The following is a 103282-nucleotide window of genomic DNA, read 5'->3' on the forward strand; positions in this document are numbered from 1 at the left end:
CCTTTTTTTCAAAAAACCCGCCCCCCCCCCCCCCCGCAATAAAAAACGTATAACCATCAAGGGTTTTATCAACAGTTCTCCACATGGGTATCCGATTTTTAAAAACTATGTAATAATCACCAGTAATAGATTGCTTAATTGACATATAAGGTTTAAGATCAATGTTTTCGGCCCCTTTAGCACAAATAGGATCAATCTTTCTCATTTGCTACTCCTCCTAATCAGAGCTTTAATGGCTATGGTGCATTGTCTAATTGTTTTTCTATTAACTGCTTAAATTCCTCTTTTGTTATAAAGATTTTTCCCCGATGATACAGCCGAGAAAAAACTGAAATAATTTTACCTGTATGAACCAAATCTTTAGGATTCTCTACTATTCCTTTTCCTTTGCATTTAGGGCAATCTACAAGCTCTAAGTAACCTCCTTCTACACTATGGGTGTGGATAGCAACTTTACCGCCATGACAAGGTTCTAGTTCAATTGTCCAACCATCAGCATAATCCCTGTCTAAAATTTCTCCTTCATAACCACACCCAGGTTGTTTACATATTTTGTAATACTCATCACTACTAATACTTTTACGTTTACCTAATTCAGGAAATCCCCACATTTTAAAGCATCTCCTTTAGATAAGCTAAAAATTATTTTACATGAACCTTTTCTACTATGTATTCTTCTATAATTTCAATATCCCACGTTCCATCATTTTTAAATTCCACAAGTCTATGATTAAGTTTAGGCCTACGACAGAGTAATTCACACCATATTTTTTTAGCTTCATCTTCTGTTTTATATACCCCGCCCACTAACCACAAATTTTGCATAGAATGATATACCAAAATAAACCACATTTAAATTTATCCCCTAAAAACATTTTAGATTTTTATACTCCTTAGAGTTTCGCTCTCCCCGCAAATAACCATCAGCTATATTCTCTATAGCTACATCAAAAAGCAGGCCCTTATTGTGGTTCTCACTATCTATAGCACCCTAATTAAGTAAACGTACTACTTCTTTAAAGAAAGCATCAGCTACCGCCGCCGCTCTCTCCTTGGCAATTTCTAAAGTTTCTTGTTTGTAAGACAAACTTTATGCCTCCTTTAATCGATCTAAATAGACATTTAATGGTGGTACATCCGCTTTAATCCCTTCACCACTACACCAAAGGGTGGCGAAGGGAATCATCTCCCTAAATTTCAAAGTGGCTTCATCGGAAGGAAAACCAAAGATCATTAATTTCCTGTCTGAATATAAACAACGGCCATTTAAGGCCGTTGCTAAAGTTTTTAGCGTTGTTCTATCCATTTGTTATCCATACCTCCTAACCTTATTAATCGGACAACAGTTCTCCCTTTACTTCAATACTGTCAGCAGAACCAAGAAACGAAGATGGATCATCTTGGTAAGATTCCACATCTAATTGTAACATCTTCGAGTAATCATCACAGTCTTTAGGATAAGATTTTGGATTAATTTCATAGGTCATGGTTGCTGTTAAGGTAATTTTAGCCTTCATAGTTGTAGCCTCCTTGTTTAATTTAATTATTATAGACATTTAGCGGAGATACATCCTCTTTGATCCTTCCGCCGCTACACCAAAGGGTAGCAAGCTGAAAGATTATTAAGTTCTAATGCTTCAATCACTGTTTTATCTCCTTTCTATGTGGATAGTGGGCTTTCTGAAACACACATTTGAAGAGGAAATTTATCAAGCTCATATTCTTCATACCAACCAAATGTAATGGTTTTATTTTTAACTAAAAAATCAACAACTTGATCAGCTTTTTGAGAGGTACTATATACTCCATACACCACATTACCCAAAGAGTTCTCTATATTAAAACCAAAAACAACGTAAATTTTCATCATAACCTCCTATAGAATTAGTAATTAGGGCTCCATTCCCAAATTGGAACTGTCACAAAATATTCTTCACCGCCCGCCTCCCTTGGTATATCTTTCCACCGCCAAACTTTCAACTGAATAGTTTCATTGGTCGGCTTTAATTCACTGACAGGAGTAGCAATTGTGCCAGGGCCACCTGAACACTCCACAAACTCAGAGCTTGTATTGTATTTTGAGCTTTTACCACGAAAACAAGACCAAACATTAAAGATAATTCTTACAGCATCTTTATACTCTTGATCTGTATAGCCCTCTATAATTCCTATCGCTCCCTTTTTCAACCCACCCCACTTCCAGGGGGCGGCTAATCTAACAACATCGCCACCACGAGGATATTTTTTATCGGTCATTTTTAATCTCTCCTACTGAGGTTGGACTAAAGCATATATCTTATCAAAGATGGTAATACTCCCTGCTTATCCATCACATTCTTGAAGGTAATCATAAAAACGCTCGTACCCTGAATTTATCCAACCTAAAAGTTCTAGCGGCCTTTTTCAGGGTGGGGACGGACTTTTACAAGATAAAATTTTATTAGCGGCTAATTCAATTCGTTGAAGTATTGAAGGCGAAGGATTAAATTCTTGCGGTAATAAATTATAAGCATAAATAAAGAGGCGCATCTCTTTAATTGCTTCTTTTAAGGTCATTAATATTACCTCCTTGTTACAAGAGTTACAAATAAATAATTCAAACCTAGAAAAGATATTATGACAAGCATAGCCAATAGAATTTCCATTATTACACCTCTGCCCTGATTTTCTTAAATCTTGTTAGAAGAGTAATCCAACACTCCTTACAACTTGCATCTCCACAATTTTCCACTAAACCATGTGTAAGAGGACAAGGAAGAGTAGGGGAAGATTGAACCTCCTGCAGAAATGCCCTAATTTTATTGTAATATTCTTTATCTCGTATACGAATAATTAAAGAATCGAGAATACGGCTTCCACAAGAAGGACACGCAAACCAACACCCACCTATTTCTTCTACTAAAGGGGTAATAGAACCGTGACATATTTCTTGAGTGCTTTCATTCCAGGCGGCGGCAGGGTAGGCTTCACCACAATGAGGACATTGATATAAAATCATCTTAACCTACCTCCCGATAAGCGAAATACTCTCTGCCTCTATATAATATACGAATCTCCATCCCTAAGAAAAAAGAGTACCCATATAAATCAAGTACCTTATCCACAAACTTATTAAATCCTACTACTTTATCTACAAAATTAACCAACTCAAAACTGTTATCTAGAAATACCCCCTCTTTAAGAGCAGGTATAGAAGAGAAAAGTATATCTCTATAACTCACAAGATTATTTTCTAATATTTCTTTTACAACCTGGAATCTTTCTTCATCAGTAAGAACTAGATATTCATAACCGTTAATCATATAAGCAAAGTCAGGGAAGGTTAATTCCCTGACTTCATGTAAAGGAACGTTTAGATACCATGCTAGAGCCTGTTTTTTACTAACAGGTTGCCTTTTATTTAGATAATGTCTTATTTTGCGGTAGAAGGATACAGAGGGTATTTCTTCTACAACCATCATAAATATTCGCTCCTTACTATAAAGTCCCCCAGGAGAGGGTGGAGGTGTGAATGGGTTTAGGCTTCCTTTAATACTCTAATTTTCTTAGGCACTAAAATTTCTTTTTCCTCAATGATATAATTTCTGCATATATCTATAAACAGGTCACGAACTTCATCACATAATTTATCAAAACTCTGCACTAGTTTAACTCTATCTCTAAGGCTTTCCATATCCCAAACCTCAAAATCCTCATACATATCTACACCTTTTCCTGGATATGTGAAAATTTCTTTTGGTGGGGTTTTATAATTAACTCTTGCATAGGCCCCGCATCGTCCACATTGATTTTTGCCCTCACTTGCAGGTTGAAAATTCTTCTGACCACAACGAGTACAATATGATTTATAACTTGAATACTTCCAGCCTCCTTGATATAAAACTAAATAGCCGCCACTACGTCCATTAAAACCAACTTGCCACTGATAATCATGTTCTGCCGCCCAATCTTCAAGAAGGGAATTGATTTCAAAATAAACCTCATCCATATCCAACATATCCCAGGCTTTATTTTTAATATCTTCAGGAAGGTTTAGTTTATATATTTTGACACAATTAGCATAACTGGTAGCGTTATTCCAGCTATTCATGGTATGATAACGGAAATGATTCCTTAAAAAGGAAATCATGGCTTCCCGATTTCTTTTATCTACTTCTTGATAAAACATAAAGAACACCTCTCTTAGTTAATAATGAAAAACCCCGCCCAGTAGGAAGGGCGGGGGTATAGGAATTAAAGACGTACTAAATCCTCTTCTATATCCGCAACAAAACTTTTAAGGTCGCCTGTATATAAAGCATCTTCAATATCCTCTAGTGTAAATCCCCACTCCAATAATTGTAAAACTTCTTCTTTAGATACACCCTGCTGATTAGCCATAGTACATAGCATATCAAAATATACATCATTATCAAATTCATAGCTTGTTACCATATTAGTAATTATAGATGTTGTTTGTTGTAATAAATTAACCTGCCGCGAAGACTTGGCAGGTTTCCAATTTATTCTATACCAGGTTCTTTCCTGGGGTTTAAATTTATTAAATTTTAAAGTACCATCAGGACAAATAGTAATTATATCGCCTTGTTTGGGTTCGATTAATTCCATATCCACAATACCAGTTTTAAATTGATTAAAAATCCGCTCACTGGTTTTAGGCCACTCCAGCAAGGAGTTTACCAAAATCTTTTTAGTGCTGGCATACACATACAATTTTAAATCTGGAATGTGCATAATAGAAAAAGGAGAATCATTTTTAACGATATATAAATTATTATCTTGATCGAGCAAGGTAAAAGTAAACATACCTTCTACGGTTTCAGCCATTTCCCTAATACTATTCATATCAAATTTATTATATAGCTCCAGTAATTGAACGGCTACATAAGAATCAGTTTCTATTTGAGTTTTAGGTAAACCATACTCAATTTTTAATTCCCTATCGTTATATAAAACGCCATTATGAGCTAAAGCAAACTTAATTCCACCAGCCCGCCCTAAAAATGGGTGGTTATTATAATTCTTTTTGGCACTACCTTGAGTAGTATGTCGTACATGACCCATTACAACCTTAGCATCTTTTGGAACTTTAAATTTAAACCTGTAGGCACTTACCCCATTTTTTGAGATAACAACATTTTTATCTTGCACATAAGCGATTCCAGTCGCATCCATGCCTCTTTCTGTAGAATTGAGTCCTAAAATTTCCAATAAAGATTCAAAATTCATTTTATCCATTCCGTAATAACTAAAGCCAAATAATCCACACATTTTTTATCGTCCTCCTTGTTATGCTACTTCTAGATCAGATGCAGAAGCATCTAATAATTGATTTACAAACTTCCTAATCTCTTCAGCATCTCTTTCATCTAATTCAGGAATTATCTGATCAGCTTCCTTTAAATGTCGTGTAATCAAATAGGCTTTAAGTTCACCACTCACTCCTTCAATGAATTTTTCCCAAGTTAATTCTTGAATCTCATTGACAGGAGTGTTTATAGCCATCTTAACTAGTCGTTCTACAAACTGGAGGGTGGCAATAAAAGTCGTATACTTTAACGTTCCTCTAAATAACCTAATTTCAATAGTATTGTTATTTTCGAGATTAATAGCATAATATCTTCCGCTTCCTTTAGCTCTTTCTAAAATCTCTTCAGGTTTTGCTAAACCATAACGTTTAGCCCAACGGTCTAATTGAGAATTAGTTCGTCGAGAAAATTTAACCATCTGATCCCAAAATCTTTCCACCAGAAATAACAGCTTCATGATATTAGTATCTTGTTCATCTTCGTTTTTACCAAATGCTTTACGACTCACATGAACATGCAATCCACAATTCCCATTATCGTGGGAAGTATAGCCCAACTTCTTAGCTTTTTCCATAATTTGTTTCCAAGGAATGTAATTTATATGATATTCAAGGGTGGCGGGGTGAGAGACAATCTCTAAACCCCGTGAAAGTGATCCATCGTGTTTAATGTAAATATACTCATTATCTTCATTGCCAACATCTAAAATTGCCTCAGCTTTATCTTGATACTCACCTCCACCATCAATTTCCAACTCCACTCCCAGAAACAACGAACCCTCTCCATAGAAAATTGGAGAGGGTTTATAATTATAACTATGTATTACTCTTGACCTATGCTCTTCATAACAATTACGGCAATATATTTCATCATCATCATCTTCATTCATATAAGTATAATCACTATGAATAATTCGACCACAATCACTACAACGATAATAACTTTCGTTAAAGCAATCCTCACAGATTTGAGTACCATAATCATCCGTCAATACTTCATCATAGGGAACTGCTTCACCGCAGACATCACAAATTGCAAATCTTTCATTAAAACAATCAGGGCAGTATCCTTCACCGTCATAATAATAAGCATCCTCTTGATATAAAATTTCATTACAAACTACACAAGAGGTAAATCTTTCACACCAACAATCGTTACAATATAATTTCCCATTTGCCCCTTCATTAGCTTCATCACGATAAATTACTTCATTACATCCATAGCAAATAACAAACAGATCATTATAGCAATCTTCACAAAAATAATCACCGTTAACTTCATAAGCCTCATCAAAATCAATTTCTATTTCACATTCAGCACAAAGAATCAGTTCATCAGACATCTTTTACTCCTCCTTGAATTTAATGATTTTAATAAAATTATCTTCCCGCTCTAAGACAAAATCAGAGGAAAGACGTTCTTCCATAAAATCCATTATTTCCGTTAACATATCTTTTGGAGGCGGTGGGGGCGGCGAGGGAAGTTTTGTAGCTAAATTAAATACTATTGCCATGACAACAATAGCAAGAATTACAATAACCCTTTTCATTACCACCATCCCATTTTGTTAAATTTTTATCTTTTAACAACTCTATGGTATATATAAGGATATATACTAATAGCTAGAAAAAAGCTATAAAATAAAACCTTATTAAATTGTAATTATTTAATTAAAAAGAGGGGGAGGCGGGGAGAAAAACTCACCCCGCCCTTTATATAGTGAGAGGAGGAGTTAACTTTGTAAATAACCAATTGCCAGCATAACAATATCCAGCACTACAAATCCAAAACCAAGGAACCCAAGAGTCTCCATGATCTCACTCCTATTCAGGCATAACTGTAAGAAAAACAACCGCCATTACCAACCACATAACTAAAAAAGGAATACCGTACATAAGACAGCCTCCTTAATGGGATAAGGGGAGTTAAAACTCCTCACACTCCCAAAATCCAAAATCACTTCCATCACCAGGATGGCTTCCGAAATAACAACCTTTAGGGGCAATTTCATCTAACGCATCAAATAAAGTCTCTAAAAGCCAATCAACATCTTCAGGACGCTCTTCGATAAAATCTTTAATAATTTCTAGATCCCAATCTTTAGGCAAATTATATAATCTTAACAAGTTATTGGCTTGTTCAGGCCAGTAGTGTTCTAACAGATCGAGAAAACGAGGGATCAAGTCTTCACTTCTCAGAGTTCCAGAAATAACCGAACCAGTGAAGTCAACAGGCTTTTTCATTGGAAACTCCTCCTTTATTCCGCCCACGGCGGCGGGCGAGGTTAATATAAAGAGTTATTACTCTCCCTATAACCGTCTTATACAAAAACAGCTATAGGCAAAATAATACCTCCCATAGCAATTCCTTGGACATAGGGATAACTAGCCTAACAAGTTTCTCAGCAGGGTTACTGCCCTCTTTGAGCCCATATAGGGCTCTACTGGATCTGTATCATCCAGGGCAATTCCCTGGATCGATACGCCTGATCCAAAATAGTTTGAGCTTCTTGGCGACTCAAAGGGCTCCACCCCAAGTCGCCCATACCTAGCTCCCTAATTACAGCCAGGGCTTTTTCCAAACTAACTATAAACCTCTGGCCTTTCTTATACATAAAAAGACCTCCTTTGGCCTTATATATAGGCTCAAAGAAGGCAGTAACAGTAAACGCTATCCACTTATGCGTAGCATCCAGGAAGCGGATAGAGCCTACTAAACCTGCTGACTGGCATAGGATTTCCCCTTCGCACAATGCCAGCTATATTGATACAGCACTCTCCCGCTACCTCCCAATCCTAGCCTGGGGCGGGCGGGGTGAAGAACTATATCAATATAGAAAACCCATACTATATAAACACACACACATAAAAGACAGACTAAGAGTCCAAAAGATATTCCTAGGATAAATAAAGAGAGAGCTAACTAATCTATATAACTCCAAGCGTAGCAAGGCAGTCATAAGGATTAATAAGCCCGCACTAATAGGAATCCTTGGACTCTTAGCCTGTCCCTAGTATGGAATTCCTGGTAAGCAGACTAAATCTGCAATAAGCAGACTAATATTAGTAAATTTAGCCTACCAATAGCAGGCCCGCCAATGGGCAAACTAATCCTGCTGATAGGTTGGTTTAACCTGCTAATAGCTAATCTGCTAACAGGCAGATCTAGCCTGCTTACCAAAGGAATTTGCTAGGCATCGCTATCCCTATGGCCTGGGCCTTCTGGTGCGGTTGCGAATTGGGCAGACTAATCCCGCAGAAAGCTAGTCGCCTGAGTAATTGGCAAACTGCTTGCGTAGCAAGGCAGTCACCAGTTATATTTCGCTACCACTAAGCAAAATTACGCTAGTTAATAGTATGTGTAAGAAAAACTCGGTGTCTATCGAAAACTAGCGAAAATTACTATAGTGACAGCGAAATCAAGCGGACTAACTCCTAGGATAGGATTAGTTCACCTAATTCTGCCGCTATAGCCAACCGCACATAATATACATTATGAGCGGTTTCTAGCTATTGGATTGTGAGCAGATAGGGAGCCAGTAGCTCCCTGGAACTAGGCTGACTTGCTCATAAGTTGAGCCATAGCTTGCGCTATGGCCTGGGCGAGCATATTCGGATCTATGGCAGACTGGGCTGGTGCAGGAGTAGTCTCTTTCTTAGACTCCTGCTTAGTAGCCTTCTTAGGAGCAGATTCCTTTTTCGCCTGCTCAGGCTTGAAGCCAATGGGCGGCTTGCATCCAGTCGCCTTGACGATATTCTGGATGCCTTCTGGCGTAGCCACAACATTAAGTTGAAAGCTAACACCCTGGAACTCTGGAGAGGTGAGCTTACTCCAGCCGTGGCTGGTGGCTACAAGATAACTCTTGCCTGTACTCGACAAGCTGGCAGTCTCTAATTGCGCCAGATCGACGGCAAGAATTAGCTTGCTTCCCTTGAAGCCTACGCGAATGTTCTCGATGTTTTTGGACATGATAAGACTCCTCCTCTAGATTTTTTGGGGCTACTGGAGCCCTATCTGCCCACAATCCGCCGCCAGAATCCCAGGCTGTCCCTACGATTCCTGCATTACCGATTCTTCCATGCAGTCCTTCTCTGGTACTAGGCCCGCATAATGCAAGAGGCTTTTCCACAGGCATAGACACTAGCCAAAATAAGGCCACAACTGCCACTCGATCATCCAGAAGCCACTCCATGCATAGCATGGCAGGGACTCCTGTCCCTATGCACAGGAGAATCCTTATTCCGCTTAGGCCACGCCTGGGTAGTTATCCTACTGGCTTACCTTCCCAGGAGTCGGGACACTCCTTCATCCTGAACCGTTTTCCCGTAATGCGTAGCATTACGAGTCCACGATCCGATCAGGAGTCAATATGCAGTTATCAAAGACCAGGTTTTTCGCATGTCTTTGGTGCGTTGCACCGCCAACCGCAATGCCACAATAGCATGGCCGTGGCGATTGTGGAGAGGTTGGTGCAGATTAATTTTTTTAACCTCAAATTTTTTGGCGGCTCTTTTTGTTTCACTCCCCCCGATGCCTTGGAAATAAAGGCGTGGCCGTTTCGGGCGGCGGAGCATCATGATCCCTACAGGAAATTTTTCAAAAATGTTATTGCGAGTAGGTAATACCTATACTGGAAAAACATTAAAGAAAAACAATTGCGCCTATCCTAAAATTAGGAAGGAGGGATTATTATGCGGCCTTGTATAGTGGGGTGGTTCTATGCGTTAAAATGGCTTATAAAAACTGGATTGGTTTTTAATTCAAAAACAAGAAAAATCCGTTGGAAATTTGGGCGAGAATTAATTAAACATAAGTATTTTTGGTACACAAGGCAAGAAAAATCTAAATACACAAAAATAGTGAAGAAATTAAATTAAGAATTACCAAGTTTACAATACATCAAGAGAAGAAATGATTAAATTTTACATTAATGGGCTATACTTAAAGGTAACAGATCCCGTCACACCTCTGTTACCTCTAAAGCGTATCTCTATCTTACTAGTGGATAGAGATAGGTGGGTAATACGTGGCCCAGGGCGGGACAAGCAAATAAGCCACCTTGTTTATTGGGGTCGCATTTGCGGTCGGCAAGGTGGCATAAAAATTTTCATCTGCCCTCTTAAAAATGCTATATAACCCTTCGTATATGTACTATGAAAGGGGAAAACCAGTATAATAGCCATGCTGACGGCCCTAGAGTAAGCTGGGTGACGGGGAGGCGCGCACCCTGTCGGCTTGATGGATCAAAAATCCGCTGGTTTTCCCCAATTGGATATACAGGTGTAGCTCAATGGTAGAGCGTCTGGCTGTTAACCAGATGGGTGTAGGTTCGAGTCCTACCACCTGTGCCAACTTGCCCTGCCTGCCTGAAAGCCTAAGTGCTACTTGGGTGACGTAGTGTAGGAAGGGTGGGGCATATATGAGTTAGCTAACTCCGAGGTGGGTCAAGGCATGAACCAGGGTGTTTCGGTGGCCTTGGCGAAAGGGTAAGAATAAATTGTTGTGGAGCTTTAGGCTCATTTTAATTAACTAATAAGGGTAGTCCGAGTAGGGGAGATATAAACCGACGGCACTGAAAGGACGTGTAGGAGTTACACTAACTCAGAAACACAAAATTATAAAAGGAGCAACGATTACATTAAATGGGGGCGTGGTAGGCACGCCGACGATGGGTTGGCTAGTTTGCGGGAACCTAGCCCATTGCTCCCAAGATTACAGCCCCATAAGGGGCTTTTAAATTTAAAGGAGGAAAAATATGAATGAATTATGCCAAGTTTGCATCAATCCATGTAAAAACAATAAACAAAAATTAACTCCTGATGGGTTAGATTGTAAAGAATGGTTTCCAACTAAAGAGTGGCTACAGAAAATGAATTTATATCCTTATTGGTGGGTGGATTAAATGCATAATTTATATAAATTAATGACAGTAATTGGAACGATATGGGCCATACTACCATTATTTTTTAATGTGGCAATTCTCAAAGTCTCTTTGCCAATGCTTTTGGCTTTCTATTTAATGTTATACATAGATTATTGGTTACATAATCAATGAATTGTTTCTTTTCTCGCGCATGCCGCCGTATTAAATTTGGGGGTATGTTAATGAACGAAGAAAAAATAATAGAAAAACTTAATCGCCGCCAGCGGCAAATTTTGGTTCATTCGTTTTTATACTACAAACTTAATGAATCAATAATCCCTGATCCTACTTATGATCAGTGGTGTATGGAATTAGTTGATTTGCAAGAACAATACCCTGAGCTGGCTAAGAAAACGGCTTATTATAATATCTGCCAGCATTTTGACCGCTCTGGTAGCGGTTTCTTTATTAAGAACTACCCGCCCGAAATAATTTCAACCGCATTTCATTTACTTTATCAACACTATAAGAAAAGAGATCTTGATTTACGGTTTGAAGATTTTATAGTGAGATATGGATACTATATATAATTATATATTCAGTTGTTAGGCATACCGCAAATGTGTCTTTACAAGTTATTTATATCTTGTATCAACTTTTTTGTTGGGCCTTTACGGCCTTTTCTTTTTGGTATAAAAAAATGACTAGTAGGGCCACTAGTCATTAGGAGGAAAGTTTTCGTTAACTTGCATTTATATTATATGGTATTACCTACTAATAATGAAGAGGAAATATATGTTCGGGACAATAGTCCTCTGAATAAAACAAGTAATATACACTCCCATTATTCGTTAATAGGTTGAATGACATAACCAAAGCGTTCTTTTCTAATTGATGCCTTTTCTTTTTTCAATTTCTCAACCCGATCCGCTTTTTCTTTATCAAGTACACCATCTGTAAAAAGAATACCTTCAGGATCTTCGCGGCAATCCCAAATTCCGCCCAATCTTGTAGTACCATCTTCTTCAATTACAACTTCAAGAGCTAAACCAAGAGGATGAAAAAACTGCCGATTAACTTCCTGAAGAAAGCCAAATTCTCTAAACTCATTTAGATCCATTCTCTTACGTCCCATTTTTATATTAACCTCCTAAACAATCTCTAATTCAACAATTTGATCCGTATCTTCCAAAACATGGACAAATATCCAACGTCCATCAGGAAGATGACCGTGAGCAATAACCTCGGTATTATAATATTCTAGATCAATAAACCCTACAGTTTCACAATCGGAATGACCACAATCACAATAAGTTTTTACTTGCAAATTTTCTATTTGACTAATAAACTTACTTGGATTTTCTTTTAATTTTTGACTGCTTTTTATACGACCCGCCGCACCATCTAAAAGAACTCCCAATAAAAGCTGTTTCTCTCGAAAAGTGAGGGGGCGAGGAGTATCAAGTTTCTTCATCATCCAACACCTACCAATCGCTAGTAGCAAAAATAAAAGGAGGACAAGTATCAGGTAAACTTTCTAACATTTCTTTAACAGTTAAAGTCACGCAAATACTTTGATTCATTGGTTCTTCTACAATATAATTATCTAAAAATTCTTCATATGTCTCATAGAAATCCCTTAATTCTCTATAAACTTCCCACAACGCACATACATTTTCGTTGTAATATTGGATGGCCTGTTCTTTAGTTTTTGCCACCACTAACTCATAGGGGCCATCCCCAAACCTGAACAGTTTCATATTACTTCCCCCCTAAAAAGTTTAACCAATGAGTTTTTTTATAAAGCCTACATTTTCCATTTGCTGTATCCTCAAAGGTTGCATCTCTAAAACACGCATCCCGCCAATGAACGCATTGATATAAGAAAATTTCATAATCACTAACGTTAAAAGAATGAATATTTTGAAAATAACTTTCGGTAAATTTACTAATATGTTACAGCGTAATATCCCGTAATATATCCTTTATACATTCTAACTTCAACAACTAAAATAAGGACTAACAATGATGGCATCAAGTAATGTAAGATAATAACTAGAAAATCCATCCTCCATGCATTTAATACAAGTCAAATCTATAAATCATCATCTGCGGATGGAAGTGCTTTTTGAATTATTACCTCATAGTCTGTAAATATTATCTCTAATGCCTCACCTTCTTAATGTTTTTAGGAATTACAACTCGACCAAGATCATTAAGACGCCTATAAGCCCTTTCTTGCTCTATGTATTTTTTCTGAAGGTATTTCATAATGTGATGGACATCTGGATAAGCATCCATCGTTAAAACATAAAGGCTATTCCATAAAACTTCATAAGGATTTTGTGTCAATCGTCAAACCCCCTTATAAATAGTACATAAAGAATGTAGAATAAAGAAGCGAAAGCTCTTATACCTACATAAGCCGCGATAGGATAGACAATTATCTTATATAAAATATCAAATGTAGCATCACTCATTAGATTAGTCCCTCCTTTATTTCACCTCCATTATAGCACTACATAATAAATATGGAAATAGGGGATGGGCCAGAATCGAACTGGCGGGCCTTGCTCAAGGGCACTAATCGTTCTTAGTGAAGCACGCTAAGAACGACTGTGGGTCACCTCCTCACCGCCATCCCCATACTTTTATAAATAGAAGGCTTTTTCTCGTTACAATCAAATTCATGTAGGTTTATTTCATCTACATCAAAGGGGGCATATGGTGGTACTCCTATACAATCTATACATGGCTCATCTATTAAATCTGTTTTGGGACAGGCATGATTTTTTAAGCAAGTCAGACACTCACAATCCCCACACGTCTCAAATTCTACTAACATAGATCTTTCCTCCTTTATTCTAAAAATTGATCTAGTTCTTTTCTCTCCTTTTTTGCCATTCAGTGATAGCTATCAAAATAGGATTGCTATTTTCCGTAAAACCATTATTAATGACCATTATACATTAAACGTTCAATTAGTGTATTCTTCAAGTATCTTATAAAACTCACTTGCTTTGATTTCTTGCATACCCACAGGACATTTTTCATCATAAAATGGGTCAATTGAGCAATAAACAGTACCATTTATATCAAATAATCTCGTTTTATATTTACCATATATATTTTCAAAATAAAGTAATGGCGTTGGTTTAGGTAAAATTTTGAGGCCACTTTCTTCCACTGATTGTATCCACGCTTTACCGATTTTAGAGTTTTGTTTGAAAGGTCTTAGACCGTTCCCAATATCTTTCGATAAAAATTTATTAAACTTCTCTAAGTCTTCTTGGGTCGGTACGATATAAAGTAAACGTTGTGATGCATAATATTCACGAGATATAATACCATGTTCAATCATAAATTTTTCAACGTGTTTAGCTACTTGCTTGCGATTTTCTTTCCATATAAAATAATCACTATATAAACTCGATTTTTTAGTGACTATAAAATATTTTTCCAACTTAATTCCTCCTTTGTATGCCGTTCATATTCAAACATCTTTCTCTTCTTCCTCCAACTCGGACAGAGTCTTGGTTAATTCGGTATAAACTTCATACACTATGCAGGGCTCATCTTCGTCCATTATGGGATGTAACATTTTTATCACGTTTTTGGCCTCTTTTGCCGCCTCTACTACTGCTTCTAGTTTTGCCATTCGTTCTAGTAGGGCTTTCCCTACATCATTAGAAAGAACTCGCAATATATTTTCTTTAACTACCCAAGGCCATTTAATTTTTTCCCCATTATTTTGCAGTTTAAAATAAGGTAATGCTTGTTCTAATGCTTCCCTCATCGCCGCACATTGAGCTTCCAATTCTTCGTAAGTAGGTTTACTCATCTTTATCCTCCTCCTCTAAGTCGGCCAGGGCCGTATCAAGTTCCGCATTAATTTGTTCTATTTTCCTTATACTGTTCTTAATAAACTTAACTATATTTTTATCATCTACTCCGCTCATAGCATACTTAACTAAGGTTTCATGTTCTTCTTTTTCTAATCGTCTCTTTTTCTTTGCCGCTTCTACTACAGCTTCAAGTTTTTGCATCTGTTTGTTTTGGTTTACAGCTTCTTTGATTTTTCTTATCAAGGCTTCTATTTCTTCTTTGGTAAAGAAGAAACCTTCAATAGTATATTTAATAGCAGAACTTAACTCGGTACAAACAATAGATGGTTTTTCTAAAAGAAAAAAGGCAAACGACTCAGCAAGTCTGTGTTTAATAATAGCTTCTAATTCTTTTGGATACCAGCAATAATCAAATTCGAGCCTACTTACCATATAGTTAGCTTCAAAATGAGCTTTATTTATTAGGTTCTTTACTTCTTGGTTCATTACTTTACCTCCTATAAAATCCAGTCTATTATTGGTTGGCCTTTATAACCATGCTCCCAAACAAACCAAGCAAAACAAATCATTCCTTTATTTTTCATCTTTATACCATTACGATTCATGCTCAATCGTTTACTAAAGACATAAACGTTTTTAAGGGGGGAGGACTTAAAAAATTTATAACGCCCCGCCCCCTCTAGAAATTGAAGTTTGAGAAGCATAGCTACCTTCCTTTCCGTACATTCCAACGCATGTTCAACAAACGCCTGAGCAAGTTTATATGGAGGGTTAGTTATGATATTAGGAACTTTTTTATAAGAGTGTAGAAAATCTACACCGACATTACCATAACCATAATCATACAAATCTGTTGACCAAACAGTATAACCTTTTTCTTCTAAAACCTTACTGATCGCTCCGTCACCACAGGCTGGTTCCCAAATAAGACCTTCAAATTTTTCTTTTTGTAATAAAGAAATTGTCGCAAAGGATGGAGTCGGGTAAAAATCATGCTCTGGACGACCGTGACTAACGCCAATAATACTATGAGCTAATGAAATAGCTCGATCCTCCATAGACACCTCTCCCAGCAAGCAGATAGTAAAACCAAATAATTTTTATCTCTAAACAGCATATACGAAGTCTTATAGTTAAAAGTTAAGAGGACTAGAATAATATTCTAGGTATCGAGCAAAATTCTAGAGCTAAAATAAGCTACGTTTTGTTCTATTCTAATTATGAATAAGGGAAGGAGGCGTAGTTCATGGAAAACTACATAGAATATGTTGAACTATGTTACTGTGATACTTGTAAATATGCTCATAAATGCGCGAGATTGAATTATATTTATCAAAAACTCCAGGAATTAGAAGTAGAAGTTTTAGATAAATGGAAACTTAATTTAGAAGTAGATTATCTGATCAATGATTGTGACCTTTATATGCCTAATCTTGAAAAAGTAACTATTATTGGAGAAGATGATAACTATGAGCGATGATAAAATTACGGTGGTTAGTCCGACAAACAAATCCAAGATTGTTAAATATAAATTAGAAGAAGACTGCGTTAACTTGCGGAAAAGTGGTCTTTCTTACCAGGAAATTGCCGAAGAGTTAAACGCTTCAGGTAAAGTTCCTGAAGATGATCCTATTGACGAGTATGTTGTTATGCGTTTTTTAAAAAAAATTCCCCAAGTAACGAAACAACTTGTTAAAGAAGATAAAAAACGATTATTGCAGGTAGTCAATACCAACTTCGATATTCTTCATGAGATAAATACTTTGTTTGGTAAAACAAAAAGCCTCCTAGAAAATATGGAAGCTGACGCTTACGATAAAGGAAAATTAATTAATCCTTATCAGTTTAAAGCTATAGTTTCAGAGATGCGGGAAATGCTACGGCAAATGATGGAGATTCAAAAAGAGATGAATGATTATGAAAATGTAAGGATGTTTATGGAAATAGTTTTAGAAACTTTACAAAAAGAAGCTCCTGATAAGTTACCTATCATAGTAGAAAAACTGAAAATGGCTAAAGGAACGCAATGGTTTGCTAATCTACTGGAAACCAAGCGTTTAACTAATGATTAGGGGTGTTTTTATGAATAAAAGAATTGGTGAGGTAACTTTATATTGGGGAACAATGTTTGCTGGTAAAACGACTAGACTTATTCAAGATTTAAAACAGGCGGGAGAGGGGGCAATTTGTTTTAAACCCGCCACCGATACGAGATATAGTCATAATATATCGAAAACACATGACGGAGTTGAATTTCCTGTTATAACTATCAAACAAGCTAGTGATATTTTCCTTTTACTCGAACCGCATATTACTACCATAGGAATTGAGGAAGCATCTCTTTTTTACGATGATCCTACCCTTATCCCCACCATCATTACTCTGCGGGATATGGGTTATAACGTTATAATTACGGGTATAGATCGCAATTTAAAAGATGAACCTTTCTGTCAAATGCATAAAATAGCCGCTCTTGCTGATAACTGTATTAAGCTCAGGGCTAAATGTGTGCAATGCGGACGGCCAGCATCTATGAATTACTTTAAAGGTAAAGATAAATCTAATCTTATTGGCGGGGCTGACAAATGGGAACCCCTTTGCAGGTCGTGCTATATGGAAAGGAAAAGCTGAAATGAAGGAAATAAAATCAATCTTTTACTTAGTACAAATAGATGGCAAACTTTATAAAGCCGTAGCCATTTACGTTATTTGTGGTAAATGCCAATCATATTTAGAACTTAAAGAAGAAAAATTAGATTTAAAATCAGAATGGGCATATCAATGTCCTTACTGTGGAGAAGTTTATTCCTCACCGTTTGTTTACCCAATTTTTAAGTATGAGCCTGCGGATGTGAGTAGTCATGAGTGACCTAACAACCTTGTTAGATGATTTTATTGAACTGGCAGGAAAGTATAATCCTGCCAGTGGTTTATGGCGAGAAAAACCTGTTGATTTACTTACTTTTTTTACATCTAAAGATTTTTTAGGAGAAAAACCATATCCAGGTAAACAAACAGAATTACTGGAAGCGGTTAATGAAATGCTATGGTGGAAATTAACTCGTGAAGAAGGAGTCTGCCGTGATACTTTAAAACAAGTAACCGAATGTACGGTATTATTCGGCAAAGGCTCAGGAAAAGATTTCCTGGCTTCTGGTATTTTAGCATATGTAGCTTATTTACTATGCTGTATGAATGACCCCCACGCCACCTTTGGATTCGGACAAGATGAACCTATTGATTTAATTAATGTCGCTATAAATGCTTATCAAGCTAATAATGTATTTTTTAAAAAATTAAAGGCACGTTTGCTTAATTGTCCTTGGTTTAAACGAGTTAATACTTACCCGAATAACTACAACGAATTTCAATTAACCAAAAATCAGATTCGTTTTTATAAAAACATAACCGCCCACTCCGCCCATTCAGAAGCAGATAGTTTTGAAGGATTTAACCCCCTTGTAGTTATTTTTGATGAGATAGGTGGTTTTGAATATAAGAACGCTGAAAATTGTTATTCTACCCTGCGTTCTTCGGCTGTTTCACGGTTTAACGATAAAATGTTGTTGATATTTATTTCTTTCCCTCGTTCCCAGGATGATTTTATGATGAAAAAATATAATGAAGCAATCCAGAAAAAAGATCCTCAAGTATTTGCAATGAAAGGGAAGTCCTGGGAAGTTAATCCCAAAATTAAAAGAGAATCTTTAGAAAAAGACTATCAGACTGATCCTGAAGGAGCAAAAATAAAATATGAGTGCGAACCGCCTAAATACAGTCAAGGCTTATTTCAGTTCCCTGAAAAAATTGATGAAGTAGTAATGGTAGGCAAAAAAGCGCAGTGTCCCAACTTAATAGTGACTGAAAAAATAACTACAAGAACTTTGCACAATGGCGAACAACGGCATTTTGTGGGCCTAGAATTATACAATCTAAATCTTGATCCTTCTTATGTTTACTATCTTGGTGGAGATGGAGGCGTAGAGACAGACAGTTATGTTATCTCTTTATTTCATGCTGAACCTGTTTTAATTACTGTGGTTGAAAATGGGGAGACATACGAAAAGTGGGTTAATAAACCTGTGGAAGATTTAATATTAGAATGGCGACCCAATAAAAAAGATAGACTACCAGTAGATCTGTTAAATGTAGCTGATATTTTGGAGCAAATATGTAAACAGGTTTATGTAAAAAAAGCCCTTTTTGATAAATTTAATTCAGCAGAGGTAGTACAGAGACTAATGAGTTACGGTGTAGAGGCTGAAGATAAGAACTGGAGCAATCCTTTTCAAGTCCAAATTTATCAAAATTTAAAATCATTAATCTATACTAATCAGATAGCTCTTCTTGATCATACGCTAGATACAGATGATCGACTAAATGCCAACGAAGAATTAAAAGCAATTAAAATAATTAACGGCAATAAAATCGATCACGATCCTGGAAAGTCTAAAGACTATTCCGATGCACGGGCGGGGGCGGTATGGGTATGTTCTACTGACGAACCTGTTCAGACAAAACACTTTAGTATGCCGATAATCGCAGGGGTAAAACGAAAAGGTTAGAGCTGTTTCAAAACAGCTCTTTTTTTATTTTCTAAGGTGGAACCATATAACTATAAATATATCGCTGTCTATTTTTCAAACTACAATTGTCTAAAAATCATACTTCAGTTGTCTAATTTTCATACTTCAGTCTCCTACTTTTTAGACACTAAGAATTATAATAGAAGAATTATAAAGAGAAGAATTATAGAGGATCTGGGGGAAGCTAACGCTTCCCAACCCCTTTCTCCGCTGTTCAAAGAAGGCTATCGTTAGAACTAACCAATTACATGACCCCACCCCCTACCCCCTCCCCGCGAACCGTGAATTTTTGGACTGTAGCAGTGGAGTTAAGGAAAGTTTTAGATTTTGTTGTTTCCTTCTTAGTTTCGTCTAACCTAATTTGAGGTAATACTTAGGGGGAATAATAATGCGGCAGATTTTATCAAAATATTCTGGTGAACACCAGTCTATTTTTATAGTTTTTATTGGTGATGTTCATTTTGGTAATAAGTATTTTAATCATTCTTACTTAGAAAACGCTTTAAATTTCGTAGCCAGCCATCGGCAGCGGTGCCGTTTGGTGCTAATGGGAGATTTGTTAGAGGCGGCGACTAAAACTTCGGTGGGGCGGGCAGTGTACGATGAAAACTATCCTACGCAAAAGCAGTTTGAAAAGGCAGTAGAGACTTTTCTTCCTTTTGCTGAAAATATTGATTTAGTTTTAGAGGGTAATCATGAAGAGCGCATTATTAAAGATACTTCTTTTGAGATTACGCAGGAGATGTGTCATAGGTGGGGGCGGATTGATGCTTATGGTAAATTCTCAGCAGTGGTCAATTTTAATTTGAGTGGTGGTTTAACTTATTCCCTTTACGCATGGCATGGTGCTACTTCGAGTACTAGGGAGTCTGGAGCCATAAATGGGTTATTAGGGATGAGGGAAAGGTGTGTAGCCCATATTTATGCTATGGGACATACTCATAAATTGTTAACTGTGCCGAAAAAGATTGTGGTTCCCAATCCCTCTCAAGAGAGGGTACAGGAAGTAGAACAGTTGTTTATTAATACTGGTTCTGCCTTGGATTATGGTGGCTATGGTGAACAAAAAGGTTTTAGCTTAGTGAAGGCGGGATTTGGGGCGGTGCAGATATTTGCTGATAAACGGAAGATGATTTTTCATAAGATTGAGGATTTAGTTTAGGGGGTAAGAAAATGCGAAAGAGGATAAGAGGTAGATTGAAAGAGCGTCAAGTTATTTCTAATCAGTTAGCGACTAGCAATAATAATGTGCCGTCTGTATCTGATTTTGGCGGGGCGCGGACGACTATTCCTAGGTTTATGAATGGGGGCGGGGGTGCTTTTGGTGCTTTACCTAAGCGCACTCAACGGGATCTCGGTTTAGATGAACGCCGCTTTGTTAATTATTCTATTGATCAGTTGGTGGATATTCTTACTGATGTTCATCCTGATGTATCGTTTGCGTTATGGAATTTTTTACGCATTGGTAATAGTGGTTATACTATCTCAGTAAGAAGGTTGGGTTCGGGTAAACCTTATCCCCAGGCAGAACGGGATATTAAAGAATTTATTGATCGTTTATCAATGCCTAATATGAATCAATTTGAGAAATCACGGTCTTTCCATAAGGTTTTGAATCAACTTTTTTTGAGTGCGGTAACGCGTGGAGCGGTGGCACTAGAGTTGGTGTTATTACCAGGGGCAACTGATGTGGCTTTTTTGGCCCCTGTAGATCCTGCCACTATCGATTTTCAGTTTATTAATGATCGTTTTGTTCCTTTTCAGGATAATTTGAAGCGGTCTTTAGATGTGCCAACTTTTATTTATGAGGGCCTAGATGAGCGTATTGATGATCCTTATGGGCGTTCTCCCTTATTGGGAGCTCTTAGTATGGTGCTTTTTCAGTTGCAGGTTTTAAATGATATAAAAGCAGTGGTGCATAATCAGGGTTATCCACGCTTGGATATTAAAGTTTTAGAAGAAGTTTTGTTAGCCAGGATGCCTATTGCTATCCGTAATAATGAACAGTTAAAACAGGAGTGGTTAAATAATAAACTTAATGAAATTATTAAAATGTATAGCCAGTTAGAGCCAGATGATACTTTTGTTCACTTTGATAGTATTGATATTGATATGGTTGGCGGTAAGGGTAGTGGCGGGGCAATGTTAGACCCACAGAAGTTAATGGAAGCTATAGATAATTTAATTATGAGCGGCTTAAAAACCTTATCAACAATTTTGGGGCGGCGGTCAACGGGTAATACTGAGAGTTTCGCCAAAATGGAGATTAAATTATATTTACAAGGTGTAAAAGCCATACAAGACTTAGTTGCTTCTGTTATGGTGAGGGCTTTAACGATTTTTCTTAACTTACGGGGTAAACAGGGTATTGTTGAGTTTAAGTTTAAGCCTGTAGAAATTCGGACTGAACTTGAACAGGCTCAATTTCAGCAGATTGCTTTACAGAATTATGCTTATATGCGTGATCAGGGCTGGATTTCGCAAGAGGAGGCGGCGCAGATGGCCGTGGGCCATGCGCCTGTGGGTGAGCCTGATTGGGAACACCTTGGAAAAAGCACCATTACCAATAAAGATGGTTCTCCTACTAGTGGGCAGAAGGATGAAAAAGGAACTAGTGCTCCAAATAATTAAATGTGTCTAAACTAGGAAGGGAGTGGTGGTAATATGCCTGCTGAGAGTTATCATGATTTTCCTCTATCTGATAATTATAATTGGGATGCTGACGCGGCGGAACTTGGGCTCAGGCGGTGGGCTTCCAGCGATGGAAGCGGTGATAAAGAAAAGATTGATTGGAATAAGTTAAAACAAGTCTATTTTTGGCATGAGGCGGGGGAATTATCTGATTTTGGGCAGTTAAAATTTCCTTACTGCCGTATAGAGGATGGGAGGCCGCATGTGGTGCATAATGCGGTGCAAAATGCTTTGGCAAGGATAGATGGTAGTACTATTCCTGAAAGGGATAAAGAGGAGGTGCGGCGAGTGGCTGAGAGACAAATGGCAAGATTTAATAGTGGTTCTTCTAATAATAGTGCTAGTGTGGTGGGGAGGCCAACTCCTGAGCAGTTAGCCAAGATTAATAGATTTTCTCTTCGCCCTCTTAGTGCGGAGGAAGTTTTTGTGTTTCCCGATATGATGATTGATAATCAGGAGACAGCATATAATACGGTTATGCATCCAAATATTCTTAACAAGTTTGTAGAAGATGCGAATAAAGGTATCGGGTTATTGATGAATCATAATCAGAGATCTCTTCCTGTAGGTCGTTCATTTGATTCTAAACTAGCGATAGAGCATAATCCTGAAACAGGACAATATATCCATTCTGTTTACGGATATTTTTATATTGATTTAGGTAGGCAGACTGAGAGTGGTATGTCTACGGATGATATTGTTAAGGGAATAACTGCGGGTACGGTTTTTGATACTTCAATAGGTTTTAATGCTGATTCTTGGAAATGTTCTATTTGTGGTAATGATATAAGGGATTTCATGTCTTGTCCGCACATACCTGGGGAAAAGTATGTTGTTACTAGGGATGGTAAAGATGTTATTGAAAAGTGTATAGTAATTGTAGGCGAAGATGGTAAGGGAGAGTTAATAGAAAACTCTTTGGTTTTTGCGGGGGCTTGTGATCGGGCGACAATAACTAAGGAGTTTTCAGCTAAAGGTGTTAATGATTTAGAAAAAGGTTCTAAACTACACTTAGTTGATAATATTAAAAATATACCATTAAACGCAACTATCTATGGATATTACACTAAAGATGGCCCTGTTTTGTTTACTGATACTAGTGAGAGAACTAACGGGGCTGAGATTTTGAAAAGAAGGAGTGAAGAACAGGTGGAGTTAAAAGAATTGCAGGAGATTTTAGCGAGGTTTGGTATCCAGGCGGAAACAAAAGAGCAACTGGAGACTGAGTTGGCGGCAAAGGTAGCAGATGACAAAGTTGTGAGCTTAGAAACTGAATTAGCTCAGGTTAAAACTGAATTAGAGACGATTAAGGAAGAGCTAGTAAAGAAGGATGAAATTATTACTGAATTGATGAAAGCTAATGAGGAACTTACGGAAAAAGCTGGTTTGGTAGAAACTTATCGTATTGATTTGATAAATAAGGCCCTGGAGCTTGGGGTGCGGGCGCAGGGTAACGCTTTCCAGACTGAACTATTTAAGAAATTTCTTAATACACTCAGCATTGATGAAATTAAAGAGGTTATTAAAGGATTTGAGGCAGAAGTGGCCGCCAAGTTTGAAGGTGCTAGGTTTACTGTGCCTTCTGATAGGACAATTAGGGCACGTAATAATGAACCAAGTTCTCGCGATGATTTTGAAACTGAAGAAGAGTTTCGTACTTTTGTAGCTGAGAAAGCTGTAGAGTATGCCAAAGCTAACAATGTTTCTCTTGGTGAAGCAACTAAATTAATGTATAAAAAATTTGCTAAAGGCGGTGAAGAATAATGGCTGGTCAGTACACGGGATTACAGAAAACTTATAAAATTATGGATGCAGATGGGGTTGCTCTCTATCATGGTGTAACTTATGGTTCTAATAATGATGAATGTGTTAAACCCACTGTAGATAATGCTGTGCCCCTGGGGATTGTGACTAATGACGAACGTGTTAATGATCCTTTGCGGGCAGGTGGTGATCAGACGGGGCGTAATGTAGCGGTTCAATTAGAAGGGATTGCAAATCTTCTGTTAGCTGAACCTGTAGCTTACGGTGGCCGTGTTATCTTGGGAGCTGGTGGTGTTGGCAAAGCCCTTCCGTCTACTCCTGGAACTTATAATGTTATAGGTTTTGCTGAAAAGAGTGGGGCGGCAGGAGATGTTATTCCTGTTCGCATGAAATACCATGTATTTACTGTTTAATTTAAGTGAAAAGGAGATGAGCTAGATGCCTACTGTGCAGAAAGTTCATATAGATCAGGCATTAACAAATATTTCAATCGGATATAAAAATGAACAGTATATTGCTGATCAGATTTTCCTTCCTGTTCCTGTAGGTAAGCAGTCAGATAAATATTATGTTTATGGTAAAGAACGTTTTCGTCAAAATGATGACCGTAGGGCTCCTGGTACGGAAGCTAATGAAATTAACTGGACTCTGTCGAATGATCAGTATTATTGTGAAGGACATGCTCTGCGTCATGCAATTCCTGATGAAGAACGCTCCAATGCTGATGATGAGTTCCAGCTTGAAGCCGATGCTACGGAACTGGTAACGGAAGGTATCCTTTTGAATAAGGAAGTAGATGCCGCCAGCAAACTGCTGGATGCAAGTAATTACGATCCTGGGCTTTCTATGACTCTTGGTAGTGCAGGTGCCCCTGCAAAGTGGAGTGACTTCACTAATTCTGATCCGCTTAAGGACGTAGCAAAAGCTAAAGAAGCTATTCATAAGAAATCGGGTTTGCGGGCAAATACTCTGATTCTTGCGGAGCCTGTGTTTAATGTTCTCCAGATGCATCCGAAGCTGGTGGATATTATTAAATACGTCCAGCGTGGTATTGTGACTATGGATTTGATGGCGGCGGCTTTTGGGGTAGAAAAAATTCTGGTTGGTTCTGCTCTGAAGTCTACAGCTATGAATCCTGGACAGGAAGATATTTTAGCTTATATTTGGGGTAATGCCGCTATTCTAGCTTATATCCCGCCCCGTCCTGGAAAAAAGATTCCTGCCTTGGGTTATTCCTTTATGTGGAATAAAGATGGGCAGGGGGCCGTGCAGGTACGTCAATGGTATGAGCAGGGCCGTAGGGCAACCATCATTGAAGCTGAACGTTGGTATGATCAGAAGATTGTTTCTTCGGTGGCTGGCTTCTTGTTTGCGGATTGTGTCACCCCGCTGTCTAATTAATTAGTTTTATTGGATAAATTTTATTAAGTAACGGGTCGCTACTGTGGGCCTGTATCGGCCCGTAGCGACCTTTTTTATAGGAGGGATAAGTGATGGCTAAGAAAATGAAAAAAGAAGGTGTTGAAGAAATCTTTAATCAGATACAAGAAGGGATTGAAGAAGAAAAAAGTTTAGAGGAAGTTTCGGTACGAGAGGTTAAACTGGGAGTATCAGAACTTCTAGTGGTGGATATTTTACCCGAAGTACGGCAGGTTGTAGTAGAAAATCTTGGGGGCGGCGATGTGTATGTAGATCCGAAGGCTATTGCCTTTACTCCTGATAAATGTGTTGCTCCTGGTGGGAAAGTTGTATTTGAGGGTGTGAAAAAAGTATTTTTGGAGGCAACTAGTCGGCCTGTGGTGAAGATTTCCCAGTTTAAGTAGGGGGCGATAGTATGGATATTCTTACTGAAGGATATGAAGATTTGGTTCGTTCCCGATTTGGTGTAGATGACAGTGATTTACCCAACCAAGCTATTAACTCTCCATTAATTGCTGGTTTGGCAGAAGTAGTAGTAAAAAAGAGAGTGCCTGATTATGCGGCGGCGAGTGAGGAAGATAAGTTATACTTGCAAAATGCAGTAATCGCTTATATTTGTTATCTATTAGCCCCCTCCATGCCGATGCGGGTAAATGTAGAAGTTCAAACGTTGGATACTCGCTGGAAGAAAGGAAAGGTAGATTGGACGCAGGCGGCTAAAGATTTTTTAAATGACTTTGAGTTTTTTTTGTCCCAAATAACGTCTGTATCTGTAGTAATAGCTGACAGTCCTATTTGCGGATTAATTTCAGGTACACGAGAGCCAATTGGGACTTAGGTGGTGGCTGGAGTGATACAAGGTAAACGAAAGATAATCTTGAAAGAAGGGGTTCCCGTAGAAGTAATTTCGGTTTTGGGTGGGGAAGTGCAAACAACAATAGCTTTAGTAGGTAGGGCGAGTAAACAGTTTAATAATACTGCTTCCTTGGAAAGTCATAGACGGGGGCATTTTTTGCCTGAAATAACTGTAGACAGTGGTTATATTATTCACAATTTGGTTACTGATGATTATTATATTGTTGTTTCTACTTACGATGAAGTAATAGAAAATCAAAAAGCGGCTACTGTCGCCCACATGGTTAGGTCTAATGGGGTTATTGATGTGAGTGGAGAGGTAGAGGTTGCTGATGAGAATGGTAACATTAAAAAGCTGGCTCAAATTAAATATGCTGATTTGCGGGTATATGCTCAGGGTATTACTTTTGATTTAATGCAGTATCAGCCAGGATTCTTTGCTGATAGCAAGTTTATTCTTTATGCTCCTGGTGTGGATATAAATATCCTTGATCGGATTGTATTTAAAGTAGGAGGGCGGCAGATACCTTTAAAAGTAACTACAACTGATTATATTAGTTATCCTGGTCTGGTGTTGATACAGGTTCATGCGGAAACGAGGCGATAAATATGGGCCGTAGAAGTAATAGTTCTTATTTGATGTGGTTTGATCTAAACAGTTATTTACATGATTTAGATCAGGCTTTAAAACCTGCTTTACGCCAGATTAGGGATCTTTTGGTGCAGGAAGCTAAACAAGCGGCAAATAGACTGCCTTTTAAAGATAGTCCTGTCAGGTTGGCGGGAGGCGGTGTTACTAGTGATCGTAAAAGGAAGCAGGCTTTAATAAATTCAATTGTTGGGGATAAGGTAAGTGAGTACCGTTATTATGTTTTGCGTACTGCAGTAAAAGCAATGGTTAATAATTTCAAGAACTCTCACATTGGTATTTACTATGAGTTTGGTACAGGTGAAGCTGGTGATGATATTCCTCCAAAATGGCGTGATTTAGAAGATCCAAACCCTGCTAGGACAGGGAAAAAGATTGTGTCTCGTGGTCGAGATGTGATGTATCGGTCTGGCCGTGTTCCTGGTGTATGGCGGGATATGGGTGGTAATATGCGGATAACTGGTTCTCGTTATGCGGGGGGTAGTGGCCCAAAGTTTAGAGAATATATTGGTGAAGATATACTTGCTTATTATTGGTTTAGAAATGCTACGACTCATTTAAATGAAGAGGCATTACGAATTTTAAAAGAAGCTGTTAAAAAGGTGCATCCTGGTAAGTATTTATCTTTACGCCCTGTTTTTGTGTTGGGTAAGGATTAGGGAGGTGGGGTTGTGTCAGTTGTTAATTTATATAATGGAATTTATAGGGTATTGGCTAATGATGAACAGATATTAAATTATTTGGGGTTATCGTCAGCTTCTACTAATCTTGAAAAAGCTAAACATATCCAGAAAAGGTCAAAACCCCAGGATTTGGTGCAAAACCTTCCTTTAATAACTTTTTATTCTCCTGGGGGGTTTCGTGATAGTATTAATGATTATGTTTATGGTTCACGTTTTTTCTTTGATATTTATACCAGTGATGATGTAGAATTGGCCCAAAACATAGCGCAGAGAATATTAGATCTTTTTGAGGGTGAGATTCCTCCCTGGATGGGTGTGGAGAATTTTACCTGTCGGTTTGAGGATGGTCATGAGAGTGCTGTCGATCTTGCTAATATATACTGTTTTACTATTGAGGTAATAATGTTTATCTCCTTAGCCAAGTAGCTTGTTAAACATTAAAGAAGTTCGTCTAATCTATTTTCGTAGGTAAAGTTGATTGTACTATAATTGAAAATTAAATAATCTAAATAGTTAAGGAGTGACTAGAGATGGCGAAGAAGATGATTATTAAAGGCGTGGGTACGTTTATGGCAAAACGCCTTGCCAAGAATGGTGGTATTGAAGTAATTACCCTGGGTACTTTGCAGAATTTGCGGATTAATTTTAATACTGAAATTGAAGATATTTTTGGCGGTGATGGGCTTTTCCCCATTGATAATCTTGTCAGGTCTAAAACGATTGAAATTACGGCTACGGATGCCAAGTTTGATCTGGCCGCTTTGCAGTTGATGATGGGTTCCAGCATCAGGGAGGGAGTTAGTGAGACTCTGTGGGTTTTAGGTGAAGGTCAGACTGTTGCGGAGAAGATTGGTACGGTTACTGTTGGTTTTGTAGATTTGGATTTTGCATCTACTCTGGCTCCTGATCCTTCCTTTAGTGTGCGATTGAAGGATACTAATAAACTTTTGACTCAGGTGCCTTATGCGGCGGATACTGCTCCTGAAGCTGACGAGTTTATGTTTGATGCGACTTCTAAGCAGTTGATTTTTAATCCCTCTCTTAAAGGGATGGATGTGGTAATTAATTATAAACGGCAGGATACTAATGTAGATGTTGCCGATATTTTGGTAGATGAGGTTCCTTTCCCTGTAAGTGTGGTTCATCACGGTTCGTTCCTACAAAAAGATGGTACTTATGCAGGTATCGAGACAGAATTGTATGCTTGCAGGGCGCGGGGTACGTTTGCTATTGATACTCAGCGGGCGGCGGCTTCGGCCAGTGAGGTGTCGCTAGTAGTTATTGATCCTGAACGAGCTGATGGGAAGCTGGGTTCTGTGAAACTATATGCGGCTACTTCGCATGTTTAATTGTGGTTAAAACTGGCAAGGTAATGAGTGGAAGCTAGGTTTCCCCCTGCCTAGTCCTTGCCTTGCCAGTTTTTCTTTAGGGGGTTTGTATAACAAATTAAAGAAAAAATATGACGAAATGTCTATATTAAATATAGTAAGGATAGAAGGGGGATTACATAATGACGAAAGAAGAAAAAGAGCTGTTAGAAAAAGAACATGCAAGTAAAATGAACGCTCAAGCAGTAGAAAGGATAAAACAGGAAGCTCTAACTCAGGTGGAGGCGGAACGAATAGAGGCTGTATTTTTTGAAGATGATGCAGAAATTATGTTGCGAGATGGTAAGAAATACAAAATTCCTCCTGCCAGCTTGAGAGATGCAAGGAAATTAATGAAATTATTACGGTCGGTGAATGTAGATGCTATTATTTTAAATTTTGTACCTACGGATGACCCGCAAATAGATCAAAAGCGGGAACAGGATTTATTTGATATTTTATTACTGGCTTTTAAGTATTATCCTCATATTGATCGTGAATATCTTGACAGGTATGTGGATTTGGATACAGCCCGTAAGATAATAGATATTTTAATTGGGTTGAATGGTTTAAAAAAATAGAGCGGCGGGAGGGGGAGGATATTGAGGGAACAGAGATAAGGGATGAAGAAACAGACGAGCCTGTTCATTGGGGTGAGGTTTTCTTTATTTTACACAAACATTGCCATCTTAATAAGTGGGAAATATGGAATTATACTCTCCCGCAAATTGTGGAGTTAATGAAGGCGGTAAATAGATATATTCGTTTTGAAGTGGAAACTAGGATGGCTCCATTAGGCATATTTGGGGGGCTTGGAGAGGATACAGTAATAAATAAAGATGTAGATAATGAGTACCAAGAAGCTACAGAAGAGGATATTATGGCGTTCGCCAGGGCTCTTGGTGGCGGTTAGACCGTTCTGGCTAAACTAAGGTCAGGACGGTATTTTTTTGTAAGAAGGTGATAAAGGATGACTGATCAAATCATAAGCGGAGAAGATTATTCTTTAAAGACACAGATATTAATGGATTTTTCTAGTGCAATTAAAGAAGCAGGAGCTTTTGCAGATCAAGTTTCGGATATTGCTACTGCTTTTAGCAATATGTCAAGAGATGTAAAAAATATTAATCTTAAAGTGGCTGATTTAATTAAAGCGGAAATTACTAAGTGGAATGAGAGCGCGTTATTTGGTAATAAGTTTGATATTGGCAAGACTATTAAAGAAAAAGTGGAGAGGGCTATTGCAACTAATATTGCGAAACGTGATGTCACTATTACAGGTGGGGCGGGTGAACCGATTCAATTTGCTTTACGTGATAGTGACGTAAGGAAGATAAATACAAAAGTAACGAAAGCCATTCAAGAAGCTCTTTCTAAATTAGAAATTCAGCCCTTTAATTTACCTGCTTTTCAATTGACGGATCGCCATACAAAACAAATTCAAGCGGAATTTGTTAATAAATTATCGCAGGCGATAAATGAAGGCATAAATTTTGTTTGGGAGGGGGATAAAAAAAAGAGTTTTTCCCTGACAGTAACTTCGGAGAATATGCAGGCTATGCTGGACGCCTTTAAGACGAAGTTTTTGTCTTTAATTTCTAATCCTGCCTTTTTTACGTTTGCTGATGTTGAACCTGTAAAAATTGATGTCAGTAAAATGACTGCGGTGTTAAATAAGATAAGGGATTCTCTAGGTGATATAGATAAGCATTTAAATATTGATTTTGAAGAGTTGCGGAAGCTACCTAATATTGATAAGTCCCTAGCAAAATTTAGGGAGCATATTCAGATTGTAGTGGCGGAGATTGCTGATATAAATAAGAAAATCAGCGGTCTTTCTACTGGTGTTGATGTGGGCGGGCTCCAGCAGGTGGGCCAGCAGATTGCGACTTTACGGACGACAATTATTACTAAAATTGGGCAATTATTAAAGGAAATTACTCAACAGGTGGCGACTATACCCGCAGGCACTATTGAACAGGCTAAGTACCAGGCGGCTATTGGCAATATTGGCGTGGTATTGAATAACTATGTCCTGGCTCAGATTGATGGGATTATGAAATCGCTGTTGACGGCGGCGGGGGCGCAACTTGTGAAAGTGCAGGGGAAGGATGTTTATGTAGCTGGTATGAAGCAGTTACAGGAGCGTTTGGTGGCCGCTACTAAGGAGGCTTTGAAGGGAATTGATTTTAGTAAGTTGGGGATAGATGTAGCCCCTCTACAAAAAATGTTGGATGATTGGAGTGATTCTATAGCTAAAGCCTTACAAGAGCGGGTGGTGGGGTCGGTAACAAAACTTACTGATGCAATTTTAAGGCTTCAAGGAAGTATAGAGATAAATGTATTTAATTTTATCAATGATTTGGAAAAGGGTGTGGAAGAATGGTTTAAAAGTCATTCTGATTATAGTGGAATGATACGAGGACAAGATATAGTTGATTATCTTATACCTCGTGTGCAACAAGGTATTTTAGATATAATTACCAGTATGGTTCCTGTTTTTGATGCTGGGAAAAAGATACAGGTAACAATACCGTCTGAAGTAATAGAAAAAATCCAAGAAAGTATATACGATGTAGTGTTGCAAGAAATAAAGTTAGTGCAAACTACTCCTAAACAGGGTACTAAAAGTGGCATCCAAGAGTTAATTAAGAAGGAGACGGAGAAACTAGCGCAACTCCTTATAGAGAGAGCACGGAATATTTTTACGGCCTTAATAGAAGGGGTGTCGGCGGGGAGTTTTATGGTTCTTTCTGCCGAAGAACAGGCCCAGGTGCAGGCTGGTTTACAGAAGAGTGCGAGAGAAATTATTAATAGTTATCTAGTTGCTCTTCAGAGGGGTTTGGGGACACTAGTAGTTTCGCAGGAGGTTATCTATCACGTTCAGAGTGAAATGCAACAAGCCGTTGATAAGGCGGTGCAGAAGGTAAAGTTCGAGGTAGGTGAGTTTACTTTAGATATAAATAGCATCATTAAAAAAGTGGTTAAAATTGTTGAGGATGCATTGAAGAAAAGTTTAGCTACTTTAGATGTAGGTGTGCCGCAGTGGAATTTAAATATTAATTCTCTTATTATCCAACCCATTCAACAGGGGTTGCGGCGTTTGTTTGTCGATTTAGGGAAAGAGATAAAGGAACAGTTGGCTATTTCTGTTAAAGGGGAAAATATGGTAGCACCCGTTAATTTTACGGAGTTATTAATGCCTGTGAATAAGGTTATTAATAATTATTTGCGTGATTATATTAAAACCGTTGTAGGGGTTATAAAATCTACGGATAGGATGGCTTCTTTCCAGGCGGTAACTGGTGCTTTGCATCCTGAAGTGCGGCGGGCACTAGCGGCTGAAGCTGAAATGTCGGTGCGGGCGTTCCAGCGGGCTAATCCCCTGCTTCAGGGAGAAGAGTTCTTGCAAAAAATTATGCGTGAGAATATTAATGCTATCTTTAAGCGTTTCCATGCTGTTTTAACGAAGAGTGCTACGCAGATTGTAAAAGAATATCAGCAAGCATTGGGAGAAGTGGAAGTAAAGCCTAACTTGGAGGCAGTTTGGGACTTAACACGGAAAATGACAGCTTTGCAAGACGCTATTGCGAAAAAAGTAAAGGAGTTGCTGGATGCTCAATTTAAGGCTTTAATGACTGAGATTAAGGAATTAAAGTTATACCCTGCTAGTATCGGTGCTTATGTTCCTCCTGCTTCTGTTAGACGCAGTGTTGAGAGTACAGCTCGTGGGATGGCTCGTTCTGTGAGTAGTGGACGGGGTGCTTTCCCTGTCCAGGAAAGGGTTTATGCGGCACCTTATTCCAATATTTTTAGTGAGGGCAGGGGCAGATCGCGTTATATTACTCCTGGTGGAGATACACGGACTTTTGTGGGTTCAGTAATCAATACGATGCGGTATATTACAGCAGGTATGTTAATGGGTATTCCGATGGGTCTGGTGTATAGTGCTTGGGAATCGGCGCGGCAGTTTGATTATGATTTGAAGAAGGCCGAAACTAATCTTTTAGCTAAAGAAGAGAATATTTTAAAATTGGCGGAAGAAAGGGTTAAACTTCGTTATGAGCAAGCGAGTCGTTTGGGGGATTATGGTATTACTGCCCGACAGTATAATAATGAGGTGGAACGCAGGCGTCTGGTAGAGGAAGAAGTGGCACGGATTCGTAATCTGGCGGGTCGTGGGGCGGTACGGCCTTTACAGGACATTGCTTTAAATTTCGGTATTAATCAAGAAGAGATGGGAAGAGTATGGGAAATTACCACTAGGCGGGTGGATAATCCTTATGAGGCTTTAAGTCTTTCTAGGAGTGCGGCGAAGATTTACGCCTATGAGCGAGAGGAATTAACGCCTGAAGAGGCCGCTAAAGGCATGGAAGCAATTGCCTCTCAGTGGGGTTTGCGCGGGCAGGATATGGATCGTGTCGCTAATATGCTGATTAAAGCAGGTTTGTTATCTCAGGCTTCGGTGAAAGATTTGTTGCAGGCCCAGGCACGGTCTGGTATTACTTTTGCTCAAAATATGCCTGGGATTCCCAAGAGCGAAGCCTTGGCAACTTCCCTGGTGTTGCAGTCGCTTTTTACTCAAACTACGGCACGTACAGGTAGTGAGGCAGGCACTTTCTGGCGGACTGTTTTTGAAGCTCCTTTTAGAGCAAACGAAGCAAAGTTTTTGGAGCAAATGGCGGAGAGTAATCCTGCCCTGGCAATGCTGTCTCCATTTAAGAAAATTAAGCAGGATGATGGGACTTATAGGCGTATTCAAAAAACTGGGTTGGAGATGTTTTTAGATATTGTGGAGGCGGCTAGGAAATTGGACGATCAGAGTAGGATTGAATTATTAAATAAGGTGTATAAAACCAGGTATACGGCTAGTGCTGAGGCGATCCAGGCTTTAATAGAAGATATAGATAAATTGACAGGTTATCCTGACTTACGGTCGTACATTAAAGATGTGGAGAATGTTACTCCTGAAGAGGCTTTTCAGGCTATTGCAGGAAAGATGGATACCTATGAGTTTCAGCGTCAGCGTGCGTTGACTATGTGGCAAATATCAACGTTTGGAGTCTTTGAGAGTCTAAAACCACAGTTTAGTTCTTTAATAACTTATTTAACGGCTTTTTTACGGGTTATTCGAGATAACGCTGACAAAGTAGCTAGTGTATTGTCCATTGTTAGTAAGATTGCAGTGGGGTTAGGTATAAAGTTTTTTATGGGTAAAGGTCAAAGTTTTGTAGATAGGTTTAATCAGCGACAGCTACAAAAATCCTATGCTACCAATATGGGTTGGTTGGAAGAAGAAGCCTATATTCAAAGGCTTAAAAAGTTATCTGTAATGGATGAAATGGCTTATTGGGAACGGCAAGGGAGAGAAATTGAGATTGAAAAGACTAAGCTGGCTACTCCTATTAGTAAAGCTAAACGCCGACAAGATATTGTAAAAAATAGATTAGAGCAGGCTAAACATATTTATAATGAAATGCTGGCGGAGGGGGCAGATTCTAGTCAATTGGCTTTACAGCAACAAAGAATAGATAAGTTGCAAAAAGCCTACGATCATTTTACGCAAACTTTGGATAAATATAATAATATAATGGCGGAATTGGAGGCGAAGCAGGCTGGTTATAATCGTCAAATAGAAAAATTAACTCAGGAGATGGCAGAAGTAGATAAGGAAGCGGTTGATTTACAAAAACGAATGGTTTTATTAGATACGGCTTTTGCGGATATGGGTTTGCGTGGTAAGCAGGTGATCTCTGCCTACCATCTTTTGAGTAAGGAATTTAAGACAGGAGCAATGGACATTGAGCGGTTTGAGAGAGCTTTACAGGAATTAGCAAGGGTATCAGGACTTTCAGAAGGGAGATTAAATTCTTTACGCCAGGACGTGGATGCTCTGGTGAAGGAATTTAAAGAGGGCAAGATGACAGCCGAGGCTTTTTCCCGCGAGATCAGGCAGTTAGAGCGCAATTACCGCCTCGGTGATTTGGGAGCGATTGAGGGTAAAGCGGTAGCTGAATTAAAGGGTGTTAATTTACTTGATGCTGTAATTGCAGGTTCTTTGTTTGGTAAACAGATGCGCCAGCCGCAAACGGCCCAGGCCATGCTTGGAGAAATCGGAGGGCAGGCGGGTAGCGCATACGCTAAATACGCTGGTATTTTGGCGGGTATTCCCCTTCTGGCTAAGATGGGCGGCTTTTTGGGTAATTTGTTCGGTAAAGGTAAAGCTCTAGTTACGGGGGAAGGAGCTATTGCTAAAGGTATAGGAACGTTGGGTCGTGTTGGTGGTAAGATAGCGGGCAAGCTGAGTATTGGTGGTAAGTTTTTAGGTGGCCCCATAGGGTGGGGCCTAGCGGCGATGGAAATACTAGGTAATCCCCTAGCTTCCAGTATTTTATCTCCTGGGGAGCGGTTGCAGGAAGAGGCCAATCAAGAGGAGCAAATGATTAAACGTTTCCAGAATATAAGGGATGCAGGCTGGTTGCCGAAGATTGTTTTTGGTGCTTTTGAGGCTATTAATACTCTTACGGGAGGTCTTTCGCGTCTATTTGGTGGTACTACCCCTTCTTTTAGTGAATATGGACAGGCGTGGAAGGCTCTGTTATCAGGGGAGGATGATTTACAAACTTACTTAACGGAACGGTTAGGAGTAGCGCAGAAAAAAGGGCGTGCGTTAGCTTTAATACAAGAAGAACAGGAGCGGTATTTACGTGAGAATCCGACATTAGATTTAAACGGTGATGGTTTGCGGGAAGATACTTCTAAGACAGATTGGCGTGAGGTAACTTCCTTTGAAGAAGGACAGCAAATGCTGTCATTGATCAATGAACGGTTGAATATGAAACTGGCCGAGTTAAACTCGGAGTTTGAGATTAAAAAATCGGAGTTACTGCGGGCTGGTTTTAGAGAAGATTCTGATCGTTTACGGAATTTAATGGCAGGGTTTCTTCGTTCTAATATTGAAGCGTTAGAGGAAGCAGTAAAACAGATTCAAGAAAGGAAGAGGTTATTAGAGGAAGCTAATCCTAACACTTATAAGGATAATGAGGCGTGGCAGGCCCTACATTTGGCGGAATTGCAACATCAGGCTACTATTGCTCAACAGCGGTTGCAACTTTCGCAGACAGAATTTTCCGAAGTAGATGAGATTACGAGTAAACTGGAACGGGAACGTCAGCTTATTCAGGCGGAGTATAGTATTAAGCGAGGGAAAGCGATTTTAGGGGGAGCGCAGGAAGATTCGTGGACGGTTCGCTCTATAGAGCGGGCACAAGTAGAGCAGGAGAATAGGAAGATTGCTACAGCTATTACCGAATTGCAGAATTTAATGCAGAGGTATGCTGAAGGAGATGCGCGGCGGGAGCAGATATGGTTACAGATAAAACAATTACAAGCAGAATCTACAGATAATTTGGTTAAAATTAGAAAAGCTCTACCGTCTCAGGGTACATTTAATCTGCCCCCTGAAATTAAACCGTTAACCTACTGGGAGGCTAAAACCTTAACGAATAATTATCGTAATATGACTTACCGTCAAGGTGATGTGATTGTAAATCTAAATATTGATAATATGAGTGGTTCACCTAGCGATGTTCAAAAAATATCAGAAGTGGTAGCGAAAACAATAAGAGATACCCAGGCTGGTTTGACTGGTTTGTTGTGGCAACAGGTGAAAAGCGGTATTGGCAGTAATTATCGGCCTTTACTACCGTAAGGAGGCTTTATTATGACGCAACAATATCCATTTGGTTCGGCGAAGGATCGTTATAAAAAGAGGCTATTTGTAGATATGGGATTTGGTTATCAGGAGGTGGGGGCGCGATTAATTGAGCCCTATTCACCTCCTGTTCCTCAATTTAATGTTAAAGAGTTGACAGTTATTAATGGGCCTTCTCATATTCAAAATATGGGTATTTCTAGTTATAAAGCGCAGATAACGTTGTTGTTTGATGATAAAGAAGCCTATACTGAATATCTCACTTATTGTGGTTGGACGCATAAATTTTATGATGAAAAGGGACATTTATACCTAGGTAGTGTTACTAGTATGAAGGTTTCGGTGTATGAAGCTAATAGGCGGTATAAAGTAGAATTGGATATGATTTTAGTCAAAAAAGATGAATATGATCGTAAAAATAGGTTTAAGTACCAAGATATTGAAGGGCATTGGGCACAGACGGAAATTGAAGAGATGGCTAATCTGGGTTTATTAGCAGTAATGACGAGGGATAACCAACCTATTCTTTATTTTCGACCTGATGCCTATGTAACCAGGGCTGAATTTATAGCCTTTTTAAATCGGACAAGGAGATTATTAGAACAAAGTATTAGGGAATAGGTCTTTCCTACCTATTCCTTTACCTATACTAAAGGTGAGGTGATAGTCGTGAAAAAGTGGGTTGATGTTAATGAGGGTGACTGGTTTTATCAGGAAATTATGGAGGCATCGCGGATTGAATTAGAGGATGGTAAGCCATTTGTGTCAGGTATTCCTTATAATGCTTTTAAGGCGGGGGCTCCTTATATTTATGAAGAACATATAGCCACCGAGGGACAGAAGGTTTTTTCGTTATCACAAAAAATAGTTCCCACGATAGATAATCCTTTATATGTCTTTATAGATGGGGTACAGACTGTATATGAGAAAGTAGAGGATAATGCTTCAGGGACTTCAGATGTGACTTTGTATGGGGCTCCTAGAGCGGGGGCGGTAGTGTCTTTTACTAGTTGGGGTATACCTGAGACTGATAAATTTGGTAAACCTACACCACCTTATACTGGTTATTATCCGAAGTATACTCTAAGTAGAGCTAGTAATTATGTTTATGATAAATTTAATCGGTATTATCAAGAGTATGTTTATGTTTTTGGTAGGTATTTGCGGCGGGCACCTGTTCCTGATGAGGAGTGGAGTGATCCTTCTATTTGGGAACAGGTAGTTCAAAAGTATATTGGTTATGACACAGATATTTATTGTATAACCCCCACAGGGACAGTCTATATGCCGTATAATTTTAATAATGTAACTTGTACGATTGTTTATACAACACAAGAACCGTGGGGGTTAAAGCAGAATACTGAGCAGTTTAAGCCGACTTCTCCTATGGTTTATTATAATAATAGGTTTTTTCCTAATGCTTATATTACGAGAGCGGAGGCTTATGTTCTCATCAACCGTTTAAGGAAAACTTTTTATAGTCGTTTTACAGATTTAGAACCTCCTGGTTCTCGTTTGGAGCAGACGATTGTTGCTTATGAAGGGCAGACGGTTTTTAGGTTGAATGGTACTTATCCTGCGGGGAAAGAAAAGTTGCTAGTTAAAGTAAATGGTGTTAATAAAGAGGCTGGGGTAGATTATCAGGAAACGGATGCTCATACGGTTACTTTTAATACAGGTTTGCACGAAGGGGATCAGGTTTATTTCTTTTATGAGAAAACGGTAAGCACTAGGTTTGCGGATGTAGGGGTTCCTACGAGTATGGTTATCCTAGGTACAGGAGAAGTTATTAAGGAAACAGATTGGTGGACGCAAGATATATTAGCGATGGAAGATGAGGTTATACGCAGTACGGGTCAACCTTTAATAAGCGGTATTTTATGTTCTTATTTTGATGCTAATGGCAATGTAGTTGTGGATGATATGTATAATCCTTTAGAGGGTACTAGCCAACCTAAGTTGATGTTTATGCCTGATTCTTTGTTGACACGGGCTGAAGCAGTTACTTTTTTAAATCGTTTTCGCAAGTGGGCGTTGGAGCGATTTAAGTATTAGGTGGTGAGTGAGGATGCAACCCATATCAGAGGAATTAAGAAAAATATTGGCAAAGAGATTAAAGGTTAGTAGCTATGAGCGTCCTACTTACAGGGTAGAGGTAGATCGGTTAGTTTTTATACCTGGGCGGGTGGAAGAAATTCAATCTTTGGCTGAGGATTATCAATTAACAAAAGAAGTAGTACGGACATGGATTGATCCATCTTCCACTGTTTCTTCTTATATTACGACTGCGGAGGCGGTGTTTCCTCTCCCTGGGCGAACATTAAATGATGTTACCTGCGCTTTTGGGGCCAGGGGATATAACGGGCATAGCGGCCTGGATATAGCGGCTGATGTGGGTGAGACGGTGGTGGCCGCCTGGGGTGGTAAGGTAAAGCGAATTGAACGCTGGGATTATGAGTCTTACGGACATTGGGTGGAAATTTTGCATGAGGGTGGTATTATCACTCGTTATGCTCATTTAAGTGAGATTTTTGTTAATGTAGGAGATAATGTTAATCAAGGTCAGGCTATAGGTAAAGCAGGTAATACAGGTAATGTATGGTTTAGTGGTCATAAGGTTACAGGTAGTTACAATGATCCAAATTCTGAGCGGGCGCGGGGGCTAGGTTCACACTTACATTTTGAAATATGTTTACCTAACGGTAAAGGTGATATTTATGCTGTAGACCCTGTTCCTTATTTAAATGGTAGCAAGAAATTATCTTTATCTTCAGGTAATACTGGTGATGGTGTAACTGTAGGGGAGACTTATACAGGTTTACCTGGGGAAGTACGGTTGGATGAACAGTTTGTAAAACGGGATTGGTACACTGATCCCCGTTACAATTTAGATGCTAATTTCCAAATTTATTCATCATATGACGGAGAGGTACAAAGGTTTGTCTTTGATCCTAATACGGTTTCGGAAGATGTTACGGTAGGTTTTAATATTGAGGTGGATATGCAGAGAGCAGGGTTTATGGATTTAAGTTATATGGCTTCTTTGTCTGAGGGGGATCAGCTTAGAGTTTATGAAAATGGTAATTTAGTGCGGCGGGTGACGGAGTTTAGTGGGGTTGAAGAAGAGTTAAAGGGTATTGCTGTTCCCCAAGGGAAGAATATAATTAGAATTGAAGTTTTTTGGAAACGGGGTTCGCGGTTGCAAACTTTAGCTTTAAAACATATTCTTATTCAAGAATTAATTGTGCAAGCTCTAGCTAGAGGTGATAAAACAATAGATAATTTTGATCCGACGAGGGATTTGCCAGGGTCTTCTGTGGCTACTGGTTATTGGGATGTTATGACTATAGATAGTTTTGTGTTTAATGAGCAACCAGAAAAAGTAAGTTTGCAGGTAGGTCAATTTGTATATATGGATACTTTAACTTTGGATAATGTTCAGAGTATTGAAATAGATAGTCAGTTTGATATGGAGGCGGCGGAGGCGCAAATAACGATTTCTAACCCTGATGGTTATTACAGTCCTGATTATAACCCTTATTTATTTCCTGAGTTATATAAGGATTCGCCGTTCTCATATTGGACTAATGGTGGTTTTCATGTTGGGGTTTTAAGTGAAAATACCCCGATTCGGATTTATTTAGGTTATGGTATGAATTTAATGCGGGTGTTTACAGGATTAATTGATCGGGTAGACATGACTGCTGATGGGAATATGACAATATATTGTCGTGATAGGTATAAAAAGATAATGGACAAAGTGCTAACGGAGACTAAGCAATATCCTCGTGAGATTGACCCCGCTAATCCGCTAACTAATGCCTCTTGGCGCGATCAGATTATTGCCGCCGCTAAAAAACATGCGGCGGCGGTTGGCGTCGATTATAAATTCTTATTAGCTATCGCACAACAAGAAACTGCGATGGGTACACAAGGATGGGGGCGGCCTGAGCAGGGAGGTTATGTTCTTGGCTATGGGTGTTATAGTTCTTCTTACGCTGATCCAGCTTATGCAGGAATTGAAAAGCAGATGTATTATGGAGCCAAACGTATGGTAGATGCTTTGCGGAGTCGAGGTTTTCAGGTAGATTCCTGGGATGATGTAGAATATTTTCGTTTAGGGGGAGATTTGGGAACAGGATATACCTGGACTTCAGATGAGAATTGGACTAATAATGTTTGGAGTATTTATAATGAAATAAAAGCTAATCCATCCCAGTGGGATACTAATTATACAGAAAGTGCTTCGGGTACAGATGATAGCCAGAAAACGGCTTGGCTAAAATCGGCTGTAGTGCAAGATTTAGTAGCCCATGCAGGGATGTTTGGTTGGCGGGCTACTGATGAGGATAGGCAGTATCCTGATGCAATTATTGAAGAGACTTATTTAATAGAGGTAGATCAAAAACATGGGTATGTTGTAAAGGCGGGGTCAAGTGAAGGAGAATTTATTACGGTGCCTATTTCTTCTATACCCACCCCCCAGGGCTGGTTAAATCCCTTTGTAGAAGCCTATGGGAAAAAATTTGAGGCTTATCGTTACAAAGTATCGGATTGTATTAATGAAGTAATTGGGGATCTTAATTATCGTTCTTATTGTGATCGTTACGGCACCTATCGCTTAGAACAGCTAAGATTGGATAAGCCTGTTGTGGCTGAATTTACCGAAAACGAGAATTTACTTACTATCGCAAAGACTGTGGATTTTTCGCGAGCACGTAGCCATTTAGTTATTATTGATGCTGATGGTCGCGCGGAAAATTTTATTGATAAGGAGATTTTATTGGAGTTAAAAGGAGAGTTGCGGACTGCGGTAATTAGCGTGGGGTGGGCAAAATCTTCGGAAGCGAAAAAACAAGTAGCATTACGGGCCTTTTTTGACATGAAGCGGTTGTGCCGTACTTTACAGGTATCTATAGTTGGAAATCCAGCCTTAGATATTTTAGATCGTATATTAGTAGTGGATAAACATACTACTACTCGTTCAGTCTATACTATTAAAGGTATTAGGACTAGTTTTTCTAAGGATACAGGTTATATTCAAATTATTGATTTAATGTGGTCTGCCGCTGATGGGACGGTGGTATAATGGCGGGCGTAACCCATGATTATTTGATTTATCCTATACTGGAATTAATCCACAATGAAATTAGGAAAATAAATTCTAGTGAAGATAGTGTGGGTGACATTGCGGCTATTACTTTACATCGTGACCATCCTGCAGATCAAGATAAGGTTACAGCGGTTGACTTTGTTTATGATGATGGACGTACGACTAGTGTTTATCTTCAATATGGTTCAGAGGATGCTTCAACCTATCCCGTGGGAATAACTCCCGATAGCTTAGACTATACTTATTACTTAATGTGGCGATTGACGGGGGTTATCCTTTCTAATTTTGATCCTTCAGGAAACCTTTTGAGTAGGTATCGGATAGGTTTGCTTTATGATGCGAAAGGTTTATTGGTAGGAACTGAAGTGAATCGATTAGGGTAGGGGGGTGACAGCATGTTTCAGGTTACTTATCCTGTTGGTGGAGTAATTGATAAAGTAAGGGAACTTCCTTACCCTCATTTTTCTAAGTTAACTATTCCTTATATACGAGGGCGGCGGTTGGATATTCCTGAAGCGACAGGGGTATATTCGGATACCTATTCTTTACCTTTTAAAACGGAGTTTTTATCTATTGCTATAGCTTGTAGTCAGTATTGTGTTGATGATTATTGGGAGTTGACCATTGGGCAGGATAAAATCTGTGAGACTATTTATACTAAGGAATTACCAGAGAGTGTAAGTATGGGTAATAGTTTTGGGATTGTGTTTCCTATAGCGGCTAATACACCGTTGAAGTTTGATTTTTATAATAATAGTGGTAAGGCGAAGCAGGTTTGGTATAATATAAAGTTTTTACGGTAAGGGGGGCGGTATAGTTGCCAGCAGATCAAGTGGCTTGGGTAGAAGGGGCGGCAGAGGCGGAGAATATTATTACTGCTTTAGTGGATAGCATCGTTAGTGCTACTATACCTTATGAAATAAATAAATGGCAGAAGGTTTTTAGTAGTGATGCGTATATATGGGTAACGTATAATGAAAATTTTAGAGATAATATACAAGGTATATATAAACATACTGATGGGAATTTATATCCCGTATATAAGGTGGGTACAATAAATACTATTAGTAGTAATAATTTAGAATTATGCGATACAGATGGCTATGTGTGGGAAGTAAATTCAAATAATGAAAGGACTGGTAAAAAGTTTCAGGTAAAAGCTGTTACTTATGTGGATGCGAATGGGGTTTCTCACACTTTACAGGTAACGGGACTGTTGTTAGTAAATGTACTTGATTCTACGGAACCGACGGTGGGGGCTAGGTGTTATATTGTTGAGCAGGTACGGCAGGAATTGGATGGAAGTTATAAAGCTGATCCAGAATGGAATGAATTTAAGATTGTGGCAGAAATGCCTTCTGATTGGAATTATTTACTAACGAGAGATCGGGTACTTTTGTATAATTATTATGGTTCGTATACTTATTTATATAAACCTCCTGTTTATAGATTTACTGAGAGATATTATACTGCGGATATAAATATTAGTGATAAGGTAGAAGTTTTAAAAATTACTCCTGATCCACCTACAGGATTAACAGCTAAGAATTTTTATGTAATGTTTAAACATCCTATTGGGCAATATAATTATTTTGATGTTTTATATGGAGAGGGTTTTTTAGGCACGCCTAGTAGCGGCGATCCAACTTTAACTTATAAAGATATTTGTGATGTGACGACAGTAGGAAAAGGGAAAACTCCCGTAATTATAGATCAGAAAAAAGCCGAGGCTATGTATAAGCAGTGGAATGATCCTCAACAAGAAAAGGTTTTTGTGCCGCCTTCTTTTTCCTGGGAGGTGCGATATGGAAGGGAAGTAGTAAGTCCTCCTGCTCACTATTTTTATGGTTGTAATACTAGTGTGTCAGGGATCGGTTTAGTGTCAAGACGACCAGAGTATCAAGTTAATTATTATCTTTCTATAAATAATAGAAGAATAGCTATGATAATTGAAGGCGACCCTGTGCCTGATAGAGAGGGATATTACAGAAGTTTTGGTTATATCGGGCCTATAATTTCTTTTAGTAGTAATGATTACACCAATAACTTTGCCGTTACGGTAGGGATGGGGGAATTAAATAAAGACAAGACAGGGTTTGTTTTACAGGACATTGATCAAAATAATAATCCTTTATATACACAATATGGGGATTATGCTTCTAATGGTATGTATTCAGTATCTATGTTAAGTACAAAAAGTGGTAGTACGTTATTTCAAGCATTTTATCCATCTTTTAACACTCCATTACCAAATTATCATGGCGGTTCAATTCCTTCTGGCTTGTATAATCTATTGATAGCGGAAGATTTTTTACAGGCTTCTAGGTGGACAGGAAAATTTCATGCGAGCCCAATTTATTTATATCATCAATATGAAGGGTATAGAGGGTATTTGGATGGTGTTTTAGCAATTAGTCCTTACAATCTTACTCATTTAGATGAACTAGAGTTTGATACAGGAGAACCTAAAGATCCTGCTAATCCAGAAGTTGGGAATTGGATAGAGGTTTATAAGTTTGTGCGGTTGTTAAGTCCTATTAATTTTATGTTGCGATCAGCAAATCCCAATGATATGATGCTTGCAATTTTAAAAGAGGTCAGGTAGGGAGGTAATAATTTATGGCAGATTTTAAATATGTAGAAACAATTACAAAGTCCCAGGATTTACTTAACACTATTAAAGAAATTTTAACTTTTACTAGTTACCCTTTTGACGCTATGCACGGAGAAACAGAGGTAGCTAATACTTGGATTATAAAAGAAGAAATTACTGATGTAGCAACAGGTAAAATAAAAGAATTAACAGTACAAGGAAAGACAGCTATTGGTTCAACTACTGTAAGAAATAAAGATTTTTATGTAAGATTTAAGTTAAATGGTTTTAGTGATGTAAGTAAACATAGTTCAATGACTGTTCAACTTTTAGATGAGTTTAATCCTACTAATAATAGTTATGGTGTTAACGGCTATCCTGTGCTTTATGAGTGGGCGCAAGAGAATTATTCTAATTCAGATCGGGATTTTAATTCTCCAGTATATTTATACGCAACTATAAGTAATAATAGGATTGCTATGGTTCTAGTAGCTGATCCTGCTATTAATTTTAATGATTATCGAAAATCATTCCTTTATATTGGGGCAATTCAACCATTTAAGTTCAATGAGGATGATGTAGATGGTAATATTTTGTTGACGGCGGGGGCGTATAGAAAAGAGCCTAGTTATACTGAAATAGCTATTAATAATCCTGATTATTATTTTGGTGAGTTTACAGCTACGGGCAATAATAATTTCCAAATGTTAAAAACAAAAACAGGTATTTTATTTCAAAAGCATTATCCTGCTTTTATCACTCAGGCCCCTCCCCCTGGAAGTGCTTATGTTGATTCTCAAGTAGGGGATACTGGCGTAAAATTAGAATCACAAGGATTTCAAGCCTCTCGGTGGACAGGTAAGTATCATATGAGCCCGATTTATGTATACCATCCTTATGAAGGGTATCGCGGTCAATTAGATGGATGTGTGGCCGTTACTAAACATAATATTCTTCATCTGGATGAGTTAGTGGTAGATGTAGAAGGGAAGCCGTGGACACAGGAAGTATATCGTTTTTATGATATAAATACTGAGCAATGTTTTACAAAACATTCAGCGAATATAAATATGGGGTTGGCGGTATTAAAAGAAGTACGGTATTAAGTGCTTGCGTAAGGTGGTGGGGAATTTCAGGTATCAATTCTGAAATTCCTTTTTTGTTGTGGGGTGAGAGAGTTGTCACTTATGACTATTTCTAATGTATATAACTGTAGAGTGTTAGATTTAAATCAATGTCGAGAGACTTTTTCAGTTGTCGTAGCTATTTATAATAATTTCCATCAAGATAGTTATTATTTTAAATATATACCTTATAGCAGATATAGTAGTATTGTGATGATGGATTATCTTTTGGGGAGGAAGGAAATTGTTGATGGTTCATTAATGGCGGAAGTTGCGGCGGTATTAAAAACTGATCTTCCTGGACAAGAAATAGTGTTAATAACAGGAGATAAGCAGGATATAATCTCAGAGATTACTTTGATAGATGTTGGTTATAAAGAAAGTCAGTCTACTAGTGAGGTATTAGAAGGGTGGGGAGTTAGAGAACCTTTATCGGTTGGTGAGGTAAAAAAGAATTTTTTAACTGGTTATGTAGAGGAAGAGAGTGCTATAAGCAATGATTTTGTAACTGGATTGCTTATAATTCATAAGCATCCTTTAACTATTGATAGGGATTTTCTTTCTTATTATCGTTATGATAGTCACGATTTAATAATAAATTTTAAGTCTGTGGAGGGGCAATCTCTTAAACGAGATTTAATTGTAACTAGGGATCTTATTTCTTTTGATAGAAAAATAATGCGTGATTTAAACCTAACTAATGACGTAAAGTCGAGGCGATTTACCTTAAAGGAAATTGTTCCTAGTTTTTTCATTTCAGGGGGACGTGAAAAAGATAAGAATTTATTTATTGTCGATACGGTCAACGGTGAGCGGTGGTTAATAAATGGTAAGATAATACCTGTAGAGTTTTTAAAGGGTGGGAGACAGGACGGAGGCCATTTTTTATATGTGCCTGACCATCTTTTAGGTGGTTTTTTATATCGCATGGCTGTCCTTTTAGAAGGAGTATTGGGTACTAAAAGTAGTTTTAATGGGATAGTGGAGGCAGGTTGGAAGGAAGGCATATCTGGGGGAAAAGGAGTGTTTGCTGATATTAAAGCTCTTTTAGGTAAGAAGGAAGATGAATATGGAGCAACCCTTTTATACGAACAGGAATTTAGTATTTTAGATAGGGTAAGATTAGGGTTTGTGGAAGAGGTTATGAAAAAATTGGCGGAGGTAGATAATCAAAAAGCGGCTGTTTCTTTGGTGGATTTGTTGTTGACGGAACGTATATGGCAAGGATTGGCAGAAGGGGATTTTGATATTATCACAGCAATTCTAGAAAAAGGAAGAAAGGCTCTTATAAATAAAGAGGTTATAACAGGAGTTTCAGAGGAAAGGTATGCTAAGACAAATATAATTATTCCTGTAGCTTTAAGACAGGAGCTACCGTCAATTATTTACAGTTCTACAGTGGCAGAAAAAGATCCTTTGCCTCTAATAGAAGAAAAAGGGTTAATAGCTCTCAAAAAGCCAGGGGAGGCTTCTGAAATTAAACTAGGGTTAGGACAAGGCCTAGTTTATGATTATACTAATGATATAGTTGATTTAGGAATGAATCCTGAATTTTGGGTAGGCGGGTTTGGTGTACCTGAAGAGTATAATCCGCTTGATCCTTTAAATCCTTATTATCCGTGGGCTGATGAAGTTTTTCGCATTGATCAAGGTATTTGGCAACCTGTGGAGGCGGAAGGATGGGAATATGATCCTACTACTAGAGGTTTTATTAATAGCTCGCAGATAGAAAGATGTGGATTAGTGTATAGGGATATAAATAGTGATGGTTATATTTTCTGGACTAGTTTTAAAGTAACGGGTTCAGGAGATGATGGTGTAGGAATTATTTTTAATTACGTTGATGAAAATAATTATTATAAATTTATTATTAATGGTGGAGATGCAGATTATAGCCTGAGTATGGCGAAACCGATGCAGTTGTATAAAGTAATAAGTGGGGTTACGGTGCCCGTTGGGTCGCCGATGGAACCCTTCCCTTGGATAAGGGATAGATGGTATACAATTAAAGTGATCGTAAATGATAATCGTATTAGTCTTTATGTAAATAATAAACTAGAGTATGATTTTGTAGAGTAGGGGGTAATTTAGGTGTCTAAAACCTTTGGTATCCTTACAGAAGGACAAAAAGATGTAATGTTTGCCAATATGGGAGCGGCTTTAATTAATAATGATGCAATAAATAATCCTGGTAATCCTGTTGGCCCTAATTTTCCAAGGGCTATAGGACGTTTGCCTGGGTATCAGAATCCCATTTTAGGTGATCCTGGGCGGGGGCGTATTGGACGTTGGCAGTTTGTTAAGTATGATTCTTTACAGAATGTTATTGATCAGGTTATAGAGCATTATGTAGAAAATAAGGATTGGTATAGTAGGGTGCGGTGTCGTGAGGCATTGTGGAATATGTATCGTCGCTTAGAGTGGTGGGTGCGGCAACAGGTAGATCCAAGTAAAAATGATTATCAACGAGCTTTGCTTTATATAAAAGATTGTATAGCCAAGATCCTTGATCCTGGAGAAATGGAGTTAAAGGAAGTATTTGAGGAGTATTTTAATGATCAAAATAATATATCTTCTCAAGTAGTGACTTCTCCTGGGTGGGAGTGGGAAGATTTATGGACTACTTATAATGGGGGTTCTGGAGACGGTGTAATGATAGTTCGTAATAAAGAGGGGGCTTATACTTTAGATGTTACAGGTATTTCTCTCCCTCGTGGGGGAAAGGTATTATTTGAATATGGTGGTGCATTTAAGGGTAATGATAAGATAGAGTTAATTGTAAACGGTAAAAGTATGTGGACAGGCAACACTTCTACTCGTACAGCCAGGGGTATTGATGTGGAAGTAGAGCTTCCTCCTAATACCAGTGAGCTAAAGTGGGTTTATACTTGCGGTTTTTCTTTAGAGGAACATTTTGGCTGGGTAGATAGTATTAGGATATTTTCTAATGAGTACGCTTATGGGGCTGATTTTAGCACCGAATTAGATGCGGGGCTTACTTATAGTGACGGTTGGTATGATGATAAGGGCGCGGCCACGGTTACAGTGGCCCCCTCCACTACGGAAACTATTACTAAATCTTTTGCTTTTTTGAGTAAGGGTTATGTTATTTTCAGCTTCGCGGCTAGTTTAGGGGCGGGAGGGAGAATTTATCTAAAAATAGATGGCGATGAGGTTTGGTCTTATAGTCAAACAGGAGGTAGTGATTTAAGTTTTAGGGATGTGCGAATTAATGTAGCTCCAGGATTTCATGATTTTGAGTGGGGGGTAGTAGGGGGGTCAGTTCCGAGTACAGTCAGAATAAAAAATATTGAAATGGTGGAGTTAGTAAGTAATGAGGAAATAACAAAAATGACTCCTTACTGTCCTGCGCCTTATTTTCATTATTTTGATGCTGATTATTTTAATCATTTTGATGGAAGCATTATTGAGCGGCCTACTTTTGATATGCGGACTTTACCGCTCTCAAATGATTTCCCTGCATTTTTTAGGTGGGTATCTTCTACAGAAGATCAAGAATGGGTAGTAGTTCATTCGGTAGGGGCTAATGAGCAAGCAGGTACAGAAAATATTTTAAAATTAGATTTAGGGATATTATCTTTTGGTAATTCTTCTAAGATCACTTTTAATTGGCGTTTTAAACAGAGGGGTTTTATTCGGTTTAAGTATTTAGCTAGTGTGGATAAAGGTAATGGTTTGGTTTTCTTTATTAATGGTGAACAAGTGGGGGGCGAGTGGAGCCAGAGTAACGATTGGCAAGAAGTTAGTTTTAATGTATATCCTGGACAAACTTATAAATTTGATTGGTTGGTACGCAAGCAGTCGGCTAAGGATTGGGGTTATAATGCTGTTTATATAAAGGATATTGAGTGTGTGGAGACTATTAGAACGGCAGATCCTCCTACTCCGCCAGATTTTGATACTTTAGGAACGAAGGCATTAGAGGATGGACGTTATGAGTGGGTGACTTACTCGAAACAATCGGTGGTAAGAAGTAGGATGGGGGGTGATCAGCCTCTTGAAGAAGCTAGGGTCAGAAAGCTAGTATTTAATTTAGATAATGAATGTGATGGGGAGATTTCTTATTCTTACAAGTTGGATACAGAAACACCTTTTCCTGAGCATACACAGGAAAACATCTTTTCAGATAACTTTCAGACACCGAATCAGCACGGAGAAAGTGTTCATGGTAGTTCAGTTGATGCTCAATATGATTCTAATTGGGTTTTAAATGGAGAGGAGTCGACTGCAACTGCGGATGGGGCAAAGATTGTTTATAAGATAAAGGTTGCTCCTGAAGCAACATTAGATTTACATGGTATATTTGAACTTGAACCACCAGATCGGGTTATTGATCATTATGAGGAACAGTTAGTTCCTGTCGCTTTTTCTGGTAGCAGTCGTTGGGTGGCAGACGGTAGCTGTTACACGATTAATAATATTACAGCAGGGATTTGGAGCATGTCTACTTCAGTTAATATGCCTAATGATGGCTATTTTGAATTTGATTTTAGTCACGATTTGCGGCCTACGGAAAAGTTTCGGGTGGTTGTAAATGGGATAGTTGTTTTGGATTCTAAGGGTTTAAGGGCAGGAGATCATATTCGTATTAACCTTAAAGCAGGTAATAATCAAATTGAATTTAAGATTATTGATTCTTATACAGAACAGCCACTCCATGAAGATTATAGCGTTACTTATAATTATGGTAATTATAGTAGTGGGGAACCTCAGCATTTTGTAACTCAGTTGGGAAATAAAGTGGAATTAACTCGTTATTGGGATGTGGGGGACGGAAGAGCTTATACAAATCGTGATGGAGATTATATTATATATAATATTTCTCTTAATCCTGGTGCTAAATTCAGTTTGCATGAAAACGCTATTTTCCATACGGCTCCAGTGTATGAGGGGGAAGGTAGAGAAATCTTTAGAGAAGATTTTAATATTAGGGGAGGAGTACATTCTCCAGCTATAAGTTTTAGCGGTCATTGGGAATGGGTAGATTTATGGGCCGAAGAATTTTTAGGTGGGCCTGATCCTAATGTTGTGCATGATGGTGTATTTAGAGTACGAAATGCGGATGGTACAACTAATACAGTTTATTTGAGCATTAATTTGGCGGCACCTGGAAGTATATCGTTTGAGTATGGAGCAAATCTGGGTGATTATGAAACCTTTCAGCTTTGGGATGGAGATGTTTTAATTTGGAGCGGTGATTCTACTTCGGATAGTCACGTCACTGTTCCATTAGGCCCTGGATACCATTCTTTACGGTGGGTATACCAAGATTTAGGAGGTACGACTTATACAAAACCTCCAACTGAAGAAAATCCAGGTTCTTCTAATTTACCTGCTAAAGAAGAATGGTGGTCGGCAGGAAATCAAGTTCATCCTATAAATTATAGCTATAAGTTTAAAGAAATTTATACGCCAAGAAAAACTTATTTAAATTGGTGGGCTGGAGATGATTCACAGATATTTTATTGGAATGGTCAAGCAGTTTCACAGGGGACAGATATTGATGGGGCGACTATAACGCGAGATATAACTACTCCTGAATATGCATCGGTTACGTTAACTGAGAGATTGAAAATTTATCCAGGGAGTAAATCTTACTATAATGAAGCAAGGTGGGAAGATGTTCCTATTACTGGAAGAGGAAATATTCTTTTATTAGCTAATGAGGGAACAACTTCGACAGGATGTCGGCCTGCTTTTGCATCTATCTCAATTATCGGTAAAACTGAAATTCGTTTCTCTTATAATACCTTCTTAACTTATTATGATGCGGGAGTAGGGAATTTTAATTCTCGTTATCATAGTGGGCCACGTGGAGCTTTTTGTTTTTATATTATACCTTTTGATGCTATTAAACCTATAGATTTGGATTGGTTTGATACTGATAAGTTTTATCAATATAGACGATTTATTGTTTATGACAACAGAACAAATTACTCTTATCGTACCGCTTTAGAAGGAGATGGTATATATTATCTAGTATGGGTTGTAGTAGATTTGTGGGAAGATACCAATTATGTTTATGCTAATAACGCACTATGGTATTATGGAGCCCGAATATTATCACTACAAAAGAAGGTTAATGGTTATTATGTAGAGGGATATGATGATACTTATGTAGAATTTAAAGTGGTAGATGTAGCTAAAAATGTAGTGTTAAGTCAGAAAAATTTTTCGTGGGCAGAAGGTTATATACCTGTTAGTTATACTATTGCTCCTGGTGTAGCTGTTAGAATTTATTATACTTTACGAAAAGGGAAAGGTACAGAAGGGGGTATTAATGGAACAGGTGGAGCTTTTACATTATCGCAAGGAAGTTTTGCTGAGTATTGGGGTTCATATGGTCGAGATGTAAATGATAATTATTACAGTATTTCTCCTTACAATGAAATTCCTGATCCTCCACCACCGATACAGGTGGGAATAAGTTCAGATGATTCATGGGTTTGGTTAGATGCTATTCGAGTGGTTGAATCTGATAGTAGTTATACCGATGCTCGTTTAGATGTTATAGTGAAAGATGATGATACAGGTGCCATAATAACGAATCATAGTTATGATGCTAATGATGCTTTAAAGCAGAGTATCGCAGAAGAAATAGTTAATAATTCAAATAGCAAAAAGACTTATACATTAATAATGCGTTTTCGTGGCGATGGTGGAGTTTATTTAAATAAAGGTGGCTTTACTATTACTGAAACAAAACCCGTGCCACCTAGTTATGCTAAATTTTGCAATGTAAAAGTGGTGCAAAGAGTTCCTATTTGGATGGGTGGCCCTGATGGAAGTAAGTTGCATGTAACTATCTATGATGAAGCGACCAATGCTGTGGTAGATAGTTGGACAACTGATTATAATGGAATATCGGATTATCCTTCTAGGTATTCTAATTTTACTCTTTCGCCATACTCTAATTATAGAGTGGAAGTAGTAACTGAACAACATGGTACAGTTAGTTCAGTGACAGGAAAAAAGTATTTAACTACTTTCTATGTTCATGAATTTAAAGCAATAGAAAACTGGACTCATGTACCGAATACGTTTAGTTCAAAATTAGAATTTTATATTGATGGGATTTTGAAAGCAGTTCATGAACAATCAGGAGGTTACTATACGGTTTCTTTTCCTGTAACGAAAGGTAAGCATGAATTTAAATGGGTGTTTGTAGGGGGTAGTTCAGAAAGAAATTGGGATTATGCCCAACTAGATTGGATAAGATTGACGAATTGGATATGTGATCGTGTTTATTTGGTGCCTTATTGTGAGCCTGGGGGTGGCGATAAGTGTATTGAAGCGTTAATAAGATGTTTGCTTAGTGTAGTTCAAAACAGGCCCCAGGGTTGTGTAGTTGGAAAGCGAATATGGTTGTTCACATAGGGTGGTGAGCTAAGTGGCATTGATGGTTTTAAAGCAAAAAGGATTAATTTATGAGGATGATTTTACTAATACATCTTTAGATGCTAGTTGGGAGGTAAATCCTAATGATTTAAGTCGTTATTCTTTAACAGAGGTTGGGGGGTCGCTCCGATTAAAGCATGGGGTTGACCCCGTATATTTATTTTTTACTCCTTTAACTAACATACCTCAATTTGTTTTTGATATGAAGAATATTTATAACCCTACTATTGACGGTGATGTGGGTGGATTAGTGGTGTATGCCGATACTATGGATTATATTTCTTTAGAAGAATATTATGATGCTGTTTTAGGGGTAACTAAAACTTATCCTTGGTTACGTTTGGTAAGAGAATATAATATTTATCAGGCTTATTGGTCTGAAGATGGGTATATCTGGAATTTTATTGGTACCCAGCAAATTGATAGAGAAGCACCTAAAATTGGTTGTTTTTTAAGGGGGACTGAGGGTGAACCTTTAGATATTGATTATATCCGTATATGTTCTAGTATTTATTTTACGGTTTCTGATCTTGTGGAGGGAACGCGGGTAGATTTATTAGATACGAACAATAATATTCTCGAAACTAGAGTTTGTCCAAAAGGTAGTACCAGAGTAGTTTTTAATTTAGTTAAATACGGAATCCCTTTTCCTTGTAAGTTTCAAATTACTACTGCTAATGGGGATATTTTTATTGATGATACGGTTTATACAGTGTGGGGTGGGGATGAGTATGCGTTTAAGCCATCTCCTTTAGATCTCTATTATATAAATGCTCAAGGTATGGAGGTTAAGATAGATCCTGGTTTAGAAGAGTTTTTAGGGTATCTTAATTCAGGTGGTTATCTTTACAAAGATATAAAAATGTTGGCAAAAAATAGTATGATGCACGGTGAAGTAAGTAATATTACTGTAAAAGTTATTAGTTATAAAGATCCTGATGATTATCTTTTAGTCCAAGTAGCAAATGATGTAAATGGGATTCCTGATCAGTTTGGGGAACAAATAAATCTTCCTAATATAGGGGCAGGGGGAACGGCTATTTTTTGGTTACGTGTTAATAGACCGTCTGATGAGACAGGCTCAGAGATTTATTTTGGTTTGGATGTAGGTTCTGCTTATAGTTATTAGAGAGGTGTTGTAACATGAGTTGGGCAACTTATGAGGTATCAGAGAAAGAATTTAAAGATTTAGTAGAATACGGGATACCCATTAAAGTACCAGTGGATGTTTTAGAGGCTAATTGTGGTGTAGAGGTACGAACTATTAGGGGAGGTTTTATAAACGCGATTTATGATGCGAATTTAGGAGCTATAAGAAAATTAAATAGTTATAACCCCATTTATAAGGAAATACCTAACAGGGAATTAATGTTATATAATGATTATCTTCAAAATGAGAAGATAACAACGATTGTAGTAGACGGCTTTTTTGGAACAGGGAAAACGGCTACAGTATGTTCACATCTTGTTCCTGGTCTATTGGCTGAGTTGGAGGGTGGTAAAGGTATTCCTGTTGCTTATCTAACAAAACCTCACGAAAGCCTGGGCCGCACTTATGGACACTTACCTGGAAATTTAGCAGAAAAGTCTAAAGAAGAGTTTACGTCTTTTTTTCAGTATTTTGAGCGGTTTGGGCACCCCTTTTTAGTAGAAAGACTAACAGGAGAAGATGGTTCTGGTTGTAGATTACTGAATATTATGGTATTTGAATATTTGCGGGGGCGGGATATAGATAGAGGTTGGATTATTCTTGATGAGGCACAAAATACAGATCGTAAAGAAATGGTTTCTTTTATTAGTCGGGTGGGAGATGGCGCAAAGTTGATAATTCTTGGAGATTCTACCGCTACGCAAATTGATAAACGAAATAATGACAGTGAAAATAATGGATTAAGTTTTGCTAAAGAGATTTTTAGAGGTAAAAAATATGCAGGAATAGTGACTTTACAAAGTACGAAACATATTTTACGGGGTCAGCGAGTAAGAGATGTTTATTTAGCTCTTCGCAATAGTTAGGGGGATGAGTGATGGCAGTTAGATTTAGTCGTCAGGGGACTAATACAAATATACAAGATCATAATGAGTTACTAAATCGAGGGATTAGAACTCATGAGGAAATAGACCAGTATCTAGCGGAAATAGATGCGGCTAGGGGAAGTTATGCTTCTTTAAAAGAAAGGCTGGATTTTATTGAAGGTGCTGTATACCCTGTAATACAACATATCATCGTTGATGAAACTTATTTGTCTCAAAACGATGGGTTAACTATAACGATTAACCCTCCATATATTGTGGGTAAAAATTATTTAGATGTCTTTTATAATGGTCAGTTTTTACGAGCTGGCGGCGGGTATGAGGAAGTCGATAACTTTACTATTAAATTAAATTTAGGTGTAGGAGATGCTGGCCAGCCGATAACCTTGGCCGTGGGGGATGAAATAGTTATTAGGAATTGGGCCAGTAGTTATCCTGCGACAGGGGGTATGGGGGTTTATGAAAACCTTAAATTATTAAGTTTGGAAGATGAAATTGAAAAGGCCCGCCAATATCAATCTGCTGATATTAGTTACACATCATTAGATGAACGGTTGGATTACTTGCAAGCTAAAGCAGAAGCTAGTAATGAAAGGGTTATTGTTTTTGTTATTCCTGGTAGGATTTCAGCAGGGGAGCAAAAGGTGGAAATAAGATTTCCTTTTAATGGGGTAATAACAGGAGTGACTGCTTCTTGTCGGGTGCCAGGGAGCACTCCTTCAACTATTCAGGTAGAGAAAATATCAGAAGCAGATTATGATAATAATCTCAATAGTTGGGTAAATATATTGTCGCAGGCTTTAACTTTACCTTCTGGTAAGAAGATTAGTAGTTATGATTATGTAATAGGAATAAACCAAGTGACGCAGGGTGATTATTTTCGTTTGAATATAATAGAGGTAGGAAACGGTATTGAAGATTTGACTGTAGAAATAATTATTAACTGTTAATAAGTGTCTATACTAGTGTTGTATAAATTAGGAAGGGAAGGTGAAAATAATGGCTGGTACTCAAGGTATTGCAACTATTCGCGGCGAGCAAATTCGGGCTAAAACTTTACGAGATAGCCATTTTGATGAGAACTTTAAGATCAATGAGAACAAGATAGATATTCAGTGGTTAAATCATAAAGAAATCCTAGAAGCCACAAAGGTTGATGTATTTGTTCAGATTAATAATAAGGATGTTTCTAATTTAAGTGAGATTGATCTTACGCTTGATATTGGTTCGCGCCCCATAGCTACCGATCTTCAGACAGAGGGTGTTGTATTAGATCAGAAAGTTGTAATTAGGAAAGCAGGGACGGAAGATACAGCTATTCTTGATGCTGATGGTGATCGTGTCTACGGTCGTTTGGAGTATGATGCGGTTAATAATAAATTTATTTTGAAATTCTATAGTATGGTTGGAGGTACGGAAACGGCCTTCACCATGCCCGCTAATACTAGCATTGACTTGAAGTATGTTTTACGGACTAACCTTTCCATAATTCCCGTCGATGCTATCTTGAACGGTGGGTCAGGGTTTATAGAAGGTGCTACCGATGCTAAGGCTTATATGAATCTTCAACAGTTAATGAAGGATCTTTATGGGCCTAGCGGGACTTTAGATAATGACGGTAATGCGAACTTGGTAAAGTCGGTAGTACAGCAGATTGCTGATGAAGTTACCGCCCGCCAGGAAGCTGATCAGGCTATTAGGGATGATCTTGCGGCTACAACGGGGGCAGGTATGGTTGGGGTTATTACTGATCCCAATTATACTGGATTGAATGTTCAGCAAGTATTGTCTGATTTAGCTTCTCGGATTAAGGGTATAGAGACAGGTAGTAGTACAGAAGTAATAGATACCCATACTAGGGATGCTAATTCGGCTAATGGTTATTTTGTTGCAAAAACTGTGTCCTCTTTAGAGGAGCGGTTGGTAGATATTGAAACTGTAGCCGATGCCCAATTTAAAGATAATGCTACACGGTTGATGAAACTGGAAACTGAAGATGATCGTTATGCTTATGAGGCTACGGGTGGGGAAATGAGTGTAAACTTACCTAGCGGTAAAAAAGCTAAACCCAATACTTTGTTTATGTCTTTAAATGGTGCTTTGCAGGCTCCTGGTATTAACTATGAAGAAATTAAAGATGTTGATCAAAATATTATAGGAGTGAATTTTGCGCCTCAGACATTAAATGCTGGCGATGTAGTAATGATGTGGTGGAAAAACGTTTAAAATTGTTTTTGATGGCCCCCTAAAGAGGGGGCTTATTTTCTTTAGTCTATACTAATCCTAGATCTTAATCCTAGGAAGGAGTGTTATTAATGCCATCACCGATTGTTTCTTGGTATAGCCGTGATAATACTACGCAAATTACCAAGTGGGATATAGGGACTGTGGATGCAGGCTCTATTTCTGCTGATTTTGGAGTTTTAATCTGGAATAATCGCGGAGGTACTACAGATGTTTCAGATATGCAGGATTGTACTATTACTACTAAAGATAGTCTGGGCGGAAATTCGGGTGAGTTAGTTGTTAATAAGTGGATAGAGGTAAAAGTAGACACCTTAAACGAAACTACATTTACTCCTATAGGAGGAAATACGACTCATCCTATTAGAACTACAGGCAGTACCACTAATGCTGATGGTACTTTTACGCCTGGGGTAGCCCCCCATATTAGTGATACTGGTAGTGTAGATATTTTAGGGGTTAAAAATGATGGTACAAAAACTAATGCGGCTGGCAATTTTGTAGAGGTTACACTTCATGCTAATGTACCTTCGACCGCTAGTGCAGGGGTAGTTAATTTCTTAACTCGTGTAGCGTATAAGTATGTGTAATATAAATACTCCAATACAATGGGGGTAATATAAATGGGAATAAATAAAGGACTTTTTTCTTCGGCTTCAGATGAATGGGAAACTCCTCAAGAACTTTTTGATCAGCTTAATGAGGAGTTTCATTTTGATCTTGATCCCTGTGCCACCCCCCAAAATGCTAAATGTGCCCAATTTTTTACTAAGAAGGAAAATGGATTAAAGCAGGATTGGTTTGGAACTGTTTTTATGAATCCCCCTTATGGGCGTGAAATTAAGCAATGGGTACAGAAGGCGTATGAAGAAGCGGAGAAGGGGTGTACTGTGGTGTGTCTATTACCAGCCAGGACGGATACATCTTGGTTTCACGATTATTGTTTAAAAGGAGAGATCCGCTTTCTTCGGGGACGGTTGAAGTTTGGTAGTGCAAAAAATAGCGCACCTTTTCCTAGTATGATTGTAATTTTTAGGAAGAAAGCGGCTTAGGAATGTCGCTTTCTTTTCATTCTCTGAGGGGGTTTTAGGATGAGTATTTTTAATGGGCGGCGGGTTAGTCCTGTTAGTCAGGATTTTATTTGGGTAGCAGAGTATGCAGACGGTAGTAATATCGCAGAATTTGATTTACTAACCCGAAAGGAAAATAGTTTTTATAGTATTCAGCGTGATAAATTAATTCGTTTTGGTTTAATTGGACATGGTATGGGATTATATTATGAAGTGCCTGGAGGAATTTTTAAGTTAAATGGTCGTATGATCGAATTAATTTATAAAACGAAGGTAAGAGAATATTATTTAACAGGCCACTCCAAAATGTATAATGATATTATTACTTACAAGGATGCGGAAGCGGTTTTGAAGTTAGACGGAACGACACAAAGTAATATTACACAATTTAATTTTGGTTATAAGCAAGAATTGGAGTTTGAGGATGGGCTAAAATTTAATTTGCGGGTGTTATGTAAAATTCCTTATAACCGACCTGTTTATATGAATATCAGGTTGGTAGCTAATAAAGAGATATGTGGTTTTTTACACATTAAAAGAAACGGTTTGGTGTGTGACGTATTTGAAGCCCCCCTTCGTAAGGGAGTAGGTGGCGAATTAAATTGGGTAGTAAGGTAAATTGCGAGGGGATGGGGCGGGGTTCCAATACAATGGAAGTGATATAAATGGACAATTTACAAAGTAGAATTATTCTTTTGGCCCGTAATAGGATGATGGGGCGGGCGATTTTAGAGAAACTGCGAGAATTTGATTTATCTTCCACCATTAGACTTAGAATAAATAATGACTTACAGGGTAAAATTGGGATAAATCCTCATAGTAGAATGGTGGGTGTGGCTGAAGTTATTCAGCCGCCTACTACAAAAGAAATTTTTGCCCCTGTAGCTGATGCTTTTATTCGTGATGGTGTTCCGAAGCTAAACTATGGTGTTGAAGAAGATATATTTATAGGTCGAAGTGGTGGGGGGGAAGTTTTTCGTTCTTTTATCAGATTTGATATAAGCACTTTACCTCCAGGCCAGATAATTAAGAGAGCAGAACTGGTTTTATATCCTGCTTCTACTAATTATACTAATGAATTAGGTCTTTATGAAATTGGTAGTTCATGGAATGAATACTCAGTAACGTGGGATAATCAGCCTAGTAACTTGGATTTAGTTGGTGTTTTTAATAGTGGAATTAATGAAACTATTACGGTTGATGTTACTGATATAGTCACATCCTGGTATAAACAAACTAAAGTAAATAATGGTTTGCTTATTAAAGCCTTAGATGAAACTAATGCTGTTATTGCTCGTTATTATGCAAGGGAAAGTTATCTTCCGCCTCAGTTAGTTGTTTATTATTACAATCCAAGTATACAGATGAGCGTGGGGCGGGGTAATTTAGCTGGTACTATTATTGTTAAAAAGGAAGAAAGTAATGATTTAATAAGCGAAATACAGGTTAAGAGTTATTGGGGTAAAAGTGAACTACCTGCTAAGTTAAATGTGTCTGATCCAACTTCTTTGGATTGCACTATTAGAGTTAATAAACCTAATCTTATATCGTCAATTAATGTAATTTATACTACTAAAGATAACCTGGAATCAACTGTCAAAGTTGCTTTAAAATCTGCTGTAGATTGTCTCGCTTTTATAGCTGTTTCGAGAGATTTTATATCGGGTAATATTAATGTGCCTCACCACAATGACTTAATGGCGGCAATTACAGTTCGGAGTGGTGCAGTGAGTGATTTATTAGGCTGGGCGGGGATAAGTAGATCTGTTCTAAATGGTATTATTGAAGTACCGAATAGAAATGATCTTCACAGTACAGTAGTGGTATACAATCTAACGGGGTATAATACGCCTAGTCAAATTTGGGTTCCTTTAAGATATAACATTCCTGCTCGATTAGAAGTTATAGGGGCCAGTAAATTACTAAGTAGTATAATTGTTGTTTCAGGATTTATAGCTTCTACTATTACTGTTATTAGAAAAGAAAGTAGTGATCTAGCTGGCCAGGTTACTGTTAGGTATGCCTCATATGAAGAGACTGTTTCAAGTTTGAGTGTACGACATAGTAGTTATGATGATGTTTCTTCTAGTTTGGTAGTATATATTGTTGGTGAAAAAGATTTATTAGGAGTATTATCTGTTAGAGGTACTTCTAATCTAGAGAGTTTTATAATTATAAAACAGGAATCTTACAAAGATTTAATAGGTTATGTTCAACCTATTTACCATAATGACGTTGAATCTGAAGTTGTTGTCAAGCAATTAGCTTCTACAGATTTGGATAGTATTCTTTTAAGTAGAAGGGCTGATGGTCGTGAGCTTCCTGGGGTTATCTTATCACGAGTAAAATTTGCTAATGATTTACAAGCAGAAATTTATGTTTTTCGCTTTGGAGCTTACGCCTTTATAATGTAAGGGGTAGTTTAACTACCCCTTACACTTCTCTGATTTCTAAATTAATGCGGTATTGAATCCCACTTTCATCTAGAGCGGCACTTAATTTCATAAGTTTGTCAATTAGGTTCTTACCTTCATATTCTCCCCGAAGAATTAAGATAAACTTATCTGATGGTTCTGTTTCACTGGTATCGGGTTGATAGATTTCTAATTGATGAGCTTTTTTATAGGTAGTTTTTCTACGGGTGCTTCCTACAGGCAGATTAAGTTCACGTACTATATTATAAAATTTTCCTTTAGATATGCCCCATATTTTAATTATTTCTTCAGCACTTTTCTCTTCCCGCCATTTTTGTAGGACTTCGGCTTGTTTTTCTCGGTTTAGTTGTTGAAATTCATCAAAAGAAAGTATTTCATCATACATAGAGTAAATTCGCACCTCACTCGGTTGAGTATATTTTTGGGCTTCTTCACCTTGTAATAATTCAAAAGGCATGTAAATGCGACCAGTTTTTCCTGTACGAGAGGCTCGACCGTGAACACCTGTAGCGGCTCGTTTTTGTTCACGTTGTTCTTCTTTCAGTAATTTTTCTATTTCATTCATTAGACACCTTCTCCCTAGCGTGTGGGTGGAAGCGGAGATATTCTAGTCGATTTCGGGTATTACTAACTTTAGTATATAAATTAGTGGTATTGGGGCTGGCGTGACCAGCTAAGTCTTGAATGACTTTTAATTCAGCGCCCGCTTTGTATAAGTGACTACAAAACGAGTGACGAAATTTGTGGGGGGTGATGTTTTCTTGTTTTATTTTTTGTGCCCACTTTTTTACTATGTCATTGACTTGACGGGTGGATAGGTGGTTATTTTTACGGCCTGGAAAAAGCCATTTACTATTGTGAGTTTGTATAAGTTCTTTGATAAGCATTAAGATTTTAGGATAGAGAGGAATAATTCGTTCCTTATTACCTTTACCAATCACTCTAAGACTACCTTCTTGAAGGTCTATATCACTAATTTTAATATTGACGAGTTCTTCTCTTCTTATTCCTGTAGCATACAAAATTTCCATGATAGTTCTATCTCTTAGGTTGTCTGGAGCATTAATAAGTTTTTCTATTGTTTGTTCGTCTATAGGATGGGGCAGTCGTTGTTCTGTTTTTGCTGTTTCTATGAGGGCGGCAGGGTTTTGGTCTATAATACCTTTACGAAGCATTACATTAAAAAAGGTTTTAATCGCGGATAATTTTCTATTAGCGGTGGCGACTGAGACTCCTTTCATATGTAGATTCACGAGAAAAGCTGAAATGTCGTCGGGAACAATTTTTTCAGGTGTTTTGTTTATAAATCGGAAAAACTGTTGAATATCAGAGAGATATGCACTAACTGTGTTATGAGAAAAGTTTTTTTCTATTTCAAGGTAAAGTTGAAATTTCTCTAGGTAGTTCAAATGACATCCCTCCTTCTGTAATTGTAAAGCCTGGTTTAACCTATGTCAATAGAAATTTTGCAGGTGGTACTTAATTTTCAAGAAGAAGGTTCGTATAAAATTCATAGGGGGTTAGTTTTATGGACTTGTTTGATGTTCGATTTGCGTCTACGGAAAAAGAGTTTATTTATAATTTCGGTGTTAATCGTGGTCATTCTCTTTCTTATGCTAAGGTAAACAGGTGTTTGTTTTTATCGGATGCCGCGAAACAGTTGTACCATAGTTTATGTGACTATGCTTATGGTGAAAGAAAAGACTGCTACCCTAGTCAGGCCCTTTTACGATTGGGGTTGGGGTGGAGTAAACAAACTCTTAGTAATCACTTAAAAGAGTTAGAAAAAATGGGTTTTATTACTATAGAAAAAGAAGGGTTTGGAAAACCAGCTAAGTATAACCTGCAAGAACTTCATAAAATACCTGCTTTATATCATTCGGAAATTATTTACTCTATTCGTCCCACTAGTACAGAGGAACTGGAAAAGTTTTATACGGCGGTGGTGGAGTATAAAAAATCAGATCTTTGTAGAGAAATTATGGATTCGGCTAATCCGCTGGCTTATATGGAACAAATAAAATTGTGGTTTAAAACTTTTTTGGGGTTAGATAATACAAGTAATTCCTCTGAAGAAGAAAAAGTAGAAGAAGTGAAGGATAAATCCTCTAAAAGTAATAAAGTGAAGTTAACAACACCTAAAGTTTTTAAAGTTGATCCATTAATCCAAGAAGAAAATCTTATAATCTCTAAAAAGAAACGGCGGAGATTGAGCTATAAAGAAATTGATGTGGAAGATTGGAATACTAATCATTTTGTGGCTTATTTTGAGGATCTTTATTGGGAAAAGTATCATGCTCCTTATATAACCACTAAAGCTGATCGGGGGGCGATGAAACGGCTTTTAAATAGTGGTAAAAGTAAAGCGATGCTTAAACAACATATTGAGAATTTCATTTCTCTTGATTTCTTTGAGGCTCCGACAATAACTAGTTTCAGTTCCAGTTATGTGCAGGCTGTTTTGGATACTTATTTAAGTACAAGAAGATTGCCTACATTTAAGCGAAAGAGTAATCATGGCGGGAAGATTAATGAAGAATGGGCGCGGGGTTTGGATGAATTAATGGATAGTGATTAGGGGGGTTAATGATGCCGCCTTATACAGAATGTGAGAATTGTGTTGCGACAGGTTTTTGTAAAGCTTATTCGGGGGAAGTGGTTTTAACTAATAAAAAAAACTGGTGTAGTGCCCGTTTTAGGCTTTATAAGGCTTTAAAGTTAGCACAAATACCGATTGAGTATTGGCGTGCTAATCTTACCAACTATATTTTAGATAAAGATAACGAGAAGGTTTACCAAAAGATAAAACCTAAATTGGGTAATATTGTGGAAGAAGTTAAGCGAGGATTTAATTTATTTTTCTATAGCGATAAATTCGGGACGGGAAAGACTTACCATGCGGCCATGTTTCTTAACCACTATATTTACAAGGTGTGCTTAACTAGGGAGTTCGATTTTGAAACCCCACCTGCTTTATTTGTAGTTTATCCAGACTTAATGGATAAATTGCGGATGTATAAGGATGAGATGCAGGATTACTTGACGTGGGTAAAAGAGGTTCCCTTAGTGCTTTTTGATGATATTGGAGCTGGAACAATGACTGATTTTACTCGTGAACAGACTTATTTGATCTTGAATCATCGCTTTAATAATCGACTATCCACCATTATTACTTCTAATCTATCCCTTTCAAAATTGGGTCAAGATACTGCCTTGGGTGAACGAAACGTGTCAAGATTAACGGCGCATTTTCAGGGGATTGTGGTCAGCGGGGAGGATAGGAGGAGGAAAAGATGATTGAGGAATTACAAGTTATAAATTACTGGTTGCAATCTAAAGAACCAGGCTATTTGTATAAACAGGGTTTAGATCATTCCTACTTTTTTGCTACCAGTGATATAGTAGCTTGGATTGAGCAATTTATAACTCGTACAGGTGTCCTCCCCTCTTTGGAAACCGTAGCGGCGGAGTTTGAGGAATTTAAGATTCTAAGTGACTTAGATCCTATAGACTATCTTGTAAATGTATTGAAGGAGCAGAAGGCTTATACCGAATATCGTCCTTTATTGACGAAAAATGCCCAATTGGTTAGTGAAGGCCGTACTATTGATGCCATGTGGCAGATGGTGGCTGAGGTTAATTCCTTATTAAAAAAATATACGGGTAAAATAACTCGGTACGATTGGGTTAGGGATGCTTTAGAACGTTATGACAAGTATATGGAGAAGCACGGCCAGCAAGGACTAAATGGTTTAACGACAGGAATTAAACAATTAGATGAATATACAGGGGGTTGGCGGAGTGATGATTTAATTCTTTTAGTGGGAAGAACAAATGAGGGTAAGTCTTTTGTAGGAACTTATTTTGCTTATGTGGTTTGGAGAAGTTTACTGTCTACTGATATAACTAATCCTGTAATTTACATTACGACAGAAATGCCTGAATTAGAAATAGCTTATCGGTTAGATACTTTACGAGCTCATTTTTCTAATCGGGGGTTGAATGAGGGAAAGCTACCTGATCCCCAACTCTATAAGGAATATCTGGAGGAACTTAGGAAAAACAAGAATGGGTTTTTGATTTTAAGTGAAGAAGCTAATGGGGGAAAACCATTTACCCCTGCTGATATAAGAGTCATTATTGAAGCGGAGAAGCCAGCTTTTATGGTGATTGATCAATTGTATGACTTAAGTGATGGTATAGGAGAGCGGGATATTCGGAAACGCATTGTTAATGTAACTAATCAGATTAGGGATGTAAACCTTTATACCCAAACACCGATGATGCTCATTGCCCAGGCGGGGCGTGCATCGGCTATTGAAGGTAAAAAAGATCCTAATGCTACACCTGAATTATTTCAGGTGCAGGAAAGTGATAATCCTGCTCAGAAGGCTACTAGAGTATTAACCCTTAGAATGATAAATGACGTATTTAAAATCTCTTTAAAGAAGAATAGGGGAGGGATACGGAATGTAGACGTTTATATGCGAGTCGACCTGGATACAGGTATATGGGAAGAGATTGATCCTGAAGAGACAGTTTTTTAGGAGGAATACATATATGGGTGTAAATTTTGATGGGGGATTGTCGAGGGTATTTGAGTGGATAGATCATAATCCATGTTGTGTAAATGAAGAAACAGGTGAAAAAATCCCTCTTAATGCAGAAGAAACAGTACGGGCCTACCAGGAAGAATTTCGCAAAATCATCGGTAAAGATACGAGTTTATCTTTTCGTGACTTAAATGGTAAGGCTGTAGTGGTTGATTTTAAAAAACTTGCGGCTTTAACCCTAGCAGGGGAGGCTGTATAGGTGTATAGGCTTGTTTATGCCTTTGATGTGGGAGATGTACGTGAATTAGTGTTTGAGGCTGAAGATTTAGTTTCGGCGTTAACGGCTTCGATTGATTACTTTATTAAGATGTATGGTGAGGGCTCCATGTCTCAATTAATATTATTTAGTGTCTTTAATGAGTTATTGGTAGGGGAGAGGGAAGTTGAACATTAATTGCCAGCGATGCGATTATCGGCCTGGGTGTCATAAAAAGATTATCATTAGTGCTGATCGTCAGTATCTAGCTAAAGAGCAAGACCAGTTTAACATGAAGTGTATTAATATTGTCCAGGATGTATGCCGTGATTGTTTGCGGTTTCAGGCTCATCAATGTGCCGCCTGGAAAGTGTTGAATGGAGTAGATCAGGAAATAAAATTAATTAAATGTCCTAAAAAAGTAATTTAGGGGGATCAAAATGGATATATTAAAGAACATTAAAGTTCCAACAGGGAATATACTAATCGTCCAAGGAGAGAAAGGACAATTAGAGTGTTTATCTTTAGGTGATTATGGCAAAGATGTGAATTTGAAGGCTGATTTTTTGGGGCTTACACGGGAAATTGAAAAAGTGAAGCATCAAAAGTTGTTACCTTTAACTGAGAAGTGGGTAATCACTATTAGTACACAATATGGGTGTTCGATGAATTGTCTCTTCTGTGATGTGCCCAAAGTAGGTAAGGGGATAAATGCTACTTATGAAGATTTAAAAGGACAAATTATAGCTGGTTTATCTTTACATCCTGAAGTTACTTGTACTAAAAGGCTAAATGTTCATTATGCTAGAATGGGAGAACCGACTTGGAACAAGAATGTGTTAACTTTTACTAGAAATATGCGTAAAGAACTGTGTCCGTATATTGGAAGAAGTTTAATTCATCCTGTTGTGTCTACTATGTTGCCCAAAAACAATAAAAACCTCATGGAATTTCTTGCGAACTGGATGGAAATTAAAAACTATGATTTTCGTGGAAACGCAGGGTTACAATTTTCTATTAATTCTACTTCAGATCAAGAACGGGCATATATGTTTAATAATAATTCTTTAACCTTAGATGCTATTTCTGAGATAGGCAAAGACCTAGATTTTCCCAGGGGAAGAAAAATAACCTTGAATTTTGCTGTAGCTGAATATGAAATAAATGCAGAGAAGTTAAGAGATCTATTTAGTCCTAAAAAGTTCTTAGTTAAATTAACTCCAATGCACAAAACTAAAAACGCTTTAGAACGTGGTATCAAAACAAAAGGTGATTATACTACTTACTATCCATATCAGAAGATAGAAGAAGAACTTAAAAAAGTTGGTTTTGATGTTTTAGTATTTATAGCCAGTGAGTATGAAGATCTAGGACGGATAACCTGTGGTAATGCCATATTAAGTGGGACATTACCTGATTGTCCTTATGAAATAATATAAAATTAGGGGGAGAAGTTGGATTGAAGGTTTATCAATATAAAGCAACTGCCGCTACTAATTTTTCTCTTTTTAGTGATCCTAATGATATTATTGATGAGATGATGTTGGAAAATGAGTATGGTTTGGAAGTCAATGAAACTCTTATAGATATTCCTAAAGCTATCGAGGAAATAAAATCTCTAGAGGTAGGAGGCGTGTGGAGGCACCAGCTTTGTATAGTAAAATGTATAGAAATGGCTGAAGAGGATTATTATAAGTCGCCACAAAGAGGTGGTTTGAAGTGAGTTTAGATCGTTTTGCTTATGGCCCACCTGATCCTCAAAATGAGAAACCTATTGGATATTGTGATGCTTGTGGTGGCGAAATTTATAGGGGTGAGCAGGTATATGTGTCGCAAATGGGGGTATGTCATAGCACTATAAGTTGTTTGTCCGTCTTGCTTGATGTTTATTTAATGGATGCAGAGGATTGTTTTATGGAGGGAGTCTCATTATGGTGAATATAAAGCTGTTTCGTGATGGAGATATGTGGTGTGCTTTATTGGGGGAAGATTTGATGGAGGGGGTAGTTGGTTTTGGAAAAACTGCTTTGAAAGCACTAAAGGCTTTAGTGCAGGCAATAGAACTAACAGGGGTGGAGATAGAGTAATGGCGATACGATTTGAATTTAATGGTGTAAGATATAATAATGTGGTAGACTTATCAAAAGCATTACCTCCAATGACTTCAGTTTTAATAGGTTGGTATGATGGTGCTGAAATTCTTTGTGCTAATGCCGCTGGCCTTTGCTATGATACTAAAATAGAGTATGATTTTGATGGAGAGAATTATTTTTTACATGGGCGAGGGGTAAAAATACTTAAACATTGTATTGAATCTAAGCATAATACGGTGTTGGAGCATGGCACGGCAACCTTTTTGAAAAAAGTTCCTATTTTTGTAGCGCGGCAGGATTTACGAGCGCGGATAGCATCTTTTGATGAACGAAGTTTACGGTTTTGTAGGGCCGATGATGGTAGTTTAGAATATTATATTCCTGATTATTTGTCGGAAAAACGGATCAAGCAATTATATGCACGGAATGAGATGGATAAAGCGCATTTTCTTGAGCAGATGAGAAATGACTGGATTAGCTGGCATGAGAAAGCTAAAGAAATGTATTCTCATTATGCTGATAGTGAGCTACTGGAGATGCTGGACAGGGAAAGAGTTAGAGAAACGGTACGTGCCCTCCTTCCTTTAGGAATTAGTACGGTTTATCTAGACACTCGTAATTTATGGTCGTGGATACATCATGCTGAAAAACGCCTTTGTTTGCGGGCGCAAAAAGAAATACGGGAAATACGACAGCAGGAAATTAATCAGTTAAAGGAAGTGTTTCCGTCTATTTTTAAGTATGTAGATAAGCCTTGTTTTACACGAGGGGGGTGTCAGGAGGCTATTCCTTGTGGGAAAATAAAGTTAGATAGTAATAAGCAGGCTATAACTTCTTCCATAGAAGTGAATGAAAATAGTTAATAATAATAAATTTTTTGATAGTAATTTAGCCGATAATTTGTTCTTGACTTTACTAAAAAAGATGGTAGACTTTTAGTTAGGTGGGATATTTTTGGATCTGTTGGCTAGTTTACCAATCGACATAGAAGAGTTATTGTCAAATTTAAGGGATTACTGGTTAGCGAATCCTCAGTTTAATTATAACCCCAAGGCGTTGACTGGATTGAAGGAAAGTGGCGATAATATAATGTTTTGTTGTCCTTTCCATCCAGAAAATAGACCTTCCTGCGGTATTAAAGTTTCTTACCCGTATGTTTGGAACTGTTTCAGTTGCGGCAGTTCAGGTAATTTGCCACAACTAGTAGCGCACGTATTGAACTTTCCTTCTGAGTTTCAAGGTATGCAGTTTCTTGTAAAAAATTATTTTGTAACTTCTATGCATGAACGCCCTCCTTTGGACATAGAGTCTATATTAGACGGAAAAGAACTAGATAAAAAAAGTTCAATACCTGAAGAAGTAGTTTTTAAGTATGCCCAAAATAATCATCCTTATATGCTGAGGCGGGGTTTTAATACCAGGACTTTACGAAAATATGAAATAGGTTTTGATCCTGAAACGAATACTATTACTTTTCCTGTCCGTACTTCCAAGGGTGTAGTACGTTTTATTAAACGACGTTCTGTAGAAGGTAAAACTTTTTTAAATGCTAAAGGGGTTTACAAGAAAGATATTATTTATGGCTTATATTATCTTCTCCAAGCTCCAAAATCTATTCAGGAGATATACTTAACTGAATCGGAGACTGATACCTTAGCTTGTTATCAGGCTAAATTGCCAGCAGGTGCGGTCATGGGGCGCATTTTATTTGAAGAACAAGTAAAGGAGTTGATGAAAGCTGGTATCAGGGTAGTGAATTTATTTTTTGATAACGATGCACCAGGACTGGAGGCCATTAAGCAGGCTTATTCGTTAATAACGAAAATGTCACCCATTAGGTGTAAGGTAGTAGTTTATCCTGGTGGCTGGATTTACAACACAAATAAAGTTCTTTATAAAGATGCTAATGAACTTTTATTAGCAGGAAAAATAAAAGAGATAAAAACTGTGCCCTATGAAGCCTTGCAATATAATCAGGGAGGAAAGTTATGAACGTTAACGTGGCGTATAATAAAAAGTCTTCGCTTGATGAGTACCTTCTTAGGGCCAAGAGGGTAACGGAAGCAAAAGTGCGCGGGATTAATTTTGCAGGTATGGAAACAGACGATGTTATTCAGGAAGTTTTGTTAAAAGTTTACAGTAAGATGGCTGATTATGATAGTTCTAGGGCATCTATTCAAACGTTTATTGAAGCTATTATTAATAGCACTATTAAAGATTTATTCCGTAAAGCGGCTAGAGCTTCTAATTTAGCAGTTGTAAATGCTTTACAATTAGTAGAAGATACATCAGATGTTGAAGATGAAGTGTTAGCTTCAGTAGCTACTGTTGGTTATGAAGAAGAAGGTTATGATTATACAAACAGTTTTTATGACCTTATGAATAATACGGGATTAACAGAACGGGAAAAGGAAATTATAGAGTTAAGGTTAAAGGGTTATAGTTTTAGTGAGATAGCTAGAGCGTTGAAAGTTTCTTCGCCGCGTATTAACCAGATGTGGAAAAAAATAATTATTAAATGTGAGAAATTATATAAATGAGGGGTATGGAGAGGCTTAAAAATAAGCCTCTCTTTTTCGTATATGTACTTTGTCAGGGAAAAGAAATTTTAAGAAAGGAGTTTTGATGATGGCAGGCGTAATGAAGGGTTTAGATGCCGTAAGGGAAGCTATGACAAAGGGGGTGGAGTTGCTTAAATTGAAAAGCGGGGAAAGTAAAATTATTCGTATTCTTACCCCTGCTGATGAGATTATTTCCGTATACGAGCATACGGAGCAGTTTAATGGCTCTTGGCGTACTGTTACTTGCTTAGGTAAAAATGAGTGTCCGTTATGTCAAGCTGATAGGAGGCCATCTTATAAGGTTTATCTGGCGGTATTAGACCGTAGTGATGATAAGGTAAAACTTTTCAAGGCTTCTAAGAAAGTAGCAATGCAGTTATTGGGTCTTATTGAAGAGTATGGGGATCTTACTTCCAGGGACTATAAAATTTACAGGCAGGGCGAAAAATTGGATACGACCTATCAGTTTTTCCCGCGTGATCCTTCCCCTATTGATCTGTCTAAATATGAAATCCCAAATTATGAGGAAATGGTTCAACCCCTTACTAAGGAGCAAATTTTGGAATTAATGAATGGAAGTACAAATCTGGTAGAAGAAGATAGTGGAGATGCGGATGATGAGGATTATCCATTTTAAAGAGTGAGCCCCTAAAGGGGGCTCTTTTTGGAGGTGAGAAAATGAGTCCTAATGAAGAGATTGAGAAGGCCTTAGAGATAAGAGATGAGAAAATGGAGAAAAAAAGAAAGCGGACGGCGAAAAAAGAGAAGGCGAAACCTGTAAAGAAGTTAACGAAAAAAGAACAGCAGATAAGAGAAATAGCTAATAACACTGTTCTTCCAGATCATTATTTTACGATTTGGACAGAAGTTGATCTGCGAAAAATGGTAGGTTGGCTAAATGAGCAGGAGATTATAGCTGTAGATACAGAGACAATGGGTACTAATCCTTTTATTGATGAAATTGTGGGGATTTCTCTTTACGCTCCCCACCAGGGGTTTTATATTCCTCTTAAACACATAGAGGATATAAGAGATGCGCCAGTAGAAGAAGGCCAACAGGTGGGGGTGGATTATGTACGGTGTCTTCCTAAAAATGTGGTGACAGCGGCATTGAAGCCGTTATTGGAGGATAAAAGTAAAAAGTTTGTTCTTCACAATTGTAAATTTGACCAGCACATTCTTAGAAATTGGATGGGAATTAATCTCACGCCTTATTTTGATACTATGATTGCCCAGGCTTTGTTAGATGAAAACCAAAGTAAAAAGTTAAAAGATATGGCTACCTACTATTTAAAAATTCCCGCTGATCGTTTCAGCACTCTTTTTGGCAATGTAACTTTTGATAAAGTGCCGATAAAAATTAATCCCCACACTAGGACAGGTAATTTAGCTACTTATTATGCGGTAAAGGATACCGAACTTACTTATAAAATGTATGAATTTCAAATTAAAAACCTTAACCGTCCAAACCTAGAGCAAATAAAAAAGTTGTTTTTTGAAGTAGAAATGCCTTTCTCGCAAATAGTTTTAGAGGCCGAGCGGCGGGGAGTGCGGATGGATACGGAATACTTGGAAAACGTAGTTGCTAAGCAGTTATATGCTGAATTAGAAGAGTTAAGGCAGAAGATATGGCATTATACAGGGGAAATAAACCTCAAATCTCCTGCCCAATTAGCAGTAGCTCTTTATGATAGGCTTAAGCTCCCCAGGGTAAATACAAAGAAACCTAATTCAACAGATAAGAAAACCCTAAAGATGTTGAAGAAGGAACATGAAGTTATATCGCTGATTTTAGATTTTCGTAGTAAAGCCAAGTTGGTTGATGCTTTTGCAGATAAATTACCTAAAGCAGTTATTAACGGGCGAGTGCATACCTCATTTAATACAGTAGGGGCTCGTTCAGGTAGAATGTCAAGTAGTAACCCTAAACGAGATTGGGGCTTTGTGGCGTGAGCCACATTGAAAAATCGGGTTAATTCGGTGAAGCCCTAACGTAAAGTCGAGGGTAATACCGAGCCAAGCTAAGGATAGCCATTAGAAGTCCTTAGAAGGCGTAGAGACTAGGTGGTGCGTAGGCTAACAATAATCCACCCACGAAAGCCCGACACCTATCAAGCCAACCTAATTTCGCAGGAATAGAAACATTATTCCTGCGAGGTGTTAAAGAATGGATGAGGAAGTTTTATACAAATTATATATAGAAGAACGGAAATCGAGAAGAACTGTAGCTAAGGAGTTAGGAGTTTCTGAAGGAACAGTAAAACATTATCTTGAGAAATATGGTTTTTCAAAGAAAAAATTAGGGGTAAAACCTAAGTATGATGTTGAACATAAAGGGGTGACAAGATTATTAGCAAATAGAGATTGGTTATATGAAGAGTATTTAGTTAAAAGAAAAAGTGCCCAACAAATAGCAGATGAGTTAGGAGTAAAATATGGAAGAGTTGATCGATGGATTGCTAAACATGGTTTTTATGGTAAAAAGACATACCTAAACTCTTGTGACGAAACTAAGTTTAATTATAAAAATCCCATATTCTGTTATTATGCTGGGTATGTTGCAACAGATGGTTATGTGGATAAAAATACACCAAGAGTATCTATTCGTTCAAACGATGTGTGTGCTAAGGGTTTGTTTGAGAATTTGGCTAACTATTTTAAGTTCACAGGAGAGGTTAGACAGTATGGTAAGAGTTACGATTTAACAATATCGTCTCCTAAATTAATCCAGGAATTATATAATCATTTTAAAATAACTCCAGCAAAAACTAAAACCCTGGAATTTCCCGATAGTTTTTATAACGAAGTTTGTGAGCGAATGTTTTGTAGGGGATTAGTTGATGGAGATGGTAATATAAAAAATAATGGGGATTTTAGATTTTATTGTGGTTCTGAAGCATTTATAGATAGATTTATTGATTTTTTAAATAAAAAGTTTAATTGGTGTATAAACAAGACCTATGTAAGAAAAATATATCCTGGTTTTACCCTTACAAAAAGTAAAGCTAAACTGTTCCTTAATTGGTGTTATTGTGGTTATAATTCCTTTCTCCTTAGTAGAAAGTATGAAAAATTTCTTTTGGTATGTGCTTGATAGGTGAAGATATAGTCCGACACCCCCCGAAAGGGGGGAGGTGGTTTAAACGGCCACCGTAACAGATTGAATCTACAACAAATCCCCGCTAAAGTCGGGGGATTGATCCGAAATGCCTTTATTGCTGATGAGGGACGGTTGTTAGCTAGTATTGATTTTAGCCAGCAGGAATTGCGAGTATTAGCTCACGTTTCACGGGATAAAGTGTTGCTTGATGCTTATAAAAATGGCCGTGATATTCATAGTACGACTGCTGTCAGCATTTGGAATCGTAAACATCCTGATGATCCAGTGACTTATGATGATTTTGAATATCGGCGAAAAATGACCGAGCTATTTCAGGATGCTGATGGAAATTTAGTAGATGAAAAGTTTAGCGTAGAACACATTCAAGAATTGTTGGCGGCGGGAAAGATAAGAACTGATGACCCAAAAATCCTTAGAAAAGATGCTGAGTTAGGGATACAGTATGAGAAAGTCAGGAAAGATTCAAAGATGGTCAACTTTGGGATCATATATGGTATCTCAGAAAAAGGGTTGGCTGATAACCTGGAGATTACTGAAGAAGAAGCTAAGGAATATATAAAGAGTTATTTTGAGGCTTATCCTGGAGTGAAGAAGTGGATAGAAGAAAAACATAAAGAAATTTTAAAGCAGAAATATACTACAACTCTTTTAGGGCGTAAGCGTCGAGTTTATCCTGAAATTAATTCGGGCGATAGTTGGAAAATACAACGTGGTTTAAGACAGGGTGTTAATAGCATTATTCAAGGTAGTTCTGCTGATATGGTAAAACTGGCGAGTATTAAACTACAACCTTTACTTAAAGAGCTTGATGCTCATATTGTTTTATGGATACACGATGAAATCGTATTTGATGTACCTGAAAATATTGGGATGGAGAATTTACAACGAATAGCTGATATTATGTGTAACGCTCTACCTTTGGACTGTGGCATGAAATCTGATATTGAGGTGGGGCGTAAGTGGGGACAAAAGCTATCAGAAGATGATATTAGACATTTATTTGAGGAAGATGAAGAGACAGATGAGGAGGAAGAAGAATAATGGGTTTAGCAAGTTTAGCTAGAAAAGTTAAACAAGAAATGAAAGAACAAAATAAATCTTATGAAGAACGTTTTTTAGAGACTGTAGATCAGTTTATTGTTCAATCCCGTGGAGGAGAAAAACATTCTTTATTAGCTTTTCATCCTTCTTCTTTCTATAAATGTGGGCGGGCTGTTTATTATGAATTGAAAGGGTTTCCCAAGAAGGAAAAGATATATGCACGCAGTCAACGTATTCTAGAAGTCGGCACCGCCCTCCATGAATGGGTACAAAGAAAAGTTTTTATGCAGATGGATTTACTCCCTGATGCTCCTATTAAACTTATTCCTGTTAAAGAGTTACCTCCTTATGGGAAGGAGGGTATAGAGTTTATTACTGATCATGCCGCCCCCGATATGGAGATAAAGTTTATAGATAGTAGATGGACGTTAAAGTTTCCTATTTCGGGGATGGTGGATGGAGCATTACATTTTATGGATAGAGATTTTATTTTTGAATTTAAGACCATTAATCCTAATGACTTTGAGTATTTAAATGCACCCCTTAAAGAACATTTAAAGCAAGGTGCTTTATATTGTTTATGCTTAAATTTACCAGTGATGTTTGTTTACTTTTGTAAAGGCACTCAAAACTGGAAGGCTTTTTTCCAGGAATATAATAATGACCAAATAAATTGGGTTAAGAACAGGTTAAGCGAGATTGAAAATTGTGTTTTAAGTTCTAGTCTTCCACCGCCTGAAAAGAATAGTCGCGCTTGTAGTTTTTGTGGTTATAAATCTTATTGTGATAAAGAAATTGCTGTTGCCGCTTAAATATGACCCTACTTACTTCGTATAAGTTAAGTGAGGAAGGGCTTAAAGCTCTCAAAATACAAAAGGGGGAATCATAAATGCAAAAAGCAAACACAGTAATGGAGAATGTGTTGGAATTGGTTAAAGTTTTCCCGCATGTAGTTGAAAACTACAATAGTCTAGTAAGCTATTATTGGGAAGTATTTGATGGAATAACAACTTTAGATGATTGTGTTAAGGCGACACCAGCGGAAAGTATTACTCGTAATTTTAGACGATTGGTTGCTAATGGTATGATACAACTACCTCAGCATATCCAAGAAATACGGAAAGAAAAAGAAAGAGAATATCGGAGCGAATTTGCGGCTTTGGTGTAGACATGACAGATAAACTTTGGAAGAAATTTGAAAGGTGGGTGGGGGCCTCTATTTTTGATGGGGCTAAAAGAAATCCAGGATCGGGAGCTACCAATCGTCAGGATGATGGTACAGAACGTCCTGGTGATGTTATCCACCCACTCTATCAAATTGAGTGTAAGGTTTATAAGTCGATAGCAATTTTCCGTTGGTGGGACAAATTGAAAAAAGAAGCTGAAGCTCTAAAGAAGATACCTGTTTTAGTGATGCGGGAAAAAGGAGACGCCCAAGATACTTTAGTTGCGATACACTGGACTTTTTTTAAGGAACTGAAGGCGGCTTGGGAAAAACAGCAGGGGGTGAAATCATGAAAATAAAGTTAACTAGGTTGGTTAGTGCTATAGCCTTATTAGTTGTTTTAAACACTTCAGTATTATTTTTTCACGACTGGACTCCTGTACTAGCTTTAGTATTAACGTTACCTATTCTTTTACCTCTCGATTTACCGTACAAAATTCGTTTTGTGGACATTTACTTATTATATTTAGTGAGTATGATTTATACTACGTTGGTATTTCAAGGGAGGTAGTTATGGATAGAGCAGATATTGAACAAGGTATTCATGAAATGCTCTCTATCAAAGAGACTACTAAAAATAAGTTAAAGAAAGCTGGTTTGTTTATCCCTACCCGCCCCGATACAGTGGTACATGGGGTAGACCTCTATAGTGAATGGGAGGCTTTAAAACGGCGATATGGAGGCATAGCCAATATTCCTCATGAAGAATTGGGAGAGTATTTAGATCGCTGGACAGCCATGATTTCATACACTCGTTGGGTGGAGGCGGTGGCTGATTTAGAACAAGCCACCGCCCGTGAAATACGAGATACTATTAGAAAGCAGTTATATACCCTCCAGGAAGGGGGGCGGGAGATAAGAGATGCAATGGTTTACACTGAACCTCTTTATCAAGAATGGGAAAGAAAATATACAGAGGCTTTAGCTTTGTATATTCAGGTTAAGGCATTACGAGAAGGATATGAGCAGAGGGCTACGGCTATTTCTCGTGAAATAACTCGACGTGGAACTGATATGCTGGATGTTCGTAGATCAATAAATCGAGGCCAGGTTAGTTAGGAGGAAATAAAGGTGCCTGATTTCTTAGTTCGAGAGTTATTGATTATTATATTTAGTTTTTATGCTTTCACAATGTTGGCGACAGTTGTAGTGTTTTTAGGCATTTGGTGGGCAAAAAAGAAATTAAACTTATGGATAACACCACCTGGATTACCAAATCAAATTAAAAGGGGAGATGATAATTATGGTTAATAATGAGTTGTTTGAGCAGGCTAAAAAGGATATAGAAGAAATAATAACTAGTGGTAAATATAGTCTTGAAGAGGTATTAGCGTATTTATATTACAAACAAGTTCTAATTGACCGTTTCTTTACGGTACTTATGGAGGTAGTCGAAGATGGAAATGATACCTCCTCAGACTAATTTTGAGGAATTTGTGGAGAAAGAATTTATAAAGTTTCTTCAGGAACATAACCTTGAAAGTGGTAGTATTTCTGACGGACGAGGACGAAAGGCTTCTGTAAAACGAGATAAATATGGTTTCTTTTCAGTTAAATATACAACCGTCAAGGAGAATTTATGATGGATAATCTTAATATTTTACTGGCGAGTATAAGAAAAGAATTTGGGCCACAAGCAATCTTTCTTTTAGGAGAAAATGAGAGGTTTACTGATATTAAAGTACGTTCTTCAGGGTCGATTATGTTAGATTTAGCCCTTGGGGGTGGCTATCCGCACGGGCGGTTAGTAGAATTTAGTGGGCCTCCAAAATCAGGAAAAACTACTTTGCTTAATATAGCTATAGCCGAGGCCCAACAAGCGGAACCTGATAAGTATTGTGCTGTAATTGATTTGGAGTATGCTTTTAATCCTGAATGGGCCGCCACCCTGGGGGTAAATTTAAATAAACTCTTTTTCAGTCAGCCTGATACTTATGCAGAGAAAGTATTTGCTTTAATTGAATATCTCCTGAAAACAGGGGAGTTTAGTATTATAGGGTTAGATAGTGTGGCAGGATTAATCCCTAAAAGTGAGTTTGAAGAGCATGATTGGGATAAAGAAGGGCGGGTAGGAGGAGCCTCTAAAGTTAATTCAATGGCTGTTAGGCGGCTAGTTAATTCAGGACTTTTGGCGGCTTCAGGAACAACACTTATTTTTATTAATCAAATACGAGATAAAATAGGGAGCTTTTCTCCTTATGGTACCCCCACTACGACAGTAGGGGGCCACGCCCTGCAACATGCTTATACTCAACAGCTTAGTGTGTCGATAGGACAGTATTTTACGAAAGGGTCAGGGGCGGCGAAAGAATATTTAGGTCAACAAATAGCTGTAAAAATTAATAAGAATAAAATTGCACCTCCCTTTCGTACTGCGATTTTAGATATATATTATGAGCATGGTTTGGATAAATTAATGGAATTAGTTAATGTAGCTAAAGAATTGAATGTTTTATTTGGTACTTCTTGGTTAAAGTTTATTGATCCCCGTACAGGTGAAGTATTTACCGATAAAGATGGTAATGATATTAAATTCCAAGGAGTGGCAAAAGCGCGAGAAGCCTTGGTTAATGATTTAGAACAAAACAATGGAGAACTTTATATGAAAATATATAATCTTGTTCAAGAGATAATTAGGGGATGAGTTTATGGATTGGACGGTAACAGGGGTAGCTACCGCTATATGCTTGGCGGTGGTAGCTATTGTTTTAGGTTGGTTTGAATATGATAAAGCTAAGGTGCATAAGTTGGCCTTGGAAAGGCGATTGGATTGGATGTTGCAGGATAATAGAGATGATTTGATAAATACTGTGGCACTTTTGTTGGCGCAAAAGATTTGGGAACAAGCACAAAAGGAGATTAAAAATAATGGCTACTGAAAGACAGCGTAAATCTAAAATACAAGAGAGAAGGATTACTAAAAGCCTTGCGGAATTGGGCCAGGAAGCGAAGCGGCAGGTAGCTTCAGGAGCTTTATGGTTTGCTAAAAGCGATGTGGTATCAGAAATATTCCAGGTGGAGTGTAAAACAAAAATTAAACCTTCTAAATCCATTACTCTCCAGAAAGTTTGGTTTGATAAAATATATAAAGAGGCGTTACAGGCAGGTAAAATACCTGCCGTTGTTATCTCTTTTGGTGATGGAGAGGATTATTTCTGTATAAGGGCAAAAGATTTGTATTCTCTCTTAGCAAAGGAGGCACCTACGAATGGTTAATTTTCCTTTTGGAATACTGGTTATGGGTTTAGGTAAACCTACCCCGCCTGAAGGTATGGTTTTTTATAATTATGATGATGAATTTGATGTTGGTTTGACGGTAAAAGAGAAAATGATGTTGTTTGGATCTGTATTAAAAAATACAGGTGTAGTGCTTGTTAATTTACAAAAAGTGGATCTGTCTATAGAAGAAATCCTGATTTTGCAGATGGCCTATACTAATAATATCCCCATCCTGGGGGTGGGGGAGCATCCCTCTAATAAATTTTTAGAGGAAATAGTGACTAGAAAGTTTAAAACTTATGAGGAGACTATTGAACATATAATAACGCATTATATATTGTAGGTGAGGTTTATGGGAGTACCTGTTATAGTGGGTGGGTTTAATGAGTTGTCTACTATTGATACTGATGGCATTGCCTTCAGTATTTTTTTCCAGGGGTGTCGGCGGCGATGCCCTGGGTGCCATAATCCCGAACTCCAGCCTTTTGAAGGAGGGCAACAATTAAATACGGAAGATATAATTACCAAGATTACTAAACACTTGGATTGGTATGATGCTGTATGTTTTTTAGGTGGAGAGCCCCTAGAACAGCCTGAAGCATTAACAGACCTTTTAGATAAGTCAAAAGACTTGGGATTAGAACGCTGGTTATACACGGGTTATGAAGTTAAAGATATTCCAGCAAAGATATATAATCTTTGTTCTGTTATTGTGGCGGGAGAATTTAGACAGGATTTATTTACAGGTGGTTTTCCTGCCTCATTGAATCAAATGGTTATAGACAGGAGGGTTTAGAAATGCAGTTCAATATTACTTTTGAGGAGGAGTTTGATAAACTTTACGAGAGCTTTGTTAATGATCCAAAGGGAAAAGAGTATCTAAAATTAGATGGTATCGCTCCAGAAAAAATTGACGTGGGGGCAATGAGTAAGGCTTATTTTACTTCTAGGCTGGCAGATGCTTCTATAGATACTAATGCTAATGCTAACGAAGAAATAAGTGCTAATAATTATCAGGCTGAGATTACAAAAGGATTGTTAAAGTTAGATGGCTATTATCTGTTATGGAAATACATGAAAAAACGGTTTGGTTTAGAGAGAGCAAATGAGGCTATTAAGGCTATTTGGGAAGGGAAACTTTATTTTCATGATGCCAGCGGCCCAGGTATACAGATTCCTTATTGTGTTGCTTATAGCACTACCCCTATTATGTTGGAAGGGCGGCCTTATGGACAGCTTCATAGTTTACCACCAAAGCGTTCAGATAGCTTCTTGGCTCAAGTCACAGAAACTACAATGGATATGAGTCAAGATTTTGTAGGAGCTGTAGTTCCTTCAGATTTTATAGTTAATTTATGTTATTACTTGAAAAAAGAAGGAATTAATCCTGATTTGGAGGCGGATGCAGATTATATTGTTAATTTGTGGCAGAAATTCGTTCATGTAATGAATAACAAGTTTAGAACTGCGGGGCAATCACCTTTTACAAATATTTCTATTTTTGATCGTCCTAATCTGGAGAAGATTTTTGGTGAAACCGTATATCCTGACGGGTCTAAAGTAGATATAGAATATGTTATGAAGGTACAGAAATTAATTGCGAAGTTTTTTTCAGAAGGTGATCCTGCCACGGGATTGCCATATCGTTTTCCAGTAATGACGGCAAATATCAGTATAGATGAAAAGCGTAAACCTCTTGATGAAGACTTTTTAAATTTTATTGCTGAAACTAACATCAAAATGGGTGTTTATAATATATATGCTAACGAAGGAACAAAGATTGCGACTTGTTGTCGTCTTATAAATAACACTTCTCGTATGACTTACAGGGCCGATTCTTTCGGCAATGGTGGGTTGAACATTGGTAGCCATCGTGTTGTTACTATTAATTTCCCACGTATTGCTCAGGAAGCTAAAAACAAAGACCATTTCTTTGAGCTTTTAGAGGAACGGGTAAAATTAGCACGGGATCTATTGATAGTTCATAGAGAAGAAATTCTAAAACGGCGTATTGACGCTGGCTTTAATAAATTCTTTAAACCTCTTAATTGGTTAAGTTTGAATATGTTCTTTTCGACTTTTGGGATTCACGGCCTCTATGAAATGTGTTATTTCATGGGTGTGCCGATGGAAAGTGAAGAAGGTCAACAGTTTGTGGAAGATATTTTATTGAAATTAGAGGATTATGCTAACCAATTTAGCAAAGAGTGTGGGTACAGTTTTAATGTTGAAGAAGTTCCTGCTGAATCCGCCGCCGTTACCCTGGCGAAGAAAGATAAAGTCGCTGGATTAGTAGAACAACCCTTTGAGTTGTATTCTAATCAATATCTACCTCTTATTGCTGACGTTGATCCAATAGAACGGATTAAACTATCGGGCAGATTTATGAATCTAGTGTCGGGTGGGGGAATAGTTCACCTGAATATCCAGGAACGCATTAAATCTCCTGCTATTATGAAAAAGTTAATTAAACTAGCCTTACAAGCTAAAGTTCCTCACTTTGCGATCAATTACGGTTATGGTATCTGCGAGAATGGTCACACTTCAGTTGTGGGAACTGGAAAGACCTGTCCCATCTGTGGGGGGCCGATTAAAGATTGGATGACTAGAATTATAGGGTATTTTACTCGTATTTCTAGTTGGAATGATGTAAGAAAGAATTACGAGTATCCAAGACGAAAATTTAAATAGGGGGGCGGGCGACCCTCCTTTATTTATAGGGGTGAGATTATGGATAGACAGCTTTTAGAGTTGATTTATGCCCGCATAAATGATCTAGAGTGCCGCTGTAATCCAATTGAAGAATCTAAATTGTTTACCCTTTATCGTTTGGCAGATCGGGTATTAAGTGGAGGCCAGTTAACAGAGGCAGAGATAAAAGCGTATAAACTCAATAAGTATAAGAATGGACTTAAAAATCAAGATAGGTAGTTCGTATATGTATTATGTAAGGGGGTGTTGATTGATGGAATTAGTTAAAAAGAAAGATGATAAGCTGACGGAAGAATTAGTAGCTAGTTTAGTAGGAAAGTTTGTATATGTTCCTACCAACATTTTTGATGTTTCAAATGGAGATGTTTTGGAACAGGAAAATATTTGGTTTGCGGGCCAAGTGGGAGGTTACAGTAAAGTAGTTTTACAGTATGAATATAATACGCAGAGGTTTGCTGAAACTCCTCATGAAGAATTAAACTTACTTTTAACAGATGGAATGGGTTATGCTCTTTCTAACACCAATTGTGAAATGTATGTGATAACTGAAGATGAGTTTATGGAACTTTTAGCTGAACATCATGCTCGCCAAATAGTAAACTCTAAATTATATCTCCCTGGTAGGGATTTTTAATGGAATTGTGGTTAAGTATGAACCCGTTACATTTACAGATTGGTATGGAGAAACATTTTTAAGGGGGATAATTATGAAAATAAATATTAATTACGATACTAATGATCTAAAACGTTTAGTTCTTAATGATTTAAAGTTAAAACTTCCTGGGGTAAATTTTAAGGAAACAGATATTGAAATACTAGTAAAAACCAAACAAAACTATAGAGCAGAGTGGGAGAATGGAGATTTTAAGGCTTTTGTTAACTTTGATTCTTTTAGGGGAGATTTAAATGGATTCTCTGCTTAAAGAGATTTTAGATACCAAGAAATTATTTTTAACAGCTAAGATGAACTATAGGCGGTTTGATAAAACAATACCCGCCCTCTATCGAGATAATATTGGCAATGCTGGCTATGATTTATTTGCACGAGAAGAGGTAACTCTTCAGCCAGGGGAGTATAAACGCATCCCTCTTAATGTAGCAACAGAAATTCCTATCGGGGCGGTGGGCCTCTTGTTTCAGCGGTCAAGTCTCTTTCACCGTTTAGGACTACGGCTGACTAATGGTGTGGGAGTAATTGATGCTTCTTATCGCGGTGATGGCGATGAATGGCAAGCTGAGTTTCAAAATGTAACGGACGAACCTGTAACGGTTCGTAAAGGAGATAAAATTTGTCAAGCAGTATTTGTACCTATTCTCCACATGGAACTTATAGAAAAAGACAGTTTAGGTAATGAAGATCGGGGTGGTTTTGGAAGTACCTTTCATAATGCTTTTGAGGGAGGGGGAGATAATGCAAGAAAGTGATTTATTAAATCAAAAGCTTAAAGAGAAACCTCCTAAAAAGGGATTATTATTTTGTCCTTATTGCCAGACCTGGAGTGCTTTAAAGACAAGTAATGAAGGTTATAAAGTGTTGGAGTGTTGTGGTATCTCTATCAAAGATTTTTATGTTAGGAGGTTAAACCATCTTTGGAGATAAAGAAAGTTAAATTAAAAAAGCACGGTAAAATCTACAGTCTTCTTATGTTTAATTCCGAGCTTATAAAACATGGGTGGGATGTTGGTTCGTTTATTAACGGTTTTCAAATAGTAGCTATTTTACCTTATTCAAATAAAGGAGTTTAGGTAGTATGAAGATAATCGCTTTTGAGGGTATAGATGCTTCAGGAAAAGCTACTCAGGCTGAAATGCTGGCCACCGCTCTTCAGGGGCGGGGGTATAGGGTAATGGTTCAATCTTTTCCTTGTTACGAAAGTCCTATAGGACAACTTCTCAAAAAATGGCTTCGAGGCGAGATAGGATTAGCTCCCCAGGCTGTCCACATGCTTTTTGAAGCAGATAGATATGATTTTTGGGCTAAAAAACCTGTTCTAGAATTAGAAGAATATGATTTTATCATTTTTGACCGCTATACTCTCTCTAACCTGGTTTTTGGAATAGTTAATGGATTGTATTATAGTTGGTTGGAGGCAATGCAGAATGATCTACCAAAACCTGATTTAACTTTTATTCTAGATCTGCCTGTAGAACTTTCTTTTAAACGCAAGAAAAATAGGGATAGATTTGAAAAGGACGAAGAACTGCTCCAGCGAGTACAGGATACTTACATTAAAATAGGTAACTATTTAGTGGATAGATGTAATGATTTAGTACGAATTGTTAATGCGGATAATCCTCCTGAGTTAATCCACCAGGAAATCATTTCTTATGTAGAATTAGTTTTCTTGACTGAAGGGGTAGATAACAATTCGTAAGTTGATTTTATTGCTAGTAATTCTTTTCTATTTAATATATCCTGCTCGTATAAGTGAAGATATAGTGGTGCGTTCCCCGCCACCGTCCGTAAAAATAAGCAGTCGTCATGAAATATCCTTAGAACAAAAACTAGCACAACTTATGTTTGAATATAATACTACTTTAAGTATGGAAACAGCGAGGCAGTATTCAAGAATAGTTTGCAAAGAAGCAGGCATCCATCAAATAGATCCTATTTGGATATTAGCCATAATGTGGCAGGAAAGCCGTTTTGATACTAGAGTGCAATCGGAGGCGGGAGCTAGGGGGTTAATGCAGATACTCCCTAGTACAGCTAGGGAATATGGAGTAAAACCTGATCAGTTATATACTCCTGAAATAAATATCCAGTTAGGCATAAAATATCTTGCCTACTTACAGAAACAATTTAATGGTAATTTATTTCTGGCGACGACAGCCTATAATCAGGGGATTGGAAATGTTAAAAGAGGAGAATACAATACTGTCTATACGAAAAAAGTTCAAAGACACTATGAACAAATGAAAAAGTCTATTTCTAGTAGGTGAAGACGTTAGAAAAAATTATGAACTGTAATATACTCATGTTGTACCTATTTAAATTTTAACTATTAAGGAGGAATTATTTATGCAGGTTTTCAAGAAAGATTTGGCGGCAATTTATGCAGAAATAGCAGGCATTACTAAAGTGGAAGCAGATAGACGAATTACTACGATACTGGAACTGATTAGTTCTTATTTAGAAGAAGGTTATGATGTTAAGCTGAGTAATTTCTTTAATTTCTTTGTAAAAGAGCGGGCGGCAAAGGAGGGTATTAATCCGATTACTAAAGAACCTATGACCATCCCCGCCACCAGGACTGTTCACGTTAAAATGACTAAATCTCTTAAAGAACGTATTCAGGGTAAAAGGTAATTTGGTGGGGGTTAGACCCCCACCTCGCTTTTGAGGGGGTATTTTATGAAGTTGCCGAAACATATACAGGAAAACTTAAAACGTAATAAACATTATTACGATATGACAGGGCCTAATATTGAACGATGTAAAGTAGATCCCGATTATTTGGGTGAAGCTATTTTAGTTAATGAAAACCTTATTTGGTACAGCGTTCATAAATATATTGGCAATCCTGATACTATTGTAAAAAATAACTGCATAGAAAAGGATGATATTCTCCAGTTAGGAAGAATGGGTTTTATAAAAGCTATTAAGGCCTTTGACACTAAACGGGGGATAAAGTTTTCCTCTTTTGCTGTTACAGCTATAGTGAGAGAAATAAGATGTTTTTTACGTGATTCTGGTAGCATCATCCGCCCCACCCGCACGGCCAATGAATTAATAAATAAAATCCGTAAGATAGAAAATGAGTTTGGTTACTTACCTTCTGTAGAAGAGTTAGAGGTTTTATTAGGAGAAGATAAAGAAAAGATAAATAAGGCTCTTCAAGTAGGCAGAACAGTAAAATATCTTGATGAAGAGGTGGCCGCGGGCGGGGAGCAATCATCATTAACCTTATTAGACCTTATAGATTCAAATTCTGATTTAGAAGATGATATTTTAGATAAGGTTTATGTAGATTCAGTTTTGGATAAGTTAAGTGATAAACTAACAGAAAAAGAAATGAATGTATTACGTTTGAGGTTAGCTGGTTATTCTCAAACGCAGACCGCCGCCAAAGAACATATATCTCAAATGAGAGTTAGCAGAATAATGAAAAAAGTTGCTTTATTAATCAAGGAACATCCTGATTTGAAAACCCTTTTAAGTAGTGCTTAGGCACTACTTTTAGTCTATTCTAAACTAAAAGGAGAGTGGGTTATATGGGTGTTCCTGCGACTAGTGGACAATTGAGGACTAGTTTATTTGATATGCAAATTGGTGATTATATTGCTTGTCGTTATACAGCTACAACAAGTGGTGCAGTAGGTACTTTTCGTGAATTAGGAACTTGTATTGCTTCTGAAATTCCTGTTACAGGAAGTGCTACTCCTGATGGGTTATTTTATTTTATTAAAGTAGATAAGGGATTACTTATTGCCGATAGGGTAGTTCAACATAGTATTAGTTGGAATACATTAAATAATGGAGATTTTATAAAAGGAAAACTATGGTTATTTAATACAGCCAAAGCAAGTCTTCCTGCGGGGACGACTCTTGTTTCAGGTACAAGTGTGATAGCAGTTACAGATGGTATAATTAGACATAGTAGTAATAATTTTTATGTAGATAATCAAAATCTATTTTTTTCTTCGGGAGAAACAGCAGTTATTTTAGAAATGGTAGAGGAGGTAATTATAAATCAGCTTTTTGTGAATCCTGCTGTTGGTTACAGCTCCGCCGTAGGGGAATTTAACATGCTAAAGGATTTTGAGTTATATGTTAGCAATGATAAAATTAATTGGACATTAATTTTTTCTGGTTCTTGTCCAAGTTCACCATTAGGTGGCCCTTTTATTTATTCTATTACGTCTCAGATACCTTATAAATACTATAAATTAAAAGGTTTATCCACTTATTATTCAGGAATAGGGCTTGGTGAAGTTGCAATTAATCCACATTATATATCTTATCGTTCCCTCTCTAGTGGTTGTGCTTATGCTGATGCTAACGGTAATTCTGCCACTACTGACCAAGGATATGGTGGATGGCCTACTAATAATGAGTGGGATAAATATATAGTAAACAGTAATTTAGGAGGCAAAATAATTCCTGGTGATAATAATGTCTGGCATTGGAGTAATCTTTATACTTGGGTACAAGATACTCCAATTACAACAATCGGAGCTTCTTCTAACAGAATATACAGGGGTAAGGATAGTGTAAATAAGCTACTTCAAATAGCAAGCAGTACAGCTAATACTACAATCGGTTTTCGGCCTGTTTTAGAGTATTTAGAATTAGGATCAAAAGCTACTACGATGTGGTACTAAATAACTTTTAACTCTCCCGCCTCCCACGGGTGGGGGTAAGAGGTGGTATTAAATGGCTGTAGTTGGACAACAATTAACTGCCCCCGAATCGGGATGGAAACGATATGACGATAAAAACCCATGTTTCAAATATCAAGGACAATGGGCTGATTATGTATATTCTTCTCATTATCAAGGTTCACATAAAGCTACATCTATACAAAATGATAAAGTATCTTTTAAATTTTACGGAACTAAATTAAGAATAATTGGTTATCGTTCATCTGAGTATTCAACGAGTATTGAAATTAAGATAGATGGCATTGCTTATATTTACTCACAACAAGGTGCTTCACAATTTCAAACAATTCTCTTTGAGGCAACAGGTTTAATGCTTGATCAACATTTAGTTGAAATCAAAAAACTAGATGCTTCTGGAACAAATGCTTATATAGGTCTTGATGCAATAGATATAGACTCTACAGGCCGTCTCCTTCATCCAGATGAAGTCACTAGTATTTATGATCTTAGTGTAGGCAAACGTATTCGCTGTCATTATACAGCAGGTTCTAATCAGTTTGGTACTTTTTCTGATTTAGGAAAAGAAACTAGTGATTTTATACCCTCTGCTTCCACGGCTACCCCCAACGGGGATTTTTATTGGATATGTGTAGGATATGATTATTTAGAGCGATTAAAATTAGTTGCAGATAGAAATATTCAAATTGGAATATCTTGGGATACACTAAATGCGGCGGGAATAGTAACTGGAAAAGAAATATATTTTACAGAAGTACCTTCTGCTAAATTTAATATTCGTTTACTTACTGGTGGAATATCTTCTACAGATAAAGATAATGAGTGGGATAAGATTATAGTAGAAAGTAATTTAGGAGGTACTATAACTCCTGGAGACAATAATGTATGGAATTGGAATGGTGTTTGGAGTTTAACTTCAACTACTCGAACTGAAATAGGTGCTACTGCTAGAGTAGTACGAGGTCAGGCATTTGTAGCTAACTATAGTCACGTTTATACTCCTGACACAAGCTCTACATCTGGCCCCGTGGGATTTCGACCTGTTCTTCTTTCTTCTCTTCCTTCCTTTGAGATAGAAAGTAAAGAATTAATACCTTCTACTGTTTGGTATACTGATACAGGAACGATAACTTTATCAGCTTCTATTACTCATCTAAATAATATACAGATTCAATATAGGATTTTGGTAAATAATAATCAGGTTTATCCTACTGAAGGGTACACTTCTCTTCAGCCCACTCCCACCACCATAGTGGTGACATTTGATAAAACACTATTAACAGAAAGAGAAAATTTAATAGAATTACAAGTACAAGATGAATACGGTAATAAAACATCCTGGGATTATACAATTATTAAAGAGAATATAGATACCGTTACTGCTGAACGTAGATTTGAGTTTCCTGGAGAATGGAATCAGGAAGATAACAGTAAAATAAGCATCGAGTTGGGCGGGGGGCTAAAATTAGTAGAAGGGGTTTTAAATCAAGATTACTATGTTACTACCACTAATTTAAATCACATAATAACTTTGGGGAGATCTAATATTATTAATGTAGTAGTGGATGGTAGTGATGATATAATTGAGAACGTAAATTTTATTGAGGATATGACTACTCCTACCCCCCTGGGGGCGGGATATGTGAGTGAATATGATTTAAGGTTAAATCGGTTTACTGATATAAATACAATCGCAGTTATAATAAAGTAAAGACATAAATGCATCAGAAAAATATAAGTCTATTTAAGGGATTAAGTAAGTAGAGGTGATATAAGATGGCTATTAAAACAGTTATATTTAAAGGACTTACAGCTATTGGATATGCTTATACTGCTATGGGTGGTATTCGCTTTTATGATGGAGCAGGAAAGATGATTACATTAGGGTCTATCATATCTGAATCAATAACTGAGGGTGAATTTACAAATGCAGTGGTGACCGCCACAAATTCTTATAATAATTCTTACACCCCTGTAGATGCTTTTAATACTAATATCTCTCAAACACAAAACTATCCTGATGGATATTGGCTATCTTCTTATGATAATCAGGCCCTTACCATTGAATTTAAAACGGCTGTAACAGGTATAAGTAAAATTGAATTTAATGTAACACCAGATACTTTTTATACAGATAGGGCAGTAGATAACCCATTTACGATTGAAATATATAACGAAAACAAAATGTTGATTAAATCATATTCTGTTATACCAAATACATCGGGTCGTAATAATATTAATAAATTAAATACACCTGAATTAATATGGAAGTATCTCTTTAAAGATGGAGTAGATATAAAGAAATATGATTCCTTAACTTCTTCTTGGGTTATCGTTGGCCCCGCTCCCGCTACCGAATCTATGTTTATAACAGATGGTATGGATAACTTAAATTCTATAGTTACCCCCGATTCTTCAGGAATAAAACCTATATTTCATTTAAATAATCCCATACTATTAGTGTATTCACAAACAGTACAACAATTAAAATCAAACCTAAATATTGTAGCAGAAAAGCGTACTAGATTTTTAGTATCTAAAGATGGATGCCTAACCTGGTATGCTTTCAAAGATGGGATTTGGAAACAAGTAGCCCTAACTGATATAAATGACAAAGGTATGTCTAAAACAGAACTTCAAGCTATTACTTCTGATCAGTGGAAACAATGGTTTACTAGGGGTACTTTAGATTTTGCTGTTTCTTTAAAAACAACTAATCCTTACAGCTCCCCCACCCTCAATAAGATTACTGTTAATTTCCCTGTTAATCAAGCTCCCCTCATTCAGAATCCTTCATTAACTCCCGACACAATCCATAATGAGTGGGTGGAGCTAAGGGCTACAGTGGAGGACTTGGAGGGAGATCAGTTCCAGTATCAGGTATGGATTAATGGTTCTCAGGTATATCCCACCACAGCAGGGGAGTGGTCGCCGCTTTTAAATTCAGGAGAAAGTATATTCAAAGCCTATAACTATCCTTACTTTAGGGTTGGAACAAATGTTGTAAAACTGATAGTGCGGGATAAAAGAGGTTTAACTAGAGAATGGTCAAGCAATGTAACAGTAACGAATATTAATCCTACGATAACAATATCCCACGGCAATTTCTCTTTAGTAGGAACTATTGGTGATGATAATAGCGATAGTGTAGCATATAGGATACTAATTAATGGTAGACAAGTTTTTCCAACTGAAGGTAATAATATAATTGACGGAATACTTTATAGCGATTTTGCGCCTTCCCCCCGTCAGATTAAATACGAGTGGGGAAGTAATGATGTTCGTTTTGGGGTTCCTAACACCTTCACAATAGAAGTAATAGATAACTTTAAAGGTAAGGGATTGGCAGAGTTTCAAGTAGTAGGAACTTACAAAGGTATTCTATTTATGGATGAACAGGGTAACTTTTATTCTACAGACAAAGGAGAAATTCTAAAATATCTAGATTTTGGTACTTTAATAGCAGGACAAGAAACTGAACCTAAATTAGTTTATTTAAAGAATCAGAACGGTTTCGATGTGGAAAATGTAGAATTAAAAGTAACCGATAATCTACCTCCTGGTGTTAATGTTTATATTAGTAAGTCTAATCAACCTTTTGAGTATAATATGGTTATTAATCACTCAGGCGTTCTACAAGACGAAGAAACTATACCTTTTTATGTTAAGTTAGTAACCGATAAAATGGCTGAAGCAGGTGTTTCTTTTGAAATTACAACTAAAGCCTCACCTGTAACTTAAAGCTAATCTTTGTTCTACACTAAGGGGAGGAAGAAATGTAGTGAAGGGGGAGGGAGAGCCGCAAGCGGCCAAAATATGATGGACTTAACACAAATTCTTAATGAAGTTATTTTGTATTTACATGACGCCACCACCAGAGTAAAACCTGTTTTTGTTATTCTAGTATCTTTTTTAAATTATATTTTATTCCCTGATGCCGCCTATATACCTGCGGCGGCGGCCCTAGGCGGGGCTATGTTATTAGATATTATCACGAAATACTATGCTTTAAGTGTTAAGAGTAATGGAATAAAAAACGCTATTAAAAATAAAGAAATTTCTTCAGAAACATTATGGGCAGGGTCGCGGCGTAAGATAATCAGCTATTTAGTTGTAATGGTTCTTTGTGGATTGAGTGTTAGAGTAACTATGTTGGTTACTGTAGCCGTATTTCTATCCACTATTGCTTATTCCATAATGTTTCTTCGTGAGTCTCAAAGTGTCATTGAGAATCTAATAGACGCAGGACATACAGATTTAGAGTGGTTGTTATTCTGGCTAAGGAAAAAAGAAGAAACTGTGTTAGATAACAAAACTCAGGTTACAGCTCCTATTGAACAAGTAATTATAGAAAAAGCTAATAATATTACTCCCGCCCCCACACAAAGAGGAACCAGCACTCCTACTGAGGGTGGGGATGTTAAAGGAGATGCTGACTGGGATGCCAGGATATAGTGTGATACAACGATGGTTAACTCCAAACAGATATAGTCGTCCTCAAAGGCCGATTATCAAAATCAAAGGAATTGTAATCCATTGGGTGGCTGTTCCTAATGGACGAGCAGAGGGGGTTTATAATTTCTTTGAAAACCGAAAGTATGGAAAAAATGATTTTGGTTCGGCGCATGAAGTTATTGATTTAGATGGTTCTATTATTCAAATGATACCACCAAATGAAATGGCCTATGCAGTAGGAGCTTACAAATATACTCAAAAGGCTTTAAATGAACTAAGCAGCTACCCGAATGATTGCACTTATTCAATTGAATGTTGTCATGTTGATTGGGATGGCACAATGACAGCAACTACTTATAATACTTTGGTAACTAGGTGTGTAGACCTCTGTACTCAGTGGGGTTTAGATCCTCTGCGTAATTTGTGGCTACATTATGAAATTACAGGTAAAGATTGCCATAGGTGGTTTGTTAATCACCCTGATGAGTGGGCTAAATTTAAACAACTTGTTGCTGATCATAAGAATAATAAAGTAGAGGAGATGGTTACAGTGGCGATTGAAGAATGGCAGAAAGAAATTGGTATTAAAGCGGTGCAAGAATTAGCCAGCAATGAAAATAGACTTATTAGCAATCCCGAAGAATGGATTGCAAGGATTGCTGAAAATACTCCTAACTGGCTTTTCTTTGAAATGCTTCGACGATTAAATGCTAAAATTAATAAAATTAAATAGGAGGAATAAATATGATTGATTGGAAACGCAAATTATCAAGTCGTAAATTTTGGGCTTTATTAGCTGGTCTGGCTACTTCGATTTTGGTACTTACTAACGCTAATAATGACACTATCACAAAAGTAGTGGCCGTTATTACAGCAACAGGATCGGTAGTAGGTTATATGTTTTCAGAAGCCTATGTAGATGGTAAGGCAGTTGATGAAGCTAATAACAACCCCACCGCTGTGGTAAATATTAATTCAGAGAAACCCCTGTAAAGGGGTTTTATTTTTCTGATAATTACGTCTATCCTTTGTAGCTTAAAAGAAGGTGGGGCGGGGGCGTATATGTTTTATGAAAGGGGGATCAACAATGTCAATGAAAAATTTAGCGGATAGCATTTTTCAAGAGACAGTACCAGAACTAAACAAAGAATTACTACAAGAATATTATGAACGTAGCCAGCGTCAAAAGGAAGATAAAAAATGGCTAGAAAAGTATAAACCCATCATTATTCAATCTCTACAAAATGCAGGTAAGAATAAATTGGAGCAAGAAGGTTTTAGAGTTTCTATTACAATTCCTAATACATCTCATTTTGATATGGAAAAAGTATTAGTTTTTCTTAAAGAAAAGCAGTTGGGATGTTTAAAGGAGGTTGTAGATGAAGAAGCATTAACCCAAGCTATAGAGGAGGGGGTTATAGATTTAGAAGAATTAAAAGCGGTGGCCTGGATAGAGGATAAAGGGACTCCCCGTCTTACAATAAAGAAGGTATCTTCAGATGATTAAAGTTGGAGATCCTGTACTTATTAATCCCCGCCACTCATTAAAGTTTAGTAGGAAGATTGGATTTGTAGAGGTAATTTTATTAGATACACTGCTTAATATTGGTGTTTCTTTTGATGATACAAGACAACTTTATTATTTCTCTGCTGATGAGCTTATAACAATGGAAGAACTTGATATGTGGAATAGACTAGGGCCAGTCTATTGCCGTTATTGCGGTAAAGATATTACAGGACAATTTAGCTTTCTCTGTGAAGATTGTGAGTATCCAATTTATAAGGAGGAATAATTTATGGATAGTCTTGAAAAAGCACTAGAGGTTGTTAGGAAATTAGCAGATGAAAACGAAGATTTACGGGCGGAAATTACACATCTTAAACAAAAAATAGGAGATTTAATTCAAGAAAAGAAACAGTTAGAAACTGAACATGATACTGTTTTAATAGCTTTACTGGCTATAATTGAACAATGTGGGGGAGAAGTGCAAATAACAGAAGAAGAAATTAAAGACATTGGAGATAAAATTGAGGTAATACTTAATCCAGAAAAATCCTCTGTTACATTAAAGGCCATTAAGGATGAAGAATAATGTTACCGCTAGAAGATAAAAGATTTATCTTGTACGCTAACGAAGGTCAGATGTTTGATGTTCTAGTTATGCCTGTAGAAGAAGCAGAAAGAATACTACAAGAGTTCAAGGATACTGGTTCATTTTCTTATTTTGATCCGTGGAGTGGAAAAACTTTAACTAAAACCCCCACCACCCTGCTTCTTACGGAAGTTCTGACGGGGGTGGTAGTTAATAAAGAAAGTATTAATTATTACCAAAAACCTAATTGGATTACTGTAAAATTACAGGAAATCCGCCCCCGTGATTGTGGGGGTTGACATTAATTAAACCTTGCTGGTCAGCAAGAAGGAGGATAAATAATGAAAATTAAGGAAATATATGTGGAAGCTACATTTACAAAGAATCTCGGCAACTATCAGAGCTTTAAACCTACTGCTGGTATTACGTTGATACCTGAAGATGGGGAAAGTTACCGAGAGATTTATAAAAAAGGATGGGATATTGTTGGGGAACAACTTGAAGAACAATTGAAGCTCTTTAATGAAGAACAAAAACATGGAGTAAAGAAGGGGCTGTAAGACAATGAGTAGTTTAATTGTAGAAGTGGTGAGGGTCAATACCCTCACCAAACATCCTAATGCCGATACTTTATGGATTGCTCAAATTAAAGGCTGGAATTGTATTGTTAAAGAAGGTCAATTTAAAGTGGGGGATCTGGCTATTTATATACCTATTGATGCCGTTCTTCCTGAAAAGATGATTGAGGAGTATAAGTTAGATTATTTAAAGAACGGGGGACGGGTAAAGACAATTAAATTAAGAGGTTGTATATCCCAAGGCCTCTTGCTCCCCGTGCCTCCCAACAAACACTGGGTAGAAGGACAAAATGTAGCGGAAGAACTAGGAATTACAAAATGGGAACCGCCTACACCTACTTATGTTTATTATAGTAATTTTAAGGGATCAAAACGAAATCCCAATCCTAACTTTAAAAAGTATACTGATATTGAAAACATAAATAATTATCCTGAAATCTTTAAGCCTGGAGAGCTGGTAGTTATAACCGAAAAAATCCACGGAACTAATTTTAGGGTTGGTAATGTTCCTATTGAAGAAAACAATTGGTGGGCAAGAATAAAGGCTTGGTTTGGCGGCGGGTATGAATTTGTGGTAGGATCTCGAAATGTTCAATTATCTAGTTGTAGTTTATGGAATAAGAAAAAAGTTTGGTACAGTGAAGATGTATATACTAAGATAGCTAAACGTTATAATCTGAATCAAATTTTACCAAAAGATCACATTCTCTTTGGTGAAATCTACGGGAAGGGAATACAAGATTTAACGTATGGATTAGAAAATATTGACGTGGTATTTTTTGACTTAATGGTAAACGGTAAATATGTGGACTACTATGATTTTGTTTCGTTCTGTTCTCGTTTTAACTTACCTACAGTCCCCCTTATTTATATTGGCGAGTATATGCCTTCATTACTGACTCTATATACTTGTGGAAATTCACTTTTATATCCTTCGCAAATGAGGGAGGGGGCGGTAATCAAACCTTTAAAAGAAACAATTGATCCTAGAATTGGCCGTAAAATACTTAAATCAATAAACCCTGAATACTTACTCCGAAAAGGAGCTACAGAATATCATTAAAGGAGAGGAATTAACCTCTCCTTTTTGTATTAATTAGCAAGTAATATTTACATACACCATCTTTTTTAGGTTTAGGTTTAAACAATCCTTGTTTGCATTTACCGCTAATCTGGTCTAGATTTTGGCATATAGGACATTCAGTGTACCACCACCTCATATCTAAACCCTCCAATAATGTGCGATTTAGTCCTTCTCTTCATTATCTAATCTTAACGCTCTTCTTGCCCCTTCATAAGACAGTTTGAAGAGATTCCCTGGTGCTTTCAAATATTGCTCTGCGCTTTTAACTCTATCTTCTGGGCTATAATTAAAATAGCCTCGCTCTAGAAGAATTTTTTGGAATGTGTTGCTTTATAATTTAATTCTAAGATACCCATCTTCAAACATCCACCAGTATTGTTCCTTAAGCAACTTTCTTCCTTGTTCAACATGCTTCAGAAATCTTTCTCTCACATCCTGGCCGTCACATTTTTCGCATACTAGAAAGTTAATTGTCTTTCCTCCGCCGTAGACCCAACGCCAGATGTCTCCTGGCCTAAATTTGTGGCCACAGAGGTAACACCTAAAACGCTGTCCCTTCTCAACACCACCCCACATTCCATTACAGTCTTTTTCTGTTACTATCCTAGGCTTCTGATCCGTAAAGCTCATATTCTCTTGTTTCCTCCTTTTGCGTATCATAAACATATTACTTATTTTCCATCTTCCTCTAGAAAAAGCCCATCCTCATCGAGATCGGTGGCACAAACAGCACATATATATTGGTTTCCCACTAGTCTTGTTACTGGGCCATAGGTTATATAATTATCTGGAGTACCGTGACCAGGCACTATCTGCCGACCTCAACACTCACAAACCATCATGCTACATCTCCCTCTCGCTTTTTCGTTTGTTATGCGTATTTACCTAAAAAGCTCATTATAAAGCTCATTATATGCTTTTTCGTAGTGTTGAGGATTACCATCTCTTTTGACCCATTCATCATAGCAAGCATCTACCTGCCAATGGAAATCAGACCGTGGATTGTTATTTGCATACGCTGATAGCCATATTTTATCTTTGGTTTCTTTAAACAATTCTTCTTTCGTCATTTGGGCTAGTTTTTCTAGATACAATGATTTAGGTTTTCCATAATTGTCATTCCCGCTATATTTGTCCATTTCTTTTCTCTCCTTCGCATTATCTTTGGAATGTATATCATTCTATGAAGTCACGCATAGCCTTTGATCTTAAACGCCGTAATAACTGATCAGATTTATAATGATTTGCACAAGAGCCTGGCCGAAAAAGTTTACACGTTTTCCATAAATAACATCTACCTAAACAAACTATAGGGCCTGACATATTTCTCTCACCTCCTTCGTATTTTCTTTGGAATACGAATTACTTAGTCTCTATTTCAAAGTTAATCTCTCTATATTCCATTAAATTATTGACAAGTATTTCCATACAAATTAACACACATTTTTCGCATATATCTGCCTTGGGGCTTGTTATCATCATTTTTACTTGCTCCTCAGATCTACCGCAAAAACTACAGCTTTTCACAGATAATACCTCCTTCACATTTTAAATTTATGTTCACGAAAATCATAAGCACTATAAAATTTGCCGCCACATTTGAGACATTCTCAAGATACTATTGTTATTATTACCTCCCTCATATTGTTAGTAAGGGTACAAGATTTTTATTGTACCCTTACTGCTTTAAAAATATATTTTAAGCGGCCAATAACTCAAAGGCTTTATCAATTAGAGGATGACCGTCAATGGTCTTAGCAAACAACCGTTCCTTATAAGTTGTGGTTTTACGAAGAGGTTCTGCGTGAGTTGCAAAGTCACTAACTGCATTTATTAAGGCCCATCTTGTTCCCCTATAAAGCTGAAGATCAGGGGCTTGATCATATCGACGCCATAAATCTTCACGAAGTTTAATGATATTATCTTTTTGACGCGGCTTAACTTCGTGAGGGAAGGGAAGAAGTTCATTTATAAAATCTTCTACCTCACTATCACTAATGGATAAATTAACAAGTCTTTCTGCTTCCTCAGTTAAGGAATCAAGATAAGCATAAGCAAGTCCTAATGTTCTTTGAGCTTCCGCAAGTTTGTTTTGCATGTTGCCCATATGGATTGTTGTCCACATCCTCTTGGCAGAGGATAAAGCTAAGTTTAATGTATTCTGGCAAACTATCCGTACAGGAGTTATAGCAACTTTAACTGCTCCCTTGCCATCGTGAGAATTAGTAAAAACTAAGAAAGGTTCAATTCTATCATTTAAGATAGTAATTCGTTCCAATCTTGCCAGCATCCAAACTCTCTTACCACCAGCTAAACTTCCAGCAGTTTCATATCGCACTCCTTCCCCTAAAAGAGCATCAGTAAAAGCAAAGGCTTCCACATTCTGAACTACTTTGTATTGATCACTAACTATTCCAAGCACCTGTTGATCTGTCGATCTAACGTTAGCAACATAACCCTCTACGGGATTTCCATTAACATAAACGGGCACTTGTTCTACTCTCCAATCCAGCCCCGCCAATTCCAGAGCTTTTTTAGAATCGGGAGCTTCTTCAATAACAATACCCAAACCGTGCCAGGGCACTTCTCTAACTGAAAACATTGAATCTACATTTGCAGGCATAATAAAATCCCCCTTTATTTAAATCATACTTTCTATAAACTCTTTAGCTCGCATAGCTTCATTTCTATTTTTAGTTTTCAAAAGAAAATCAGACATTGCTTTCTTTTTTTGAATCACCTCCATAACGTGTTCATCAATAGTATCCTGACAGACTAAATAATAAACAGTAACGGCATTTTTTTGCCCTATACGGTGGGCGCGGGAGAAGGCTTGTTCTACATAGTCATACGACCATTCACAATCTAAAAAGATTACATAGGTGGCGGCAGTGAGAGTTAAACCTTCTCTACACGCTGGAGTACAACCAATAAACAATTTACATGAACTATCATTCTGAAACTTATCTACCTGTTTCTGACGATCAGAAGTCATTATGTCTTTCAACAACTCCTCCTGTTTTTCAGGAGGAAAAGTATGATAATCAGGATACATTTCTAAAAGAAGTTTAAGTGCCGTCTGCTTAGTTTTACCATTAGCGTTCACATCACCATGAATAACAGCAGGATTATATCTTTTATATCGTTCTGTAAGAAGATGAACCATAGGTAAAAATCTAGAGAAAACAATAGCTTTTTGGCCGTTGTTATCAATAATATCCTCCAAGAGTTCATCTAGGGCCTCCAATTTAGCACTCTTACTTTCAGCAGGGGCACCAATAAGAGTAGGGGAGTCAGTAATCTGCTGGAGCCGCAACAATTTTGTTAAAGCAGACGGTATTTTAGTGAGAGAAGTGTCTTTTAAAATCTCTAGGATTTCATTTTTAACTCCATTATATAGGAGTTTCTGTTGGGGACTCATTTCTACTGTAATAGTTTTAAATACAATATCTGGAAGCTCCTTTAATTTATCCTTCTTTAACCTGCGAAGCATATTGTTTTGAATTAGTTTCCGTAACTCCTTGATATTTTTATAACCCACAATTTCTTTATTGTTGTAGCCTCCAAAAATAGCGTACCGTTTTCGGAAGGCCCACCAGTTTTGCTTGATTTTTCCACCCCACTTCAAATAGTTGTAAGCCTCTAATGGACTATTGGGGAGGGGGGTAGCAGTAAGAACATAACGATATTTAAAAGGAATAGAGAAAATAACAGAACCAATTTTACTTTGAGGGTTCTTAACTTTATGGGCTTCGTCTAATACACAGAAATCCAAACCAACCATTTTATGGAGTAAAAGTAAATCATTATAATCCATACGAAATGTTTCGTAGGATATAATAGCAAATGTCCAATCTTGATTATAACGAAGTTCGTTATAAATAGAATTGCGTTGCTGTTGGTTGCCTGCGATTACAACAGCTTTTTGGTAGGTGTGTTTATGAATTTCTTTTAACCAAGTATAAAGCAAGGTAGCTTTACAAATAATTATCCCACGTTGGAGCATACCTAATTTTTTCTTAGCTTCTATTGCCGTAATTACCTGAAAGGTTTTCCCCAATCCTGGGTCGTCACCTAAGATAAGAAACGGTCGCTGGACTAATAAATTAAATCCCTTGACTTGAAATTCACCCCAGGGAGGGATTTTAAATCCCGTTGCCCCCACAATATTTTTATTTTCATCATATTCTACACTGTATCCTGGTACAATAGGCTGATCGGGAATAGTATTTTCATCTATTCCCCCCACTTCTCGATAATTGCCATCTTCATCTTTCCAAATGATCAAAAAATCTTCCATTTTTTCTTCAAAGTCTTTACGGTACTGGTAGGGAACCGCCCACAGTTTACTGCGGGGGTTATACAGAACTCCACGCACTTTCTTCATTTCTTCTTCAATTTGAGGGTTAGGGTGAAAGGAAACTTTAATCCAATCCCTATCTTTGACCCTCACCTTTTCGGCAAGGATCATTTATACCACCTTCCTGTTTTAATTTTTGGTAGCGTCGGTGTAAAGTAGACTTCGGTACCTGCATTATTTTAGCAATCTCATAAAAAGATTTTCCTTCTACATCTTTTAAGTACAATAGAAGATTATCGTCTATTTTTTCTATCTGAAAACCTAACTGTTGAACATAACTTTCTATGTCTAAACCCTTTAAGGAAGCACGATAGAAAAGTTTAAGATAGAGAGAACGATCTAATTTAACTTTACCGTTTTCATTACGAGAAGCTAGAGTTGCCACCAATTCTTCTTCTGACATGGTGTTATTATAAATAACATTGAACCCCAATTTTCTTAGGTGTTCATAAGGTTTTCCTTCCTGGGAAAGATATTTATAAGCGGCAGGGTGAGCGGTTCGTAAATCCGTCAAATTAACCGTATCGCCATAGTAGTATTGGAGGTAGTAACGAATAGTTTCTGGATTACACCAGGAAACTAAATCGTCTATTATTTCTATCCCATTTCGTTTCAAAGTGTCTCGCACTACAGCAAGATTACTAAGCACCACTTTAAATAAATAATAATTTTGTTGTTTAAGGTGGCGGAGGGAAACTATTCCGTTACGAGCATATTTAAGTAATAATTTAGCAGTATGTTTCATTCCAGGACATGGGATAAGTCCAATGATGCATACTCTCGCGCCACCATCTGTAAACCCTGTAACATAGGCAGTTCCCACAATATTTTTTTAGAATCCAAACCAACCAGTTCAATCATACTTTCCAGATCTCTTTTGTCCTGTTCACTGATAGTTTTCGCTTGCATTAAACCAATAAAAACATCCATGATTGCAATTAAGGCCGCCGCTTTTTCTTTTGTTTTCACGTTAAAACCCCCTGATGTAGTCAATAGTTTTCGCATCTACATAACGGCTTGCTTTAGTTAAAGCCCGTAAGATACCTTCTTTATTTCCCATAAAAATAACGTTTAAAATGGGCCTTATATCTTCCAGAGAAATGTAACCGTCTTTTGCCATAGCCAGTAAAGTTAAAACAATTTCAGGTGCTTCCACTGTTCCTTTAAAATATTTCTCTTGTAGTTCTTTACCAATGACCTGGATGCGATTGTCGTCCACTATTAATCCTCCTTACGACAATCTATGCTATAAGTTAATTATAGCAGTTTTTTACTCCAGGTCAATGGTTTATATTTAGTATCCCAAAAGCCTTAGTATAGCATCTTCATATCCCTCCAGAAATCTGGTAGTAAGATCACCTGCGTCAGTTAACCAGTGATTAGTTTCATGTAGTAAAACTCTAGCTAATTTGCGTTCTGAGCTGAAAGCACTTTTAGCAAGGAAAATAGTTTTCTTTTCCTTATCCCAAACCCCCTCCGCATAACTGACAACATTTTCGTCGGTAAGATATTCTACAACAACTATTTTAGGAAAATCCTTAATTGAGCGTAGTCCTAAAGCATGTTTTAGACGCATTTTCACGGACTTTAACATGGAGGCTTCACGTTCATTTAAATGGGCGCGTTCATGTTTGACTTCTAGTTTAATAACTTCTTCCGCTGATTTAAACCCTAAATATCTTAATTCTGAGTACCAAGGGCGGGGGAGGCAAATAAGGGTATACCCTCTATATTCCGCTTCTCGATCAATGTGGTGATTATTAGAGGGAATAACTAACCTGTTACCCCTCGTCTTGTGAGCTTTAGCGATAATTTTTAACCACAACTCACTTTGTTTATCATCTGTAAGGTCATTATAAAATCCATACATAATATCATGATAAGTTTGCCCTTCCAGGGCTAGGTCTACATACTTTTTAATGAAAGCAGGCCCTTGGCGGAAGATTAAACGCCTAATACGAGAATATGCCTTATCTACGTTAACTTGAGAACGATCTCGGTTTATTAAACTTCTATCTTTAAGGTTGTAGGCAAAATAGAGATTTAAAGGATTGGTATTATCTTCCTGCTCAATTCGCACCCCGTTTATCCACAATTCATGAAAACGATTGGGAATAATAGTTTCTTCGCGTATATATTTTTCATTGATACCTGTTAAAACGGCAAAGGAATTGATGGCGTTAGAAAACTCTTCCTCAGTACACTCTATCGTGACGAGTGTCCCTTTAATTCGCTCATTGGGTTCCACATAAATATTAAGTACCTCAGTATTGTGGGGAGTAGATTCAATTTTTCCGTAAAAACTAAATCCTACTGTATCAATACGGTGAAATCTTTTCTCCCGCGCCATCACCAGAAGAAAAAGTTTCCAACCTTCGCCAAAGTTACCAATCCCATCTTCATCATCTTTTTGTTCAGATTCTCCTATATAGAGGTGACGTTTCTTTAAACCTATGTAGTCATCTTGCATTAATCCCATGCCAGTACCTTCATCATATTTGAGGACGGGTTTAGAACCGCTTTTAATGGCACCATAGGCTATATTTTGAGCGGCTTCTTTGATAGCCTGAGTTACAGTCCAGTAACTTACATAATTAGGAGTTAACCCTGTTGGGATAACCTCTGTAGCCATAAGATTATCTCCTTTCTAGGAGGTGGGGGAAGAGTAGCCTCCCCGATAATATTAAATCATTGACATTTATTATATACGTCACAGCCACCCTGATTCTTAATCCCCTGAAATAGTAGTCCCCTCTTCAAGGAGGGTGGGGCAGTCTTTTATAAGACGATAAAGAGTAAATTCATCTAATTCACCTTCACAGGAATTATAATTGGGACATTGCTCACAAAACTCTACAGAAGGAGCTTTACCTGTTTTTTCGTAAATGTAAACAGCACAGTTAGACATGATACTAACCTCCAACACTGAAATTTTTAAACTCACTTTTACACATACTGTAATACAATATAAGTTATTAGACAGCCTAAAATAAAACTACTAAACCAAGTTAATAAAAATCCAAAGAATTTTCCTCTATAGAGGAAGCGCATATAAATACCTCCATTATATAATGGCGATGGGGGGAGAGGCTAATTAAAATCTTACAATTAGCAGACGCAATTAAGCATTTATCTTATTTTCTTTAGGGGTTTTTCTTTTATTTTTGATGGGTAATAATCCCTGCACCCTCCATTATAAAAATAAACCACAGGTAAAGAACATTTTTCTCTTACTTTGTCATAATTTTTACAGTCTTGTTGATTGCACACCCTCACTTCCTCCTCTAATAGATAATAAAAAGGAAATAGGGAACTATAAAACTTATTAGTTTTATAGTTCCCCAAGTCCTTTATCAATATTAACTAAATTTTTCTCATTAAAGGTATTTTTGTCTTAACAAAACAAAGCTGTTAAAGCAAGAAATACGATCCAACCTAGCAGGATTTTGCGAATGGATAGCGAAATAATAGTTTTAGTACCGCGTATGTATTATTACAATATCATTGGTTTATTGTAATGAAAGTACGCGGCTTAGACAGGTTAGAGGAGAATTATCTAGGATTTTCAAGGGTTCGGAGAGGGCGAGACTGGGCGTACGTTTGAGGGGCGTATGGGTACACCCGTGCGGGTTCAAGTCCCGCTCGCCGCACCAGGATAAAACGTGGGTTAAAGCCCACGTTTTATTTTTGTGCGCCCGGCATGGGCGTTAACTTGGTGGTGAAAGTCCACTGCAGGCGAGGCAGCACGAGTCTGCTAGCCAAAGGCAAGGGTGCCCATCGCGAGGTGGGATCCGGAGGAAGCCGGAGGCAA

At 37.5% G+C, this 103282-nt stretch carries 128 protein-coding genes and 1 tRNA gene; 90 read left to right on the forward strand and 39 right to left on the reverse strand.

The annotated features are described in order from the left end of the window. From E308F_RS14915 to E308F_RS14985, 17 genes are all read right to left on the reverse strand, one after another. Positions 1-205 (reverse strand): hypothetical protein (locus tag E308F_RS14915; protein WP_141265710.1); only part of this gene is annotated, 205 nt, incomplete at its 3' end. A 31-nt stretch (positions 206-236) separates the two neighbouring features. After that, positions 237-611 (reverse strand): hypothetical protein, encoded by a 375-nt coding sequence (locus E308F_RS14920; RefSeq protein WP_141265711.1) that lies wholly within the window; start codon positions 609-611, stop codon positions 237-239. 31 nt (positions 612-642) lie between these two features. Next, a complete protein-coding gene (locus E308F_RS14925) occupies positions 643-852 on the reverse strand; it encodes a hypothetical protein (RefSeq protein WP_141265712.1) in 210 nt (69 codons plus the stop codon). Positions 853-1090: 238 nt separating this feature from the next. Further along, positions 1091-1306: a hypothetical protein gene (locus E308F_RS14930; RefSeq protein ID WP_141265713.1), complete on the reverse strand. Its 216-nt coding sequence runs from the start codon at positions 1304-1306 to the stop codon at positions 1091-1093. A 25-nt stretch (positions 1307-1331) separates the two neighbouring features. Continuing rightward, positions 1332-1517, reverse strand: coding sequence for a hypothetical protein (locus E308F_RS14935; RefSeq protein WP_141265714.1), 186 nt, complete (start codon positions 1515-1517; stop codon positions 1332-1334). Positions 1518-1660: 143 nt separating this feature from the next. Further along, complete coding sequence (locus E308F_RS14940) at positions 1661-1870, reverse strand: hypothetical protein (RefSeq protein WP_141265715.1); 210 nt, start codon at positions 1868-1870, stop codon at positions 1661-1663. Positions 1871-1884: 14 nt separating this feature from the next. Beyond that, positions 1885-2256, reverse strand: coding sequence for a hypothetical protein (locus E308F_RS14945; RefSeq protein ID WP_141265716.1), 372 nt, complete (start codon positions 2254-2256; stop codon positions 1885-1887). Positions 2257-2403: 147 nt separating this feature from the next. After that, complete coding sequence (locus E308F_RS16015) at positions 2404-2556, reverse strand: hypothetical protein (protein WP_172613982.1); 153 nt, start codon at positions 2554-2556, stop codon at positions 2404-2406. 91 nt (positions 2557-2647) lie between these two features. Then, positions 2648-2998, reverse strand: coding sequence for a hypothetical protein (locus E308F_RS14950; RefSeq protein WP_141265717.1), 351 nt, complete (start codon positions 2996-2998; stop codon positions 2648-2650). A 1-nt stretch (position 2999) separates the two neighbouring features. Beyond that, entirely contained in the window at positions 3000-3461 is a 462-nt protein-coding gene (locus tag E308F_RS14955; RefSeq protein ID WP_141265718.1) for a hypothetical protein, read from the reverse strand. Positions 3462-3517: 56 nt separating this feature from the next. Continuing rightward, the gene (locus E308F_RS14960) at positions 3518-4168 is read right to left on the reverse strand and encodes a hypothetical protein (protein ID WP_141265719.1); all 651 of its coding nucleotides are present in this window, start codon (positions 4166-4168) and stop codon (positions 3518-3520) included. A 65-nt stretch (positions 4169-4233) separates the two neighbouring features. Next, a complete protein-coding gene (locus tag E308F_RS14965) occupies positions 4234-5271 on the reverse strand; it encodes a class II glutamine amidotransferase (RefSeq protein WP_141265720.1) in 1038 nt (345 codons plus the stop codon). Between the two features lie 18 nt (positions 5272-5289). Next, the gene (locus tag E308F_RS14970; protein ID WP_141265721.1) at positions 5290-6651 is read right to left on the reverse strand and encodes an amidoligase family protein; all 1362 of its coding nucleotides are present in this window, start codon (positions 6649-6651) and stop codon (positions 5290-5292) included. A gap of 3 nt (positions 6652-6654) precedes the next feature. Continuing rightward, positions 6655-6858: a hypothetical protein gene (locus E308F_RS14975; protein ID WP_141265722.1), complete on the reverse strand. Its 204-nt coding sequence runs from the start codon at positions 6856-6858 to the stop codon at positions 6655-6657. A 376-nt stretch (positions 6859-7234) separates the two neighbouring features. After that, the gene (locus E308F_RS14980; protein ID WP_141265723.1) at positions 7235-7552 is read right to left on the reverse strand and encodes a hypothetical protein; all 318 of its coding nucleotides are present in this window, start codon (positions 7550-7552) and stop codon (positions 7235-7237) included. A gap of 197 nt (positions 7553-7749) precedes the next feature. Further along, positions 7750-7923, reverse strand: a complete 174-nt coding sequence (locus E308F_RS16020; protein WP_172613983.1) for a hypothetical protein — start codon at positions 7921-7923, stop codon at positions 7750-7752. A 938-nt stretch (positions 7924-8861) separates the two neighbouring features. Then, positions 8862-9278: a hypothetical protein gene (locus E308F_RS14985; RefSeq protein WP_141265724.1), complete on the reverse strand. Its 417-nt coding sequence runs from the start codon at positions 9276-9278 to the stop codon at positions 8862-8864. Positions 9279-9751: 473 nt separating this feature from the next. Between E308F_RS14985 and E308F_RS16345 the strand changes: the two genes are divergently transcribed. From E308F_RS16345 to E308F_RS14995, 4 genes are all read left to right on the forward strand, one after another. Continuing rightward, on the forward strand, positions 9752-9931 hold the full coding sequence (locus tag E308F_RS16345; protein ID WP_216364573.1) for a hypothetical protein: 180 nt from the start codon (positions 9752-9754) through the stop codon (positions 9929-9931). A gap of 654 nt (positions 9932-10585) precedes the next feature. Further along, positions 10586-10660: transfer RNA gene (locus E308F_RS14990), tRNA-Asn, on the forward strand. Positions 10661-11064: 404 nt separating this feature from the next. Continuing rightward, complete coding sequence (locus E308F_RS16025) at positions 11065-11211, forward strand: hypothetical protein (protein WP_172613984.1); 147 nt, start codon at positions 11065-11067, stop codon at positions 11209-11211. A 203-nt stretch (positions 11212-11414) separates the two neighbouring features. After that, entirely contained in the window at positions 11415-11762 is a 348-nt protein-coding gene (locus E308F_RS14995; protein ID WP_141265725.1) for a DNA ligase LigA-related protein, read from the forward strand. 254 nt (positions 11763-12016) lie between these two features. Here E308F_RS14995 and E308F_RS15000 read toward each other — a convergent pair whose 3' ends face one another. The 9 genes from E308F_RS15000 to E308F_RS15040 all read right to left on the reverse strand — a co-directional run bounded on the left by E308F_RS15000 (position 12017) and on the right by E308F_RS15040 (position 16075). Then, positions 12017-12307 (reverse strand): hypothetical protein, encoded by a 291-nt coding sequence (locus tag E308F_RS15000; RefSeq protein ID WP_141265726.1) that lies wholly within the window; start codon positions 12305-12307, stop codon positions 12017-12019. A gap of 15 nt (positions 12308-12322) precedes the next feature. After that, entirely contained in the window at positions 12323-12649 is a 327-nt protein-coding gene (locus tag E308F_RS15005) for a hypothetical protein (protein ID WP_141265727.1), read from the reverse strand. 7 nt (positions 12650-12656) lie between these two features. Next, positions 12657-12932, reverse strand: a complete 276-nt coding sequence (locus tag E308F_RS15010; protein ID WP_141265728.1) for a hypothetical protein — start codon at positions 12930-12932, stop codon at positions 12657-12659. Between the two features lie 403 nt (positions 12933-13335). Continuing rightward, a complete protein-coding gene (locus E308F_RS15015; protein WP_141265729.1) occupies positions 13336-13524 on the reverse strand; it encodes a hypothetical protein in 189 nt (62 codons plus the stop codon). 271 nt (positions 13525-13795) lie between these two features. Beyond that, the gene (locus E308F_RS15020) at positions 13796-14017 is read right to left on the reverse strand and encodes a hypothetical protein (RefSeq protein WP_141265730.1); all 222 of its coding nucleotides are present in this window, start codon (positions 14015-14017) and stop codon (positions 13796-13798) included. A 132-nt stretch (positions 14018-14149) separates the two neighbouring features. Continuing rightward, on the reverse strand, positions 14150-14635 hold the full coding sequence (locus E308F_RS15025; protein ID WP_141265731.1) for a hypothetical protein: 486 nt from the start codon (positions 14633-14635) through the stop codon (positions 14150-14152). 30 nt (positions 14636-14665) lie between these two features. After that, positions 14666-15013, reverse strand: coding sequence for a hypothetical protein (locus E308F_RS15030; protein ID WP_141265732.1), 348 nt, complete (start codon positions 15011-15013; stop codon positions 14666-14668). Then, positions 15006-15503, reverse strand: coding sequence for a hypothetical protein (locus E308F_RS15035; RefSeq protein ID WP_141265733.1), 498 nt, complete (start codon positions 15501-15503; stop codon positions 15006-15008). The genes E308F_RS15030 and E308F_RS15035 overlap by 8 nt, the downstream gene beginning before the upstream one ends. A gap of 11 nt (positions 15504-15514) precedes the next feature. Further along, positions 15515-16075, reverse strand: a complete 561-nt coding sequence (locus tag E308F_RS15040; RefSeq protein ID WP_141265734.1) for an NAD(P)-dependent oxidoreductase — start codon at positions 16073-16075, stop codon at positions 15515-15517. Positions 16076-16263: 188 nt separating this feature from the next. On the opposite strand from E308F_RS15040, the gene E308F_RS15045 reads away from it, so the two are divergent. The 36 genes from E308F_RS15045 (at position 16264) to E308F_RS15215 (ending at position 60756) form a co-directional block, all read left to right on the forward strand. Beyond that, positions 16264-16497: a hypothetical protein gene (locus E308F_RS15045; protein WP_141265735.1), complete on the forward strand. Its 234-nt coding sequence runs from the start codon at positions 16264-16266 to the stop codon at positions 16495-16497. Continuing rightward, positions 16487-17089: a hypothetical protein gene (locus tag E308F_RS15050; protein WP_141265736.1), complete on the forward strand. Its 603-nt coding sequence runs from the start codon at positions 16487-16489 to the stop codon at positions 17087-17089. Before E308F_RS15045 ends, E308F_RS15050 begins: the two co-directional genes overlap by 11 nt. 10 nt (positions 17090-17099) lie before the next feature. Continuing rightward, positions 17100-17648 (forward strand): thymidine kinase, encoded by a 549-nt coding sequence (locus tag E308F_RS15055; protein WP_172613985.1) that lies wholly within the window; start codon positions 17100-17102, stop codon positions 17646-17648. A 1-nt stretch (position 17649) separates the two neighbouring features. Continuing rightward, the gene (locus tag E308F_RS15060) at positions 17650-17886 is read left to right on the forward strand and encodes a hypothetical protein (protein WP_141265738.1); all 237 of its coding nucleotides are present in this window, start codon (positions 17650-17652) and stop codon (positions 17884-17886) included. After that, entirely contained in the window at positions 17879-19582 is a 1704-nt protein-coding gene (locus tag E308F_RS15065) for a hypothetical protein (RefSeq protein ID WP_141265739.1), read from the forward strand. Before E308F_RS15060 ends, E308F_RS15065 begins: the two co-directional genes overlap by 8 nt. Positions 19583-19991: 409 nt before the next feature. After that, positions 19992-20765, forward strand: coding sequence for a metallophosphoesterase (locus E308F_RS15070; protein ID WP_141265740.1), 774 nt, complete (start codon positions 19992-19994; stop codon positions 20763-20765). An 11-nt stretch (positions 20766-20776) separates the two neighbouring features. Then, on the forward strand, positions 20777-22234 hold the full coding sequence (locus tag E308F_RS15075) for a hypothetical protein (RefSeq protein ID WP_141265741.1): 1458 nt from the start codon (positions 20777-20779) through the stop codon (positions 22232-22234). Positions 22235-22267: 33 nt separating this feature from the next. Further along, the gene (locus E308F_RS15080; RefSeq protein WP_141265742.1) at positions 22268-24058 is read left to right on the forward strand and encodes a hypothetical protein; all 1791 of its coding nucleotides are present in this window, start codon (positions 22268-22270) and stop codon (positions 24056-24058) included. Then, entirely contained in the window at positions 24058-24471 is a 414-nt protein-coding gene (locus E308F_RS15085; RefSeq protein ID WP_141265743.1) for a hypothetical protein, read from the forward strand. The genes E308F_RS15080 and E308F_RS15085 overlap by 1 nt, the downstream gene beginning before the upstream one ends. Before the next feature lie 25 nt (positions 24472-24496). Next, positions 24497-25459 (forward strand): hypothetical protein, encoded by a 963-nt coding sequence (locus tag E308F_RS15090; protein ID WP_141265744.1) that lies wholly within the window; start codon positions 24497-24499, stop codon positions 25457-25459. Positions 25460-25551: 92 nt separating this feature from the next. Continuing rightward, positions 25552-25881: a hypothetical protein gene (locus E308F_RS15095; protein WP_141265745.1), complete on the forward strand. Its 330-nt coding sequence runs from the start codon at positions 25552-25554 to the stop codon at positions 25879-25881. A gap of 11 nt (positions 25882-25892) precedes the next feature. Further along, on the forward strand, positions 25893-26315 hold the full coding sequence (locus E308F_RS15100) for a hypothetical protein (RefSeq protein WP_141265746.1): 423 nt from the start codon (positions 25893-25895) through the stop codon (positions 26313-26315). A 12-nt stretch (positions 26316-26327) separates the two neighbouring features. After that, positions 26328-26939: a hypothetical protein gene (locus tag E308F_RS15105; protein ID WP_141265747.1), complete on the forward strand. Its 612-nt coding sequence runs from the start codon at positions 26328-26330 to the stop codon at positions 26937-26939. A gap of 2 nt (positions 26940-26941) precedes the next feature. Then, positions 26942-27640 carry a hypothetical protein gene (locus E308F_RS15110; protein WP_141265748.1) on the forward strand — a complete coding sequence of 233 codons (699 nt, stop codon included), beginning with the start codon at positions 26942-26944 and terminating at the stop codon, positions 27638-27640. A 12-nt stretch (positions 27641-27652) separates the two neighbouring features. Further along, positions 27653-28090, forward strand: coding sequence for a hypothetical protein (locus E308F_RS15115; RefSeq protein WP_141265749.1), 438 nt, complete (start codon positions 27653-27655; stop codon positions 28088-28090). 104 nt (positions 28091-28194) lie between these two features. Next, the gene (locus tag E308F_RS15120) at positions 28195-29013 is read left to right on the forward strand and encodes a hypothetical protein (protein WP_141265750.1); all 819 of its coding nucleotides are present in this window, start codon (positions 28195-28197) and stop codon (positions 29011-29013) included. 161 nt (positions 29014-29174) lie between these two features. Continuing rightward, complete coding sequence (locus E308F_RS15125; RefSeq protein WP_141265751.1) at positions 29175-29612, forward strand: hypothetical protein; 438 nt, start codon at positions 29175-29177, stop codon at positions 29610-29612. A 149-nt stretch (positions 29613-29761) separates the two neighbouring features. Then, complete coding sequence (locus E308F_RS16030; protein WP_216364574.1) at positions 29762-29944, forward strand: hypothetical protein; 183 nt, start codon at positions 29762-29764, stop codon at positions 29942-29944. Between the two features lie 57 nt (positions 29945-30001). After that, the gene (locus E308F_RS15130; protein ID WP_141265752.1) at positions 30002-36742 is read left to right on the forward strand and encodes a phage tail tape measure protein; all 6741 of its coding nucleotides are present in this window, start codon (positions 30002-30004) and stop codon (positions 36740-36742) included. Positions 36743-36754: 12 nt separating this feature from the next. Continuing rightward, on the forward strand, positions 36755-37366 hold the full coding sequence (locus tag E308F_RS15135) for an S-layer homology domain-containing protein (protein ID WP_141265753.1): 612 nt from the start codon (positions 36755-36757) through the stop codon (positions 37364-37366). A 48-nt stretch (positions 37367-37414) separates the two neighbouring features. Beyond that, on the forward strand, positions 37415-38800 hold the full coding sequence (locus E308F_RS15140; RefSeq protein ID WP_141265754.1) for a hypothetical protein: 1386 nt from the start codon (positions 37415-37417) through the stop codon (positions 38798-38800). 13 nt (positions 38801-38813) lie between these two features. After that, positions 38814-41834 (forward strand): M23 family metallopeptidase, encoded by a 3021-nt coding sequence (locus E308F_RS15145; RefSeq protein WP_141265755.1) that lies wholly within the window; start codon positions 38814-38816, stop codon positions 41832-41834. After that, entirely contained in the window at positions 41834-42241 is a 408-nt protein-coding gene (locus E308F_RS15150; protein ID WP_141265756.1) for a hypothetical protein, read from the forward strand. Before E308F_RS15145 ends, E308F_RS15150 begins: the two co-directional genes overlap by 1 nt. 12 nt (positions 42242-42253) lie before the next feature. Next, on the forward strand, positions 42254-42661 hold the full coding sequence (locus tag E308F_RS15155) for a hypothetical protein (protein WP_141265757.1): 408 nt from the start codon (positions 42254-42256) through the stop codon (positions 42659-42661). Positions 42662-42675: 14 nt separating this feature from the next. Continuing rightward, positions 42676-44463 carry a hypothetical protein gene (locus E308F_RS15160; RefSeq protein WP_141265758.1) on the forward strand — a complete coding sequence of 596 codons (1788 nt, stop codon included), beginning with the start codon at positions 42676-42678 and terminating at the stop codon, positions 44461-44463. A gap of 14 nt (positions 44464-44477) precedes the next feature. Then, complete coding sequence (locus E308F_RS15165) at positions 44478-45557, forward strand: hypothetical protein (protein WP_141265759.1); 1080 nt, start codon at positions 44478-44480, stop codon at positions 45555-45557. 81 nt (positions 45558-45638) lie between these two features. Continuing rightward, complete coding sequence (locus tag E308F_RS15170) at positions 45639-47654, forward strand: hypothetical protein (RefSeq protein ID WP_141265760.1); 2016 nt, start codon at positions 45639-45641, stop codon at positions 47652-47654. A gap of 12 nt (positions 47655-47666) precedes the next feature. Then, positions 47667-52973, forward strand: a complete 5307-nt coding sequence (locus E308F_RS15175) for a hypothetical protein (RefSeq protein ID WP_141265761.1) — start codon at positions 47667-47669, stop codon at positions 52971-52973. A 22-nt stretch (positions 52974-52995) separates the two neighbouring features. After that, positions 52996-54123, forward strand: a complete 1128-nt coding sequence (locus E308F_RS15180) for a hypothetical protein (protein WP_373995966.1) — start codon at positions 52996-52998, stop codon at positions 54121-54123. Between the two features lie 14 nt (positions 54124-54137). Then, positions 54138-55010 (forward strand): PhoH family protein, encoded by an 873-nt coding sequence (locus E308F_RS15185; RefSeq protein ID WP_141265763.1) that lies wholly within the window; start codon positions 54138-54140, stop codon positions 55008-55010. Positions 55011-55021: 11 nt separating this feature from the next. Then, positions 55022-55978, forward strand: a complete 957-nt coding sequence (locus tag E308F_RS15190; RefSeq protein ID WP_141265764.1) for a hypothetical protein — start codon at positions 55022-55024, stop codon at positions 55976-55978. 49 nt (positions 55979-56027) lie between these two features. After that, a complete protein-coding gene (locus E308F_RS15195) occupies positions 56028-57254 on the forward strand; it encodes a hypothetical protein (protein ID WP_141265765.1) in 1227 nt (408 codons plus the stop codon). Positions 57255-57343: 89 nt separating this feature from the next. After that, entirely contained in the window at positions 57344-57862 is a 519-nt protein-coding gene (locus tag E308F_RS15200) for a hypothetical protein (RefSeq protein WP_141265766.1), read from the forward strand. A 33-nt stretch (positions 57863-57895) separates the two neighbouring features. Beyond that, the gene (locus E308F_RS15205; RefSeq protein ID WP_141265767.1) at positions 57896-58324 is read left to right on the forward strand and encodes a DNA N-6-adenine-methyltransferase; all 429 of its coding nucleotides are present in this window, start codon (positions 57896-57898) and stop codon (positions 58322-58324) included. A gap of 39 nt (positions 58325-58363) precedes the next feature. Beyond that, entirely contained in the window at positions 58364-58960 is a 597-nt protein-coding gene (locus E308F_RS15210; protein ID WP_141265768.1) for a hypothetical protein, read from the forward strand. Between the two features lie 47 nt (positions 58961-59007). Then, complete coding sequence (locus E308F_RS15215) at positions 59008-60756, forward strand: DNRLRE domain-containing protein (RefSeq protein WP_141265769.1); 1749 nt, start codon at positions 59008-59010, stop codon at positions 60754-60756. Between the two features lie 19 nt (positions 60757-60775). Here the strand turns inward: E308F_RS15215 and E308F_RS15220 are convergent, their stop codons facing one another. Together E308F_RS15220 and xerA are read right to left on the reverse strand one after the other, a co-directional pair. Beyond that, the gene (locus E308F_RS15220; RefSeq protein WP_141265770.1) at positions 60776-61342 is read right to left on the reverse strand and encodes a hypothetical protein; all 567 of its coding nucleotides are present in this window, start codon (positions 61340-61342) and stop codon (positions 60776-60778) included. Then, the gene (gene xerA / locus E308F_RS15225) at positions 61335-62186 is read right to left on the reverse strand and encodes a site-specific tyrosine recombinase/integron integrase (protein WP_141265771.1); all 852 of its coding nucleotides are present in this window, start codon (positions 62184-62186) and stop codon (positions 61335-61337) included. The genes E308F_RS15220 and xerA overlap by 8 nt, the downstream gene beginning before the upstream one ends. Positions 62187-62305: 119 nt before the next feature. On the opposite strand from xerA, the gene E308F_RS15230 reads away from it, so the two are divergent. From E308F_RS15230 to E308F_RS15470, 50 genes are all read left to right on the forward strand, one after another. Next, a complete protein-coding gene (locus E308F_RS15230; protein WP_141265772.1) occupies positions 62306-63355 on the forward strand; it encodes a helix-turn-helix domain-containing protein in 1050 nt (349 codons plus the stop codon). 11 nt (positions 63356-63366) lie between these two features. Further along, the gene (locus tag E308F_RS15235) at positions 63367-64074 is read left to right on the forward strand and encodes an ATP-binding protein (RefSeq protein WP_216364575.1); all 708 of its coding nucleotides are present in this window, start codon (positions 63367-63369) and stop codon (positions 64072-64074) included. After that, the gene (locus E308F_RS15240; RefSeq protein ID WP_141265774.1) at positions 64071-65324 is read left to right on the forward strand and encodes a DnaB-like helicase C-terminal domain-containing protein; all 1254 of its coding nucleotides are present in this window, start codon (positions 64071-64073) and stop codon (positions 65322-65324) included. The genes E308F_RS15235 and E308F_RS15240 overlap by 4 nt, the downstream gene beginning before the upstream one ends. A gap of 13 nt (positions 65325-65337) precedes the next feature. Next, positions 65338-65589, forward strand: coding sequence for a hypothetical protein (locus E308F_RS15245; protein ID WP_141265775.1), 252 nt, complete (start codon positions 65338-65340; stop codon positions 65587-65589). Continuing rightward, a complete protein-coding gene (locus E308F_RS15250) occupies positions 65590-65784 on the forward strand; it encodes a hypothetical protein (protein WP_141265776.1) in 195 nt (64 codons plus the stop codon). 242 nt (positions 65785-66026) lie between these two features. Beyond that, positions 66027-67025, forward strand: a complete 999-nt coding sequence (locus E308F_RS15255) for a Fe-S-oxidoreductase (protein WP_141265777.1) — start codon at positions 66027-66029, stop codon at positions 67023-67025. 20 nt (positions 67026-67045) lie between these two features. Next, positions 67046-67309 (forward strand): hypothetical protein, encoded by a 264-nt coding sequence (locus E308F_RS15260; RefSeq protein WP_141265778.1) that lies wholly within the window; start codon positions 67046-67048, stop codon positions 67307-67309. Then, a complete protein-coding gene (locus E308F_RS15265) occupies positions 67306-67524 on the forward strand; it encodes a hypothetical protein (protein ID WP_141265779.1) in 219 nt (72 codons plus the stop codon). Before E308F_RS15260 ends, E308F_RS15265 begins: the two co-directional genes overlap by 4 nt. Next, positions 67518-67673, forward strand: coding sequence for a hypothetical protein (locus E308F_RS16035; protein ID WP_172613987.1), 156 nt, complete (start codon positions 67518-67520; stop codon positions 67671-67673). Before E308F_RS15265 ends, E308F_RS16035 begins: the two co-directional genes overlap by 7 nt. Beyond that, on the forward strand, positions 67673-68542 hold the full coding sequence (thyX, locus tag E308F_RS15270) for an FAD-dependent thymidylate synthase (RefSeq protein WP_141265780.1): 870 nt from the start codon (positions 67673-67675) through the stop codon (positions 68540-68542). Before E308F_RS16035 ends, thyX begins: the two co-directional genes overlap by 1 nt. Before the next feature lie 91 nt (positions 68543-68633). After that, positions 68634-69671, forward strand: coding sequence for a CHC2 zinc finger domain-containing protein (locus E308F_RS15275; protein WP_141265781.1), 1038 nt, complete (start codon positions 68634-68636; stop codon positions 69669-69671). Further along, positions 69668-70219, forward strand: coding sequence for a sigma-70 family RNA polymerase sigma factor (locus E308F_RS15280; protein WP_141265782.1), 552 nt, complete (start codon positions 69668-69670; stop codon positions 70217-70219). The genes E308F_RS15275 and E308F_RS15280 overlap by 4 nt, the downstream gene beginning before the upstream one ends. 82 nt (positions 70220-70301) lie before the next feature. Then, the gene (locus E308F_RS15285) at positions 70302-70877 is read left to right on the forward strand and encodes a hypothetical protein (RefSeq protein WP_216364576.1); all 576 of its coding nucleotides are present in this window, start codon (positions 70302-70304) and stop codon (positions 70875-70877) included. A gap of 41 nt (positions 70878-70918) precedes the next feature. Beyond that, the gene (locus E308F_RS15290; protein ID WP_141265784.1) at positions 70919-72193 is read left to right on the forward strand and encodes a DNA polymerase; all 1275 of its coding nucleotides are present in this window, start codon (positions 70919-70921) and stop codon (positions 72191-72193) included. 214 nt (positions 72194-72407) lie between these two features. Then, on the forward strand, positions 72408-73334 hold the full coding sequence (locus E308F_RS15295) for a hypothetical protein (protein ID WP_141265785.1): 927 nt from the start codon (positions 72408-72410) through the stop codon (positions 73332-73334). A gap of 66 nt (positions 73335-73400) precedes the next feature. Then, positions 73401-74402 (forward strand): DNA polymerase A family protein, encoded by a 1002-nt coding sequence (locus tag E308F_RS15300; protein ID WP_141265786.1) that lies wholly within the window; start codon positions 73401-73403, stop codon positions 74400-74402. Continuing rightward, entirely contained in the window at positions 74402-75214 is an 813-nt protein-coding gene (locus E308F_RS15305; protein ID WP_141265787.1) for a hypothetical protein, read from the forward strand. Before E308F_RS15300 ends, E308F_RS15305 begins: the two co-directional genes overlap by 1 nt. A gap of 77 nt (positions 75215-75291) precedes the next feature. Further along, on the forward strand, positions 75292-75570 hold the full coding sequence (locus E308F_RS15310) for a hypothetical protein (RefSeq protein WP_141265788.1): 279 nt from the start codon (positions 75292-75294) through the stop codon (positions 75568-75570). A gap of 2 nt (positions 75571-75572) precedes the next feature. Continuing rightward, entirely contained in the window at positions 75573-75920 is a 348-nt protein-coding gene (locus tag E308F_RS15315; protein WP_141265789.1) for a putative PDDEXK endonuclease, read from the forward strand. A 220-nt stretch (positions 75921-76140) separates the two neighbouring features. After that, a complete protein-coding gene (locus E308F_RS15320; RefSeq protein WP_141265790.1) occupies positions 76141-76686 on the forward strand; it encodes a hypothetical protein in 546 nt (181 codons plus the stop codon). 12 nt (positions 76687-76698) lie between these two features. Beyond that, positions 76699-76878: a hypothetical protein gene (locus tag E308F_RS15325; protein WP_141265791.1), complete on the forward strand. Its 180-nt coding sequence runs from the start codon at positions 76699-76701 to the stop codon at positions 76876-76878. After that, complete coding sequence (locus E308F_RS15330) at positions 76871-77050, forward strand: hypothetical protein (protein WP_141265792.1); 180 nt, start codon at positions 76871-76873, stop codon at positions 77048-77050. The genes E308F_RS15325 and E308F_RS15330 overlap by 8 nt, the downstream gene beginning before the upstream one ends. Then, the gene (locus E308F_RS15335; protein WP_141265793.1) at positions 77025-77210 is read left to right on the forward strand and encodes a hypothetical protein; all 186 of its coding nucleotides are present in this window, start codon (positions 77025-77027) and stop codon (positions 77208-77210) included. The genes E308F_RS15330 and E308F_RS15335 overlap by 26 nt, the downstream gene beginning before the upstream one ends. Next, positions 77207-78271 carry a recombinase RecA gene (locus E308F_RS15340; RefSeq protein WP_141265794.1) on the forward strand — a complete coding sequence of 355 codons (1065 nt, stop codon included), beginning with the start codon at positions 77207-77209 and terminating at the stop codon, positions 78269-78271. The genes E308F_RS15335 and E308F_RS15340 overlap by 4 nt, the downstream gene beginning before the upstream one ends. 4 nt (positions 78272-78275) lie before the next feature. Continuing rightward, positions 78276-78506 (forward strand): hypothetical protein, encoded by a 231-nt coding sequence (locus E308F_RS15345; RefSeq protein ID WP_141265795.1) that lies wholly within the window; start codon positions 78276-78278, stop codon positions 78504-78506. Then, entirely contained in the window at positions 78496-78843 is a 348-nt protein-coding gene (locus E308F_RS15350) for a putative PDDEXK endonuclease (RefSeq protein WP_141265796.1), read from the forward strand. Before E308F_RS15345 ends, E308F_RS15350 begins: the two co-directional genes overlap by 11 nt. Next, entirely contained in the window at positions 78836-79189 is a 354-nt protein-coding gene (locus E308F_RS15355) for a hypothetical protein (protein WP_141265797.1), read from the forward strand. Before E308F_RS15350 ends, E308F_RS15355 begins: the two co-directional genes overlap by 8 nt. Before the next feature lie 45 nt (positions 79190-79234). Further along, a complete protein-coding gene (locus E308F_RS15360) occupies positions 79235-79642 on the forward strand; it encodes a 4Fe-4S single cluster domain-containing protein (RefSeq protein WP_216364577.1) in 408 nt (135 codons plus the stop codon). A gap of 2 nt (positions 79643-79644) precedes the next feature. Next, positions 79645-81537, forward strand: a complete 1893-nt coding sequence (locus tag E308F_RS15365) for an anaerobic ribonucleoside-triphosphate reductase (RefSeq protein ID WP_141265799.1) — start codon at positions 79645-79647, stop codon at positions 81535-81537. A 39-nt stretch (positions 81538-81576) separates the two neighbouring features. Next, a complete protein-coding gene (locus tag E308F_RS15370) occupies positions 81577-81777 on the forward strand; it encodes a hypothetical protein (RefSeq protein WP_141265800.1) in 201 nt (66 codons plus the stop codon). Between the two features lie 34 nt (positions 81778-81811). Then, positions 81812-82192 carry a hypothetical protein gene (locus E308F_RS15375; RefSeq protein ID WP_141265801.1) on the forward strand — a complete coding sequence of 127 codons (381 nt, stop codon included), beginning with the start codon at positions 81812-81814 and terminating at the stop codon, positions 82190-82192. A 7-nt stretch (positions 82193-82199) separates the two neighbouring features. After that, on the forward strand, positions 82200-82481 hold the full coding sequence (locus tag E308F_RS15380; protein ID WP_216364578.1) for a hypothetical protein: 282 nt from the start codon (positions 82200-82202) through the stop codon (positions 82479-82481). Continuing rightward, on the forward strand, positions 82465-82983 hold the full coding sequence (locus E308F_RS15385; RefSeq protein WP_141265803.1) for a dUTP diphosphatase: 519 nt from the start codon (positions 82465-82467) through the stop codon (positions 82981-82983). Before E308F_RS15380 ends, E308F_RS15385 begins: the two co-directional genes overlap by 17 nt. Next, complete coding sequence (locus E308F_RS15390; RefSeq protein ID WP_141265804.1) at positions 82970-83158, forward strand: hypothetical protein; 189 nt, start codon at positions 82970-82972, stop codon at positions 83156-83158. Before E308F_RS15385 ends, E308F_RS15390 begins: the two co-directional genes overlap by 14 nt. A 151-nt stretch (positions 83159-83309) precedes the next feature. Beyond that, the gene (gene tmk, locus E308F_RS15395; RefSeq protein WP_141265805.1) at positions 83310-83933 is read left to right on the forward strand and encodes a dTMP kinase; all 624 of its coding nucleotides are present in this window, start codon (positions 83310-83312) and stop codon (positions 83931-83933) included. 1 nt (position 83934) lies between these two features. Continuing rightward, positions 83935-84501 (forward strand): lytic transglycosylase domain-containing protein, encoded by a 567-nt coding sequence (locus tag E308F_RS15400; protein ID WP_216364579.1) that lies wholly within the window; start codon positions 83935-83937, stop codon positions 84499-84501. A gap of 79 nt (positions 84502-84580) precedes the next feature. After that, the gene (locus E308F_RS15405; RefSeq protein WP_141265807.1) at positions 84581-84868 is read left to right on the forward strand and encodes an HU family DNA-binding protein; all 288 of its coding nucleotides are present in this window, start codon (positions 84581-84583) and stop codon (positions 84866-84868) included. A gap of 45 nt (positions 84869-84913) precedes the next feature. Further along, positions 84914-85729 (forward strand): sigma-70 family RNA polymerase sigma factor, encoded by an 816-nt coding sequence (locus E308F_RS15410; protein WP_141265808.1) that lies wholly within the window; start codon positions 84914-84916, stop codon positions 85727-85729. Positions 85730-85773: 44 nt separating this feature from the next. Then, positions 85774-86883, forward strand: coding sequence for a hypothetical protein (locus E308F_RS15415; protein ID WP_141265809.1), 1110 nt, complete (start codon positions 85774-85776; stop codon positions 86881-86883). 52 nt (positions 86884-86935) lie between these two features. Next, a complete protein-coding gene (locus E308F_RS15420) occupies positions 86936-88612 on the forward strand; it encodes a hypothetical protein (RefSeq protein WP_141265810.1) in 1677 nt (558 codons plus the stop codon). Between the two features lie 65 nt (positions 88613-88677). Continuing rightward, positions 88678-90642 (forward strand): hypothetical protein, encoded by a 1965-nt coding sequence (locus E308F_RS15425; RefSeq protein ID WP_141265811.1) that lies wholly within the window; start codon positions 88678-88680, stop codon positions 90640-90642. 75 nt (positions 90643-90717) lie between these two features. Continuing rightward, entirely contained in the window at positions 90718-91356 is a 639-nt protein-coding gene (locus E308F_RS15430; protein ID WP_141265812.1) for a phage holin family protein, read from the forward strand. Then, positions 91319-92089 (forward strand): peptidoglycan recognition protein family protein, encoded by a 771-nt coding sequence (locus E308F_RS15435; RefSeq protein ID WP_141265813.1) that lies wholly within the window; start codon positions 91319-91321, stop codon positions 92087-92089. The genes E308F_RS15430 and E308F_RS15435 overlap by 38 nt, the downstream gene beginning before the upstream one ends. Before the next feature lie 11 nt (positions 92090-92100). Next, positions 92101-92349 carry a hypothetical protein gene (locus E308F_RS15440; RefSeq protein WP_141265814.1) on the forward strand — a complete coding sequence of 83 codons (249 nt, stop codon included), beginning with the start codon at positions 92101-92103 and terminating at the stop codon, positions 92347-92349. Positions 92350-92443: 94 nt separating this feature from the next. Continuing rightward, positions 92444-92863: a hypothetical protein gene (locus tag E308F_RS15445; RefSeq protein WP_141265815.1), complete on the forward strand. Its 420-nt coding sequence runs from the start codon at positions 92444-92446 to the stop codon at positions 92861-92863. Then, the gene (locus E308F_RS15450) at positions 92856-93149 is read left to right on the forward strand and encodes a hypothetical protein (RefSeq protein ID WP_141265816.1); all 294 of its coding nucleotides are present in this window, start codon (positions 92856-92858) and stop codon (positions 93147-93149) included. Before E308F_RS15445 ends, E308F_RS15450 begins: the two co-directional genes overlap by 8 nt. 3 nt (positions 93150-93152) lie before the next feature. After that, the gene (locus E308F_RS15455) at positions 93153-93449 is read left to right on the forward strand and encodes a hypothetical protein (RefSeq protein WP_141265817.1); all 297 of its coding nucleotides are present in this window, start codon (positions 93153-93155) and stop codon (positions 93447-93449) included. Further along, entirely contained in the window at positions 93449-93748 is a 300-nt protein-coding gene (locus tag E308F_RS15460; protein WP_141265818.1) for a hypothetical protein, read from the forward strand. The genes E308F_RS15455 and E308F_RS15460 overlap by 1 nt, the downstream gene beginning before the upstream one ends. A 42-nt stretch (positions 93749-93790) precedes the next feature. Beyond that, positions 93791-94009 (forward strand): hypothetical protein, encoded by a 219-nt coding sequence (locus E308F_RS15465; RefSeq protein WP_141265819.1) that lies wholly within the window; start codon positions 93791-93793, stop codon positions 94007-94009. A 4-nt stretch (positions 94010-94013) separates the two neighbouring features. Continuing rightward, the gene (locus E308F_RS15470) at positions 94014-95090 is read left to right on the forward strand and encodes an RNA ligase (ATP) (protein ID WP_141265820.1); all 1077 of its coding nucleotides are present in this window, start codon (positions 94014-94016) and stop codon (positions 95088-95090) included. Between the two features lie 351 nt (positions 95091-95441). Here E308F_RS15470 and E308F_RS15475 read toward each other — a convergent pair whose 3' ends face one another. The 11 genes from E308F_RS15475 to E308F_RS16040 all read right to left on the reverse strand — a co-directional run bounded on the left by E308F_RS15475 (position 95442) and on the right by E308F_RS16040 (position 102741). Next, positions 95442-95741 (reverse strand): hypothetical protein, encoded by a 300-nt coding sequence (locus tag E308F_RS15475; protein WP_141265821.1) that lies wholly within the window; start codon positions 95739-95741, stop codon positions 95442-95444. A 251-nt stretch (positions 95742-95992) separates the two neighbouring features. After that, entirely contained in the window at positions 95993-96250 is a 258-nt protein-coding gene (locus E308F_RS15480) for a hypothetical protein (RefSeq protein WP_141265822.1), read from the reverse strand. Positions 96251-96473: 223 nt separating this feature from the next. Beyond that, positions 96474-96656 carry a ClpX C4-type zinc finger protein gene (locus tag E308F_RS16985; RefSeq protein WP_141265823.1) on the reverse strand — a complete coding sequence of 61 codons (183 nt, stop codon included), beginning with the start codon at positions 96654-96656 and terminating at the stop codon, positions 96474-96476. A gap of 154 nt (positions 96657-96810) precedes the next feature. Beyond that, entirely contained in the window at positions 96811-97734 is a 924-nt protein-coding gene (locus tag E308F_RS15490; RefSeq protein WP_141265824.1) for a DUF932 domain-containing protein, read from the reverse strand. Between the two features lie 18 nt (positions 97735-97752). Further along, on the reverse strand, positions 97753-99582 hold the full coding sequence (locus tag E308F_RS15495; RefSeq protein ID WP_141265825.1) for a DEAD/DEAH box helicase: 1830 nt from the start codon (positions 99580-99582) through the stop codon (positions 97753-97755). Continuing rightward, positions 99548-100216 (reverse strand): hypothetical protein, encoded by a 669-nt coding sequence (locus E308F_RS15500; protein WP_141265826.1) that lies wholly within the window; start codon positions 100214-100216, stop codon positions 99548-99550. The genes E308F_RS15495 and E308F_RS15500 overlap by 35 nt, the downstream gene beginning before the upstream one ends. Next, positions 100213-100440, reverse strand: coding sequence for a hypothetical protein (locus E308F_RS15505; RefSeq protein WP_141265827.1), 228 nt, complete (start codon positions 100438-100440; stop codon positions 100213-100215). Before E308F_RS15505 ends, E308F_RS15500 begins: the two co-directional genes overlap by 4 nt. A 1-nt stretch (position 100441) precedes the next feature. After that, a complete protein-coding gene (locus E308F_RS15510) occupies positions 100442-100690 on the reverse strand; it encodes a hypothetical protein (protein ID WP_141265828.1) in 249 nt (82 codons plus the stop codon). A gap of 75 nt (positions 100691-100765) precedes the next feature. After that, entirely contained in the window at positions 100766-102103 is a 1338-nt protein-coding gene (locus E308F_RS15515) for a hypothetical protein (protein WP_141265829.1), read from the reverse strand. Positions 102104-102199: 96 nt separating this feature from the next. Then, positions 102200-102379 (reverse strand): hypothetical protein, encoded by a 180-nt coding sequence (locus tag E308F_RS15520; protein WP_141265830.1) that lies wholly within the window; start codon positions 102377-102379, stop codon positions 102200-102202. A gap of 221 nt (positions 102380-102600) precedes the next feature. Next, complete coding sequence (locus E308F_RS16040) at positions 102601-102741, reverse strand: hypothetical protein (RefSeq protein ID WP_172613990.1); 141 nt, start codon at positions 102739-102741, stop codon at positions 102601-102603. Between the last annotated feature and the right edge of the window lie 541 nt (positions 102742-103282).

Origin of the sequence: Moorella sp. E308F (assembly GCF_006538365.1) — a bacterium.
In the GTDB taxonomy this organism is placed as follows: Bacteria; Bacillota; DSM-521; order Neomoorellales; family Neomoorellaceae; genus Neomoorella.

Bases quoted from the DNA above. Each gene is read 5' to 3' on its own strand.
- E308F_RS14920 (WP_141265711.1), bottom strand. From the start codon at position 611: ATGTGGGGATTTCCTGAATTAGGTAAACGTAAAAGTATTAGTAGTGAT.
- E308F_RS14925 (WP_141265712.1), bottom strand. From the start codon at position 852: ATGTGGTTTATTTTGGTATATCATTCTATGCAAAATTTGTGGTTAGTG.
- E308F_RS14930 (WP_141265713.1), bottom strand. From the start codon at position 1,306: ATGGATAGAACAACGCTAAAAACTTTAGCAACGGCCTTAAATGGCCGT.
- E308F_RS14935 (WP_141265714.1), bottom strand. From the start codon at position 1,517: ATGAAGGCTAAAATTACCTTAACAGCAACCATGACCTATGAAATTAAT.
- E308F_RS14940 (WP_141265715.1), bottom strand. From the start codon at position 1,870: ATGATGAAAATTTACGTTGTTTTTGGTTTTAATATAGAGAACTCTTTG.
- E308F_RS14945 (WP_141265716.1), bottom strand. From the start codon at position 2,256: ATGACCGATAAAAAATATCCTCGTGGTGGCGATGTTGTTAGATTAGCC.
- E308F_RS16015 (WP_172613982.1), bottom strand. From the start codon at position 2,556: ATGACCTTAAAAGAAGCAATTAAAGAGATGCGCCTCTTTATTTATGCT.
- E308F_RS14950 (WP_141265717.1), bottom strand. From the start codon at position 2,998: ATGATTTTATATCAATGTCCTCATTGTGGTGAAGCCTACCCTGCCGCC.
- E308F_RS14955 (WP_141265718.1), bottom strand. From the start codon at position 3,461: ATGATGGTTGTAGAAGAAATACCCTCTGTATCCTTCTACCGCAAAATA.
- E308F_RS14960 (WP_141265719.1), bottom strand. From the start codon at position 4,168: ATGTTTTATCAAGAAGTAGATAAAAGAAATCGGGAAGCCATGATTTCC.
- E308F_RS14965 (WP_141265720.1), bottom strand. From the start codon at position 5,271: ATGTGTGGATTATTTGGCTTTAGTTATTACGGAATGGATAAAATGAAT.
- E308F_RS14970 (WP_141265721.1), bottom strand. From the start codon at position 6,651: ATGTCTGATGAACTGATTCTTTGTGCTGAATGTGAAATAGAAATTGAT.
- E308F_RS14975 (WP_141265722.1), bottom strand. From the start codon at position 6,858: ATGAAAAGGGTTATTGTAATTCTTGCTATTGTTGTCATGGCAATAGTA.
- E308F_RS14980 (WP_141265723.1), bottom strand. From the start codon at position 7,552: ATGAAAAAGCCTGTTGACTTCACTGGTTCGGTTATTTCTGGAACTCTG.
- E308F_RS16020 (WP_172613983.1), bottom strand. From the start codon at position 7,923: ATGTATAAGAAAGGCCAGAGGTTTATAGTTAGTTTGGAAAAAGCCCTG.
- E308F_RS14985 (WP_141265724.1), bottom strand. From the start codon at position 9,278: ATGTCCAAAAACATCGAGAACATTCGCGTAGGCTTCAAGGGAAGCAAG.
- E308F_RS16345 (WP_216364573.1), top strand. From the start codon at position 9,752: ATGGCCGTGGCGATTGTGGAGAGGTTGGTGCAGATTAATTTTTTTAAC.
- E308F_RS16025 (WP_172613984.1), top strand. From the start codon at position 11,065: ATGAATGAATTATGCCAAGTTTGCATCAATCCATGTAAAAACAATAAA.
- E308F_RS14995 (WP_141265725.1), top strand. From the start codon at position 11,415: ATGAACGAAGAAAAAATAATAGAAAAACTTAATCGCCGCCAGCGGCAA.
- E308F_RS15000 (WP_141265726.1), bottom strand. From the start codon at position 12,307: ATGGGACGTAAGAGAATGGATCTAAATGAGTTTAGAGAATTTGGCTTT.
- E308F_RS15005 (WP_141265727.1), bottom strand. From the start codon at position 12,649: ATGATGAAGAAACTTGATACTCCTCGCCCCCTCACTTTTCGAGAGAAA.
- E308F_RS15010 (WP_141265728.1), bottom strand. From the start codon at position 12,932: ATGAAACTGTTCAGGTTTGGGGATGGCCCCTATGAGTTAGTGGTGGCA.
- E308F_RS15020 (WP_141265730.1), bottom strand. From the start codon at position 14,017: ATGTTAGTAGAATTTGAGACGTGTGGGGATTGTGAGTGTCTGACTTGC.
- E308F_RS15030 (WP_141265732.1), bottom strand. From the start codon at position 15,013: ATGAGTAAACCTACTTACGAAGAATTGGAAGCTCAATGTGCGGCGATG.
- E308F_RS15035 (WP_141265733.1), bottom strand. From the start codon at position 15,503: ATGAACCAAGAAGTAAAGAACCTAATAAATAAAGCTCATTTTGAAGCT.
- E308F_RS15040 (WP_141265734.1), bottom strand. From the start codon at position 16,075: ATGGAGGATCGAGCTATTTCATTAGCTCATAGTATTATTGGCGTTAGT.
- E308F_RS15045 (WP_141265735.1), top strand. From the start codon at position 16,264: ATGGAAAACTACATAGAATATGTTGAACTATGTTACTGTGATACTTGT.
- E308F_RS15050 (WP_141265736.1), top strand. From the start codon at position 16,487: ATGAGCGATGATAAAATTACGGTGGTTAGTCCGACAAACAAATCCAAG.
- E308F_RS15055 (WP_172613985.1), top strand. From the start codon at position 17,100: ATGAATAAAAGAATTGGTGAGGTAACTTTATATTGGGGAACAATGTTT.
- E308F_RS15060 (WP_141265738.1), top strand. From the start codon at position 17,650: ATGAAGGAAATAAAATCAATCTTTTACTTAGTACAAATAGATGGCAAA.
- E308F_RS15065 (WP_141265739.1), top strand. From the start codon at position 17,879: ATGAGTGACCTAACAACCTTGTTAGATGATTTTATTGAACTGGCAGGA.
- E308F_RS15070 (WP_141265740.1), top strand. From the start codon at position 19,992: ATGCGGCAGATTTTATCAAAATATTCTGGTGAACACCAGTCTATTTTT.
- E308F_RS15075 (WP_141265741.1), top strand. From the start codon at position 20,777: ATGCGAAAGAGGATAAGAGGTAGATTGAAAGAGCGTCAAGTTATTTCT.
- E308F_RS15080 (WP_141265742.1), top strand. From the start codon at position 22,268: ATGCCTGCTGAGAGTTATCATGATTTTCCTCTATCTGATAATTATAAT.
- E308F_RS15085 (WP_141265743.1), top strand. From the start codon at position 24,058: ATGGCTGGTCAGTACACGGGATTACAGAAAACTTATAAAATTATGGAT.
- E308F_RS15090 (WP_141265744.1), top strand. From the start codon at position 24,497: ATGCCTACTGTGCAGAAAGTTCATATAGATCAGGCATTAACAAATATT.
- E308F_RS15095 (WP_141265745.1), top strand. From the start codon at position 25,552: ATGGCTAAGAAAATGAAAAAAGAAGGTGTTGAAGAAATCTTTAATCAG.
- E308F_RS15100 (WP_141265746.1), top strand. From the start codon at position 25,893: ATGGATATTCTTACTGAAGGATATGAAGATTTGGTTCGTTCCCGATTT.
- E308F_RS15110 (WP_141265748.1), top strand. From the start codon at position 26,942: ATGGGCCGTAGAAGTAATAGTTCTTATTTGATGTGGTTTGATCTAAAC.
- E308F_RS15120 (WP_141265750.1), top strand. From the start codon at position 28,195: ATGGCGAAGAAGATGATTATTAAAGGCGTGGGTACGTTTATGGCAAAA.
- E308F_RS15125 (WP_141265751.1), top strand. From the start codon at position 29,175: ATGACGAAAGAAGAAAAAGAGCTGTTAGAAAAAGAACATGCAAGTAAA.
- E308F_RS15130 (WP_141265752.1), top strand. From the start codon at position 30,002: ATGACTGATCAAATCATAAGCGGAGAAGATTATTCTTTAAAGACACAG.
- E308F_RS15135 (WP_141265753.1), top strand. From the start codon at position 36,755: ATGACGCAACAATATCCATTTGGTTCGGCGAAGGATCGTTATAAAAAG.
- E308F_RS15145 (WP_141265755.1), top strand. From the start codon at position 38,814: ATGCAACCCATATCAGAGGAATTAAGAAAAATATTGGCAAAGAGATTA.
- E308F_RS15150 (WP_141265756.1), top strand. From the start codon at position 41,834: ATGGCGGGCGTAACCCATGATTATTTGATTTATCCTATACTGGAATTA.
- E308F_RS15155 (WP_141265757.1), top strand. From the start codon at position 42,254: ATGTTTCAGGTTACTTATCCTGTTGGTGGAGTAATTGATAAAGTAAGG.
- E308F_RS15165 (WP_141265759.1), top strand. From the start codon at position 44,478: ATGGCAGATTTTAAATATGTAGAAACAATTACAAAGTCCCAGGATTTA.
- E308F_RS15170 (WP_141265760.1), top strand. From the start codon at position 45,639: ATGACTATTTCTAATGTATATAACTGTAGAGTGTTAGATTTAAATCAA.
- E308F_RS15180 (WP_373995966.1), top strand. From the start codon at position 52,996: ATGGTTTTAAAGCAAAAAGGATTAATTTATGAGGATGATTTTACTAAT.
- E308F_RS15185 (WP_141265763.1), top strand. From the start codon at position 54,138: ATGAGTTGGGCAACTTATGAGGTATCAGAGAAAGAATTTAAAGATTTA.
- E308F_RS15190 (WP_141265764.1), top strand. From the start codon at position 55,022: ATGGCAGTTAGATTTAGTCGTCAGGGGACTAATACAAATATACAAGAT.
- E308F_RS15195 (WP_141265765.1), top strand. From the start codon at position 56,028: ATGGCTGGTACTCAAGGTATTGCAACTATTCGCGGCGAGCAAATTCGG.
- E308F_RS15200 (WP_141265766.1), top strand. From the start codon at position 57,344: ATGCCATCACCGATTGTTTCTTGGTATAGCCGTGATAATACTACGCAA.
- E308F_RS15205 (WP_141265767.1), top strand. From the start codon at position 57,896: ATGGGAATAAATAAAGGACTTTTTTCTTCGGCTTCAGATGAATGGGAA.
- E308F_RS15210 (WP_141265768.1), top strand. From the start codon at position 58,364: ATGAGTATTTTTAATGGGCGGCGGGTTAGTCCTGTTAGTCAGGATTTT.
- E308F_RS15215 (WP_141265769.1), top strand. From the start codon at position 59,008: ATGGACAATTTACAAAGTAGAATTATTCTTTTGGCCCGTAATAGGATG.
- E308F_RS15220 (WP_141265770.1), bottom strand. From the start codon at position 61,342: ATGAATGAAATAGAAAAATTACTGAAAGAAGAACAACGTGAACAAAAA.
- E308F_RS15230 (WP_141265772.1), top strand. From the start codon at position 62,306: ATGGACTTGTTTGATGTTCGATTTGCGTCTACGGAAAAAGAGTTTATT.
- E308F_RS15235 (WP_216364575.1), top strand. From the start codon at position 63,367: ATGCCGCCTTATACAGAATGTGAGAATTGTGTTGCGACAGGTTTTTGT.
- E308F_RS15240 (WP_141265774.1), top strand. From the start codon at position 64,071: ATGATTGAGGAATTACAAGTTATAAATTACTGGTTGCAATCTAAAGAA.
- E308F_RS15245 (WP_141265775.1), top strand. From the start codon at position 65,338: ATGGGTGTAAATTTTGATGGGGGATTGTCGAGGGTATTTGAGTGGATA.
- E308F_RS15255 (WP_141265777.1), top strand. From the start codon at position 66,027: ATGGATATATTAAAGAACATTAAAGTTCCAACAGGGAATATACTAATC.
- E308F_RS16035 (WP_172613987.1), top strand. From the start codon at position 67,518: ATGGTGAATATAAAGCTGTTTCGTGATGGAGATATGTGGTGTGCTTTA.
- thyX (WP_141265780.1), top strand. From the start codon at position 67,673: ATGGCGATACGATTTGAATTTAATGGTGTAAGATATAATAATGTGGTA.
- E308F_RS15280 (WP_141265782.1), top strand. From the start codon at position 69,668: ATGAACGTTAACGTGGCGTATAATAAAAAGTCTTCGCTTGATGAGTAC.
- E308F_RS15290 (WP_141265784.1), top strand. From the start codon at position 70,919: ATGAGTCCTAATGAAGAGATTGAGAAGGCCTTAGAGATAAGAGATGAG.
- E308F_RS15295 (WP_141265785.1), top strand. From the start codon at position 72,408: ATGGATGAGGAAGTTTTATACAAATTATATATAGAAGAACGGAAATCG.
- E308F_RS15305 (WP_141265787.1), top strand. From the start codon at position 74,402: ATGGGTTTAGCAAGTTTAGCTAGAAAAGTTAAACAAGAAATGAAAGAA.
- E308F_RS15310 (WP_141265788.1), top strand. From the start codon at position 75,292: ATGCAAAAAGCAAACACAGTAATGGAGAATGTGTTGGAATTGGTTAAA.
- E308F_RS15315 (WP_141265789.1), top strand. From the start codon at position 75,573: ATGACAGATAAACTTTGGAAGAAATTTGAAAGGTGGGTGGGGGCCTCT.
- E308F_RS15320 (WP_141265790.1), top strand. From the start codon at position 76,141: ATGGATAGAGCAGATATTGAACAAGGTATTCATGAAATGCTCTCTATC.
- E308F_RS15330 (WP_141265792.1), top strand. From the start codon at position 76,871: ATGGTTAATAATGAGTTGTTTGAGCAGGCTAAAAAGGATATAGAAGAA.
- E308F_RS15335 (WP_141265793.1), top strand. From the start codon at position 77,025: ATGGAAATGATACCTCCTCAGACTAATTTTGAGGAATTTGTGGAGAAA.
- E308F_RS15340 (WP_141265794.1), top strand. From the start codon at position 77,207: ATGATGGATAATCTTAATATTTTACTGGCGAGTATAAGAAAAGAATTT.
- E308F_RS15345 (WP_141265795.1), top strand. From the start codon at position 78,276: ATGGATTGGACGGTAACAGGGGTAGCTACCGCTATATGCTTGGCGGTG.
- E308F_RS15350 (WP_141265796.1), top strand. From the start codon at position 78,496: ATGGCTACTGAAAGACAGCGTAAATCTAAAATACAAGAGAGAAGGATT.
- E308F_RS15355 (WP_141265797.1), top strand. From the start codon at position 78,836: ATGGTTAATTTTCCTTTTGGAATACTGGTTATGGGTTTAGGTAAACCT.
- E308F_RS15365 (WP_141265799.1), top strand. From the start codon at position 79,645: ATGCAGTTCAATATTACTTTTGAGGAGGAGTTTGATAAACTTTACGAG.
- E308F_RS15370 (WP_141265800.1), top strand. From the start codon at position 81,577: ATGGATAGACAGCTTTTAGAGTTGATTTATGCCCGCATAAATGATCTA.
- E308F_RS15375 (WP_141265801.1), top strand. From the start codon at position 81,812: ATGGAATTAGTTAAAAAGAAAGATGATAAGCTGACGGAAGAATTAGTA.
- E308F_RS15385 (WP_141265803.1), top strand. From the start codon at position 82,465: ATGGATTCTCTGCTTAAAGAGATTTTAGATACCAAGAAATTATTTTTA.
- E308F_RS15390 (WP_141265804.1), top strand. From the start codon at position 82,970: ATGCAAGAAAGTGATTTATTAAATCAAAAGCTTAAAGAGAAACCTCCT.
- tmk (WP_141265805.1), top strand. From the start codon at position 83,310: ATGAAGATAATCGCTTTTGAGGGTATAGATGCTTCAGGAAAAGCTACT.
- E308F_RS15405 (WP_141265807.1), top strand. From the start codon at position 84,581: ATGCAGGTTTTCAAGAAAGATTTGGCGGCAATTTATGCAGAAATAGCA.
- E308F_RS15410 (WP_141265808.1), top strand. From the start codon at position 84,914: ATGAAGTTGCCGAAACATATACAGGAAAACTTAAAACGTAATAAACAT.
- E308F_RS15415 (WP_141265809.1), top strand. From the start codon at position 85,774: ATGGGTGTTCCTGCGACTAGTGGACAATTGAGGACTAGTTTATTTGAT.
- E308F_RS15420 (WP_141265810.1), top strand. From the start codon at position 86,936: ATGGCTGTAGTTGGACAACAATTAACTGCCCCCGAATCGGGATGGAAA.
- E308F_RS15425 (WP_141265811.1), top strand. From the start codon at position 88,678: ATGGCTATTAAAACAGTTATATTTAAAGGACTTACAGCTATTGGATAT.
- E308F_RS15430 (WP_141265812.1), top strand. From the start codon at position 90,718: ATGATGGACTTAACACAAATTCTTAATGAAGTTATTTTGTATTTACAT.
- E308F_RS15435 (WP_141265813.1), top strand. From the start codon at position 91,319: ATGTTAAAGGAGATGCTGACTGGGATGCCAGGATATAGTGTGATACAA.
- E308F_RS15440 (WP_141265814.1), top strand. From the start codon at position 92,101: ATGATTGATTGGAAACGCAAATTATCAAGTCGTAAATTTTGGGCTTTA.
- E308F_RS15445 (WP_141265815.1), top strand. From the start codon at position 92,444: ATGTCAATGAAAAATTTAGCGGATAGCATTTTTCAAGAGACAGTACCA.
- E308F_RS15450 (WP_141265816.1), top strand. From the start codon at position 92,856: ATGATTAAAGTTGGAGATCCTGTACTTATTAATCCCCGCCACTCATTA.
- E308F_RS15455 (WP_141265817.1), top strand. From the start codon at position 93,153: ATGGATAGTCTTGAAAAAGCACTAGAGGTTGTTAGGAAATTAGCAGAT.
- E308F_RS15460 (WP_141265818.1), top strand. From the start codon at position 93,449: ATGTTACCGCTAGAAGATAAAAGATTTATCTTGTACGCTAACGAAGGT.
- E308F_RS15465 (WP_141265819.1), top strand. From the start codon at position 93,791: ATGAAAATTAAGGAAATATATGTGGAAGCTACATTTACAAAGAATCTC.
- E308F_RS15470 (WP_141265820.1), top strand. From the start codon at position 94,014: ATGAGTAGTTTAATTGTAGAAGTGGTGAGGGTCAATACCCTCACCAAA.
- E308F_RS15475 (WP_141265821.1), bottom strand. From the start codon at position 95,741: ATGAGCTTTACGGATCAGAAGCCTAGGATAGTAACAGAAAAAGACTGT.
- E308F_RS15480 (WP_141265822.1), bottom strand. From the start codon at position 96,250: ATGGACAAATATAGCGGGAATGACAATTATGGAAAACCTAAATCATTG.
- E308F_RS15490 (WP_141265824.1), bottom strand. From the start codon at position 97,734: ATGCCTGCAAATGTAGATTCAATGTTTTCAGTTAGAGAAGTGCCCTGG.
- E308F_RS15495 (WP_141265825.1), bottom strand. From the start codon at position 99,582: ATGATCCTTGCCGAAAAGGTGAGGGTCAAAGATAGGGATTGGATTAAA.
- E308F_RS15500 (WP_141265826.1), bottom strand. From the start codon at position 100,216: ATGAAACATACTGCTAAATTATTACTTAAATATGCTCGTAACGGAATA.
- E308F_RS15515 (WP_141265829.1), bottom strand. From the start codon at position 102,103: ATGGCTACAGAGGTTATCCCAACAGGGTTAACTCCTAATTATGTAAGT.
- E308F_RS15520 (WP_141265830.1), bottom strand. From the start codon at position 102,379: ATGTCTAACTGTGCTGTTTACATTTACGAAAAAACAGGTAAAGCTCCT.